The organism is Ruegeria sp. O5 (genome assembly GCF_056535105.1).
Genome location: NZ_JBQERN010000010.1, coordinates 1 through 108,158, shown reverse-complemented (window position 1 = coordinate 108,158; position 108,158 = coordinate 1). Strand labels below are relative to the sequence as shown.

Annotated in this window: 126 protein-coding genes and 1 tRNA gene (1 of these 127 running past the window's edge); 60 read left to right on the top strand and 67 right to left on the bottom strand. The window is 59.1% G+C overall.

Going from position 1 to position 108,158, the window contains the following annotated elements; all coding sequences use genetic code 11:
* Positions 1-827, bottom strand: partial view of a GTPase Era gene (era, locus tag ACR0M3_RS13705; RefSeq protein ID WP_480473866.1) — the 5' portion only. 82 nt of this gene lie to the left of the window's left edge; the window shows 827 of its 909 coding nt (coding positions 1-827); the start codon lies at positions 825-827; its stop codon lies beyond the left edge, outside the window.
* A gap of 160 nt (positions 828-987) precedes the next feature.
* Between era and ACR0M3_RS13700 the strand changes: the two genes are divergently transcribed.
* A complete protein-coding gene (locus ACR0M3_RS13700) occupies positions 988-2,370 on the top strand; it encodes a multicopper oxidase family protein (protein WP_480911325.1) in 1,383 nt (460 codons plus the stop codon).
* A 51-nt stretch (positions 2,371-2,421) separates the two neighbouring features.
* On the opposite strand, the gene ACR0M3_RS13695 is transcribed toward ACR0M3_RS13700, so the two are convergent.
* The 4 genes from ACR0M3_RS13695 to acpS all read right to left on the bottom strand — a co-directional run bounded on the left by ACR0M3_RS13695 (position 2,422) and on the right by acpS (position 5,048).
* Positions 2,422-2,898: a hypothetical protein gene (locus ACR0M3_RS13695; RefSeq protein ID WP_480483757.1), complete on the bottom strand. Its 477-nt coding sequence runs from the start codon at positions 2,896-2,898 to the stop codon at positions 2,422-2,424.
* A gap of 154 nt (positions 2,899-3,052) precedes the next feature.
* Positions 3,053-3,730: a ribonuclease III gene (gene rnc, locus ACR0M3_RS13690; protein ID WP_480911323.1), complete on the bottom strand. Its 678-nt coding sequence runs from the start codon at positions 3,728-3,730 to the stop codon at positions 3,053-3,055.
* Positions 3,727-4,566 (bottom strand): signal peptidase I, encoded by an 840-nt coding sequence (lepB, locus tag ACR0M3_RS13685; RefSeq protein WP_480487137.1) that lies wholly within the window; start codon positions 4,564-4,566, stop codon positions 3,727-3,729. Before lepB ends, rnc begins: the two co-directional genes overlap by 4 nt.
* A 62-nt stretch (positions 4,567-4,628) precedes the next feature.
* Positions 4,629-5,048: a holo-ACP synthase gene (gene acpS / locus ACR0M3_RS13680; protein WP_209506227.1), complete on the bottom strand. Its 420-nt coding sequence runs from the start codon at positions 5,046-5,048 to the stop codon at positions 4,629-4,631.
* Positions 5,049-5,175: 127 nt separating this feature from the next.
* On the opposite strand from acpS, the gene ACR0M3_RS13675 reads away from it, so the two are divergent.
* Positions 5,176-6,024: a CE1 family esterase gene (locus ACR0M3_RS13675; protein ID WP_480483759.1), complete on the top strand. Its 849-nt coding sequence runs from the start codon at positions 5,176-5,178 to the stop codon at positions 6,022-6,024.
* A gap of 75 nt (positions 6,025-6,099) precedes the next feature.
* Here ACR0M3_RS13675 and ACR0M3_RS13670 read toward each other — a convergent pair whose 3' ends face one another.
* The 7 genes from ACR0M3_RS13670 to folK all read right to left on the bottom strand — a co-directional run bounded on the left by ACR0M3_RS13670 (position 6,100) and on the right by folK (position 11,824).
* Positions 6,100-6,573 carry a hypothetical protein gene (locus ACR0M3_RS13670; RefSeq protein ID WP_480538690.1) on the bottom strand — a complete coding sequence of 158 codons (474 nt, stop codon included), beginning with the start codon at positions 6,571-6,573 and terminating at the stop codon, positions 6,100-6,102.
* Positions 6,570-7,196 carry a LysE family translocator gene (locus ACR0M3_RS13665; protein ID WP_480911321.1) on the bottom strand — a complete coding sequence of 209 codons (627 nt, stop codon included), beginning with the start codon at positions 7,194-7,196 and terminating at the stop codon, positions 6,570-6,572. Before ACR0M3_RS13665 ends, ACR0M3_RS13670 begins: the two co-directional genes overlap by 4 nt.
* Positions 7,193-7,939: a pyridoxine 5'-phosphate synthase gene (locus tag ACR0M3_RS13660; protein WP_480586720.1), complete on the bottom strand. Its 747-nt coding sequence runs from the start codon at positions 7,937-7,939 to the stop codon at positions 7,193-7,195. Before ACR0M3_RS13660 ends, ACR0M3_RS13665 begins: the two co-directional genes overlap by 4 nt.
* Positions 7,939-8,631 (bottom strand): DUF2062 domain-containing protein, encoded by a 693-nt coding sequence (locus ACR0M3_RS13655; protein WP_480911319.1) that lies wholly within the window; start codon positions 8,629-8,631, stop codon positions 7,939-7,941. Before ACR0M3_RS13655 ends, ACR0M3_RS13660 begins: the two co-directional genes overlap by 1 nt.
* A 16-nt stretch (positions 8,632-8,647) precedes the next feature.
* Positions 8,648-10,780: a RelA/SpoT family protein gene (locus ACR0M3_RS13650; RefSeq protein WP_480774149.1), complete on the bottom strand. Its 2,133-nt coding sequence runs from the start codon at positions 10,778-10,780 to the stop codon at positions 8,648-8,650.
* A gap of 26 nt (positions 10,781-10,806) precedes the next feature.
* The gene (gene rpoZ, locus ACR0M3_RS13645; RefSeq protein WP_209506215.1) at positions 10,807-11,160 is read right to left on the bottom strand and encodes a DNA-directed RNA polymerase subunit omega; all 354 of its coding nucleotides are present in this window, start codon (positions 11,158-11,160) and stop codon (positions 10,807-10,809) included.
* A gap of 94 nt (positions 11,161-11,254) precedes the next feature.
* Positions 11,255-11,824: a 2-amino-4-hydroxy-6-hydroxymethyldihydropteridine diphosphokinase gene (folK, locus tag ACR0M3_RS13640; RefSeq protein WP_480911317.1), complete on the bottom strand. Its 570-nt coding sequence runs from the start codon at positions 11,822-11,824 to the stop codon at positions 11,255-11,257.
* A 145-nt stretch (positions 11,825-11,969) separates the two neighbouring features.
* On the opposite strand from folK, the gene ACR0M3_RS13635 reads away from it, so the two are divergent.
* The 7 genes from ACR0M3_RS13635 (at position 11,970) to ACR0M3_RS13605 (ending at position 16,465) form a co-directional block, all read left to right on the top strand.
* Positions 11,970-12,545 (top strand): LabA-like NYN domain-containing protein, encoded by a 576-nt coding sequence (locus ACR0M3_RS13635; protein ID WP_209506211.1) that lies wholly within the window; start codon positions 11,970-11,972, stop codon positions 12,543-12,545.
* Positions 12,546-12,734: 189 nt separating this feature from the next.
* The gene (gene ispH, locus ACR0M3_RS13630) at positions 12,735-13,685 is read left to right on the top strand and encodes a 4-hydroxy-3-methylbut-2-enyl diphosphate reductase (protein ID WP_480483764.1); all 951 of its coding nucleotides are present in this window, start codon (positions 12,735-12,737) and stop codon (positions 13,683-13,685) included.
* The gene (locus tag ACR0M3_RS13625; RefSeq protein ID WP_480911315.1) at positions 13,682-14,134 is read left to right on the top strand and encodes a DUF3429 domain-containing protein; all 453 of its coding nucleotides are present in this window, start codon (positions 13,682-13,684) and stop codon (positions 14,132-14,134) included. Before ispH ends, ACR0M3_RS13625 begins: the two co-directional genes overlap by 4 nt.
* Positions 14,131-14,718 carry a class I SAM-dependent methyltransferase gene (locus tag ACR0M3_RS13620; RefSeq protein ID WP_480911314.1) on the top strand — a complete coding sequence of 196 codons (588 nt, stop codon included), beginning with the start codon at positions 14,131-14,133 and terminating at the stop codon, positions 14,716-14,718. The genes ACR0M3_RS13625 and ACR0M3_RS13620 overlap by 4 nt, the downstream gene beginning before the upstream one ends.
* The gene (gene rnhA, locus ACR0M3_RS13615) at positions 14,711-15,178 is read left to right on the top strand and encodes a ribonuclease HI (protein ID WP_480519465.1); all 468 of its coding nucleotides are present in this window, start codon (positions 14,711-14,713) and stop codon (positions 15,176-15,178) included. Before ACR0M3_RS13620 ends, rnhA begins: the two co-directional genes overlap by 8 nt.
* Positions 15,175-15,798, top strand: coding sequence for a trimeric intracellular cation channel family protein (locus ACR0M3_RS13610; protein WP_209506199.1), 624 nt, complete (start codon positions 15,175-15,177; stop codon positions 15,796-15,798). Before rnhA ends, ACR0M3_RS13610 begins: the two co-directional genes overlap by 4 nt.
* A gap of 64 nt (positions 15,799-15,862) precedes the next feature.
* Positions 15,863-16,465: a COG3904 family protein gene (locus ACR0M3_RS13605; RefSeq protein WP_480911312.1), complete on the top strand. Its 603-nt coding sequence runs from the start codon at positions 15,863-15,865 to the stop codon at positions 16,463-16,465.
* Between the two features lie 61 nt (positions 16,466-16,526).
* Here the strand turns inward: ACR0M3_RS13605 and ACR0M3_RS13600 are convergent, their stop codons facing one another.
* From ACR0M3_RS13600 to def (ACR0M3_RS13580), 5 genes are read right to left on the bottom strand one after another with little or no spacing between them, the layout of a single operon-like run.
* Complete coding sequence (locus ACR0M3_RS13600) at positions 16,527-16,745, bottom strand: GlsB/YeaQ/YmgE family stress response membrane protein (protein WP_480832610.1); 219 nt, start codon at positions 16,743-16,745, stop codon at positions 16,527-16,529.
* 1 nt (position 16,746) lies between these two features.
* On the bottom strand, positions 16,747-16,983 hold the full coding sequence (locus ACR0M3_RS13595; RefSeq protein ID WP_267364066.1) for a hypothetical protein: 237 nt from the start codon (positions 16,981-16,983) through the stop codon (positions 16,747-16,749).
* A 10-nt stretch (positions 16,984-16,993) separates the two neighbouring features.
* Positions 16,994-17,902 (bottom strand): methionyl-tRNA formyltransferase, encoded by a 909-nt coding sequence (gene fmt, locus ACR0M3_RS13590; RefSeq protein WP_480911311.1) that lies wholly within the window; start codon positions 17,900-17,902, stop codon positions 16,994-16,996.
* Positions 17,903-17,955: 53 nt separating this feature from the next.
* Positions 17,956-18,450: a peptide deformylase gene (gene def, locus ACR0M3_RS13585; RefSeq protein WP_480494656.1), complete on the bottom strand. Its 495-nt coding sequence runs from the start codon at positions 18,448-18,450 to the stop codon at positions 17,956-17,958.
* Positions 18,447-18,965, bottom strand: a complete 519-nt coding sequence (gene def / locus ACR0M3_RS13580; RefSeq protein ID WP_480911309.1) for a peptide deformylase — start codon at positions 18,963-18,965, stop codon at positions 18,447-18,449. Before def (ACR0M3_RS13580) ends, def (ACR0M3_RS13585) begins: the two co-directional genes overlap by 4 nt.
* Positions 18,966-19,059: 94 nt before the next feature.
* Between def (ACR0M3_RS13580) and ACR0M3_RS13575 the strand changes: the two genes are divergently transcribed.
* On the top strand, positions 19,060-20,232 hold the full coding sequence (locus ACR0M3_RS13575; protein ID WP_480911307.1) for a MalY/PatB family protein: 1,173 nt from the start codon (positions 19,060-19,062) through the stop codon (positions 20,230-20,232).
* Between the two features lie 151 nt (positions 20,233-20,383).
* Here the strand turns inward: ACR0M3_RS13575 and ACR0M3_RS13570 are convergent, their stop codons facing one another.
* Positions 20,384-20,737 carry a hypothetical protein gene (locus ACR0M3_RS13570; protein WP_209506181.1) on the bottom strand — a complete coding sequence of 118 codons (354 nt, stop codon included), beginning with the start codon at positions 20,735-20,737 and terminating at the stop codon, positions 20,384-20,386.
* A 212-nt stretch (positions 20,738-20,949) separates the two neighbouring features.
* Between ACR0M3_RS13570 and ACR0M3_RS13565 the strand changes: the two genes are divergently transcribed.
* Positions 20,950-21,939: a glutathione S-transferase family protein gene (locus ACR0M3_RS13565; RefSeq protein ID WP_480911305.1), complete on the top strand. Its 990-nt coding sequence runs from the start codon at positions 20,950-20,952 to the stop codon at positions 21,937-21,939.
* Here the strand turns inward: ACR0M3_RS13565 and ACR0M3_RS13560 are convergent.
* Positions 21,921-22,283, bottom strand: a complete 363-nt coding sequence (locus ACR0M3_RS13560) for a response regulator transcription factor (protein ID WP_209506176.1) — start codon at positions 22,281-22,283, stop codon at positions 21,921-21,923. The genes ACR0M3_RS13565 and ACR0M3_RS13560 overlap by 19 nt on opposite strands.
* Positions 22,284-22,468: 185 nt before the next feature.
* On the opposite strand from ACR0M3_RS13560, the gene cobD reads away from it, so the two are divergent.
* From cobD to ACR0M3_RS13545, 3 genes are read left to right on the top strand one after another with little or no spacing between them, the layout of a single operon-like run.
* Positions 22,469-23,434, top strand: a complete 966-nt coding sequence (gene cobD / locus ACR0M3_RS13555) for a threonine-phosphate decarboxylase CobD (protein ID WP_480911303.1) — start codon at positions 22,469-22,471, stop codon at positions 23,432-23,434.
* Positions 23,431-24,351 carry an adenosylcobinamide-phosphate synthase CbiB gene (cbiB, locus tag ACR0M3_RS13550; protein WP_480911302.1) on the top strand — a complete coding sequence of 307 codons (921 nt, stop codon included), beginning with the start codon at positions 23,431-23,433 and terminating at the stop codon, positions 24,349-24,351. The genes cobD and cbiB overlap by 4 nt, the downstream gene beginning before the upstream one ends.
* 11 nt (positions 24,352-24,362) lie before the next feature.
* Positions 24,363-25,526: a lytic murein transglycosylase gene (locus ACR0M3_RS13545; protein WP_480911300.1), complete on the top strand. Its 1,164-nt coding sequence runs from the start codon at positions 24,363-24,365 to the stop codon at positions 25,524-25,526.
* A 75-nt stretch (positions 25,527-25,601) separates the two neighbouring features.
* Here the strand turns inward: ACR0M3_RS13545 and ACR0M3_RS13540 are convergent, their stop codons facing one another.
* The 5 genes from ACR0M3_RS13540 to ACR0M3_RS13520 all read right to left on the bottom strand — a co-directional run bounded on the left by ACR0M3_RS13540 (position 25,602) and on the right by ACR0M3_RS13520 (position 32,319).
* Positions 25,602-26,402 carry a hypothetical protein gene (locus ACR0M3_RS13540; RefSeq protein ID WP_480911298.1) on the bottom strand — a complete coding sequence of 267 codons (801 nt, stop codon included), beginning with the start codon at positions 26,400-26,402 and terminating at the stop codon, positions 25,602-25,604.
* A gap of 271 nt (positions 26,403-26,673) precedes the next feature.
* Complete coding sequence (locus tag ACR0M3_RS13535) at positions 26,674-27,024, bottom strand: hypothetical protein (RefSeq protein WP_480911296.1); 351 nt, start codon at positions 27,022-27,024, stop codon at positions 26,674-26,676.
* A 53-nt stretch (positions 27,025-27,077) separates the two neighbouring features.
* Positions 27,078-30,533: a chromosome segregation SMC family protein gene (locus ACR0M3_RS13530; RefSeq protein WP_480911295.1), complete on the bottom strand. Its 3,456-nt coding sequence runs from the start codon at positions 30,531-30,533 to the stop codon at positions 27,078-27,080.
* 140 nt (positions 30,534-30,673) lie between these two features.
* Positions 30,674-31,081 (bottom strand): hypothetical protein, encoded by a 408-nt coding sequence (locus ACR0M3_RS13525; protein ID WP_480911293.1) that lies wholly within the window; start codon positions 31,079-31,081, stop codon positions 30,674-30,676.
* A gap of 44 nt (positions 31,082-31,125) precedes the next feature.
* Positions 31,126-32,319, bottom strand: a complete 1,194-nt coding sequence (locus tag ACR0M3_RS13520; RefSeq protein WP_480911291.1) for an aminotransferase-like domain-containing protein — start codon at positions 32,317-32,319, stop codon at positions 31,126-31,128.
* Positions 32,320-32,469: 150 nt separating this feature from the next.
* Here ACR0M3_RS13520 and ACR0M3_RS13515 point away from each other — a divergent pair, with 150 nt between their 5' ends.
* A complete protein-coding gene (locus ACR0M3_RS13515) occupies positions 32,470-33,240 on the top strand; it encodes an FCD domain-containing protein (protein ID WP_267365974.1) in 771 nt (256 codons plus the stop codon).
* A gap of 23 nt (positions 33,241-33,263) precedes the next feature.
* Here the strand turns inward: ACR0M3_RS13515 and ACR0M3_RS13510 are convergent, their stop codons facing one another.
* The 7 genes from ACR0M3_RS13510 to ACR0M3_RS13480 form a co-directional block, all read right to left on the bottom strand.
* Positions 33,264-34,097, bottom strand: a complete 834-nt coding sequence (locus ACR0M3_RS13510; RefSeq protein WP_480911289.1) for a hypothetical protein — start codon at positions 34,095-34,097, stop codon at positions 33,264-33,266.
* A gap of 201 nt (positions 34,098-34,298) precedes the next feature.
* The gene (locus ACR0M3_RS13505; protein ID WP_480586452.1) at positions 34,299-34,859 is read right to left on the bottom strand and encodes a F0F1 ATP synthase subunit B; all 561 of its coding nucleotides are present in this window, start codon (positions 34,857-34,859) and stop codon (positions 34,299-34,301) included.
* A 5-nt stretch (positions 34,860-34,864) separates the two neighbouring features.
* Complete coding sequence (locus tag ACR0M3_RS13500) at positions 34,865-35,416, bottom strand: F0F1 ATP synthase subunit B' (protein WP_209506152.1); 552 nt, start codon at positions 35,414-35,416, stop codon at positions 34,865-34,867.
* 86 nt (positions 35,417-35,502) lie between these two features.
* Positions 35,503-35,727 carry a F0F1 ATP synthase subunit C gene (locus ACR0M3_RS13495; protein ID WP_005981269.1) on the bottom strand — a complete coding sequence of 75 codons (225 nt, stop codon included), beginning with the start codon at positions 35,725-35,727 and terminating at the stop codon, positions 35,503-35,505.
* 48 nt (positions 35,728-35,775) lie between these two features.
* Entirely contained in the window at positions 35,776-36,561 is a 786-nt protein-coding gene (locus ACR0M3_RS13490) for a F0F1 ATP synthase subunit A (RefSeq protein ID WP_480559647.1), read from the bottom strand.
* A gap of 2 nt (positions 36,562-36,563) precedes the next feature.
* Positions 36,564-36,896 carry an AtpZ/AtpI family protein gene (locus tag ACR0M3_RS13485; RefSeq protein ID WP_480559645.1) on the bottom strand — a complete coding sequence of 111 codons (333 nt, stop codon included), beginning with the start codon at positions 36,894-36,896 and terminating at the stop codon, positions 36,564-36,566.
* A gap of 184 nt (positions 36,897-37,080) precedes the next feature.
* Positions 37,081-37,992, bottom strand: a complete 912-nt coding sequence (locus ACR0M3_RS13480) for a DMT family transporter (protein ID WP_480900364.1) — start codon at positions 37,990-37,992, stop codon at positions 37,081-37,083.
* Between the two features lie 84 nt (positions 37,993-38,076).
* On the opposite strand from ACR0M3_RS13480, the gene ACR0M3_RS13475 reads away from it, so the two are divergent.
* Positions 38,077-38,412, top strand: coding sequence for an ArsR/SmtB family transcription factor (locus tag ACR0M3_RS13475; protein ID WP_480507349.1), 336 nt, complete (start codon positions 38,077-38,079; stop codon positions 38,410-38,412).
* On the opposite strand, the gene ACR0M3_RS13470 is transcribed toward ACR0M3_RS13475, so the two are convergent.
* The 3 genes from ACR0M3_RS13470 to ACR0M3_RS13460 form a co-directional block, all read right to left on the bottom strand.
* Entirely contained in the window at positions 38,409-38,822 is a 414-nt protein-coding gene (locus ACR0M3_RS13470; protein WP_480483783.1) for a universal stress protein, read from the bottom strand. The two genes, ACR0M3_RS13475 and ACR0M3_RS13470, sit on opposite strands and share 4 nt — an antisense overlap.
* 125 nt (positions 38,823-38,947) lie before the next feature.
* The gene (locus ACR0M3_RS13465) at positions 38,948-39,862 is read right to left on the bottom strand and encodes a DMT family transporter (protein ID WP_480559641.1); all 915 of its coding nucleotides are present in this window, start codon (positions 39,860-39,862) and stop codon (positions 38,948-38,950) included.
* Entirely contained in the window at positions 39,859-40,737 is an 879-nt protein-coding gene (locus tag ACR0M3_RS13460) for a LysR family transcriptional regulator (protein ID WP_209506137.1), read from the bottom strand. Before ACR0M3_RS13460 ends, ACR0M3_RS13465 begins: the two co-directional genes overlap by 4 nt.
* Before the next feature lie 119 nt (positions 40,738-40,856).
* On the opposite strand from ACR0M3_RS13460, the gene ACR0M3_RS13455 reads away from it, so the two are divergent.
* Positions 40,857-41,438, top strand: coding sequence for an FMN-dependent NADH-azoreductase (locus tag ACR0M3_RS13455; RefSeq protein WP_480487184.1), 582 nt, complete (start codon positions 40,857-40,859; stop codon positions 41,436-41,438).
* A 72-nt stretch (positions 41,439-41,510) separates the two neighbouring features.
* Positions 41,511-42,248: an aspartate/glutamate racemase family protein gene (locus tag ACR0M3_RS13450; protein ID WP_480911287.1), complete on the top strand. Its 738-nt coding sequence runs from the start codon at positions 41,511-41,513 to the stop codon at positions 42,246-42,248.
* On the opposite strand, the gene ACR0M3_RS13445 is transcribed toward ACR0M3_RS13450, so the two are convergent.
* Positions 42,249-42,779 carry a prolyl-tRNA synthetase associated domain-containing protein gene (locus ACR0M3_RS13445; protein WP_480519429.1) on the bottom strand — a complete coding sequence of 177 codons (531 nt, stop codon included), beginning with the start codon at positions 42,777-42,779 and terminating at the stop codon, positions 42,249-42,251.
* A gap of 87 nt (positions 42,780-42,866) precedes the next feature.
* On the opposite strand from ACR0M3_RS13445, the gene ACR0M3_RS13440 reads away from it, so the two are divergent.
* Positions 42,867-43,382 (top strand): hypothetical protein, encoded by a 516-nt coding sequence (locus ACR0M3_RS13440; RefSeq protein ID WP_480483788.1) that lies wholly within the window; start codon positions 42,867-42,869, stop codon positions 43,380-43,382.
* Positions 43,383-43,385: 3 nt separating this feature from the next.
* Here the strand turns inward: ACR0M3_RS13440 and ACR0M3_RS13435 are convergent, their stop codons facing one another.
* The gene (locus ACR0M3_RS13435) at positions 43,386-44,273 is read right to left on the bottom strand and encodes a sulfotransferase domain-containing protein (protein WP_480487187.1); all 888 of its coding nucleotides are present in this window, start codon (positions 44,271-44,273) and stop codon (positions 43,386-43,388) included.
* Positions 44,274-44,531: 258 nt separating this feature from the next.
* Here ACR0M3_RS13435 and ffh point away from each other — a divergent pair, with 258 nt between their 5' ends.
* From ffh to trmD, 10 genes are all read left to right on the top strand, one after another.
* The gene (gene ffh, locus ACR0M3_RS13430) at positions 44,532-46,040 is read left to right on the top strand and encodes a signal recognition particle protein (protein ID WP_209506127.1); all 1,509 of its coding nucleotides are present in this window, start codon (positions 44,532-44,534) and stop codon (positions 46,038-46,040) included.
* Positions 46,040-46,594 carry a GNAT family N-acetyltransferase gene (locus ACR0M3_RS13425; RefSeq protein ID WP_480538741.1) on the top strand — a complete coding sequence of 185 codons (555 nt, stop codon included), beginning with the start codon at positions 46,040-46,042 and terminating at the stop codon, positions 46,592-46,594. Before ffh ends, ACR0M3_RS13425 begins: the two co-directional genes overlap by 1 nt.
* Positions 46,591-47,133, top strand: coding sequence for a GNAT family N-acetyltransferase (locus tag ACR0M3_RS13420; RefSeq protein ID WP_267365321.1), 543 nt, complete (start codon positions 46,591-46,593; stop codon positions 47,131-47,133). Before ACR0M3_RS13425 ends, ACR0M3_RS13420 begins: the two co-directional genes overlap by 4 nt.
* Positions 47,130-47,426 (top strand): chorismate mutase, encoded by a 297-nt coding sequence (locus ACR0M3_RS13415; protein WP_209506121.1) that lies wholly within the window; start codon positions 47,130-47,132, stop codon positions 47,424-47,426. The genes ACR0M3_RS13420 and ACR0M3_RS13415 overlap by 4 nt, the downstream gene beginning before the upstream one ends.
* Before the next feature lie 122 nt (positions 47,427-47,548).
* Positions 47,549-47,938 (top strand): 30S ribosomal protein S16, encoded by a 390-nt coding sequence (gene rpsP, locus ACR0M3_RS13410; protein WP_209506119.1) that lies wholly within the window; start codon positions 47,549-47,551, stop codon positions 47,936-47,938.
* Positions 47,939-47,950: 12 nt separating this feature from the next.
* Positions 47,951-48,586 (top strand): 5,6-dimethylbenzimidazole synthase, encoded by a 636-nt coding sequence (bluB, locus tag ACR0M3_RS13405; RefSeq protein WP_480911285.1) that lies wholly within the window; start codon positions 47,951-47,953, stop codon positions 48,584-48,586.
* A gap of 6 nt (positions 48,587-48,592) precedes the next feature.
* Positions 48,593-48,742 (top strand): hypothetical protein, encoded by a 150-nt coding sequence (locus ACR0M3_RS13400; protein ID WP_209506115.1) that lies wholly within the window; start codon positions 48,593-48,595, stop codon positions 48,740-48,742.
* Positions 48,735-49,238, top strand: a complete 504-nt coding sequence (rimM, locus tag ACR0M3_RS13395; protein WP_480911283.1) for a ribosome maturation factor RimM — start codon at positions 48,735-48,737, stop codon at positions 49,236-49,238. Before ACR0M3_RS13400 ends, rimM begins: the two co-directional genes overlap by 8 nt.
* The gene (locus ACR0M3_RS13390; protein ID WP_480911281.1) at positions 49,238-50,053 is read left to right on the top strand and encodes a hypothetical protein; all 816 of its coding nucleotides are present in this window, start codon (positions 49,238-49,240) and stop codon (positions 50,051-50,053) included. Before rimM ends, ACR0M3_RS13390 begins: the two co-directional genes overlap by 1 nt.
* Positions 50,050-50,859 (top strand): tRNA (guanosine(37)-N1)-methyltransferase TrmD, encoded by an 810-nt coding sequence (trmD, locus tag ACR0M3_RS13385; protein ID WP_480586479.1) that lies wholly within the window; start codon positions 50,050-50,052, stop codon positions 50,857-50,859. Before ACR0M3_RS13390 ends, trmD begins: the two co-directional genes overlap by 4 nt.
* 125 nt (positions 50,860-50,984) lie before the next feature.
* Here trmD and ACR0M3_RS13380 read toward each other — a convergent pair whose 3' ends face one another.
* Entirely contained in the window at positions 50,985-51,785 is an 801-nt protein-coding gene (locus tag ACR0M3_RS13380) for a glycoside hydrolase family 25 protein (protein WP_480487199.1), read from the bottom strand.
* A 379-nt stretch (positions 51,786-52,164) separates the two neighbouring features.
* Here ACR0M3_RS13380 and rplS point away from each other — a divergent pair, with 379 nt between their 5' ends.
* Both rplS and rpmE read left to right on the top strand, forming a co-directional pair.
* Positions 52,165-52,548, top strand: a complete 384-nt coding sequence (rplS, locus tag ACR0M3_RS13375; RefSeq protein ID WP_267366771.1) for a 50S ribosomal protein L19 — start codon at positions 52,165-52,167, stop codon at positions 52,546-52,548.
* Positions 52,549-52,559: 11 nt separating this feature from the next.
* On the top strand, positions 52,560-52,781 hold the full coding sequence (gene rpmE / locus ACR0M3_RS13370; protein ID WP_267366773.1) for a 50S ribosomal protein L31: 222 nt from the start codon (positions 52,560-52,562) through the stop codon (positions 52,779-52,781).
* Between the two features lie 54 nt (positions 52,782-52,835).
* Here rpmE and ACR0M3_RS13365 read toward each other — a convergent pair whose 3' ends face one another.
* Positions 52,836-54,446, bottom strand: a complete 1,611-nt coding sequence (locus tag ACR0M3_RS13365) for an MFS transporter (protein ID WP_480911279.1) — start codon at positions 54,444-54,446, stop codon at positions 52,836-52,838.
* A 486-nt stretch (positions 54,447-54,932) separates the two neighbouring features.
* On the opposite strand from ACR0M3_RS13365, the gene ACR0M3_RS13360 reads away from it, so the two are divergent.
* A complete protein-coding gene (locus tag ACR0M3_RS13360; RefSeq protein WP_480483795.1) occupies positions 54,933-55,742 on the top strand; it encodes a division plane positioning ATPase MipZ in 810 nt (269 codons plus the stop codon).
* A 46-nt stretch (positions 55,743-55,788) separates the two neighbouring features.
* Here the strand turns inward: ACR0M3_RS13360 and ACR0M3_RS13355 are convergent, their stop codons facing one another.
* The 3 genes from ACR0M3_RS13355 to ACR0M3_RS13345 all read right to left on the bottom strand — a co-directional run bounded on the left by ACR0M3_RS13355 (position 55,789) and on the right by ACR0M3_RS13345 (position 58,276).
* Complete coding sequence (locus ACR0M3_RS13355) at positions 55,789-56,331, bottom strand: hypothetical protein (RefSeq protein ID WP_480487205.1); 543 nt, start codon at positions 56,329-56,331, stop codon at positions 55,789-55,791.
* A gap of 181 nt (positions 56,332-56,512) precedes the next feature.
* Entirely contained in the window at positions 56,513-57,763 is a 1,251-nt protein-coding gene (locus tag ACR0M3_RS13350; RefSeq protein ID WP_480911278.1) for an adenylate/guanylate cyclase domain-containing protein, read from the bottom strand.
* Between the two features lie 60 nt (positions 57,764-57,823).
* Entirely contained in the window at positions 57,824-58,276 is a 453-nt protein-coding gene (locus tag ACR0M3_RS13345; protein WP_480911276.1) for a MarR family winged helix-turn-helix transcriptional regulator, read from the bottom strand.
* Positions 58,277-58,333: 57 nt separating this feature from the next.
* Here ACR0M3_RS13345 and hmgA point away from each other — a divergent pair, with 57 nt between their 5' ends.
* The 8 genes from hmgA to ACR0M3_RS13305 all read left to right on the top strand — a co-directional run bounded on the left by hmgA (position 58,334) and on the right by ACR0M3_RS13305 (position 65,218).
* Entirely contained in the window at positions 58,334-59,689 is a 1,356-nt protein-coding gene (gene hmgA, locus ACR0M3_RS13340) for a homogentisate 1,2-dioxygenase (protein ID WP_267365046.1), read from the top strand.
* A gap of 36 nt (positions 59,690-59,725) precedes the next feature.
* A complete protein-coding gene (locus ACR0M3_RS13335) occupies positions 59,726-59,860 on the top strand; it encodes a hypothetical protein (RefSeq protein WP_480911274.1) in 135 nt (44 codons plus the stop codon).
* 43 nt (positions 59,861-59,903) lie between these two features.
* Complete coding sequence (gene fahA / locus ACR0M3_RS13330) at positions 59,904-61,160, top strand: fumarylacetoacetase (RefSeq protein WP_480911272.1); 1,257 nt, start codon at positions 59,904-59,906, stop codon at positions 61,158-61,160.
* Between the two features lie 87 nt (positions 61,161-61,247).
* A complete protein-coding gene (locus ACR0M3_RS13325; protein WP_480911270.1) occupies positions 61,248-62,198 on the top strand; it encodes an MBL fold metallo-hydrolase in 951 nt (316 codons plus the stop codon).
* 134 nt (positions 62,199-62,332) lie between these two features.
* Positions 62,333-63,943, top strand: a complete 1,611-nt coding sequence (locus tag ACR0M3_RS13320) for an FAD-dependent oxidoreductase (RefSeq protein ID WP_480911268.1) — start codon at positions 62,333-62,335, stop codon at positions 63,941-63,943.
* A 5-nt stretch (positions 63,944-63,948) separates the two neighbouring features.
* Positions 63,949-64,146, top strand: a complete 198-nt coding sequence (locus tag ACR0M3_RS13315) for a DUF2783 domain-containing protein (protein ID WP_209506076.1) — start codon at positions 63,949-63,951, stop codon at positions 64,144-64,146.
* 11 nt (positions 64,147-64,157) lie between these two features.
* On the top strand, positions 64,158-64,796 hold the full coding sequence (maiA, locus tag ACR0M3_RS13310) for a maleylacetoacetate isomerase (RefSeq protein ID WP_480774186.1): 639 nt from the start codon (positions 64,158-64,160) through the stop codon (positions 64,794-64,796).
* Positions 64,797-64,882: 86 nt separating this feature from the next.
* Positions 64,883-65,218: a DOPA 4,5-dioxygenase family protein gene (locus ACR0M3_RS13305; RefSeq protein ID WP_480911266.1), complete on the top strand. Its 336-nt coding sequence runs from the start codon at positions 64,883-64,885 to the stop codon at positions 65,216-65,218.
* On the opposite strand, the gene ACR0M3_RS13300 is transcribed toward ACR0M3_RS13305, so the two are convergent.
* The gene (locus tag ACR0M3_RS13300; protein WP_480483804.1) at positions 65,215-66,843 is read right to left on the bottom strand and encodes an acyl-CoA synthetase; all 1,629 of its coding nucleotides are present in this window, start codon (positions 66,841-66,843) and stop codon (positions 65,215-65,217) included. The two genes, ACR0M3_RS13305 and ACR0M3_RS13300, sit on opposite strands and share 4 nt — an antisense overlap.
* A 221-nt stretch (positions 66,844-67,064) precedes the next feature.
* Here ACR0M3_RS13300 and ACR0M3_RS13295 point away from each other — a divergent pair, with 221 nt between their 5' ends.
* Entirely contained in the window at positions 67,065-68,456 is a 1,392-nt protein-coding gene (locus tag ACR0M3_RS13295; RefSeq protein ID WP_209506068.1) for an aminotransferase family protein, read from the top strand.
* A gap of 91 nt (positions 68,457-68,547) precedes the next feature.
* On the opposite strand, the gene ACR0M3_RS13290 is transcribed toward ACR0M3_RS13295, so the two are convergent.
* The 6 genes from ACR0M3_RS13290 to ACR0M3_RS13265 all read right to left on the bottom strand — a co-directional run bounded on the left by ACR0M3_RS13290 (position 68,548) and on the right by ACR0M3_RS13265 (position 72,682).
* The gene (locus ACR0M3_RS13290) at positions 68,548-69,138 is read right to left on the bottom strand and encodes a YeeE/YedE thiosulfate transporter family protein (protein ID WP_480911264.1); all 591 of its coding nucleotides are present in this window, start codon (positions 69,136-69,138) and stop codon (positions 68,548-68,550) included.
* Between the two features lie 4 nt (positions 69,139-69,142).
* On the bottom strand, positions 69,143-69,691 hold the full coding sequence (locus ACR0M3_RS13285) for a YeeE/YedE thiosulfate transporter family protein (protein ID WP_480911263.1): 549 nt from the start codon (positions 69,689-69,691) through the stop codon (positions 69,143-69,145).
* Positions 69,692-69,915: 224 nt separating this feature from the next.
* Positions 69,916-70,281, bottom strand: a complete 366-nt coding sequence (gene rplT / locus ACR0M3_RS13280; protein WP_039523695.1) for a 50S ribosomal protein L20 — start codon at positions 70,279-70,281, stop codon at positions 69,916-69,918.
* A 15-nt stretch (positions 70,282-70,296) separates the two neighbouring features.
* A complete protein-coding gene (gene rpmI / locus ACR0M3_RS13275) occupies positions 70,297-70,497 on the bottom strand; it encodes a 50S ribosomal protein L35 (protein WP_010443552.1) in 201 nt (66 codons plus the stop codon).
* Positions 70,498-70,680: 183 nt separating this feature from the next.
* Complete coding sequence (locus ACR0M3_RS13270; RefSeq protein WP_480487220.1) at positions 70,681-72,231, bottom strand: alanine/glycine:cation symporter family protein; 1,551 nt, start codon at positions 72,229-72,231, stop codon at positions 70,681-70,683.
* Between the two features lie 13 nt (positions 72,232-72,244).
* Positions 72,245-72,682, bottom strand: a complete 438-nt coding sequence (locus tag ACR0M3_RS13265) for a universal stress protein (protein WP_209506060.1) — start codon at positions 72,680-72,682, stop codon at positions 72,245-72,247.
* A 148-nt stretch (positions 72,683-72,830) separates the two neighbouring features.
* Here ACR0M3_RS13265 and ACR0M3_RS13260 point away from each other — a divergent pair, with 148 nt between their 5' ends.
* A complete protein-coding gene (locus tag ACR0M3_RS13260; RefSeq protein WP_324169989.1) occupies positions 72,831-73,325 on the top strand; it encodes a winged helix-turn-helix transcriptional regulator in 495 nt (164 codons plus the stop codon).
* 32 nt (positions 73,326-73,357) lie between these two features.
* On the opposite strand, the gene pyk is transcribed toward ACR0M3_RS13260, so the two are convergent.
* Positions 73,358-74,803, bottom strand: coding sequence for a pyruvate kinase (gene pyk, locus ACR0M3_RS13255; RefSeq protein ID WP_267365133.1), 1,446 nt, complete (start codon positions 74,801-74,803; stop codon positions 73,358-73,360).
* A 143-nt stretch (positions 74,804-74,946) separates the two neighbouring features.
* Here pyk and ACR0M3_RS13250 point away from each other — a divergent pair, with 143 nt between their 5' ends.
* The 3 genes from ACR0M3_RS13250 (at position 74,947) to ACR0M3_RS13240 (ending at position 76,413) form a co-directional block, all read left to right on the top strand.
* On the top strand, positions 74,947-75,684 hold the full coding sequence (locus tag ACR0M3_RS13250; protein ID WP_480911261.1) for an N-formylglutamate amidohydrolase: 738 nt from the start codon (positions 74,947-74,949) through the stop codon (positions 75,682-75,684).
* Between the two features lie 86 nt (positions 75,685-75,770).
* The gene (locus ACR0M3_RS13245; RefSeq protein ID WP_480554763.1) at positions 75,771-76,010 is read left to right on the top strand and encodes a DUF6868 family protein; all 240 of its coding nucleotides are present in this window, start codon (positions 75,771-75,773) and stop codon (positions 76,008-76,010) included.
* Positions 76,011-76,098: 88 nt separating this feature from the next.
* Positions 76,099-76,413: a DUF1244 domain-containing protein gene (locus tag ACR0M3_RS13240; protein ID WP_267365127.1), complete on the top strand. Its 315-nt coding sequence runs from the start codon at positions 76,099-76,101 to the stop codon at positions 76,411-76,413.
* 43 nt (positions 76,414-76,456) lie between these two features.
* Here ACR0M3_RS13240 and ACR0M3_RS13235 read toward each other — a convergent pair whose 3' ends face one another.
* From ACR0M3_RS13235 to dgcN, 3 genes are all read right to left on the bottom strand, one after another.
* Positions 76,457-77,317 carry a D-amino-acid transaminase gene (locus ACR0M3_RS13235; protein WP_480483811.1) on the bottom strand — a complete coding sequence of 287 codons (861 nt, stop codon included), beginning with the start codon at positions 77,315-77,317 and terminating at the stop codon, positions 76,457-76,459.
* 10 nt (positions 77,318-77,327) lie between these two features.
* On the bottom strand, positions 77,328-78,293 hold the full coding sequence (gene dgcA, locus ACR0M3_RS13230) for an N-acetyl-D-Glu racemase DgcA (protein ID WP_480911259.1): 966 nt from the start codon (positions 78,291-78,293) through the stop codon (positions 77,328-77,330).
* Positions 78,294-78,368: 75 nt separating this feature from the next.
* Positions 78,369-79,370 carry an N-acetyltransferase DgcN gene (dgcN, locus tag ACR0M3_RS13225; RefSeq protein WP_480911257.1) on the bottom strand — a complete coding sequence of 334 codons (1,002 nt, stop codon included), beginning with the start codon at positions 79,368-79,370 and terminating at the stop codon, positions 78,369-78,371.
* A 295-nt stretch (positions 79,371-79,665) separates the two neighbouring features.
* Here dgcN and ACR0M3_RS13220 point away from each other — a divergent pair, with 295 nt between their 5' ends.
* Positions 79,666-80,628: an L-malyl-CoA/beta-methylmalyl-CoA lyase gene (locus ACR0M3_RS13220; protein ID WP_480911255.1), complete on the top strand. Its 963-nt coding sequence runs from the start codon at positions 79,666-79,668 to the stop codon at positions 80,626-80,628.
* Positions 80,629-80,678: 50 nt separating this feature from the next.
* Here the strand turns inward: ACR0M3_RS13220 and ACR0M3_RS13215 are convergent, their stop codons facing one another.
* A complete protein-coding gene (locus ACR0M3_RS13215) occupies positions 80,679-81,257 on the bottom strand; it encodes a PA14 domain-containing protein (RefSeq protein WP_480774194.1) in 579 nt (192 codons plus the stop codon).
* Positions 81,258-81,376: 119 nt separating this feature from the next.
* Positions 81,377-81,829 carry an Lrp/AsnC family transcriptional regulator gene (locus ACR0M3_RS13210; RefSeq protein WP_480559588.1) on the bottom strand — a complete coding sequence of 151 codons (453 nt, stop codon included), beginning with the start codon at positions 81,827-81,829 and terminating at the stop codon, positions 81,377-81,379.
* Between the two features lie 73 nt (positions 81,830-81,902).
* On the opposite strand from ACR0M3_RS13210, the gene ACR0M3_RS13205 reads away from it, so the two are divergent.
* Positions 81,903-82,499 (top strand): LysE family translocator, encoded by a 597-nt coding sequence (locus ACR0M3_RS13205; protein WP_480623536.1) that lies wholly within the window; start codon positions 81,903-81,905, stop codon positions 82,497-82,499.
* A 185-nt stretch (positions 82,500-82,684) separates the two neighbouring features.
* Positions 82,685-83,647, top strand: a complete 963-nt coding sequence (locus ACR0M3_RS13200) for an acetyl-CoA carboxylase carboxyltransferase subunit alpha (protein WP_267366162.1) — start codon at positions 82,685-82,687, stop codon at positions 83,645-83,647.
* 3 nt (positions 83,648-83,650) lie between these two features.
* On the opposite strand, the gene ACR0M3_RS13195 is transcribed toward ACR0M3_RS13200, so the two are convergent.
* The 3 genes from ACR0M3_RS13195 to ACR0M3_RS13185 all read right to left on the bottom strand — a co-directional run bounded on the left by ACR0M3_RS13195 (position 83,651) and on the right by ACR0M3_RS13185 (position 86,268).
* Entirely contained in the window at positions 83,651-84,781 is a 1,131-nt protein-coding gene (locus ACR0M3_RS13195) for a lytic murein transglycosylase (RefSeq protein ID WP_267366161.1), read from the bottom strand.
* Between the two features lie 113 nt (positions 84,782-84,894).
* Complete coding sequence (locus ACR0M3_RS13190) at positions 84,895-85,542, bottom strand: GntR family transcriptional regulator (RefSeq protein ID WP_480473964.1); 648 nt, start codon at positions 85,540-85,542, stop codon at positions 84,895-84,897.
* 30 nt (positions 85,543-85,572) lie between these two features.
* The gene (locus ACR0M3_RS13185; protein WP_267366160.1) at positions 85,573-86,268 is read right to left on the bottom strand and encodes a M48 family metallopeptidase; all 696 of its coding nucleotides are present in this window, start codon (positions 86,266-86,268) and stop codon (positions 85,573-85,575) included.
* A gap of 100 nt (positions 86,269-86,368) precedes the next feature.
* On the opposite strand from ACR0M3_RS13185, the gene ACR0M3_RS13180 reads away from it, so the two are divergent.
* From ACR0M3_RS13180 to ACR0M3_RS13170, 3 genes are all read left to right on the top strand, one after another.
* Positions 86,369-86,695 carry a TIGR02300 family protein gene (locus ACR0M3_RS13180; RefSeq protein WP_267366159.1) on the top strand — a complete coding sequence of 109 codons (327 nt, stop codon included), beginning with the start codon at positions 86,369-86,371 and terminating at the stop codon, positions 86,693-86,695.
* A 143-nt stretch (positions 86,696-86,838) separates the two neighbouring features.
* A tRNA-Ala gene (locus tag ACR0M3_RS13175) sits at positions 86,839-86,914 on the top strand.
* A gap of 394 nt (positions 86,915-87,308) precedes the next feature.
* On the top strand, positions 87,309-87,590 hold the full coding sequence (locus tag ACR0M3_RS13170) for a hypothetical protein (RefSeq protein WP_480911252.1): 282 nt from the start codon (positions 87,309-87,311) through the stop codon (positions 87,588-87,590).
* A 181-nt stretch (positions 87,591-87,771) separates the two neighbouring features.
* Here ACR0M3_RS13170 and ACR0M3_RS13165 read toward each other — a convergent pair whose 3' ends face one another.
* The 6 genes from ACR0M3_RS13165 to ACR0M3_RS13140 all read right to left on the bottom strand — a co-directional run bounded on the left by ACR0M3_RS13165 (position 87,772) and on the right by ACR0M3_RS13140 (position 91,099).
* Entirely contained in the window at positions 87,772-88,431 is a 660-nt protein-coding gene (locus tag ACR0M3_RS13165; RefSeq protein WP_480911251.1) for a DUF2461 domain-containing protein, read from the bottom strand.
* Between the two features lie 12 nt (positions 88,432-88,443).
* Positions 88,444-88,788 carry a TfoX/Sxy family protein gene (locus tag ACR0M3_RS13160; protein ID WP_480900337.1) on the bottom strand — a complete coding sequence of 115 codons (345 nt, stop codon included), beginning with the start codon at positions 88,786-88,788 and terminating at the stop codon, positions 88,444-88,446.
* Positions 88,788-89,009 carry an MAPEG family protein gene (locus ACR0M3_RS13155; protein WP_480483828.1) on the bottom strand — a complete coding sequence of 74 codons (222 nt, stop codon included), beginning with the start codon at positions 89,007-89,009 and terminating at the stop codon, positions 88,788-88,790. The genes ACR0M3_RS13160 and ACR0M3_RS13155 overlap by 1 nt, the downstream gene beginning before the upstream one ends.
* 24 nt (positions 89,010-89,033) lie before the next feature.
* On the bottom strand, positions 89,034-89,420 hold the full coding sequence (locus ACR0M3_RS13150; protein WP_480900336.1) for a VOC family protein: 387 nt from the start codon (positions 89,418-89,420) through the stop codon (positions 89,034-89,036).
* Positions 89,421-89,488: 68 nt separating this feature from the next.
* Complete coding sequence (locus tag ACR0M3_RS13145) at positions 89,489-90,724, bottom strand: RNA polymerase sigma factor (protein WP_480911249.1); 1,236 nt, start codon at positions 90,722-90,724, stop codon at positions 89,489-89,491.
* Positions 90,725-90,727: 3 nt separating this feature from the next.
* Positions 90,728-91,099, bottom strand: coding sequence for a YciI family protein (locus tag ACR0M3_RS13140; RefSeq protein WP_480483831.1), 372 nt, complete (start codon positions 91,097-91,099; stop codon positions 90,728-90,730).
* A gap of 209 nt (positions 91,100-91,308) precedes the next feature.
* On the opposite strand from ACR0M3_RS13140, the gene ACR0M3_RS13135 reads away from it, so the two are divergent.
* Positions 91,309-93,549, top strand: coding sequence for an adenylate/guanylate cyclase domain-containing protein (locus tag ACR0M3_RS13135; protein ID WP_480911248.1), 2,241 nt, complete (start codon positions 91,309-91,311; stop codon positions 93,547-93,549).
* Between the two features lie 99 nt (positions 93,550-93,648).
* Here ACR0M3_RS13135 and ACR0M3_RS13130 read toward each other — a convergent pair whose 3' ends face one another.
* On the bottom strand, positions 93,649-94,554 hold the full coding sequence (locus ACR0M3_RS13130; RefSeq protein WP_209598847.1) for a LysR substrate-binding domain-containing protein: 906 nt from the start codon (positions 94,552-94,554) through the stop codon (positions 93,649-93,651).
* Positions 94,555-94,732: 178 nt separating this feature from the next.
* Between ACR0M3_RS13130 and ugpB the strand changes: the two genes are divergently transcribed.
* The 5 genes from ugpB to ACR0M3_RS13105 all read left to right on the top strand — a co-directional run bounded on the left by ugpB (position 94,733) and on the right by ACR0M3_RS13105 (position 99,839).
* The gene (gene ugpB, locus ACR0M3_RS13125; protein WP_480911247.1) at positions 94,733-96,043 is read left to right on the top strand and encodes a sn-glycerol-3-phosphate ABC transporter substrate-binding protein UgpB; all 1,311 of its coding nucleotides are present in this window, start codon (positions 94,733-94,735) and stop codon (positions 96,041-96,043) included.
* A 63-nt stretch (positions 96,044-96,106) separates the two neighbouring features.
* Entirely contained in the window at positions 96,107-96,988 is an 882-nt protein-coding gene (ugpA, locus tag ACR0M3_RS13120; protein WP_209505975.1) for a sn-glycerol-3-phosphate ABC transporter permease UgpA, read from the top strand.
* Positions 96,989-97,008: 20 nt separating this feature from the next.
* Complete coding sequence (gene ugpE, locus ACR0M3_RS13115; RefSeq protein ID WP_267365578.1) at positions 97,009-97,845, top strand: sn-glycerol-3-phosphate ABC transporter permease UgpE; 837 nt, start codon at positions 97,009-97,011, stop codon at positions 97,843-97,845.
* A gap of 3 nt (positions 97,846-97,848) precedes the next feature.
* Positions 97,849-98,904 (top strand): sn-glycerol-3-phosphate ABC transporter ATP-binding protein UgpC, encoded by a 1,056-nt coding sequence (gene ugpC / locus ACR0M3_RS13110; RefSeq protein WP_480900330.1) that lies wholly within the window; start codon positions 97,849-97,851, stop codon positions 98,902-98,904.
* Positions 98,904-99,839 carry a glycerophosphodiester phosphodiesterase family protein gene (locus tag ACR0M3_RS13105; protein ID WP_480911244.1) on the top strand — a complete coding sequence of 312 codons (936 nt, stop codon included), beginning with the start codon at positions 98,904-98,906 and terminating at the stop codon, positions 99,837-99,839. Before ugpC ends, ACR0M3_RS13105 begins: the two co-directional genes overlap by 1 nt.
* A gap of 73 nt (positions 99,840-99,912) precedes the next feature.
* On the opposite strand, the gene ACR0M3_RS13100 is transcribed toward ACR0M3_RS13105, so the two are convergent.
* Complete coding sequence (locus tag ACR0M3_RS13100) at positions 99,913-101,598, bottom strand: tryptophan halogenase family protein (RefSeq protein ID WP_480911241.1); 1,686 nt, start codon at positions 101,596-101,598, stop codon at positions 99,913-99,915.
* Between the two features lie 65 nt (positions 101,599-101,663).
* Positions 101,664-103,190, bottom strand: coding sequence for a malonate--CoA ligase (locus tag ACR0M3_RS13095; protein ID WP_480911238.1), 1,527 nt, complete (start codon positions 103,188-103,190; stop codon positions 101,664-101,666).
* 280 nt (positions 103,191-103,470) lie between these two features.
* On the opposite strand from ACR0M3_RS13095, the gene ACR0M3_RS13090 reads away from it, so the two are divergent.
* From ACR0M3_RS13090 to ACR0M3_RS13080, 3 genes are read left to right on the top strand one after another with little or no spacing between them, the layout of a single operon-like run.
* Positions 103,471-104,997, top strand: coding sequence for a DUF4153 domain-containing protein (locus tag ACR0M3_RS13090; RefSeq protein WP_480487260.1), 1,527 nt, complete (start codon positions 103,471-103,473; stop codon positions 104,995-104,997).
* 13 nt (positions 104,998-105,010) lie between these two features.
* A complete protein-coding gene (locus tag ACR0M3_RS13085) occupies positions 105,011-105,703 on the top strand; it encodes a response regulator (protein WP_480911235.1) in 693 nt (230 codons plus the stop codon).
* A complete protein-coding gene (locus ACR0M3_RS13080; RefSeq protein WP_480911232.1) occupies positions 105,688-107,220 on the top strand; it encodes a sensor histidine kinase in 1,533 nt (510 codons plus the stop codon). Before ACR0M3_RS13085 ends, ACR0M3_RS13080 begins: the two co-directional genes overlap by 16 nt.
* A 366-nt stretch (positions 107,221-107,586) precedes the next feature.
* Here ACR0M3_RS13080 and ACR0M3_RS13075 read toward each other — a convergent pair.
* A partial coding sequence (locus ACR0M3_RS13075) for a DUF3604 domain-containing protein (protein WP_480911228.1) occupies positions 107,587-108,158 on the bottom strand: 572 nt, incomplete at its 5' end.

The following is a 108,158-nucleotide window of genomic DNA, read 5'->3' as shown; positions in this document are numbered from 1 at the left end:
TGCAGGAACAGGTGGATCTTGCGGTCGAGGAACTCTTCCAGTTCCGCCCGCGCGGCCTGACTGACGGCCTTGATCGTCTCGCCCTTCTTGCCCAGAACGATGCCCTTGTGGCCGTCGCGCATGACATAGATGACCTGATCGATTCTGGCCGAGCCGTCCTTGCGTTCTTCCCAGTTTTCGGTCTCGACCGTCAGTTGGTAGGGCAGTTCCTGATGCAGGCGCAGGGTCAGCTTCTCGCGCGTCATTTCAGCCGCGATCATGCGCAGGGGCAGATCGGCGATCTGGTCTTCGGGGTAAAGCCACGGCCCCTCGGGCAATTCGCCCGCCAGCCATTTGCGCAGGTCGTCGACGCCGTGGCCTTTTTCGGCCGAGATCATGAAGGTTTCGGCGAAGGGGTAGCGCGCGTTCAGGTCGCTGGTCAGGGCCAGCAGTTTCTCGGACGGCACCTTGTCGATCTTGTTGATGGCCAGCGCGATGGTGCGGCCCTGCCCGATCTCGGCCAGCCCTTCGAGGATGCGTTCGACCCCTTCGGTGATGCCGCGATGCGCCTCGACCATCAGCACGACGATATCGGCATCGGCGGCCCCACCCCAGGCGGCAGCGACCATGGCACGGTCCAGACGGCGGCGCGGTTTGAACAGGCCCGGCGTGTCCACAAAGACCAGTTGCGCATCGCCTTCCATCGCGACGCCCCGGATACGGGCGCGCGTGGTCTGCACCTTATGGGTCACGATCGAGACCTTGGCCCCGACCATGCGGTTCAGGAGGGTGGATTTGCCTGCGTTGGGCTCTCCGATCAGGGCAATAAATCCGGCGCGTGTGGTCATGTGTCTGGCAATCCTGTCTGCAACTGCGCCCCCCTATAGCAGAAAGGTCCGGCGGGCCAGAGGGATTTGTCGCATTGCGGCCCTGCGTTTGCGGTGGCAGGACAGGCATAGATGCCCAGCCAGTTCCAGCCCGGCAGCAAATCCTTTCAGTGAGGTTTTCATGAAACGTCGCGAGTTTCTTCTTGGAAGCGGTGCCGCCGCCGGTGCGTTTGGGTTGGGCGGATGGTCGTTGGCGGCAGGTGATGCGGCGCAGGAGCTGGTGCTGCAACCCGCCAGTTACCGGCTGCGCGAAGGACTGACCACGGGGATGGTCAGCCTGTCGCCCGATGCGCCGCCGCCGGTTCTGTATGGGCGGCAGGGCGAGCCTATGCGGCTGAGCGTGCGCAACACCTTGCCGGATTATACCTCGATGCACTGGCATGGGCTGCGCATTCGCAACGAGATGGACGGGGTCCCTTACCTGACCCAGATGCCCATCGGCGAGGGCGAAAGTTTCACCTATGAATTCACGCCACCGGATGCGGGGACCTACTGGTATCACCCCCATTGCATGACGATGGAGCAGATGGCGCGCGGGCTGACCGGCGTGATGGTGATTGCCGAGCCGGACGAGCCGGGGTTCGACAGCGAACAGGTGATCAATCTGCGGGATTTCCGTCTGGACGAGGATGACGCGTTCCTGCCTGCCTATACGGCGCGGGGTGCGGCGCGGGCGGGCACGTTTGGCACGGTGCAGACCGCCAACTGGCAGAGCACAGCAATTTATGAGCACGCGGCGGGCAGTCTGGTACGGCTGCGGGTGGTCAACACGGACACGACCCGCATCTATAAGCTGCATCCCGAGGGGGCCGAGACCCGGATCATCGCCTGGGACGGGCATCCGGTCGAGATCGACCTGCCGGTGCCAACGGCGGATGAACCGCTGTTGCTGGGCCCCGGTCAACGGGTGGATTTTGCCGTCCGGATGCCCGAGGGCGAAGGGCAGTCGGCGGAGCTGATGGCCAAGTTTCCCGGCCAGCCGCACCGCGCCATGGCGCGCTTGCGGGCGACTGGCACATCAGCGGCGCGTGATCTGAGAGAGCTGCGCCCGTTGCGTGCAAATCCCGTTGCGCGCCCCGATCCGGACCGTGCGGAATTGCATGAGTTCGTCTTTGGCTGGACCCCCGAAGGCGGTGCCCCGAATGACGGGTTCTGCGGCACGCTGGGGTATAGTTTCTGGTCGATCAACCGCAAACCCTGGCCGGGTGATGCAGCGCAGGGCACCGGGCCGCTGGCGGTTCTGGAACAGGGCAATAGTTATGTCCTGCGATTGCGCAACGAGTCGCCCAACCTGCATCCGATCCACCTGCACGGGCTGGCCTTCGTGCCGCTGCGATCCAACCTGCGCACCCTGCCTCCGCTGATGACCGACACGATGCTGCTGTTGAAGGATGAGGTGGCGGACATCGCGCTGGTGGCGGACAACCCCGGCGACTGGGCCTTTCATTGCCATGTGATCGAACATCAGAAAACCGGGCTGACCGGGTTTTTCCGGGTGGAGTGATAAATGAAAGCCGTCGGCCCGACACCGGACCGACGGATAGAACGGATCAGATCACGGGTGACGGCGCAGGATGGGGTTCAGCACGGCAACAAACACGATGCCGTACAAAACGTGGCCGATCAGCGCGACCCATGTGATCCCGACGAAGTTCAGGAACGGCGGCAGACCGGCAAAGGTCGTGACACCTCCGATTGCAAACACCCACAGACCGAATCCATAGATTGCCGAGGCTGCCAACATGTGGACCGGACCCAGTACCTTGACCCAGATTGGCTGGAAAATAAGGAACCAACCCAAAGGATAGGCTATCAGGCCGACAATGTAGAAATGCACGAAGAAGCCCAGAAAAGCGTTGCTGGGCAAACCCAGACTGGACAGCAAACTCTGCGCCAGACCTTCGGGTGACAGGTTGGCCCAGCCGATCCCCGGACTGACAACTTGCCCCCAGAAATCGAAGGCCATGGTTGCCACAAACCCGGCAATGAACAGGAAGCCGATATTGACGAGCGAGAGTTTTGCACGTTGCATTGGATTGCCTTAATACGTTGTTTCCCGAGTGCTTTGACCTGCCGCAGTCTGACGGGTGCCAAAACGACTGATACCCAGATACAGGTCGTCTGTCGTGGCTTCTATAGTCTTCAAGTTAGATTGAAGTTTGTGACAGGCCGAGCTTCAACAGGGATCAGCCGACCCGCTCCAGCAACGCCTTGGCAGCCGCTTGTTCGGCCTGGCGTTTGGAGCCCGCGGTGGCTTGTGCTTCGGTTCCGTCCTGAAGGCGGGCGGCAATGGTGAAGACGGGGGCGTGGTCGGGGCCGCTGCGTTTGACCTCGACATAGCTGGGCGGTTTCTGGCCGCGCGCCTGTGCCCATTCCTGAAGCGCGGTTTTGGCGTCGCGGGCGTCGGCCTCGACCTTGTGGATGCGGTCGCCCCAGAGGGCGAGGATGACATCGCGGGCGGCTTCGAACCCGGCGTCGCGGTAGATGGCGGCAATCACCGCCTCCATCGCGTCGCCCAGCAGCGCCTGTTTGCGGCGCCCCCCCGAGAGCATCTCGGACCGGCCGAGTTTCAAGACCGCGCCCAGATCAATCTGGCGGGCCACATCTGCGCAGGCTTCTTTGCGGACCAGTGCGTTGAACCGGGGCGCAAGCTGGCCTTCGGAGGCTTTCTTGTCGGCCTCAAGCAGCGCAGTGGCCATGACAAGGCCCAGCACGCGGTCGCCCAGAAACTCCAACCGCTGATTGTCGGGCCGGGTCGACGATGAGACCGAGCCGTGGGTCAGCGCACGCACCAGCAGCTCGGGGTCGGTAAATTCATACCCCAAACGCTGCTGAAACGCCTTTATTTCGGCTGAGAGCTTCAATTGACCGCCTTGAAGAACCGATCCCCGCGCCAGGTCCAGAAGAACAGCATGGACCGCCCGGCGGACGAGAACATGATCCGGTCGGCGCGACCGATCAGGTTTTCGTAGGGCACATAGCCAACCCCGCCAGCGGATTGCGGCAGGCGGCTGTCAGCCGAGTTGTCGCGGTTGTCGCCCATGAAGAAATAGTGGCCTTCGGGCACGGTATAGATGCCGGTATTGTCCGAGCCCTGATTGCCGATATTCAGCACGTCATAGGTGACGCCGTTGGGCAGGGTTTCAATCAGGCGCGACTTTTCACAGGCGCCGCCAACGCCAACGGGGCCGTTTTCGCAGCGCGGGCGCAGGCGTTGCGGGCCCTGCGGTTCGGCGATTTCGGTGAATATGCCGTCAGGCTGTTGCGGAACCGGTGTGCCGTTGAGGATGATCTGCCCCTCGCGGACCTGAATGCGGTCGCCCGGCAGGCCGATCAGGCGCTTGATATAATCGCGCCCGCTGACCGGGTGGCGGAAGACGATGACATCGCCGCGCACGGGATCGCCGCCCCAGATGCGGCCGCCGTCGTCGCCCTGCATCCAGCCGCAGAGATCTTCGGCGTCGATATTCAGACCGACACTGGGGATGATCAGGCTGGGGCATGAGGCGTAGGAATAGCCGTAGGCCATCTTGTTGACGAAGAGGAAATCGCCGATCAGCAGCGTCTGTTTCATCGAACCGGAGGGAATCCAGAACGGTTGAAAGAAGAGTGTCCGGAACACGCCCGCGATCAGCAGGGCATAGACGATGGTCTTGATCGTTTCCCAGACGCCGCTTCCGGTTTTGGCTTCGTCGGCCATACTGCTCTCTCCAGTTCTCTGTGCTTGGCTTCGCTGCTACATGCGGGGGGGATGGGGTCAAGTCAAGGCTGTGTGACGTGATCTTGCAGAGGACGCGCCTCGATCACGACAAAGGCCTGTGCCCAGGGGTGGTCGTCGGTCAGGGTGACGTGGATGATCGCCTCGTGCCCTGCGGGGGTCAGTTCGTTCAGGCGTTCGGCGGCCCAGCCGGTGACATGCATCACCGGCTGCCCGGTGCGCAGGTTGGTGACGGCCATGTCCTTCCACGAAATGCCCATGCGCAGGCCGGTGCCGAGCGCCTTGGAACATGCCTCTTTCGCGGCCCAGCGCTTGGCATAGGTGCCTGCGGTATCCGCGCGGCGTTCGGCCTTGCGCTGTTCGGTGTCAGTAAAGACACGGTTGCGGAACCGGTCGCCGAACCGGTCGAGCGTGCCCTGAATGCGGTCGATATTTGCAAGGTCTGTGCCGATGCCGAGGATCATGTGGCTCTCATTTCTCTGGTCGGGCCAATCAACGGCAATTGATGACCACACGCAAGCGGTTGGTTGCCGCATTCCGTGATATACTTTACCGGAATGTTCAATTTTTACGTTGGTGTGGGGGGACGCAATGTCGAAAATTCCGTTCATGGCAATCGCGGTGGCTGGCATTGTCGCAAGCACCGTTTTCCCCGCTTTTGCACAGGATTGCGGAACCGAGGATACCCCCTGTCAGGTAGGAGAGTTGTCCTATCGGGTGGTTCTGCCCGAGGCCGCGCCCGAGCCGCCAGCTGTTATCTATCTGCATGGCTATGGGGCAACGGCGAATTCAGCCGTGAATCTTTCCGGCCTCGCGGCGGCCTTTACCGACCGCGGCATCGCCTTTATCGCGCCGAATGGTCAGGTCGACATTGGCAACCCCAAGGTGTTGGACTGGGGGGTGCATGATGGCTATCGCTGGCCGCGGGATGATCTGGCCGCGCTGGAGCAGATCAAGGAAGACGCCATTGCCCGTTTCGACCTGAACGCAGATCGCATCTTGCTGGCGGGGTATTCACGCGGCGGATCACTGGTTTGGGACAAGGCCTGCACGGATCATTCCTTTGCCTTTGCCTATGCCTCGGCATCAGGAGCCTTTTGGGAGCCAATGTGGCGGCGGTGCAGCGGCCCGGTTCACATGCATCATTCCCACGGATTTGCAGACCGGACCGTCCCGCTGGAGGGGCGTTTTGTGACCTTTGGGGACTATGATTTCGAACAGGGCAGCGTTTTGAAATCCATTGAAATTCTGACCAGAACCAATGGATGCGGGCAGATGGCAAACAGCGTTGCAACAGAAGGCGCATCCTGGCGAAAGAAGTGGAGCAAGTGTCAGGACGGTTCTGTCACCCTGGCGCTTGGGCCACATGGCCACGGCAGGCAGCCCGGTTGGGCCGGTGCCGTGGCGGATTGGTTTCTGGAAATCTCGAACGCGCCCTAGCGCTACCACCGGAATTTGCCGAGATCTATTTGCGTGCGTTTGCCAGGTCTGTACCGATACCGAGGATCAGTTGTGTCAGCTTCTTTCACCGCCAAAAAGCGTTCGTTTTGCCTGTATCGATTGCGATAGCACGGCTCGGCATATGCCTATAGAAACCGCTGCCCAAAACAGCAGAGCACTGTTTCTAAAAGCGAAAGCCGAAAAATCAAATTGGTGCCAATACCTGAAGTGGTAAAACAATGCTGCGAGTTGCATAGCCCACAACACCGCCACTGAAAGACCAACCATGTAGGCTGCGTTGTACCACAATGTGGCGTTTGCGGTTGTTTCAGAAAACCTCTTTGACCATGGATGTGTGAGAACCACTGCTGCCATAATGCTGGGGGTCACAAAGAAATCGACCGGAAAGAAAAACACACCTTCGAGGCCCAGTTTTTCCCGGGCAAAGCCCGACGAAACCGACAGCATCATACTAACAACGAAACAAACCACGTACCAAACCCGGTTAAACAACAAGGTTTTTTGCTCGGATGTCCAAAGGTTGATCACGACAACCGCACCGTCAGGATCTTGTAACTCGCCACGCCAAAGAACCCGGCGAAGGCGAAATCGAACCAGCGGCGGGCGCGGCGGTAGGTGCGGACCATGCGGGCGGATGAGAACAAAAACGCATAGCCGATGAAGATCAGCAGTGATCCAGCGTACAGCATGCCAAAATAGCCCAGCAGCATCGGCAGGCTGGCATCGCTTGGCGCGACGATGGCATAGATCGACCCCCAGCTGAGGATCGCCTTGGGGTTGGTCAAGTGGATCGCCGCACCTTTGGCAAAGATCGTGGGCAGCGTGCCGGTGACCGGTTTGCCCAGGGCGACCTCATCATCCGAGGTCATCGCGCGTTTCAGGGCCTTCAGCGCCAGCCAGCCCAGATAGGCCACGCCGACATAGCGGATCACCTCGAACAGCCAGACATTGGCCAGCATGACCGCCGACAGGCCCAGCGCCGCGGCAATGCCCCAGGCGGCCGATCCGGCGCAGATGCCAAGGGCAAAGGCCAGCCCGGCGGTGCGGCCTTCGTTCATGGCGGTTCCGGCAATGCCCATCGTGGCCGGGCCCGGCGAGCCCCCGGCCATCAGCCAGGCGAACCAGATGGCGATAAAGCCGGGGGTGATCACGCGCGTGCCTCGTCCATCAGACGGCGCATTTCCCGAATGGCGGGGGTGAGACCCAGAAAGATCGCCTCGCCAATCAGGAAATGCCCGATGTTCAGTTCCATGACCTCGGGGAAGGCGGCAACCGGCTTTACGGAGTCATAGGTCAGGCCATGGCCTGCATGGACCTCGAGCCCCAGAGAATGGGCAAAGGTGGACATCTGGCGCAGCGATTCAAGCTCGCGCGCGGCGGCGTCCATGCGGCCTTCGGCGTGGGCGTCGCAATAGGCGCCAGTGTGCAACTCGATCACCTCGGCACCGATACGGTGCGCGGCCTCGATCTGGCGCTGATCCGCGGCGATGAAGATCGACACGCGGCACCCGGCCTCGCGAAGCGGGGCGATGAAATGGGCCAGCTTGTTTTCCTCGCGCGCGACTTCGAGCCCGCCTTCGGTGGTGCGTTCCTCGCGCTTTTCGGGAACGATACAGACGGCGTGCGGCTTGTGGCGCAGGGCGATTTTCTGCATCTCATCGGTGGCGGCCATTTCAAAGTTCAGAGGCACCGACAGAACCTCCATCAGGCCGTCGATATCGGCGTCCGAGATATGGCGGCGGTCTTCGCGCAGGTGCGCGGTGATGCCGTCGGCGCCGGCCTCTTCTGCCAGCTTGGCGGCGCGCAGCGGGTCAGGATAGGCCCCGCCGCGCGCGTTGCGCACGGTGGCGACATGATCGATATTCACACCCAGACGCAGACGGCTTTCGGACATCATTTGGTTCCTTTTGCAGATTTTCGCCCCGACCTTAGCGATCTTGGCGCGGGACTGGCAGTTGTTTCTCCGGCCAGACGTTTGATTTCTTCAAACTTTGCCTTGATCTTCGCGCGGCGGCGCTGCTGGTAGGTCAGGATCAGCGGCAGGCTGAGGTAGTAGCAGATGATGCCCGCCACGATACCGGGGATGATGCCGCCAATCATGTAGGGATAGAAAACATCATCATAGAACTGCCCCAGCCCGTGCCAGTCGGCCACGCGGTCCGTGAACAGGGCAAGAAGATTGTTCTTGAGGTCACCGATGGCGTCGGCAAATTTGCCCATCAGCCCCTGCGTGTCGCCTTCTTCATATTCAGTGCCCAGCAGGAAATGCCCGGTTTGCAGGCAGATCACCCCAATCGGGACATAGGTCAGGGGGTTGCCGAAGAACGTGCCGCTGAGGGCGGCCAGAATATTTCCCTTGATCAGCCGCGCACCAATTGCCGCAACCAGAAAGTGCAGCCCGTAAAACGGCGTGAAGGATGCGAAAACGCCCGCCCCTATGCCACGGGCGATCCGGTCAGGGGAATCCGGAAGGCGGCGGACACGGTGTTTGACATAGTGGAAGGCGCGGGTCCATCCGCCACGCGGATAGACGAGTTCCGATGCGACCTGAACAGGAGAGCGTCGGTCTCGGCGCTTGAATACCACCCGTGATCACCCCTTCTCAGCCAGCCGCGGTCGCGGTTTTGGTCCGGTCCCGATAACGCTCGACCGCTGCAACGTCGCTTTCAGCCTCAAGCATCAGCATCAGCGAATGCAACTGTTCAAGGTCGCGCAGTTCGACATTGATCAGCAGGCGGTAAAAATCCGGTTTGCGGTCCACAAATTCCAGGTTCGAGATATTGGCCTTTTTCTCGCCGATCAATGTGCAAATGCGCCCCAGAACCCCGGCATCGTTGCCGATGGTCAGATCCAGTGTCGCCCCATAGACGGCCGGGTGCGTGCCAGAATGCCAATGCAGATCGACCCAGCGTTCCGGTTCGCTTTCATATTGGCTGAGCTTGTCGCAGTCGATGGCGTGCACCACAACACCCTTGCCCCGGTAGGTGATGCCGACGATCCGTTCGCCCGGCAGCGGCTGGCAGCAGGGCGCGCGGTCGAATTTCTGGCCGGGTTCAAGACCGATCACGGCGCGCCGCAGCGGGATGGCGTCGCCGTCATCCTGAGCCAGTTCGGGATAGACGGCCTGAACCACCTCATGAGCGGTCAGTTCTGCACTGCCCAGACGGGCCAGCAATTCATGCCGGTCTTTCAGGCGCAGGTGCTTGGCGGCGGTATCAAGCGCCTTGTCGGTGGCCTTGCGCCCCACATGGTCAAAGCCCGAGCGCGCCAGTTCCTTGCCCAGCTTGATGAACCGTTCGCGATCCACCTCGCGCAGGGCGCGGCGGATGGCGGTACGGGCCTTGCCGGTGACAGCGATCTCAAGCCATGTGACCTGCGGTGTCTGCCCGTCAGCGGTGATGATATCGACCGACTGGCCGTTCTTCATCCGCGTCCAGAGCGGCACGCGAATGCCATCGACCTTGGCCCCCACACAGGCATGGCCGATCCGGGTGTGGATGGCATAGGCGAAATCGATCGGGGTCGCACCGCGCGGCAGTTTCACCACGTCGCCCTTGGGGGTGAAGCAGAAGACCTGGTCCGAATACATCTCGAGCTTGACGGCTTCGAGGAAATCTTCGTGATCATCCTCGTTGTCGAATTGCTCGGTCAGGTTGGATATCCATTTCGCCGGGTCGACGGCAAAGGGGTTTTCCGTGCGCACCCCGTCCCGGTAGGACCAGTGCGCCGCAACGCCGGTTTCTGCCACATCGTGCATCTGGCGGGTGCGGATCTGAACCTCGACCCGTTTGCCATCGCGGCCTGAAACGGTGGTGTGAATCGAGCGGTAGCCATTCGATTTCGGCTGGCTGATATAGTCCTTGAACCGCCCCGGCACCGCACGCCAGCGTTGATGGATGGCCCCAAGCGTGCGATAGCAGTCTTCTTCCGTCTGGGTGATGATGCGGAACCCGTAGATATCGGACAGGCGCGAAAAGCCCTGATCCTTTTCCTGCATCTTGCGCCAGATCGAATAGGGTTTCTTGGCGCGGCCAAAGACTTCGGCTTCGATGCCCGCCTTTTCCAGCTCGTGGCGCATGTCGCCGGTGATGCGGTGGATCACATCGCCGGTTTCACGTTGCAGCGTGATAAAGCGACGGATGATCGACTGGCGGCCTTCGGGGTTCAGGACGCGGAACGCGAGGTCTTCGAGCTCCTCGCGCATCCATTGCATCCCCATGCGGCCCGCAAGCGGCGCATAGATATCCATCGTCTCGCGCGCTTTCTGAACCTGCTTTTCGGGCCGCATCGCCTTGATGGTGCGCATGTTGTGCAGACGGTCTGCCAGCTTGACCAGAATGACCCGCAGGTCCTTGGACATGGCCATGAACAGCTTGCGGAAATTCTCGGCCTGCTTGGTTTCGCGGCTGGACAGTTGCAGGTTGGTCAGCTTGGTGACGCCATCGACCAGTTTGGCGACCTCATCCCCGAACAGATCGGACACCTTGCCGTAATTGGCCTTGGTGTCTTCGATCGTGTCATGCAGCAAAGCCGTAATGATCGTCGCATCATCCAGACGCTGTTCGGTCAGGATGGCGGCAACGGCAACGGGGTGGGTAAAATAGGGCTCGCCAGAGTGGCGGAATTGCCCTTCGTGCATCTTCTGGCCGAACTCATAGGCCAGCGCGATACGTTCAGCATTCGTCTTGGGATTGTAGTTGCGGACCAGCGCAATCAGATCGTCAGCAGAAATCATCCGGTCCGCACCTTCGTCTTTGGAGCTTACCCCTGCCCTTGAGCCTCCATCAGGGCGCGCAGGAGTTTTTCTTCGGACATGTCGTCCATCGCAGGCTTGTCCGACTCGGCACCCATCAGCAGCGCCATCTGATCTTCTTCCGGCTCATCAACCTCGATCTGGGTCTGGTTGGCCTCGATCAGGCGTTCGCGCAGGGCGTCCGCGCCTTGGGTCTCGTCGGCGATTTCGCGAAGGGACACGACAGGGTTCTTGTCGTTGTCGCGGTCAACGGTAATCGCGGCACCGGCAGAAATCTCGCGCGCCCGATGGGCGGCCAGCATTACCAGTTCGAACCGGTTTGGAACCTTGTCTACGCAATCTTCAACCGTCACGCGGGCCATTGGGCGCTCTCCGTTTCTGAGTCCATGTCAGGAAGGGGTTTATCTAAGCGCGATTCCGCGCCTTGACAAGCAGGAAATGCTGCATTTGCAGGGATCACAGCGGCGTAACCGCCGCAACCTCGGACGGGGGCAGGTCGTCGACCATCTGGGAAACCGTTCGATCAAGCACGGGGTGGCGCCAGTCGGGCGCAATATCCGCCATCGGCACAAGCACAAACGCGCGGTCCTGAAGGCGCGGATGCGGCAGGATCAGCTGATCCGGTGCCTCTTGCCGCTGTTCCTCGGGCGGCAGGGTCAGCCAGCGGTCGAACAGGGTGCGGTCGGGCAGTATCTGATCACCATAGCACACAAGATCCAGATCCAGCGTCCGCATTCCCCAGCGCTGCACCCGTTCACGACCGAACTGGTGTTCAACCTCGTGCAATACGCGCAAAAGCTGGGACGGGGATTTGTCGGTTTCGATCAGCACGGCCGCATTCACGTAGTCCGGACCTGCGCCAGCGGGGAAGCAAGGCGTCGCAAAAAACCGGCTGACAGAGCGAATCACTACGCCCTGCTGCGAAAGTGCGTCAATTGCGCGCTGTAGCGTTACAGCGGGCCCATTTCCTCTCAGATCGAGATTTGCGCCCAATGCCACAACCGCATTTGGCAAAGAATTGTACATATGCTACCCTATATTCGACACAATGCATACTTGCGATAACGGCCAAAAGTTCTAACTATAAGCCCACCAGATTGCGTCAATTTATAAAACACCCACTCACTCACGTAACGCGGCGCAGTCTGGATTATACCGGAAGGACCTATTTATGTTTTATAAGGACGAACGGCTAGCGCTGTTCATCGACGGCTCGAACCTTTATGCCGCGGCAAAAGCACTCGGTTTCGACATAGACTACAAACTTCTGCGGCAGGAATTCATGCGCCGTGGCAAGTTGCTTCGGGCTTTCTACTATACAGCGCTGCTTGAAAACGACGAGTATTCACCGATCCGCCCATTGGTTGACTGGCTTCATTACAACGGCTTCACCATGGTCACAAAACCGGCCAAGGAATACACCGACAGCATGGGGCGTCGGAAAGTCAAAGGAAACATGGATATCGAACTGACTGTCGATGCCATGGAACTGGCACCGCGTGTGGATCATATCGTGCTGTTCTCGGGTGACGGGGATTTCCGCCCGCTGATCGCCAGCCTGCAACGTCAGGGCGTTCGCGTGTCGGTCGTGTCAACGATCCGCAGCCAGCCGCCAATGATTTCGGACGAGCTGCGCCGTCAGGCCGACAACTTCATCGAGTTGGAAGATCTGCGTGACGTGATCGGTCGCCCGCCGCGTGAAATGCCGGCAGAGCATCGCAGCGTCGCGGTTGCAGGCGGCAGCTGATCCGGCACCACTGCCTGTTGATGGGAAAAATTCGCGCGGTCAGGACCGGAGTCCTGGCCGCGCTTCTTTAACTAAGGATTGGTGCTGAAACATCCTCTGACTAACAACGATTCGTGTCAGATGAATGACAATGTCCTGTCTGGACCAAGGCCGGGAAAAGACTTACCTGTGCCCTAAGGAGACAGCCGAATGACCAAGCCGCCACTGACACTTTATCTGGCCGCCCCCCGCGGGTTCTGCGCCGGTGTGGACCGCGCCATCAAGATCGTTGAAATGGCCCTGCAGAAATGGGGGGCACCGGTCTATGTGCGCCACGAGATCGTGCATAACAAATTCGTGGTCGACGGGTTGCGGGCCCAAGGGGCTGTGTTTGTCGAAGAACTGCATGAATGCCCCGATGACCGCCCGGTGATCTTTTCCGCCCATGGTGTGCCGAAATCGGTACCAGCCGAAGCCGCGCAGCGTGAGATGATCTATGTGGATGCCACCTGTCCGCTGGTGTCGAAGGTTCATGTCGAGGCGCAGCGCCATGCGGATGCGGGATTGCAGATGATCATGATCGGCCACAAGGGCCATCCCGAAACCGTTGGCACCATGGGACAGCTGCCCGAGGGTGATGTGCTGCTGGTCGAAACGGTCGAGGATGTGGCCGCCGTGCAGGTGCGCGACCCCGACGCGCTGGCCTTTGTCACCCAGACCACCCTGTCGGTGGATGATACCAAGGACATCATCGCAGCCCTTCAGGCCCGGTTCCCGGCCATTGTCGGGCCGCATAAGGAAGACATTTGCTATGCCACGACCAACCGGCAGGAGGCCGTGAAGGCCGTGGCCCCCAAGGCCGATGCGCTGCTGGTTGTGGGGGCTCCGAACTCGTCCAATTCCCGCCGTCTGGTCGAGGTTGCATCGCGCGAGGGGTGCAAATACGCGCAGCTGGTCCAGCGCGCGACCGAGATCGACTGGCGCGCTTTGCAGGGCATCAAAAGCGTTGCGGTGACCGCAGGCGCATCGGCCCCGGAATTGCTGGTGAACGAGGTGATCGACGCCTTCCGCGATCACTATGATGTCACTGTCGAGCCGGTCGAGACCGCAACCGAAAACGTCGAGTTCAAAGTACCGCGCGTGTTGAGGCAACCGGCGTGATCGGCGTGCCGAAGGCGCCGCTCTATCTGGGGCTGGCGGGACTGGTCCCGTTTGTCTGGGGCGCGCTGACCTATCTGAACGGTGATCTGAACGCCTGGGGCGCGCGCAGCTTTGGCCCACGCTTTGTTGGCCCTTATGTGCAGCTGTTCTATGGCTCGGTCATCCTGAGCTTTATGTCAGGTGTGCTGTGGGGCTTTGCCACCAAGACCTCGGGCAGCAAGGCGGCGCTGTGTTATGGGCTGTCGGTCCTGCCTGCGCTGTGGGCCTTTGCCATGACAGGCGGCGGGCCGATCACTGCAGGCACCAATCTGATCTACGGGTTCACCGGCTTGCTGCTGCTGGACGCCCTGTTTTCATACTGGCGGCTGACGCCGGTCTGGTGGATGCAGCTGCGTATCCTGCTGACCGCAATCGTTCTGGCCAGCCTAGCCGTAGGAGTGTACCTGTGAGCGACAAACGCACGATTGATGCCTATACGAACAGAGTAGACGAATATCTGGCCATTCCTCTGCCAGCCGAACAGCTCAAGACCCGTCAGGATTTTGTCGATGCGGTCGGTGCGGGCGGCTATGTGCTGGATCTGGGGTCAGGCCCCGGATCGGACAGCGGTTTCCTGATGCGTCAGGGGCTGAAGGTGCGGGCGCTGGATGCCACCCCCGCCTTTGTCGAACATGCCCGCCAGAACGGGGTGGACGCGCATCTGGGCACGTTCGACGATGTTACCGAAACCGCCGAGTATGACGGTGTCTACGCCAGTTTTTCCCTGCTGCACGCGCCGCGAGCGGATTTTACGCGTCACCTGAAAGCGATCCACACGGCCCTGAAGCCCGGAGGCCAGCTGTTTCTGGGCATGAAGCTGGGCACGGGCGAGCATCGTGACGATCTGGACCGCTATTACACCTATTACTCGGAAGCCGAGATCCGAGAGGCGCTGACCCAGGCCGGGTTCACGGTTGACCGCACGGTCGAAGGGGTGGGCAAGGGTCTGGCCGGGTCTTACGACGGGTTTATTCTGGTGTTCGCCCATGCCTGAGTTGTTTGCCTATACAGATGGCGCCTGTTCCGGCAATCCCGGCCCCGGAGGCTGGGGCGTGCTGCTGCGTGCGAAGAACGGGGACAGGGTATTGAAAGAGCGGGAACTGAACGGCGGCGAGGCCGAGACGACCAACAACCGAATGGAGTTGCTGGCTGCCATCAGCGCGCTTGAGACGCTGGAGCGCCCGTCGAAGATCACCATTGTCACCGACAGCGCCTATGTGAAGAACGGCGTCACCGGCTGGATATTCGGCTGGAAGCGGAATGGCTGGAAAACCTCGAACAAGAAGCCGGTCAAGAATGTCGATCTGTGGCAGCGACTGGACGAGGCGCAGGAACGACATGATGTGACATGGGAATGGGTCAAGGGCCATGCGGGCCATCCCGAAAACGAAAAGGCCGATGAACTGGCCCGCGCAGGCATGGCGCCGTTCAAGCCGAAAAAGGCGCAGGCGTGAGCGCGCTGACGCTGCTGGATTATGCCTCGGTTCTGATCTTTGCGCTGACCGGGGCGCTGGTGGCCAGCCGGGCGCAGCTGGATCTGGTGGGCTTTGCCTTCATGGCCTGCCTGACCGCAGTTGGCGGCGGCACGGTACGCGACCTGCTGCTGGACCGTCACCCGATCTTCTGGGTCGGCCAGCCGGATTACATCCTGATCGCCGTCGCGGCGGCGGTGTTTGTGTTCTTTACCGCGCATCTGGTGGAAAGTCGCTATAACTGGCTGGTCTGGCTGGACAGTTTCGCACTGTCGGTCGCCGTTGCCGCCGGAACCGGTGCCGCGCTGTCACTGGATCAGCCCGGTATCATCGTCGTGCTGATGGGTGTGACGACCGGGTGTCTGGGCGGGCTGATGCGCGACGTGGTCTGCAACGAGGTGCCGCTGGTCCTGAAACAGGGCGAACTTTACGTCTCGTGCGCGTTTTTGGGGGCGTTGACGGCGGTACTTGCGGTCAGGCTGGGGCTGGAGCCCGCCTTTGTGCTGGGCCTGTGCGCCCTTGTGTGCTGGGCCTTGCGGGCCGGGTCGCTGGTGTTTGGCTGGCAATTGCCCGTCTACAAAAGCCGCCCGCCCCGCAACTGAACCTGTCGGTGGACGCGACCGGGGCGGGCTGATAGCTGTTTGGAACGCGCAGCCCGGAGGCCAAATGCCGTTCAGACTTACATCGATTGCGGTCTCACTGGCTTTGCTGGCCTCATGCGGCGCATATTATACACCCGTCCGCTTTGTTGCTGAGGGTGACCGGATCATCGCCTCGGGCACGATTGACGAAACAACGCTGTCCGCTTTCGAAGACGTCACCGCCGAAAACCCCAAAGCGCGCACGCTGGTGCTGCAATATATCGAGGGGTCGGTGGATGACGACGCCAATGTCATCTTCAGCCGAGAGGTGCGCAAGGCCGGGTTCGATACCGTTGTGCCATCGGACGGTCTGGTTGCCAGCGGCGGCACAGATCTGTTTCTGGCCGGACATCGCCGCGTTTTGCAGCCGGGAGCCTGCGTGGGCGTGCACAGCTGGGCCGGATCGGGGCTGGTGGCCACGGAGCTGCCCAAGGATGACCCGGAACATGACCGCTATCTGGATTATTTCAGGGACATCGGCGTCGATGAGTCGTTTTACTGGTACACGCTGTATGCGGCCCCGGCCGACAGCATCCACTGGATGACCGCCGCCGAGGCGAACCGGTTCGATATGACCACAAAAACCGCCCCGGCGCTTGGTTCAGCGCTGGAGTGCGACGAGCGCTGATCTGCTGCACTATCTTGTCGAGTGTAGGTTTCCAGGACGGAATGCGCGGCCAAGGAATATGCTAGCGGCGCAGGTAGGTCTGCCAGATCCAGATCACCAGCAATGCGCCCAGAACCGCGCCCACAAAGCCCGACATCCAGCCAGCGTCGGGTATCAGAGACCACAGAAGGGGCCCACCGATCATAGCCCCAACAATGCCGATCAGCATCGTCGCCGGGAGCAACCTGACGAGCAAAACTTCAAGCACAGCTTGGATGATGATCAGAGCGACGACGGGCATGTCATTTTCGCCAATGGGTCGGCACGATGATCAGCGCGCCGATAGACGAGATCACCGCATCCAGACCCGGAGGGCCAAAGCTGATACCGAACATGATGCGGATGAAGTAGAACAGGAACGCCCCGCCCACGCAGATGATGATCGACTGAAGATAGCCGTTATGGGTGAACCCGGTCTGTTCGGACAGATATCCGACGATCCCGGCAATCACGACGGTCCCCATCATCACCATGAACATCGGGCTTCTCCTAGGTCAGGCGGGTGCCGGTGGGAATGGGCCAGCCCCGCAGGAAGGTTTCCCTATCCTGCGCGCCTTTGCCCGCCCGTTGCAAGCGCAGCAGTTCGACCGCGCCCTGACCGCAGGCCACGTGCAGGTGGTCGTTCAGAACTTCACCGGCTGCGCCCTGCCCGTCTGCCAGCCGCGATGCCAGCAGTTTGATGCGTTCGCCATTCATTTCGGTCCATGCGCCGGGAAAGGGTGACAGCCCGCGGATTTGCCTGTCGACCTCAACCGCCGGGCGCGTCCAGTCGATGCGGGCCTCGGACTTGTCGATCTTGGCGGCATAGGTCACGCCATCCTCGGGCTGCGGTTCCGGTGTGAGATCCGGCAGCTTGGCCAGCGCCTCGACGATCAGCGCGGCCCCCATGGCCGAGAGCCGGTCATGCAGGTGCGCGGTGGTTTCTTCAGCCTCAATCGAGGTTGCCTGTCGCAGCAGGACCGGGCCGGTGTCCAGACCGGCCTCCATCTGCATGATGCAGATCCCGGTTTCGGCATCGCCGGACATGATCGCCCGGTGGATCGGGGCGGCACCGCGCCAGCGCGGCAGCAGGCTGGCGTGGATGTTCAGGCAGCCGTGTCGCGGCGCGTCCAGAATGGGTTGCGGCAGGATCAGGCCATAAGCGACGACGACGGCGATATCGGCGTTCAGCGCGGCAAACGCGGTCTGTTCGTCAGCAGATTTCAGAGAGGTTGGGTGGCGGACGGGCAGGCCCAGCGCCTCGGCCCGGGCGTGAACCGGTGTCGGGCGGTCTTTCTTGCCACGTCCGGCGGGGCGCGGGGGCTGGCAGTAGACGGCGGCGATGTCGTGCCCGGCCCTGACGAGTGCGTCCAGCACCGGGACCGAAAAATCGGGGGTTCCCATGAAGATGATGCGCATCGTTGGCTCCGGCGGTTGGGACAGGTGCCGGGCTGAAACCCGGCCTACGGATGTCAGGGTTGTTTGCGGGCCTTGCGCAGCAGCATGTCACGTTTGACCTTGCTGAGCCGGTCGAAATACATCCGCCCGTTCAGGTGGTCGATCTGATGTTGTACGCTGGTCGCGTCGATCCCGACGAAATCGCGGCGATCCAGCATGCCATGTTCGTTCAGGAACTTCACGGTCACCGCGCGCGGGCGTTTGATTGTGGCCGAGACGCCGGGCAGGTTCGGGCTGGCCTCTTCATGTTCGCGCAGTTCGATCGAGCTGTGCAGGATTTCCGGGTTTGCCAGACGCACGGCCCGGCCCCGTTCGGCAGAACCGTCAACAACGGCCAGCCGCAGCATCACCCCGATCTGTGGCGCGGCAAGACCGACGCCGGGCATCGCCTCCATCGTGTCGATCATGTCGTCCCAGATGGCGCGGACCTCATCAGTGATCTCGGGCACCTCATCCGCCTTGGTGCGCAGGCGCTTGTCAGGCCATGGCAGGCAGGTACGAACGGTCATGCACGGGCCCGTTCGCGTTTGAGCTTTTGCATCTTGCGGGTGATCATCTGCCGTTTCAGCGGCTTGAGATAGTCGATGAAAAGCTTGCCGTCCAAATGATCGATCTCGTGCTGAACGCAGGTGGCCCAGAGCCCGTCAAAGGTTTCCTGTTGCAGGTTTCCGTCGCGGTCCGTCCATGTCACATCGACCACTTTGGGGCGCGTCACCTCGGCGTATTGATCGGGGATCGACAGGCAGCCTTCCTCGTAGACATTGGTTTCTTCCGAGGCCGCGATGACCTGCGGGTTGAACATGATCAGGGGGCGCGGAGCCTCGCCTTCTTCCTTGACGCAATCCAGCACGATCAAGCGATCCAGCACGCCGATCTGTGGCGCGGCAAGGCCAACACCGGGGGCGTCATACATCGTTTCCAGCATGTCATCGGCCAGCGCGCGCAGGTCGTCCGTGAGGTCGGCCACGGGGGCGCAGACCTTCTTGAGACGGGGGTCGGGATAGATCAGGATGTTACGTTTCATGAGGCTGATTTAGGCCATCCCGCCCCGCGCCGCAACGCCCCCCTTGCACCTGCCCGATTTGCGGTTAGCTTTCGGTCGAGAAAATGGAGCAGACATGACTTTCAACGACCTGATCGACCGCCGGGGCACCAACAGTACCAAATGGGACAAGATGGAGATGCTGTATGGCGTCTCGCCCGAGGACGGGCTGGCCATGTGGACGGCCGATTCCGATTACCCGACAGCCCCCTGCGTGATCGACGCGGTGCGCAAGGCCGCGGATCACGGCGTGTTCGGGTATTCCTGGGCGCACCCGGAGTATCTGGCCTCGGTCCAGTGGTGGATGAAAACCCGCCACGACTGGGAGATTGACACGGACTGGGTTCTGACCACTCAGGGCTTGGGCAATGCAATCGCCCTGTCGCTGGATGTCTGGACCGATCACGGTGATGGCATCGTGATCTTTACCCCCGTTTACCATGAGTTTGCCCACAAGGTGAACAAATCGGGCCGCCGGGTCGTGGAATGCCCTTTGGTGCGGGACGGGGAAAGTTATGGCCTTGACCTGGACGACGCCCAGTCGCGGCTGGACGGGTCCGAGAAGATGTTGCTGTGGTGTTCGCCGCAGAACCCGTCGGGCCGCGTCTGGACGCCGGAGGAACTGCGCGCCGTGGCCGCATTTGCCGAGAGCAACGGGCTGATCCTTGTTTCAGACGAGATTCACCACGATCTGGTCTATCCCGGCGCCAAATTTGTGCCGATGGATGTGGCAGCCCCGGATGCGCGGCCATGGACGGTGACGCTGACTGCGGCATCGAAGACCTTTAACATCGCCGGGCAGCGCACCGGCAACATGATCATTCCCGACCCCAAACTGCGCGAGGCGATGAAGCATCGGCTGGCAACGCTGGATTATGGCCCCAGCGCGTTGGGTGTGGCGATGATCACCGCCGCCTACAGCCCTGAAGGGGCCGAATGGGTAGATGCCCAGATCGCGCATCTGGAGGGAAACCGGCGTCTGTTCGATCAGACCATCACCGAGATTCCGGGGCTCTGGTCGATGCCCTTGCAGGCGACCTATCTGGCCTGGGTCGATTTCTCGGGTACCGGCATGGATCACGCTGAATTTGTCCGCCGGTTGCGCGAGGACGCGCGGATCGCAACCTCGTCCGGGCCGGGTTTCGGCACTGGAGGAGAAACGTTTGAACGGTTCAACCTGGCCACACAACGGGCGCGGGTCGAGGACGCCTGCGCGCGACTGAAACGGGCCTTTGGTGACCTGCAATAATCCAAGCGGTGGCTGGGTTGGCTGGCCTCACAATGGACCGCGCCTGTTGGCCGGGCGCGGACCTGAATGGCGAAATCCATAGCGATAGCCAGCCTAACGGCCTGTTGGGCGTTACCCTGACCTAACCCGGTACTACGATAGAACTCCGATCCTAGTCTTCGTAGCCCAGCAACGCGATGGGCGCATCCGGGGCGCGGTAGAAATCCAGCGGTGCCTTGTCATGGGCGGCGGTGCTGCGTTTGAATTCATACCGCATCTCGCCGCCTTCATCCTGATCGGCAATGATCAGGCATTGATACAGAAGATTGGCCCCGTCATAAATATCGACCAACCCGCGCAGGCGCGGTGTTGTTTCCGCCTCAACCGTGAAACCATCTTTCCACAATTTGAGAATTTTATAGGTATTGTCGCCCATCTGGACACGAAGGCGACTGGCCTTTTTCAATGTGGCGATTCGAGCGGCGTCCAACTCGGCGCGTATTTCCTTTGAAACATAAGTACTCATTAAATCATTCCCCCGCTAATGACCTCTATTGTGCGGGAACTGTTGTAAAAATCCAGTGAACGCGTTCACGCAACAGGCTGTGCCTGCGGTTTGTTGCACAGAAATCCCATCATTGCCTGTGCGCGCATGCAGGTCTTGTGCGCGGGCAAATGCATAGGAACAGGCAGGGCTTGGACCTATCTTTGGCCAAACGCCTATGCGGAGGATGAGATATGGGCCTGCTGGTCGATGGAAAATGGCAAGACACCTGGTATGACACCAAATCCACGGGTGGCGCATTCAAACGCAGCGCGGCGCAGTTTCGCAACTGGCTGACCGCTGATGGCCGCGCGGGACCGTCGGGCAAAGGCGGGTTCCGGGCTGAAGCCGGGCGGTATCACCTGTATGTCAGCTATGCCTGCCCCTGGGCGCATCGCACGCTGATTTTTCGCGCGTTGAAAGGGCTGAGCGATCTGATCTCGGTGTCGGTCGTGCATCCCGACATGCTGGATCAGGGCTGGACGTTTGAGGCAGATGATCACGGTGCCACGGGTGACGGTCTTTACGGGCTGAGCCATGCACATCAGATCTATACCAAGGCGGATCCGTCCTATTCCGGCCGCGTCACGGTTCCGATCCTGTGGGACAAGGCGCAGGAGACCATCGTTTCGAACGAAAGTTCGGAAATCATCCGCATGTTCAATTCGGCCTTCAACGACATCACTGGCAATACGGACGATTACTGGCCCGAGGCGATGCGGGACGAGATCGAGGAGGTCAATGCGCGCATCTATTCAGATGTCAACAACGGCGTCTACAAGTCGGGCTTTGCCACCTCCCAAGCGGCCTACGACGCCGCCGTGGGCCCGTTGTTCGACACGCTGGACTGGCTGGAAGGGCGTTTGGCGCGGAACCGGTATCTGATGGGGGACCGGATCACCGAGGCCGATTGGCGGTTGTTCACAACCCTGATCCGCTTCGACCCGGTCTATCATCTGCATTTCAAGTGCAACAGGCAGCGCCTGATCGATTATCCAAACTTATGGGCCTATACGCGTGAGCTGTATCAATGGCCCGGTGTCGCCGAGACCGTGAACATGGATCACATCGTGCGCCACTATCACTACAGCCATGACAGCATCAATCCGCACCGCATCATTCCGGTGAACCCGGTGCTGGATCACATGGAGCCGCATGGGCGCGATCAGCGCCCGGCGGCGTAATGCTCGACCATCGCCGCCAGATCCTCTGGCGGCGTTTCGCTTTGAACATAGGCACAGGCATTGGGACTGTGCGCAAAAATCGACCCGTCGGAAAAGAAGGTGGTGTTGGTGACAAATATCACCCGCGCCTCGGGGCGGCGATAGCTGGCAAAATCGGCCACAGCCAATGCGCTTCCGGTTTCCAGAACCAGATCCAGCACGATGATATCAAAATCCGTGCCATAGAGCGCCAGAATGGCGGCCTCCTGAGCGTCAACCAGCGTGACTTCGGCGTCTTGCCGCTCCAGATGTCTTTTCCAGACCCGACCAAGGTCGGGGTTACTCTCAACAATCAGAACTTTCATTTGCAACAACCTCGGCACTTGGTATGGTGAGTGGTGCCGACCCCCGTGGTCCGTGATCTCGTTATTTCCTTAACAAAGTGTTAACAGCGGCCGCACGCTTGCGTGTTCGGGCGGATTTGCTTGTGTAAATGGCAAAAATCCGCTTGAAGCACCCCGAAACCGGTCAATCCCCGCAGAGAGAGCAGATGAGTACACTTGATCACGGCTTGGACCCCCGCGCAGTTCGCGACCACGGCGGGGGGCTGGACAGGGCGATTGTCAGGTATGGCGGAGCGCGTGCAGATTGGATCGATCTGTCGACCGGAATCAATCCGCATCCTTACGCCGTTGCGGGCCTGACCGCCGGGGATTGGGCCGAATTGCCGGATCACGGTGCCTTTGAACGGCTGAGTGATGCGGCCCGCAGGTTCTGGAACGTGCCGCAGGGGGCTGCAATCCTGCCGGCACCCGGTGCATCGGCTGTCATCTCTCGTATTCCGGCGCTGGCCGCGCCAGGGCGTGTCCAGATCACGCCGCCCACCTACAACGAACACGCCGCCGCCTTTTCGGCGCAGGGGTGGCGTGTTCAGCCTGAGAGCGCGACTGACGCCCGCGTGATCGTGCATCCCAATAACCCGGACGGACGCATCTGGCAGGAAAGCGATGTCTCGGCCCCGCTGACCGTGATCGACGAGAGCTTTTGCGATGTCACGCCAGAGGCATCGTTGATCCATATGGCGGAACGTCCCGGCGTGATCGTGCTGAAGAGCTTTGGCAAATTCTGGGGGCTGGCCGGGATGCGGCTTGGGTTCGCCATCGGGCGGCCTGAGTTGATCAACCGCCTGAACGACCTGACCGGACCCTGGTCGGTGTCCGGCCCGGCCCTGCGGGTTGGAACGCAAGCCCTGTCGGACGATGACTGGGCCGATGCCACGCGCGCGCGACTGGCGGATGAGGCGGCCCGGCTGGATGCGCTGATGCTGACCAGGGGCGCAGATATCGTCGGTGGCACCAGCCTGTTTCGTCTTTATCGGGTCGATGACGCCTTGGGGTGGCAGGACCGGCTGGCCCGCGCCCATATCTGGAGCCGCATCTTTCCTTATTCAACAACCTTTCTGCGTCTGGGTCTGCCACCGGAAAAGGGGTGGGACAGGCTGGAGGCCGCGCTGTGAGCCCTGCCCTGATGCTGGTCTGCGCCATGTGTCTGGACGCCACTCTGGGAGAGCCCGACTGGCTCTGGTCCCGCGTCAAACACCCGGCGGTGATGATCGGCAACCTGATCGGATGGCTGGACAAACGCCTGAATTACGGGCGCGGTCGGCGACTGAAAGGGGTGGCGGTGCTTGTCCTTCTGATCTGCGGCGCATGGGGCCTTGGGTGGGGTCTGTCCCAGCTGGGGCCGGTGGTTGAAATCCTCGGCTGTGCGATCCTGCTGGCGCAGAAGTCGCTGGTTGCCCATGTCCGCGCGGTTGGTGACGGGCTGCAAACCTCGCTGGAAGACGGGCGGGCGCAGGTGGCTATGATCGTCTCGCGCGACACGCAGGACATGACCGGGGCACAGGTGGCACGTTCCGCCATCGAAAGCGCGGCAGAGAACCTGAGTGACGGGGTCATTGCCCCTGCCTTCTGGTTTCTGGTCGCGGGGCTTCCGGGGTTGCTGGTGTACAAGGCGGTGAACACCGCCGACAGCATGATCGGCTATCGCACCGAAACGTACCGCGATTTTGGCTGGGCTGCGGCCCGGTTCGACGACCTGCTGAACCTGATCCCCGCCCGCCTGACCTGCGTGATGATCGTGGCGCTGTCCGGCCAATGGTTACGCTGGCGCGAGATTGCGGGGGATGCCCGGCGGCATATCTCGCCCAACGCCGGCTGGCCCGAGGCCGCCATGGCCCGCGCCCTGAATGTCGCGCTGGCGGGGCCGCGCAGCTATGATGGGCAGGTGCGCGACCTGGCCTGGGTCAATGGTGACGCCCCGCGCGAGATCGGCGCATCAGAAGTTTTTCGCGCATGTGACATGCTCTGGCGGGTTTGGGGGCTTGCGCTTGGGCTCGTGTCAGTGTGGGTTGGGGTCGAACTGATATTCTGACGGACCTTTTCATGCGTATACTCTCTGGCCTGATCGCCGCTGCCCTGTTCACCTCACCTGCGCTGGCGCAATGTGGCGGTGGTTTTAATTCCTTTGTCAAAGGGCTGAAGGCCGAAGCCGTGCAGCAGGGTTTGGACAAATCAGCAGTGAACGGGTTTTTTGACGGGGTGCAGCAAGACAGCGCCGTGCTGAAGGCCGACCGGGCGCAGGGCGTTTTTCAGAAGCCCTTTGTTGAATTTTCCCGTCGTCTGATTTCGCAGAACCGGATCGAGCGCGGGCAAGCGATGTCGCGTAAGTACGATGCGGTCTTTGATCGGATTGAGCGCGAGTATGGCATTTCCCGCGGGGTGCTGCTGGCCTTCTGGGCATTTGAAACCGATTACGGATCGTTTCAGGGCGACTTCAACACCCGCAACGCCTTGGTGACGCTGGCCCATGATTGCCGCCGCCCGGAACTGTTCCGGCCACAGATCTTCGCCGCCATCGAGCTGTATCAGAACGGTGATTTCGACCCGGCCCGCACCACCGGCGCATGGGCCGGAGAGATCGGCATGGTGCAGATGCTGCCGCGTGACATACTGGAAAACGGCGTCGATGGTGACAGTGACGGGCATGTCCGCCTGAAAAGCTCGGCCCCTGATGCGCTGATGTCGGGGGCCAGAATGCTGTCTCATCTGGGATGGCGCGCGGGTGAGCCGTGGTTGCAGGAGGTCACCGTGCCCGCGCAGATGGACTGGTCCCTGTCCGGCCCCGGCAAACCGCGTTCGGTGGCGGAATGGCAGGCGATGGGCGTTCAGGCGCGCGGCGGGTCCTTGGCCAACCTGCCCGCCTCGCTGATCCTGCCACAGGGGCGCAACGGGCCTGCCTTTCTGGCCTACCCGAATTTCGATGTCTATTTCGAATGGAACCAGAGCTTTGTCTATGTTCTGACCGCCGCTTATTTCGGAACACGGCTTGAGGGCGGCCAGATCTATGACGCGGGCAATCCCGCGCAGGGCCTGAATGGCGCACAGATGAAACAGTTGCAGACCAAGCTTCAGGCCAAAGGATATGATGTGGGCAAGATCGACGGGATCCTGGGGTCAGGGACGCGAGCTGCGACGCAGGCGGAGCAGAAACGTCTGGGCCTGCCTGCGGACGCATGGCCAACGATGGAGTTGCTGGGAAAACTCTGATCCAGCGGCCCGCACTTCTATGGTATGACGCAAAACCCGAAGACTATTCGACGATATCAGCGCCGTCACCGCTGATTATGTGACCGGATATTTTTCGGGGTCAATTCCATGTCTGTGACAGACAATATCGATGTAACTTCCCTTTGGAGGAATACCGCCGAACTTACTGCGAATACCACTGCGGGTTTCGCCCTGGAAGTGATGAAACCGGGCCCAATCGGGTTCGTAGTCTTCAATGTTCTCGACCGGGTCCAGAAACCCGCGACGCGGCCAATATAAATGCCAATGCTGGCCTCGGTCGATTTCACCAGTGACCCCCAGCGCCCAGCGGGTCACGCTTGGGCCGGTTGTCGTCCACGGAAGGTCGTAAAGCGTGAGTGTCTCGCCCGCCTCATAGCGTTTGACCAGTTTTTCAATGTGATCACTGCCCAACCAAAACGGGATCGGGACTTCTGACTCAAGGAAATTCAGGATCAGCTTCAGTGCCAGAGAATTTTTGGGAAGACGCAATACGCAATTGTTCATCGCCTTATTGCGCCAGACGACACCAAACAGATAGTCCGGTGGAACATCCAGCGGCCGGATGCAGTAGATATCCAGATCCACCCACACATAGTCGGTTTTTTGCAGCATGTGGATCCGGAAGATGTCTGAATAGACCGCCATCCGTCGTCGGCCACCGGTCAGGTTTTCGGTGGTTTCATCTGTATAGATTTCGCGGGCATCATGAACAACGACGCCGTCGGGAACATCTATGTTCAGATCCAGCACGTACAGGTGGAAGACATAGCCATGATCCAGAAAGGACTGAATGCATACTCTTTCAACGCAAGATAACGGCGAGCCAAACCAGAAACTTGCAACTTGAAAATCCAAAACAGCACCTCTTGCCCTAAGCCGAAACGGGATCGCTGCTGCACTAACGAAGCGGTGCGTGGCTCGTCAACCACAGCGGCGGTTTTGGCACGACTTACCCTGCTTTGCGCCAGCGCGCTGTGTCGAGGTGCCCACAGTTTGGTTCTGGCCCCTCATTGGGCGCGCAATTTTAGGCTGGTGTTCCCAACAAAGCCGTTGACGTCTGCCGCGGGTTCAGATTGCTGCGCGGGTTGGTCCGTTGCCAACATGGCCGGCCCAAATTGTGACTTCTTTATTTGGGCCGCACCGGGTACCTATCCCCTTTCTGATCGATCAGGATCAGCCGCTCGCCACTGTGGACATACAGGTCGCAGCGGCTGAACCCGTTGCGATACGCGATGCAGACGGAACCGTCATCGGCGATGGAGTAGGTTCCGAATGCAGAATCTCCGCCCGCGTAGGTATAGGAATAGGCGCCCCCGGCCGAAAACTTGGCCTGACCATCATCGTAGAAGGTCAGCGTCTGACCCGCGAGGGCGTCAAGCTCGGCCACTGTCAGCGGGACATCGCCGGATTTGACGGGCCAGTCAGCGGCGACAACCGGAGTGGCGGCGATGAGGGCGGGGATCAGGAAACGCGTCATGAGGCCAAGGTAGCGCGTTATGCCTGCAATCATCATAACGTTGCAGTGAGCGGTCAGGCCACCATCTGCTCGGCCTTCTTCAGGTCAACCGAGACCAGCTGGCTGACGCCCTGTTCCTGCATGGTGACGCCGAACAGACGATCCATGCGCGCCATGGTCACCGCGTGGTGGGTGATGATCAGGAAACGGGTGTCGGTCTGGCGGCACATCTCGTCCAGCAGGTCACAGAAACGGGTGACATTGGCATCGTCCAGCGGCGCGTCAACCTCGTCCAACACACAGATCGGGGCCGGGTTGGCCAGGAAAACGCCGAAGATCAGCGCGGTCGCTGTCAGGGTCTGTTCGCCGCCCGACAGCAGGCTGAGGGTCGACAGTTTCTTGCCCGGCGGCTGGCACATGATTTCCAGCCCCGCATCCAGCGGGTCGTCGCTTTCGACCATGACGAGATTGGCCTCGCCACCGCCGAACAGGTGCTTGAACAACATCGCGAAGTTCGAGTTCACCTGTTCAAACGCGGTCAGCAGACGTTCGCGGCCTTCGCGGTTGAGGCTGGAGATGCCGCTGCGCAAGGCTTTGATCGCCTCTTCCAGATCGGCCTTTTCACTGCTGAGCGTGTCGAATTCTTCCTGAACGTCCTTACTGTCTTCCTCGGCCCGCAGGTTCACTGCGCCCATGGCGTCACGCTGGCGCTTGTGGCGGTTCACTTCGGCCTCCAGCGCATCCGCGGCGGGCATCTGGTCGGGGTTTACGTCCAGCTGGTTCAGCAGCTGGTTCGGGGTCAGTTGCTGGTCTTCGGCAATTCGTTCTGCTGCCGCAAGCACGCTTTCCTTTGCCGCGTCACTACGCGCCTCGGCTGCGGCGCGGTTTTCGCGGGCTTCCGAGGCCAGGCGTTCCGCCTCACGCTCGGCCATCACCACGTCGCGCAACTGTGTTTCTGCTTCGGCCAGCTTGTCGGCGGCATCGGCCCGACGGGCTTCGGCGGCTTCGATCAACTCGTTCAACTCTTCCCGCGCCTCGGCGATTTCGCCGGGGGCGGCCATGGCCTCGGTCAGTTCCTCTTCCGAGCTTTCCTTGCGCTCGGCCAGCTCCGAAATCCGTTTCTCGGCCGTTTCCAGACGGTGCCGCCAGCCACTCAGGTCCTTGGTGACCTCCTGCGTGCGACGGGTGCGGGCGTCGCCTTCACGGCGCAGCTCATCATGGGTCGAGCGGTGGGTCAGCATGGTGATCCGCGCCGCCTCGACCGTCTGCTTGATGTCTTCAACCTCGGCGCGGGCGCTGGCAAGATCACCCAGGTCGTTCAGCGCCGCCTCGGCCTCGCGCAGTTGCACGCGGGCGGACATGGCGTCTTCCTTGTGACGGTCTACGGCGAGGGCCAGGGTTTCCAGCTTGCCCTGCGCGAGGTTGCGATCCGCCTCGGCGCGGCTGAGCTGGCGTGCGGTTTCGGCCATGCGCTGATCGGCGGCACGGCGGGCTTCGCGCGCGCGTCGGTCGGCCTCGGTCACGTCCGCCAGTTGCCGCGACAGGGTTTCATGCGCGGCGCGGGCACCGTCGGCCTGCGCCTCGGTGCGGGCCAGTTCCTGTTTCAGCGCCTCAAGCTTGTTGAGCTGTTCCAGACGCAGCGCCGCCGCACTTGGCGCATCCTCGGCCCAGGCGCGGAACCCGTCCCAGCGCCACAGGTCGCCCGAGCGCGACACAAGACGCTGGCCCGGCTTCAACGACGCCTGCAACCGCGCGCCCTGATCCGCATCGACCAGCCCGATCTGCGCGATGCGACGGCTGAGCCTGTCCGGCCCTGACACGTGCAGCGCCAGCGGGTCGACCCCATCGGGCAAGGGTTGATCGCTGTCATAGCCTGCCACCTGAACCCAGCCGGACGGGCCGTCACCTTCAACCAGCGGCGCACGGAGGTCATCGGCCAAGGCCGCTCCCAGCGCCTTTTCAAAACCAGGTTCCACGCGCAGCAGGTCCATCACCTGCCCGCCTTCGGCCGTGTCGCGTTCCACCAGCTTGGCAAGCGCGGTGGTTTCGGCGCGGATTGCACCCAATTCGCCTTCGGCCTCGGACCGTTGCGCGCGTGCCTCGGCTTCGCGGGCCTGCGTTTCATTGCGCAGCTCATCTGCGGCGGCCAGCGCCTCTTCGGCGGCCTCGGCGGCTTCGCGGGCTTCTTCCTCACCCTCCTGCGCGGTTTCAAACGCCTCGCTGGCGCGGGTCAGGGCTGTTTTGGCCTCATCCACGGCCAGCCGGGCTTTTTCCTCTTCCCCCTCAGAGCGCGCCAGTGTCTTGCGGCTGTCTTCGACCAGTCGCTGCGCCGACTGGTGACGGGCGACAAGACGCGCCATATCTTCGGTCTGCTGCGACAGGTGGTCTTCGCGGTCCTGAAGGATCGAAGCCGCTTCGCGGGCAATTTCTGCGGCTTCCGCCACCTTCGCGTCATGCCCTTCTGCAGCCTTGGCCAGTTCGCGGGCTTCCCATTCCAGCCGTTCGATCATCTGGCCCGCATCGCGGTTCAGGCCGGTTTCCCGTTCGATATCCTTGCCGAGCTGATGGATGCGGCTGGTCAGCGTCTCAATGGTCTGGCGCGCGCGGGTTTCCTGATCGGTCAGTTGATCGCGCTGCACCTGCTGGCGTTGCAGGACAGCGGCGGCGATGGCCTCTTCCTCGCGCAGGGGGGGCAGGGTTTCTTCGATCCCGGCCCTTTTTGCTGCGGCGGCGCGGGCTTCGGCCTCGGCGCGGGAGGCCTCGGAAATCCGGTCCCTCAGCTTGTCTTCGGCCTGCTGGCGGGCCATGTCGGCCTCTTTCCAGCGGCGATAGAGCAGCATCCCCTCGGCCTGACGCAGCTGTTCGCCGATTTCGCGATAGCGTGCGGCCTGACGGGCCTGACGGGCCAGTTGCGCAAGCTGCCCACCCAACTGCTCGAGCACGTCATCGACGCGGGTCAGGTTGGACTCGGTCGCTTTCAGCTTCAGCTCGGCCTCATGCCGGCGTTGGTACAGCCCCGAAATCCCGGCGGCCTCTTCCAGAATGCGGCGGCGGGCGCGGGGTTTGGCGCTGATCAGCTCGGCGATGCGGTTCTGCCCTACAAGCGCCGGGGAATGGGCACCGGTCGAGGCATCCGCGAACAGCATCTGCACATCGCGCGCGCGCACATCCTTGCCGTTGGTCTTGTAGGCGCTGCCGACATCGCGGGTGATCCGGCGCACGATTTCAAGCTGGTCGGTGTCGTTGAACCCCGCAGGCGCCAGACGTTCGGAATTGTCCATGGTCAGGACAACTTCGGCGAAATTGCGGGCGGGCCGTGTGGCGGCACCGGCAAAGATCACATCCTCCATCGCGCCGCCGCGCATGGATTTGGGGCGGTTTTCACCCATCACCCAGCGCAAGGCTTCCAGAAGGTTGGACTTGCCACAGCCGTTCGGACCCACCACACCGGTCAACCCGTCCGCGATGATCAGATCGGTCGGATCAACAAAGCTTTTGAAGCCGGTCAGTTTGAGCTTGCTGAAACGCAATGGCCGCGTGTCCCGTGATTCCTATGAATTGAAAGTCTGCGCAAGGGATGGGGTCCGAGTCAACGCAGTTGCGCAGGATATGGGATATCAATGCAAGTTATCCACAACATCTTGCCGAAATGCGCAGGAACACGCGTATGTCAGTATGGGCTGCATTCAAAGACCTGATAGCCGCTGTCGTCCCCGACATTTTCATAGATACCATAGTCGATACATTCATATCGGGGCGTCGAGACGGCAGTCAGCAGCAGCCGTTCCCCCGCCTCGCGGTCGCACCCCAGAACACCAACCGTGACAGCCGCGTCGCCCAGCACGTCGAGGATCGGGCAGCCCGAAACCTGCGCCATGGCCAGCGCGGCGCGATCGCGAACAGGGCCAAGCCGCGGGGCGTATTGCGCGTTGATCCGCACCGCCTCGGCCAGATCGCCGCGCACGCGCACGTCGAACACACTGCCGTTCACCGCCACGCGGGTGGCCGGAACGTCGCGGAAATGCGGGGTCCCGGCGGCGCAGGCGGCCAGCAGGAACGGAGCGAGAAACCGGATCATGCCGCAGAGTTGCAGCAATTTGGTTAACAGAACCTTTCCGGACGTCAGGCGCGCAGAACTTGGCCTAACCGGCGGATACCTTCGCGGATCGTCGCCTCGTCCGAGTTCGAGAAGCTGAGCCGGATCGTGTTTGCGCCGCCGCCGTCTGGGAAAAACGCCTGCCCCGGCACAAAGGCCACTTTCACCGTATCCAGCGCATGCGCCAGCAGGTCAGACCCACTGATCCCGGCGGGGAGTGTCACCCAGACGAACATGCCGCCTTCGGGGCGCGTCCACGCCACCCCGTCGGGCATGTGCTGTTGCAGCGCATCCAGCATCGCATCTCGGCGCGCGCGGTAAGTGTCGCGCACTTTCGGGATATGGGTGTCAAAGCACGCTTCCGCCACCTGATGCACGGCCATCTGGTTGATGGTCGCCGAATGCAGATCCGCCGCCTGTTTCAGCAGAACCATCTGCGAGATGATCGGCTTGGCCGCAACCACCCACCCCATGCGCAGACCCGGTGACAGAGTTTTCGAGAAGCTGCCACAATAGATCGTCCGGCAGTTTTCGATCGACCCCTTTCGTGCCTGTTCCAAAGCCAGGATCGGCGGGATCGGATCACCGTCATAGCGCAGTGCCTGATAGGCGCCGTCTTCGATCAACGCGCAGTCCAGTTCGTCGGTCAGGTCCAGCAATGCCTCACGACCCGGGCGGGTCAGGGTTTCGCCTGTCGGGTTGGCAAAATCGGGCGACAGATAGGCGAATTTCACGGCGCCATCCCCTGCCGCAGCTCTGAATTCATCGGCCCCCTTGTTGCCATTAAGCCGGTCAAAGCGCGGCTCATACGCGTTGAACGCGGCAAGAGCACCCAGATAAGTGGGCCACCCGACCAAGGCCGTGTCGCCGGGGGACAGGAACAGCTTGCCCAGATAATCCAGCGCCTGCTGCGAGCCCGAGGTGATCAGGACGTTGTCCATGTCACATTCCACTCCGATCTCGCGCATGTGCTGCACCAGCCACCGGCGCAGGGGGGCATAGCCTTCGCTGACCGAATATTGCAGCGCCTGCGCCTGCATGTCCGGCCCCAATGCCTGCTGAAACGCTTGCGCGAAAGCCTCGGCGGGAAAAAGCGCGGGGTCCGGAATGCCACCGGCAAAGGAAATGATGCCGGGCTGATCGAGCAGTTTCAGCAGCTCGCGGATTTCTGACGCCTTCATCCGGGAAGCCCGGGTGGCAAACAAAGGGTGATGGGACATGAGGCTCCTCCGATCTCATTTCGGCGCAGCCTATGCTTTCTCAAATTAAAGTCAACACTTCTGACCTAATATTTCAGCGGATGTGACCGGGTATTCTTGAACAGCCCCCCTGTCCATGGTCAAATGAGTTGACCAATTTCGGAACGGACCATGCCATTTCAGAAAGTTCAGACGGAAAAACTGTCACTTGCGGTCGTTCGCCAGATCGAGCTGTTGATCCTGCGCGGCATCCTGCGCCCCGGGGAGCGCCTGCCGCCCGAGCGTGAGTTGGCCGAACGGATGGGTGTGTCGCGCCCATCCCTGCGCGATGCGGTGTCCGAGCTTCAGGAACAGGGGTTGCTGACAACAAAAGCCGGCTCCGGGATCTATGTGGCCGAGGTTTTGGGCTCGGCCTTTTCGCCGGCGCTGATCCGGTTGTTCAGCAGCCATGACGAGGCCGTATTCGATTACCTGTCCTTTCGCCGCGACATGGAGGGGCTGGCGGCGGAACGGGCCGCGCGGCTGGGATCAGAAAGCGACCTGAAGGTTGTTCAGGCGATCTATGACAAGATGCGGGCGGCCCATGACCGGAACGCTGCGGACCAAGAGGCGCAGCTGGATGCCGAGTTTCATATGGCCATCATCGAAGCCAGCCACAATGTGGTGATGCTGCATATGATGCGGTCAATGTATGACCTGCTGGTGCAGGGTGTGTTCTATAACCGGCGGACAATGTTCCGGCAGCGCGCGACCCGCGAGGCCATTCTGGACCAGCACAGCACTATCAACGCAGCCCTTCAGGCCCGCGATCCGGCAGCCGCACGTCAGGCCGTCGAAACGCATCTGAGCTTTGTCGAACGCTGCATGATCGATCAGCAGAAGGCCGAGCGGAACGAGGCTGTTGCGCAGCAAAGGTTGCAGCACGAAACCCGTCAGGCCTAGCGCTTTCCAAGTGCCCTCAGGGATCAGGCGGCCCCGGTCTCGGGCTGGATCAGGTGTGACGGGAAAGGTGCGCCGCTGCCTTCGCCCAGATCGTCATTCGGGGCGATGGTTGTCAGGGCCGGGTCGATGAACAGCCGCGCGCCCCGGTCCCTGAGGTGTTTGTGCAGCATCACATGTTCGCACACGAGGTCGCCTTTTTCATCCCGGCAGGAATAGCGCAGGCCACGCAAGGCGCGGGTCTTGTACAATCCTGCACCGCCAAAGGCGCTGTCGACCGGTATCAGGGGCATATCGGACGGAATGTGGTACTGGCGGTCGAAAACTGCTGATTTCAGCAGAACTTTCCGCCACTTACGGCGCCCGAACAGGGGCTTGCGCGTTGTCCGAATTCTTTGCCAGACGTCTTCGTCACACCAGCCCGCACAGCGCAGAGCATAGATATCGTAATAGGCCGGTTTGGAATTGGCAAAGACACCTTCCCAGCGTGGTACGGACCGTTGTGCAGCCGTCAGAACCGTCTGAGCGTCCAGACAGACATTCGGCCCGTTCAGATCAAGCACCAATGTCAAGTCGTGACCGCTGTCGCGTTCTTCCAGCCTGCTGAGGACAGCGTTTCTGGCCGCCGTGATCCGCTCGACCCGGTCTGGCAGTCTGGAGGCCAGACCGTCCATGCGGACAAGGTCCACTTTCGGGTCGCGGCGCGCGAATTCGGACAGAACCCGATCTGTGCGATCAGTATTGTCGTTTGTCGCGATGGTCACGGAATAACGGTGCAAGCGGGTGGTCAGGTCTTCGATCCTGTTGATGCTTTCGATCAGCGCGGCCCCGCCGTTCCTGACCACCCCAACAATATTCATCGAAACGTCTTCGCCTGCCACGGCCCGTCTTTCCCTGTTCTTTTTGCACCCGTGGATCCCGAAGGGGACCTTCAGACCCTCAGAAGGGTACAGAATCCGGGTGATGTTGTGGTCAATACAATCAGCCCCGTCACCAAAACAAAAGACCCGACAGCGCAATGCTCTCGGGTCATCTGCGTTTTTTACCTGTCGGTGTCCCCGTCAGTGCAGCTTGGCGCCCACATCTGCGATCGAGGCCTCGATCAGCTTGTTCGCCTGCGCGGCTGTCATCTGCTTGGCCAGAACCGAGCTGGCAGCGGCAATCGCAACCGAAACGGCCTGATCGCGCACGTCTTTCACAGCCGAGGCTTCGGCCGAGGCAATCTGGTCCTGCGCAGCAGCCAGACGGCGTTCGATCGACTTTTCGAGATCGACTTTCGCCTGGTCCGCAGCCAGAACCGCGTCCTGTTTGGCCGCTTCGACAATCGCATCGGCCTGTGCCTGCACTTCACGCTGCTTGCGCTCGTACGAGGCCAGCAGGCTGCGTGCTTCTTCATGCAGGGCGCGGGCTTCGTCCAACTCGGCCTTGATGCCTTCGGCACGGTTGTCCAACGCACCGCCGATCATGCCCGGCACCTTGAAGTAGAACAGGACCGCGATGAAAACGATGAAGCCCAGAAGGACGACAAAGTCGGTGTTGCCAAGCGAGAAGAACGGGCCGCTTGCAGCCAGCGCGGGGCTGGCGGCACCAACGGTCAGGATAAGGGCAAGAGTGTTCCGCATGTCACTTATCCTTTCATCTGCGCGTCAATGGCACTGTCGATGGCTTTGGCATCCGCCTCGCCGCCCAGCGCGGTGACCAGTTCAGCCGCCGTATCCTTGGCGACCACTTGAATGCTTTCCAGCGCACCGGCACGGATTTCGGCAATTGCCTTTTCCGATTCAGCCGCCTTTGCAGCGATTTCCGCGTCCGCTCTGGCAATCGCATCATCCAGACCAGCCTGGATTTCTGCGCGTGCTTCTGCCGCGATACGCTGCGCTTCGGCACGGGCATCGGCCAGCGCCTTGTTATAGGCCTCTTCGGCCTCGACCGCTTTGGCCTTCAGATCTTCGGCCGCAGCCAGGTCATTTGTAATGGTCCCCCGGCGCTCGGCCAGGATTGCCGCGATGCGGGGCAGAGCCACGCGAGACAGGACCAGAAAGATGACGACCAGCGTAATGACCAGCCAGAAAATCTGGTTGGGGAACCAATCGAAGCAGAGCTGCGGCATCCCGATGGCAGAGCCATGCGAGTCAACGCACGCGCCAACTACTTCTTCGCTAATGGGTTCAGTCGCCATGATGTCCTCCGTCGGAACGTTGTCTTTACAACAGGTGGGCCGCTATGGCTTGGACCCACCTGCGCGTAAGGATCAGGTTCCGCAGATTAGACGGCGAACATCAGCAGCAGCGAGACCAGGAATGCGAAGATCCCCAGGGCTTCTGCGAATGCGATACCGATGAACAGGGTTGCGGTCTGCGAAGCAGCCGCCGAAGGGTTGCGCAGGGCGCCGGCCAGGAAGTTGCCTGCAACGTTGCCCACCCCGATTGCGGCTGCGCCGGAACCGATTGCTGCCAGGCCTGCGCCGATGTGTGCGAGATCGCCTTCCATGATGTATCTCCTTACGAATTGGAAGTTTAGATGTTGGGTTATCGGACCTTAGTGCGAAGGATGCAGCGCATCTTTCAGATAAACACAGGTCAGAATGGTGAATACGTAGGCCTGAATGAAGGCCACCAGGACCTCGAGACCGTACATTGCGGTGATCGCCAGAACCGACACGGGCGAAATCAGGGAAATTGCGGCAAAGCCTGCAAACACCTTGATCACCGCGTGGCCAGCCATGACGTTACCGGCAAGACGAATGGAGTGGCTGACCGGGCGTACGAAGTACGAGATCAGTTCGATGATCGCCAGGATCGGGCGCAGCGCCAGCGGCGCGCTGGAGACCCAAAACAGGCCCAGGAACGCGGCACCGTTCTTGACGAAACCCAGAATGGTCACGGTCAGGAACACGGCCAGCGCCAGCGGGATGGTCACGGCGAAATGTGATGTGGTGGTGAACGAGGTCGGGATCAGGCCCAGGAAGTTCGCGGTCACAATGAACATGAACAGGGTCATGACATAGGGGAAGAACTTGACGCCGTCCTTGCCGCAGATGTCTTCCAGCATCTTGTAGATGAAGCCATAGGCCAGTTCCGCAATCGACTGCATCCGGGTCGGGACGATCGCGCGCTTTGTTGTGCTGAGAACCAGCAGGCCAAAGATCGCCACGATGGCCAGGAACAGCCACAGGGTCACGTTGGTGGGGGTGTACCAGGCAATCTCGCCACCGAACAGCGGCTTGACGATGAACTGGTCCATCGGGTGAAACACCAGGCTGCTGGCTTCTGCTGCGTGGTCTGCGCCTTCGGCGCCGTGTGCTGCGGTGGTCTCGCTTGCCACGTTCAGTCCCTCTCGTCCTTTTCGGCCTGCATATGGGCCGCTTGTTTATCTTGAACCTCTTTCGCGCTGCGGAGCATAACCTTCACGCCCGCGACAAGGCCCAGCAATGTGAACAACACCAGAAAGATCGGGATCGTCCCGAGCAGGCTGTCCAGCCCGTATCCGATGCCAAATCCGATCCCAAGACCGGAAACCATTTCGATGACCATCCTCCAGGCAAGCTCGCCCCCGGATATGTCACTGTCAGCGCGGGCAGCCGGCTTTCTGGCCTTTTTCGCCGCGTCGATCTTGGCCTCAAGCTGCGCCATACGCTGCTTTTGGTCGTCATCGGTCACGGACGGAATCCTCGCGCTGTCTTGCGCATGGTGCTAAGGCGCGAAAGGCGCAGAGTCAACGGCGTTGATGGTGTGAAATGACGCAGGTTAGTGTGTTGTTTTTAAACTGTTATTACTGGTTAACTCGTCCAGCCAGATTGCTTGCCCATTCCCTGAACGGCAACAATCACCCAAAAACCCATATTCAACCTTTTGGTTGATCTTTGTGCGTGCGCTGAGGCCACAGGTGTCGAACAAGACGTCCGTCGATCAGCAAGAGCCCGGCAAAAATCGCCGCCATGCCCATCAAATGTTCGGGTTGCAGAGTTTCCCCCAAAACCCAGGTTCCAAGTATCAGGGCGGAAACCGGTGCGATCAGCGTGACGGTCGAAATGTTGGTTGGCCCGACTCTGGGCAGCAACCAGTAGAAGGCAATGAAAGCGGCCGAGGTCAGCACAAAACCGATCATCAGCAACGAAAGCCATGTTTCAGTGTGCTCGATCACCGGCAGGCCTTCACGCCAAAGCGCCAGGGGTAAAATCGCCAATGTCGCTCCTGTCAGGGCAAGGGCGACCAGCACCACCGGCTGCATGTCACGGAAGGCCCGCGCAATGTTGACGGAAAACGCGTAACAGATCGGCGCGCACAGGGTCAGCAAAACCGCCCAGAACTGAGAGGTTTGGCCATTGTGCAAAATCGGGACGGACAACACGACAATCCCGATGAAGCCGCACAACACACCAAGGGATTTCAACAGCGTCGCACGCTCGCTTCCCGGCCAGAAATGCGAAACGATGACGGCAAAGGCCGGTGTTGTCGCATTCACGATCCCTGCCACGCCGGACGCGATATGCTGCTGCCCAAGCGCATAGAACGCAAATGGTGCTGCATAGCTGAGCGCCCCGAACCCCAGCAGACCGATGGCGCGCCCGAGTGTCAGGTGAACCGGCATGCGGGCGGCAATCACATAGATCCAACAGCCCAGCGCCCCAAATGCAACACGCCCCAATGACACGGATAGCGGTCCAAGTTCGCGCAGCAATATGGCGTTGAACATGAAAGACATGCCCCACCCGATGCCAAGGACGCAGATCACCAGCCAGTATTTCAGCGCCATAGCCGCCCCCTTTGCGCATCACCGCTGCACAGTGACGTGATGGGGGAAATTGTCAAACGGGTTCTCGCCCATTAGGAAAGACCCATGTCCAACGATCTCGACACCGTGTTTGCAGCCCTTGCCGACCCCACCCGCCGCGCCATTCTGGCGATGCTGCTAGAGGACGATATGGCCGTGACTGATGTGGCCGAGCCGTTCGAGATGTCGCTGGCGGCGATCTCGAAACATCTGGTCATCCTGACCAAGGCCGGGCTGATATCACAGGAAAAGCGCGGCCGGGTGAAATGGTGCAAGCTGGAACCCGACGCGCTGCGCACCGCTTCGGTCTGGATGCAGGGGTTCGGTCAGTTCGAACCCATCAACCTGGATGCGTTCGAACGGTTTCTGGAAGTCGAGCTTCCGATCTCGGACGAGACCTAGCGCACCACAAAGACCGACATGCTGGCATGTTTGGCCAGATATCCGGCGTGGCTGGAAAAGATGTAATCGGTGATCCGGGGCGCATGGGTGCCCACGATGATCAGGTCTGCACCGATCTCTTCTGCCGCGCGGGTCAGATCGCTGTCCACTTCGGCAGCAACATCGACCGAGTGTATCTTGCGCACCGCAACTTCGGCCGCGCCTTTTGATGCAAGCTGTTCGGTGAAGTCGGCCAGTTGCTTGTCGATCTCGGCCTCGGTTTCCGAGGATGCACCCATATGGGCCCCGCTGACACTGACCAGAGTGATCTTGGCGCCCTGCCATTTTGCCACCTGCGCGGCGACATCTGCGGCCTTGCGAACCTCGGGCGGCAGGTGGCGGTCAATCGGCAGCATGATATGTTTGAACATAATCTCCTCCTTTTGTCCGCCTTCCAAGGTAGTCCTGAGACCAAGGGCCTGCCTTGATCTGGCTCAACAGATTTTGCCTTTGGAATTCGTGGGCAATCCGTACCGGTTTCAGATCGGGAGCGGCCTTATTCAGTTGCCCGGCGTTGAGGGCTGGGGCGCGGGGCCTCTTCTTTCAGCAGCATCAGCAGGGCAATGACCGTCAGCGCCACACCGCCCAGGATCAATCCCGTCGGGACAGGTTTGCCCAGCGCGATTTCCCACAGGATCACCCAGCTTGGCACCAGATAGGTATAGGCCATGACCTTGGCCGACGGCAGCCGAAGCGAGGAGAATTGCACCAGAACGAAACTAGCCGCTGTTGCGAAGAATGAGATATAGAACAACCCGATCCAGACGATGGCGGGAAGAGCTGCCCAATCGGTCGCCTTCAGGTCGGACCAGCCGAACAGGACCAATAACAGGCACCCGGCAACCAGCGTTCCGAACGTGAACACGACGGCAGGTTCTCCGCGGTTCAGCCTGCGGATCATGGGGGTGTAAATCGCGTGCGCGACACATCCCCAGAAATAGATGATCTCGCCCCCGCCGATCTGGAAGGCGCGGAACATCTGCCAGTCGGCCCGAAAGATCACCCATAGCGCCCCAATCGCACCGATGGTCAGGGCCATTGCCATGCGCGGCGTGGTGATCTGGCGCAGCAGGACCCAGCCCGCAATGGCCGAGACAACGGGGGTCAGGGTGAAAACCGCGGCAGCGCTGACCGGCGGGGCGGTTTGCAGCCCGTAAAACATCAGGACAAAATAGGTGGCGAACAACCCGCCCAGCACCAGATACCGCCAGGGCGCCTGTGCGGCACTGCGGGGCAGACCGGTTGTCGCCAGTGCCGCCACACCAATCACCACAGCCGCAATGGCAAAGCGCACCGCATTCAAGGCCGCCGGAGCAATTTCGTTGGCAATCATCGACCCCAGCGAGAAGCTGCCTGCGACAAGGGCCGAAAAGGCCAGCATGGCCAGATGGCCACGCATCTGCGGGTTCATGGACACCAGCCTTTGGAGGCTTCTTTCAGAAAACTCAGGAACGCTTGCACCTTGGTCGTTCGGTGCAGGTCCACATGGGTCACCAGCCACAGGTTGCCGAACCATTCCGGAAGCGGGTCGATCACTTCGACCAGAGTGTCATGACGGGCGGCCTCCCAACGGGCCATAAAGCCGATACCGGCCCCGGCCAGAACGGCCTCGCGCATACAGAAATTGTTGGTGCAGCGAAAGGTGATGCGGTCGGCGGATACCGTGTTGCGCAGCCACCGGGTGAACGGCGCACGGCTGCTTTCATCGTCAGAGCTGACGAAGTGGTGGTTTCCGAAATCCTCGATGCCCGAAGGTTTGCCGTGCCGTTCGATATACGAAGTACTGGCATAGAGGCCGACTTCTTCCTGCCGGAAAGGTTGCACAACGTTGTCGGGCTGATCCGGGGCCGATCCCGCACGGATTGCAACATGCGCCTCGCCATATTCCAGCCGGAACAGGCGGTCTCCGGTCAGGTAGCGCACGATCAGCTCGGGGTGCATCTTTTGAAATTCGGTCAGCGTCGGCACCACCAATGGCGCGATGGAGCCCAGCGACGTCACCACCAGTTCGCCCGATACATCGTCACCGCGCCCCTTCATCCGGCCGACAAGCTGGTTGAACTGGTCTTCGGTAGCCTGCGCCACGCGCAGCAAATCGTCGCCCGCTTCGGTCGGGGTGTATCCCCGCGCGTGGCGCTGGAACAGTTTGACACCCAACCGGGCCTCGATCGCGTCGATGTGGCGGATCACCGTGGCGTGGTGCACGCCCAGAACCTCGGCCGCACCGCTGACGGTTCCCATGCGTGCCACCTGATAGGCGGTCCTCACCTCATCCCAATTGTCCATCGTCACACCGTTCTGTGCAATTTCCAACAATAACTGTTGATGTATCCGAGTTTTGTTCGCAAACGCAACAGCCATATTGGGATCAGAACAAGATTACCCTGACCTTAAGGACCCAGAAAATGGCTAAAACCATCCTGCATATCGACGCCTCTGCCCGCCGCGTTGCTTCGACCACCCGCGACCTGTCTGACAGCATCGTCCGGCAGTTGGGTGCGGACCGCATCATCCGCCGCGACCTGGCTACCCCCCTGCCCCTGCTGACCGAAGACTGGATCGCCGCCAACTTTACCCCTGCCGAGCAGCGCGACGACCTGCAGCGCGACCGGCTGGCCCTTTCGGACGCGCTGGTGACCGAATTGCAAGAGGCCGATACCATCGTTATCGGCCTGCCGATCTACAACTTCTCGGTCCCCGCTGCATTCAAGGCCTGGATCGACCTGGTCGCCCGCGCGGGCCTGACCTTTTCCTATTCGGAGAACGGCCCAAAAGGGTTGCTGGAGGGGAAACGCGCCATTCTGGCAATCGCGTCGGGCGGTACTGCCGTCGGATCCGAGATCGACTTTGCCACCAACTATGTGCGTCACGTTCTGGGCTTTATCGGCATCCATGATGTAGCGGTCATCGCTGCGGATCAGATGGCGGTGAACCCCGAAGCCGCGTTGGAAAGCGCCAAAAAGGCGGTGACAGAACTGGCGGCCTGATCGCCTCTGGTCATTGAGCCCTGAAACGTCCAGTCTGCTGGTCAGATGGAACTGGCGGACTGGATGGCGCGCATGAAAAAGATCGGAATTCTGGGCGGTGTGGGTTGGGCCTCGACCGTGGACTATTACCGTGCCATTGCCGAGGGTGCCGGGCGTCACTTTGCGGCGCGCGGCCACGGCGCGCCCTTGCCGATCCCTGCCATGACCATCGAGTCCGTCACACAGGCCAAGACCCGCGCCTTGCGAGGTGTCGCCGGGGACGAAGCCAGCTGGGCGGCGTTTGATGCGGTGTTTCGCGACGCGCTGCTGACGCTGGAGCGCGCGGGATGCGATTTTGGCATCATAGCGTCCAACACCCCGCACGCGCGGCTGCACGCGATCAGACAGGGTGTTTCCATGCCCATCCTCAGCATTTTCGATGCAACGGCAGAGGCCACGGCCAGCACAGGCGTGTCAAACGCATTGGTGCTGGGAACAACCGTGACAATGCAGGCCACCAACTATGCGGATCGTCTGGCGGCCGAGGGCATCACTGCGAATGCGCGGCTGCCCGACCCCGAGATTTCCGAGATGCAGGCCATGATCGACAGTGATTTCTACGGTGGTGCCTCTGATGCAGCGCGCGCAAGGTTGCTGGCCTTTTGCAACAAACATGCCCGTCCCGGAACCGCCATTCTGCTGGCCTGTACCGAGTTGCCGCTTGCCTTTCCAAACCATCTGGATGACCCGGTATTCGAGGCCGACGGGCACCTGTTCATCAACCCGTCCGCCGCGCATGTCGCCGCCGCGCTGAAACTGGCGCTTGAGTGATCAGGGCAGCCACATAACGGTGCAACCGATGCGATCGAAGAACGCCATCACGTCGGATTGTTTCATCACAACGGTACGGTCATTGACCAACGGGTGCATATAAATCACCTCGGCCCCTTGGGCAGCGGCGTCCATGAAGAACTGCACATTGTTCTGCACACCGTTGATCATCGCCAGCGGGCTGACCGCGCCGGGGCGAATACCAAGGTTCTGCAACAGCCGGTCTGCCGACCCAAAGGACAGGGCGCCGACACCCAGTTCTGCGCCCAGCGCCTTTAGGTCAATCTCGCGGCTTTGTTCCAGCGTCACCAGGTAGTTGCGCTTTTTCTTGTCGCGCAGGTACAGGTTCTTGACCCGCAACGCGTTCTCGCCCGGCACCATGAACTGGCCTTCCACGGCCTTGGAGTCCTCGACCGTGCGCAAGGGAACATGGGTATGCAGGCGGTAGGGCAGCCCCCAGTCATCCAGCTGCGCCAACAGCGCGTCAGAACTGAGCGGCAATGTATCCTGAAATGTGGATGATGCGTCCATGGGGCCCTCCTGTTTGTAGCGCTCATCGCGCAACATGGCGGCGAATTCAAGCTGGGGCAGAGCAGAAAACGGTGTTAGCGTGCCGCCATGAAAGTCACACGAAACACTCCGACCCAACTGATCCTTGCCGACACGCCCTGGTTCATTGGAATCATGCTGGTCTTTTTCATATTGACCTTTGTCGGCGCAGGGCTGGTCATGGTCAGTGACGGCGGCGAGAATATCTGGTTCGGGCTGTTCTTTGCTCTAATCGGCGGCGGGCTAGGTGTCGGGGCGTTCTGCGTTTTCGTGCGGCGGGTTCAGGTCATTCTGGACCGCACAAAGAACCGCATTCTGATCCGCAGGCAGTCTGTCTTTGGCTATGAAGCGGTCGAGCATCAGCTGTCCAGCCTGTCCCATGCCGAAGTTGAAAGCTCGACTTTCCGCAGCGACAGCAGCAGTTCGACGCTGTATCGCCCGGTTCTGGTGCTGGACAAGGGAATGAGCGAAGGGCGTCATCCGATTGTCGATGCGTTCTCGAACGGGCGCGGCGCGCATAAACTGGTTGACGCGGTCAACGCATGGCTGCCCGCGCAGCAGGAAGACACGAAGGAACAGGCCTGACGATTACAGGACTTGTCCGTGCTCCAGCCAGGCTCGATCGGCCGGTGTCACCATTTCGGACAGGCGCGCGTCGTATCGGGCCATGTCATCGGCGGTCAGCTTGCCCTCCCATTTGTTGCTGGTCCCGGACGAGAAGAACTGCGCGTAGTCCTGAAACGCGCTTTTGAAACCAGGCTGCTGCGAAGCGCGCCGGGCGTTTTCCTTCATTGAACCAAAGCTTGCGGCCTCAGCGATATCGTCGATCATTTCTGGTGCGATCTCGGTCCCCAAGATGTTTGCGATCCGCGCCGCCTGCCCCGGCAAATCGCGGCTGAGTTCCGCGTAATGCAGGAAATGAATGTTTGGCAGATGCCGGAACGCGCGGAATGAACGGTAATGGTGGAGGTATGAGGCCAGTGTCAGATCGTCGGTGCCCTTTGACGAGGCGGGCCGGTCCAGAAACATCGCGAAGGCTTCGGAAAGATCATCTGGAAACAGGTAGTCCAGCCAGTCGTCTTTCATGTTTTCCACATGGCGGCGCAGCGAGAAATGCACGTCAACCGGATGACGATGCACCACCAGATAGGTCGCATCCGGGGAATAGGTGATCCCGTCCAATGGCGTGTGGGTCTTGATGCATCGCCTGTGCGTTTGTGCGGCAAGTATTCTGTCCTGCTCCTCACGATTTCTGAAACCGCAATCCAGCCAGGGTGAGACCGCGTTGTTGTACACGGCTGGATCCGCGGTTTTGGTGATCAGCATTCGTACCAGCGTCTGCGTCCACGTGGTGCCGCATTTGGGAGGCGTGCAGACAAAGATGTCGTCGGGACGGATTATGAAGTCGGACCAGATATCGGTATTCGTGACTTCACCGACATAATCCTTGGTGCGTTGCGGCAATGGTTGACTCATGACCAAACTCCAAAACTGACCCCGACCTTTGGACGCTACACCAAGTGGCCAGATGCTCAAAGCGTTTGCCTTGACTCGCAGAGCCCAGAGGCGTAGATGACCGCCAAACATCCGGAAGCGTCTTGATCTTCCGGTCCCTTGAGTCGTTCAGGGATCGCCCCCCACCAGCGAGTTTCGCCCGTGGGGGCGTTTGTGCATTTAACCGACGCATCCTATCTAGGACGCGCCACCAGATAACCGGCTAAGGAGGCCGAAGGCATGTTTGAAAATCTATCCGAACGCCTTTCCGGCGTCTTTGATCGGCTGACCAAACAGGGTGCCCTGTCTGAAGAAGACGTCAAGACCGCCCTGCGCGAGGTCCGTGTTGCCCTGCTCGAGGCCGACGTCTCGCTGCCGGTGGCGCGTGAATTCGTCAAGAAGGTGCAGGACCAGGCGACCGGTCAGGCGGTGACCAAGTCGATCACCCCCGGTCAGCAGGTCGTCAAGATCGTGCATGACGCGCTGGTCGATACCCTGCGCGGCGAGGAAGACCCCGGCAAGCTGAAGATCGACAACCCGCCCGCCCCGATCCTGATGGTCGGTTTGCAGGGTTCGGGTAAGACCACCACCACCGGTAAACTGGCCAAGCGCCTGAAAGAGAAAGAGGGCAAGAAAGTCCTGATGGCCTCGCTCGACGTTTATCGCCCGGCGGCGATGGACCAGCTGGCGGTTCTGGGCGCGCAGGTCGGCGTTGATACGCTGCCGATTGTACCGGGCCAGAAACCCGTCGACATTGCCAAGCGCGCCAAGCAGCAGGCCACATTGGGCGGCTATGACGTCTACATGCTGGATACCGCCGGTCGCCTGCATATCGACGAAGTGCTGATGGACGAGGTCGAGCAGGTCCGCAACGCGGTTGACCCGCGCGAAACCCTGCTGGTGGTTGACGGCCTGACCGGTCAGGTCGCCGTTGAGGTGGCCGAAGAATTCGACGCCAAGGTCGGTATCTCGGGCGTGGTCCTGACCCGGATGGACGGGGACGGGCGCGGTGGTGCGGCGCTGTCTATGCGCGCGGTGACTGGCAAGCCTATTCGCTTTGTCGGTCTGGGCGAGAAGATGGACGCGCTGGAGACCTTTGAGCCGGACCGGATCGCCGGACGTATTCTGGGCATGGGCGACATCGTTGCCCTGGTCGAAAAAGCCCAGGAAACGATGGAGATGGAACAGACCGAGCGCATGATGAAGCGCATGGTCAAAGGTCAGTTCAACATGAATGACCTGAAGATGCAGCTGGAACAGATGATCCAGATGGGCGGCATGCAGGGCATGATGGGCATGATGCCGGGCATGGGCAAAATGGCCAAGCAGATGGATCAGGCGGGTCTGGACGACAAGATCCTGCGCCAGCAGATCGCCTTGATCCAGTCCATGACCAAACGCGAACGCGCCAACCCGCAGCTGCTGCAAGCCAGCCGCAAGAAACGGATTGCAGCCGGTTCGGGAATGGAGGTCAGCGACCTCAACAAGCTGCTCAAGATGCACCGGCAGATGTCGGACATGATGAAAAAGATGGGCAAGATGGGCAAAGGCAAGATGCTGAAACAGGCCATGAAGGGCATGTTCGGCAAAGGCGGCCCCAGCCCCGAAGACATGGCAGCCGGCATGGACCCCAAGGCACTGGAACAGGCGGCCAAGGCGATGGGCGGCAAGATGCCCGGCGGTCTGCCCGGCCTGGGCGGTGGCATGGGGCTGCCACAGGGCCTGAGCGGGTTTGGCAAGAAGAAGTAATGAACGCCATCGCCCAACATATCCCCCGGCTTGAAACCGAGCGCCTGATCCTGCGCGCGCCGTCCGAGGCTGATCTGGACGCCGATACCGCGTTTTTCGCCAGCGATGCGGCGAAGTTCGTCGGCGGGCCACTGCGCCGGGATGAGGTCTGGCGACTGATCGCTTCGCTGCTGGGCCACTGGTCCCTGCGCGGTTACGGGTTCTGGAGCGCCGAGGAAAAAGCCTCGGGCAGTTATGTCGGGCGGATCGGGCTTTGGTGCCCCGAAGGCTGGCCCGAACCCGAGATCGGCTGGACGCTGATGAACCATGCCACCGGCAAGGGGTACGCGACCGAGGCGGCACTGGCCGCGCGGTCTTATGCGTATGATGTTCTGGGGTGGGAGACGGCGATCTCGTTAATTGATCTGGACAATCATGCCAGCAAGGCGGTGGCGAAACGGCTGGGCGCGCAGTTCGAGTATCACTATGACCACCCCAAATTCGGCAGGTCCGAAATCTGGCGGCACCCCGCGCCTGCCGATCTGGTGAATGGCGGGATGGAGGCCTACGCATGACCGCGTTCACCATCCCCACCGTTGAAACCGAACGCCTGATCCTGCGCGCGCCGCATCTGGATGATCTGCCTGCGCTGACCGCATTCTTTGCAACCGAGCGCAGCCATATGGTAGGCGGCCCCCGGGACGCGCTGGAAAGCTGGGGCATGTTGGCCAGACGCCTTGGGCACTGGGCGTTGAAAGGATTTGGCCTTTGGCACCTGACCGAGAAATCCAGCGGTCGGTTCGCAGGCGGCGTCGGCCTGATTGACGCCCCCGGCTGGGACGAGCCTGAACTGGGCTGGACCGTGATGGAAGATTTCGAAGGCAAAGGCTTTGCCTACGAGGCGGCGCTTGCCGCCCGGTCCTATGCGGCGCGGCATCAGGGCCTGAACGGGGTGATTTCGTATATCGCCCACGAAAACGACCGTTCGCGCGCTTTGGCCGAGCGGTTGGGTGCAACGCTGGAGCGTGACAATGCCGAACTGCTGGGCCAGTCCTGCCAGGTGTGGCGGCACCCCAAGATTGACGTTTCGACAGCCGAAAGGACCGGCCAATGAACAACCCCGTGACACGCGCGGCTGCATTGCTGAAAGAGCATCGCGAAAGCATCGACCGGCTGGATGCGATCCTTGTCTATACGCTGGGCGAGCGGTTCAAACACACACAGGCCGTTGGCAAGCTCAAGGCCGAACACAACCTTCCCCCGTCCGATCCCTCGCGTGAGGCCACGCAGATCGCACGGCTTGAAGACCTGGCGAAAGAGGCCGATCTGGACCCCGATTTCGCCAAAGCTTTTCTGAATTTCATCATTCAGGAAGTCATCCGACACCACAGGAAACACCAAGGGTGAACCAGAGGTTCAGCAAGTTGAAAGTGAACCAGAGGTTCAAAAAACACCAGAATTAACCGGAAAAGACACCGGCCAATCAAATACACGCCTCCGGCGTGATGCCATTCAAAGGAGATACCACCATGGCAATGAAAATTCGTCTCGCCCGCGCAGGCTCGAAAAAACGTCCGTTTTACCGCATCGTGGCGGCTGACAGCCGGATGCCGCGCGACGGCCGTTTCATCGAGAAACTGGGCACCTACAACCCGCTGCTGCCGAAAGACAGCGAAGAGCGTGTGAAAATGGACATGGAACGCGTTCAGCACTGGCTGGATCAGGGCGCCCAGCCCACCGATCGTATCGCGCGTATGCTGGAAGCAGCCGGCACCCGTGACAAAGCCGAGCGCAACAACCCCAACAAGGGTACCCCGGGCAAGAAAGCTCAGGAACGCGCGGAAGAGAAAGCTGCAAAGGCTGCGGAAGCTGCCGAAGCGGCTGCTGCACCGGCTGAAGAAGCGGCTGCAGAAGAATAAGCAGGCCGAAGCGTGCGGGATCAGACCTTTACTGACGCATTTCGCACGCAGTTCGATCTGTTGTTGCGGCTCCGACGCGATGTGCGCCGGTTCCGCGGCGACGCGGTAGACGAGGCAGTGCTTTCGCGCTGCCTCGACGCGTTTCGGCTGGCCCCGTCGGTGGGGTTGAGCGAGCCGTGGCGCGTGATCCGCGTCGAAAGCGCGGCGGCCCGGGCTGCGGCGCTAAGGAATTTCCAAACCGCCAATGATGACGCCCTGGCGGGCTATTCCGGCGACAGGGCGCAGCTTTACAGCCGCCTGAAACTGTCGGGGATGCAGGAAGCGCCGGTGCAACTGGCCGTGTTCTGCGACGACAACACCGACAAGGGAATGGGTCTTGGCGCGGGCTCGATGCCCGAGATGCGGCGCTATTCCGTGGTCTCTGCCATCACCCTGTTCTGGCTGGCCCTGCGGGCCGAGGGGCTGGGGCTGGGCTGGGTATCCATTCTGGACCCCGAACAGATGGCGCGCGATCTGGATGTGCCGGACAACTGGCGTCTGATCGGGTATTTCTGTGTCGGATGGCCGGAACAAGTGTCCGACACCCCCGAACTTGAGCAGGTTGGCTGGGAAAACCGGGCCGACAGCCTGAAGATCGAAACAAGGTAGGGCCGCATGTTCGGATTGATACGCCTTCCCATTCTGCTGCTGATCGCCTTTATTGTGGGCGTGTTCTTTGAGCGCAACAATCAGCGCGAAGCCTGCGAAGGGCTTGGCGAGTGGAGAAACGGGATCTGTTTGACGACGGGGGCTGCCAATGAATGATCTGATCTGCGTCGGCAACGTCGCGGGGTCTTATGGTGTACGTGGTGAAGTGCGCCTGAAAAGCTTCTGCGCCGTTCCCGAAGATATCGAGGCGTATTCGCCACTGACGGATGAAACCGGCAAGGAACGCTATCCGGTGGTTCTGACGCGTACGATCAAGAACGGTTTTGCCGCCCGTCTTGGCGGGATTGAAACCAAGGAACAGGCGGATGCCCTGAACGGTTTGCGCCTGTTTGCGCGGCGCGATCAGTTGCCCTCGTTGCCTGATGACGAGTTCTACCACACAGACCTGATCGGGCTTGAGGTCTATGACACCGGCGGCACCCTACTGGGCAAGGTCAAATCCGTGCAGAACCACGGGGCCACGGACCTGCTGGAACTACACGGGCCGGGCCTGAAGGCGACGGTTCTTCTGCCGTTCACGATGCAGGTGGTGCCAACCGTCGATCTGGAACAGGGCCGCATCGTGGCCGACCCGCCCGAAGGCCTGATCTGATGCGACGTGTTCTGCTGCATCTGGGTTTTCACAAGACCGGCATGACGGCAGCACAGTCCTTTCTGCACGAAAACCGCGAGCTGATCTGGCCGCATTTCGCTCTGGTTCTTCCGTATAAGACCCGCAAGGCCGGGTTGAACGAAGCGGCCACGCGCCATTCGATCTATCGACTGGATGACACGCTGGCGGGTTTTGGCGGTCAGTTGCACAGTTTTTTCGACGGTCTGGATTTCGGAGTACGCCGGGGATTGATCCTGAGCGAAGAGAATTTTCTGGGCCTGCGCCCCAGCAGGAACAAAAGCGAAGGATACGGGGCGGCACCCGAACTGGCGGAAACGGTCGTCAGCGTGCTGCGCCGCCGTCTGATGGGCGAGGAAACCGACATCACCGTCTACCTGTCGTTACGCAATCGCGATGTGTGGTTGCGCAGCCTTTGGGCCCACGATCTTCAACTGTCGCGCATGGTTCAGGACCTGGACGGATTTTGCGCCGATCTTGCGCATCTGCCATCGCCACAGGACACGGCAGACCGGATCAGAGACCGGTTGCCAACTGTCACGGTACGGACCGCGTGGATGGAAGCGCTGAAAGGCCACCACCTTGGATTGGGCGCACCATTTGCCGAATTTCTCGACCTGCCACCCGGGAAATCTGCGCAGCTTGTGAAGCCTGTGCATGAAAGCCCTCAGCTGTCCGACGACGTTCTGAGGGAAATGCTGGCCCTGAACCGATCATCGCTGGACGAAGCCGCATTGATCACTCAGAAAAAGGCCCTGATTCGAACCGCCCAACATGAATTGGCCCGCCAGAAATGACTGACAAACCCGGCAAATCCTATGGTCGCAAGGCGATCCGGGCCACGCTGAAACCGCGTGAGCTGATGACACCCACCCCGGACCTGCATGGCGTCTGGAAAGCCAAGGTTATCACCCTGTTTCCAACCGCCTTTCCAGGCGTTCTGGGGGAAAGCCTGACCGGCAAGGCCCTGCAGGAGGGGTTGTGGCAGCTGGAAACCGTGGATTTGCGGCAATTCGGCGTCGGCAGGCATCGCAACGTGGATGACACGCCCGCCGGGGGCGGCGCTGGTATGGTTTTGCGGCCCGATGTGTTGGGCGAAGCCATCGAGCACACCATGTCGGGCATTCAGGGCAACTGGCCGCTGATTTACCTCAGCCCGCGCGGGCGGCGCATGGACCAGCGCATGATGCAGACCCTTGCACGCTGCGATGGCATGACCCTGCTGTGTGGCCGGTTCGAAGGCGTGGATGAGCGTGTGCTGGAGCATTACGGTGTGCAGGAGGTCTCGTTGGGGGATTTCGTGATGACCGGCGGTGAAATTGCAGCACAGGCCCTGATCGATGCCACGGTGCGCCTGATCCCCGGCGTTCTGGGCAATCAGGCCTCGACCGAAGAGGAAAGCTTTTCCTCGGGCCTGCTGGAGCATCCGCAGTACACCCGCCCTGCGGATTGGAAAGGCCGCCCGATACCTGAGGTTCTGATGTCGGGCCACCACGGCCGCATCGCCGAATGGCGTCACAAGATGGCTGAGGACATTACCCGCGAGCGGCGCCCGGATATCTGGGCCGACTATGCAAAATCCCGATCGGATTCGTCTGAGTGACAGGCCGGATTGTTGCGCACTTGCCGCAGGTCTAGTGTGCGCAACGCCTTTGGGGAAGAGCGGGAGCGCCGGTTGGACCATCTGGTTGGCGGCGGCACTATGGAAACCTACGGCGCACCAAAGACCTAACCCCCGGCCTTCCATCTGGCCCAGACGTCTGGTGTGCCGTTGAAGGTGTTGATGTCTACCCGGCCCTGAACGCCCGGCACCAGACCGGTGCCGGTATATTGCCAGAACCGCCAGACCGCGCGGGGATAGACAGTGCGGGGGTGGCCCGCAACCGATCTCAGCCAGAACTCGGTCTTGGGCAGGCGCCCGATATCGGTGTCTTCAAAGAAATCCACCGTGGTATAGACGATCGGGCGGCGGCCATAATGTCGTTCGAGAATGTCCAGAAAACGCTGCGCCTCGGCGCGGACGGTTCTGCCATCAGGGCGCAGCGTGCAAGTCTTGGAATGCGGCGTCCATTCCATATCCAGCACATGCGGCAGGTCTGCCCCTTTGGGCACGTTCTGGATGAACCAGCGGGCCTGTTCCCGGGCCGAGCGGCAGAAATAATAATAGTGATAGGCGCCCCAGGGCACACCAGCCGACTGTGCGCCGCGGCGGTGATCATCGAACAGGGGATCGGCCACGTCGCCGCCTTCGGTCGCCTTCAGAAAAACAAAGCTGACGCCTGATGCCCGGGCCGTGCGCCAGTCAATCGGCCCCTGCCAGCGTGAAACGTCAAGGCCATGGATCGGGTATTGTCCGGGGTGACGCCCTTCCCAGTCATGGGGATCCGCGTCGCCAAAATCGGGGTAGATCACAAGCGGTGCTGTCCTGTCCACGCCCGGAACGGGTTCTACGGCCTGAGGTTTCGGGCCGCCCCGCCCGCAAGACATCAGCGCGACGGCCGTTATGGCCAGCATGAATGCCAATCGCATCATAGGGTCCTGTCTGAAATATCTGCTCATATTATTTGCCTCAGAATGCCTGATCTGGGCCGCTTGGCAACGCCTTACTTTCAGGCTGGCGGATTCCTACCGGCGCCTTGGGCAAGACAGGGCGTTTTTCCCTTGATCCCTGCCGGCAATACCCTTAAACGACCGCAATCCGGTGCCGCGTTCTGCGACTCCGGTGTTTTGGTTTGCACCATGGCGTGACGTCCCGCTTTCTTCGGCAGGGATGCGTCGGGTCAGGCCAGACCAAAGGAACATTCGATCTGACCTCTGGCGGGCTGTACGCAGGACCCGGTGAAGACCAAGAGCTCTCAGGCCGTGCCCAACTTCGTGGACCAACCACGAGCAGATAGGAGAAACTGCGATGGACCTGATCGCACAGCTTGAGGCGGAACAGATTGCCGCCCTGGGGAAAGACATCCCCGATTTCAAAGCCGGTGACACCATTCGTGTCGGCTATAAGGTGACCGAAGGGTCGCGCACCCGTGTGCAGAACTACGAAGGCGTCTGCATCGCGCGCAACAACGGCAGCGGCATTGCCGGTTCGTTCACCGTTCGCAAAATCTCGTTTGGCGAAGGCGTGGAGCGTGTGTTCCCGCTGTATTCGACCAATATCGACAGCATCACCGTTGTCCGCCGTGGTCGCGTTCGCCGCGCCAAACTGTACTATCTGCGCTCGCGTCGCGGTAAATCCGCACGTATCGCAGAGGTCACCAACTACAAGCCCAAAGCTGGCGCCGAAGCGTAAGGAGCGGAAAGATGAAAAAAGACATCCATCCCGATTATCACGTCATCGACGTCAAGATGACCGATGGCACCGTCGTTCAGATGAAATCCACCTGGGGCAGCGAAGGCGACCAGCTGGCACTGGAAATCGACCCTTCGGTACATCCTGCATGGACCGGTGGTTCGTCGCGCCTGTTGGACGCTGGCGGCCGCGTGTCGAAGTTCAAGAAGAAATACGAAGGCCTGGGTTTCTGAACCTTTGCCACAGTCTTTCAAAGGAAGGTCGCCAGCGGGCGGCCTTCTTTCGTTTCAGGCCCTTGCTTTCCCCGGTATCTGATCCTTGGGTTTCGTGAGTTCGGCCGCGTCGTGCAATGGCGGAACCGGACCGCGCAGCAACAGCAGCGCGATCACCAGCCCTATACAGGCCGCGATAGCAGCCATGAGCATCGCCGCATCAAACGCATTATCCCGCAGGTCCCGTAATGCTTTGGCCAGTGTTGAGCCTGTTGACGGGTCAAGTCCGGCAATCAACTGTTCCACCTGTGTTGCCGTGCCATGCGTCAGAGCACGCGCAAGGTCGCCGCGCTGTGCCGACCCGTCGGGTAGCGCCGCGATGACTTCGGACAGGCCGGAGCGGATGGTCAGGGATGCGGCCAGACCGCCGACAACCGATCCCATCGTGGCCCCGAAATACAGGAATGTGTTGATCACCCCGGACCCCTGTCCGACATGTTCGTCGGGCAGCAACCGAAGCCCGAGACGGGGCAGCAACGAAAAACAAATGCCGATGCCAACCCCCACAATGATCAGCTTCCACCAGATTTCAGCATAGCTGTCGATGTTCGAGGTTGTTGTCAAAAGCAGGAAGCCGCTGGCCATCAATCCCATTGCGACGGTCACCGGCCATTGAAAACTGTATGGCGCAAGCAGGCGCGGAGCGGTGACGGAAATGACAAACATGCTCAGGCTTAGCGGCAGTATCGCGACGCCTGCCTCAACCGGTGAATAGCCGAACGCGTCCGGGGATTGGACGAACACGTTGAAATAGATAAAGAAACAAAACAACGCAAATCCCACAAAGAACATCCCTGTTGCCGCCATAAGGTAGCGCGGGTGCCGGAAATAGCGGAACTCGACCAGCGGATCGTCGCTGCGCCGCGAGGTATAAACCAGACCGACAGCCGCCAAAGCGGCGACCCCCAAAGGAACAATGGTCAGGGCATTGTCCCATCCGCGCGCTTCACCGTTGCTGAGTGCGAATGACAATGGACCCAGAAGCAAGACAATGGCTATCGCCCCTGCGGTATCGAATTTCGCACCCTGAAGGCGCGTATCCGGGACATAGTTTTTCCTGCTGACCTGCAGGCCGATCACAAACGCAATGGCAAGCAATACAAGGTCCGTGGCGAATACCCCGCGCCAGCTCAGGAAGTTGGCAAAACTTCCTCCGACTATGGGCCCGACGCCTATCGCAAGGCCCACGATTGCGCCCCAAACACCGGTCACGCTGGCCCGTTGTTCCTCGGGCGTTGCGGCGGTCAGCAGGGACAATGAGGTGCCGAACAGGGCCGCCGCCCCCGCCCCCTGCGCGCCACGCCCAACCAGCAGCATCGCCGCGTTCTGTGAAAACAACACAGAAGCAGAGCCGCAGGCAAACACGATCATGCCAAAGAAAAAGACACCCATCTTGCCCGTGATGTCTCCAAGCCGACTTACAATCGTCACAAGGGTCGCGCTGGCCACTGTGTAGATCGCCATCACCCATTGCAGTCCCGAAGGTGTCAGGTCGAACTCGGCCTTCAGATATGGAAGGATGGTCGCAACAGCGGTTGTGTTGAAGCCAACGACCATCATGCAAATGGCCGTCATTGCAAGAACAACGCGTGAACCGCCTGAACTTTCCGCAGCAGTGTCCGGCATGCCAATGCCCCTTTCACCTGCCTTGAAGATGAACCGAAGAGGACCCCTGCAAAACCTGCAAGACCGTTCGGTGTAAATCTGTTTGGTATTTAACCAAATTTTCCGTCCCCCGCATAGTTTTCACGATCCGGCCCAATCGGCGCCACCGCGAAAGAACCCATTGGGCGGGCGATCTGTGCGTGTATGAATCAGGCAAAAGGCGCGATTGATTCCGACGCGGATCGTTGCAGGCAGCAGTTGGTGTATGCGTTCGGAAACAGGCACTGACGCGGTGATTTCGCCGCCAAAACCGCGATCGGCTAGCCGATCAAGGCAGACCACCCGACAGGCACCTTCGTGTAACCCGCGCACGGCGCTGTGTTTTCCAAAATAGAGTCCGATAATGCCCAAAAGCGCCGCTTGAGGTTCTTTTCATCGCAGTCGACACAACATATAGTGGGTGCCAACAACGTGTAGTCAAACACGGCAAGACTTGGGAATACAAGCATGGCACATATCATTGTGGTCGGGAACGAAAAAGGCGGCGCTGGCAAATCGACCGTGTCGATGCATGTGGCAACCGCATTGGCCCGACTGGGGCACAAGGTCAGCACGCTTGATCTGGATCTGCGGCAACGCAGCCTTGGACGGTATTTCGAGAACCGGAACAACTTTCTGAAAAGCGCGGGCCTGACGCTGCCCGGCCCCCGCCATCACGACCTGCCCGAGATCGATGCCAGCACGTTGAAGCCGGGCGAAAACATCTATGACCACCGCCTGTCTGCTGCCGTGTCGCAACTAGAAAGCGACAGTGACTTTATCCTGATCGACTGCCCCGGCTCCCATACACGCCTGAGCCAGGTGGCCCATTCGCTGGCCGACACGCTGATCACCCCTTTGAACGACAGCTTCATCGATTTTGACCTGCTGGCGCGGATTGATTCAAAGGGTGAGAAAATCCTTGGCCCGTCCGTCTATTCCGAGATGGTCTGGAACGCCCGGCAATTGCGGGCGCAGGCCGGGCTGAAGCCCATCGACTGGGTCGTTGTGCGCAACCGCGTCGGCACCCAGCGCATGGTCAACAAGGAAAAGATGCAGCGCGCGATCGAAATGCTGTCGCAGCGTATCGGCTTCCGCGTCGCGTCGGGCTTTTCCGAACGGGTGATCTTTCGCGAACTGTTTCCCCGCGGCCTGACCCTGCTGGACCTCAAGGATATTGGCGTCAAACAGCTGAACATCTCGAACATCGCAGCACGGCAGGAACTGCGCGACATGATGCGAGAGCTGAACCTGCCGGGTGTCGAAGTCGATTTCTGATCAGCTGTATTGGAGGCTGGGACGCGGACGAAGCGGATATCTATCGTCAATGAATATCGTTCTGGTGTGCGGGAACTCTTGGCACATCAATCGCCAAGGAACTGACCCATTTACATTCGTGGCCGTTACGAGCAGCGACGATCCGGTCTTCAACATGACTTGCCTCCCAAACAGCAACGCATTCCAATCCAAGGCACTCGCTCAGAAGCGCTGGCCGTTCCCAGCCTTGCTCCGCAAAATCTGAATGATAAAGCGAAAGAGCCCCGGAAACATTGTCCTGCTTGAAACGGTAGTCTTCCTTCATCACATCACTTCGAGGCTCAACCCAGCCAACTTTCAGCCAAAAACCTCTGCTAATAACGTCACGGTAGACAAAGGACTTGAACAATATCGGTAGGTGAATCAGATCTTTGATTGCCGGGCGCTCTGAGAAATATCCTTCAAAAACCGCGACGAAATACTCTTCCCCAAGTTGCCCATATGCCCAACAGTTTTCAGCTATTGGAATCTCAACTAACGCCCCAGCTTGCCAGCGCTGCCGTTTTGTAGCTTGGCCTCTTTGTGCTCGTAGAAAGTTATTCGTGCCCATGCTTCGTGCATCGCACGCTCAGCACCTATTCTCAATGTCAAAGAAGGCCTCAAACCAGCCCTTCGTTCAAGGCCTCACTGCCCTCGAACATCCGCTCCAACCCGCCGTTCTTGTCCGGCAGAACAAATGTGCTCCCTCACGGCTTTCAGCTTTGGAACCGCTGAACGGAATAGCCTCGGTTTCACTTGGAATCTGATGGCCCGCCGGGACTGTATACCGTGAACAGCTCTTTGGGTTCGTTCACCCCGCGCAGCATGTAGCGCCCGACCGAGATGAGGTCTTGCGCGCAGGGGCGTGCCGCGACCGCGACGTCGTCCGAGATCAGGATTCGCTGACCCAGCGACCGGTGCATTCCCGCGATGCGGGCGGCCTGATTGACGGCGGGGCCGATCACCGTGAAATCCAGCCGCGTCTCGGAGCCGATATTGCCATACAGGATTTCGCCGGAATGCAGGGCCAGCGTGAAATTCGCAACCGGCAGCCCCTGCGCCTGACGTCTGGCGTTCAATTCATCCATACGGGCTTGCAGCAAGGGCACCGCGCTGAGCGCGGCACGGGCGTCCTCGTCGATTTCGCCGACATCGAACATGGCCATCAGCCCATCGCCCATGAATTTCAGGATATTCCCACCCTTGTCGTGCACAACGCCCACGGCCACGGCTAGGTAATCATTGAGCATGTCGATGATCTCGTGACCCGGCAGGTCTTCTGACAGGTTGGTGAACCCTTCCAGATCGAAATTCCAGATCACCGCATCGATCTGCTGCAATGATCCGCGACGAATCTCACCCGACAGGACGCGGCGCCCGGCATCACGACCCAGATAGACCCGCATCAGGTCTTCGGTCAGGTTCTGGTTCTTGGCGGATTTAAGCGCCAGCCCCAGATGCGGCAATACCGCATGAATGTGCCTGAGATCGCTGTCATCAAACCCGGACGGCGCGTCGCTGGCCCAGGACATAAGGACGCCATCACTGACTTTTTTGGTACCGTCGGGGCGCCTCTTCCCCGACCCCTCATACGAGATGCCGGTGGCATAATAATCGGTCGCCCCAACCTCTCTCAGGTCGTTCAACAACGGAAATCGGCTGGGTTCATTATGGTCGACCAGTTTGACCCGGATTTCATCCAGATCCTCGTTCAGCAAGGCATAGAGCGGGCTTTGTTGCCACATCGGGCTGGGCGTATCTGTGTTTTCAAACTTCTCGGATTCACCGCCGGTGCTTTTGTACCAGCTATATCCGGTTCCGCCATAAACCGGGTGCAAGGTCGACTGCGCCGCATGAAACCGCATCAGCGGAATGCCCATATCGACCAGACTGGTGCAGAACCCTTCCAGCAACTCTTCCTGCCCGGCACCCTCAAGCCCCTTTTGGACCAACCAGTCGATCAGGGTGTGTGTGGATACCTTGGCAGGTTCAAATGACGTCATTTCAAATTCCGTATCAAGCATGACACACATCTGGGGACGGCAGGCACCAATTACCAGTGGTCAATCCGCGCCTGCCAACCGTCGCAACATCTGGCGCAGCAAGGCGGCATCTTTTTCGCTGAACAGACCCGACAGCCTGGCGTCATAGCTTGCGGCCACCCCGTACAAGTCGCGATACACGGCTTGCCCGGCTGGTGTCAGTGTCAGCCATTCCGCCCGACGATCAGCCTCGTCCCGTGTGCGTTTCAGGTATCGGCGCTCCTCGAGCTTGGCAACTGCACGGCTGATCTTGGTCTTGTGCATTCTGGCCCGTTCACCAATTTCCTTGGCGGTCATTTCGCCAAACAGCCCCAGATGGAACAGCACTCGCCATTCGGTTCTGAGCATTCCGTACCGCCCCTTGTAGACAGCCTGAAATTCCAACGAGGCGCGCTCGGCCGCCTGGTTCAGCAGGAACGGCAGAAAATTCTGCAGGAAAAAGTCATCATTTTTTTCAGATTCGTCATGTGTCATGCTTGTTAGTTACAAAATCAACTATTAACCGACAAGCAGCAAACGGAGGAATACGTAATGAACCGTCCGACGGATCCGCATTCATTGACGCAAGCAGCAACGCCTGTTGGTACCCACGCCGGTTACATGCCCGGCTTTGGCAACGACTTTGAAACCGAGGCGCTGCCCGATGCGCTGCCGCAGGGGATGAACAGCCCGCAAAGGTGCAACTACGGGCTTTACGGTGAACAGCTGAGCGGCACGGCCTTTACCGCCAACCCGCCTGAACGCACCTGGTGCTATCGTATTCGCCCGTCGGTAAAGCATTCGCACCGTTACGAAAAAATCGACTTGCCCTATTGGAAATCGGCCCCCTGCATCGACCCGGATGTGATCAGCCTGGGCCAGTATCGTTGGGATCCGGTGCCGCATTCCGACGAAGGTCTGAACTGGATGACCGGGATGCGGACCATGACGACGGCGGGGGACGTGAACACCCAGGTTGGCATGGCCTGCCATATCTATCTGGTCACCGAATCCATGGTCGACGACTATTTCTTCTCGGCCGATTCCGAGTTGCTGGTGGTGCCACAGGAAGGACGCCTGCGCTTTGCGACTGAACTGGGAATCATTGACCTTGAGCCCAAGGAAATCGCGATCATCCCGCGTGGACTGCTCTACCGGGTTGAAGTCCTGGAAGGCCCGGCACGCGGCTTTGTCTGCGAGAATTACGGCCAGAAGTTTGAACTGCCGGGTCGCGGTCCGATCGGGGCCAACTGCATGGCCAACCCGCGTGATTTCAAAGCTCCGGTCGCTGCCTATGAGGATCGTGAAACCCCGTCGACCGTGACGATCAAATGGTGTGGCCAGTTTCATACCACGAAAATCGGACACAGCCCGTTGGATGTGGTGGCGTGGCACGGCAACTATGCACCCTACAAATACGATCTGCGCAACTATTGCCCGGTTGGCGCGATCCTGTTTGACCATCCCGACCCGTCGATCTTTACCGTTCTGACGGCACCCTCTGGCCAGCCCGGCACCGCAAATATCGACTTTGTCCTGTTCCGCGAACGCTGGATGGTGATGGAGGATACGTTCCGCCCGCCCTGGTATCACAAGAACATCATGTCCGAGCTGATGGGCAACATCTACGGTCAATACGATGCGAAACCGCAGGGCTTCGTTCCCGGTGGCACCAGCCTGCACAACATGATGATCCCGCATGGCCCCGACAGGGAAGCCTTTGACAAGGCGTCCTATTCCAATCTGGGGCCGGAAAAGCTGGACCAGACGATGTCGTTCATGTTCGAAACCCGGTTCCCCCAGCACCTGACACCGTTTGCCGCCAATGAGGCACCGCTGCAGGACGACTATATCGACTGCTGGACATCGCTTGAGAAGAAGTTCGACGGCACACCGGGCAAGAAATGACCCTCAGACTGGGTTACCCAGACGGCACCCGTCCTGATGGCGATAAGCATTCCCATTCCGGTTGCAGGCGTACTGTCGCTGCAACCGGAAAGCAAAGACGGAGCCTTGGCAGCCGACCTGCTGCAACTGCGCCCGCTCTGGGCTTTGGCGCCTGTCTATTCGGGGTTATGATCGTTTCGAACCACGTACCAAATACAACAAATAGGGGCAAAATATGCCTTTGATGAAATCCTGGGTGGCCTCGGCCAATGATGCGGCGCATCCGTTTCCGCTAAACAACCTGCCTTACGGTGTCTTCTCGACCGAAGGAGATGATCCGCGCTGCGGCGTGGCCATCGGTGACATGATCCTCGACGTTACCGCCGCCGAAGCCGAAGGGTTAATCACCCTAAGCGATGAGCCGCTGTTCGATCTGCCGTTCTGGAACCCTTTGATGGAGGAAGGCCCCGCCGTCTGGGCGGCCCTGCGCGAGCGGCTGATCAGCCTTCTGGCCGAGGGCTCGGACGAGCAAAGCAAGATCGAACCGCTGCTTGTACCGCAGGCCGAAGCCCAGATGCACTTGCCCTTCGCGGTCAGCGAATACACCGATTTCTACGCCGGGCGAAACCATGCCTTCAACGTGGGCACCATGTTCCGTGGCCCGGAAAACGCGCTGCCGCCGAACTGGTTGCACATTCCGATTGGCTATAACGGACGGGCGTCCTCGGTCGTGGTGTCCGGCACGGATATCCGCCGCCCGTGGGGACAGCTGAAATCCCCCGATCAGGACCTGCCCGCCTTCCTGCCCTGCCGCCGCTTTGATATCGAGTTGGAGATGGGCGCCATCGTGGGCACGCCCTCGGATGGCCCGATAACCGTGCGGGAAGCTGACGACCATATCTTCGGCTACGTTCTGCTGAACGACTGGTCGGCGCGTGATATACAAGCCTGGGAATACCAGCCGCTGGGCCCGTTTCAGGCCAAGGCAACCGCAACCTCGATCAGCCCCTGGATCGTGACCAAGGCTGCACTCGAGCCGTTCCGCTGTGACACGCCAGCCCGCGAGTTCGCGCTGCTGGACCACCTCAAGGATTGCGGCCCGATGCTGTATGACATCGATTTGGCCGTCTCCATGGCACCCGAAGGCCAAGACGCCACGACCATCGCGCGAACCAACTACAACCAGATGTACTATTCCGCCGCGCAACAACTGGCCCACCACACCACATCGGGATGCCCGATGAACACGGGCGACCTGCTGGGGTCAGGCACCATATCCGGCCCAACCAAGCCCGAACGCGGATCACTTCTGGAACTCAGCTGGGGCGGGAAAGAGCCGCTGACGCTGGACACAGGTGAAACCCGAAGCTTCATCGAAGACGGCGACACGATGACCCTGACCGGCGCTGCCAGGGGCGACGGCTATACTATCGGGTTCGGCGACTGTACCGGCACCGTTCTGCCTGCACTCAACTCCCCATTCGAACGATGACGCACTGAGCTTCATCTTTTTCCAAATACTCCCGCCGGAGGCATCCAACCCCTGCCTTCCGCGCAACCGCAAAAGGACAAAACCAAGATGGCCAAAGCATTCGCGTCCCAGGGGGACATGTCGGAAAAGAAAATCTCGTTCACTGAAGTGGGCGAAGGACTTTATGCCTTTACCGCCGAGGGCGACCCGAACTCGGGTGTGATCATTGGCGATGACAGCGTGATGATCGTCGAGGCGCAGGCGACCCCGCGCCTGGCCAACAAGGTGATCGAATGCGTGCGGTCTGTGACCGACAAGCCGATCACCCATGTGGCGCTGACCCATTACCACGCAGTGCGGGTTTTGGGTGCCAGCGCTTTTGGCGCGCAACAGATCCTGATGTCCGACATGGCCCGCGCCATGGTGGTGGAACGCGGTCAGGAAGACTGGGACAGCGAATTCCAGCGCTTCCCGCGCCTGTTCGAAGGGCATGAAAGCATCCCCGGCCTGACCTGGCCCACCACCACATTCAGCGACACGATGACCGTTTATCTGGGCAATCGCCGGATCGACCTGATGCATCTGGGGCGCGCCCATACCGCCGGCGATATCGTCATCCACGTGCCAGACCAGAACGTGATGTTCACCGGCGACATCGTCGAATATCACTCGGCCTGCTATTGCGGTGACGGGCATTTCAACGACTGGGGCGACACGCTGGACGAGATCAAGTGGTTCGATGTCGACGCCATCGCACCGGGACGCGGCGATGCGCTGGTTGGCAAGGACATGGTCAATGCCGCCATCGAAAACACCCGCGATTTCGTCGAAAGTACCTACCGCCCGGCAGCCAAGGTTGCGGCGCGCGGTGGCAGCCTGAAAGAGGCATGGGATGCAGTCCGCGCCGAATGTGACCCGAAATTCGCCAGTTACGCGATCTACGAACACTGCCTGCCGTTCAACGTCGCCCGCGCCTATGACGAAGCCCGCGGTATCGACACGCCTCGCATCTGGACCGCCCAACGCGATCTTGAGATGTGGGAGGCCCTGCAAGGGTAAGGAAAAACGGCCCAGTTTGATCCAGATCGTTTTAGGCGGCGGGATTAAGTGAAACCATATGCCAAAGGCTTCGGCACGCGCTGCCGGGGCACAGGACACGCAGCACTTTGGCGCATCTGCTTGGGGGGAAGCCCATGAACAAGATCTTTGAAACTCCGCTTTACGGCTATGAACGCAGCCCCGATCAGGACAGCCCGACGCCGGTTCGGCACAAGGTTATCGTGATCGGCGCGGGCCCGGTTGGTCTTGCCGCCGCGATTGATCTGGCACAACAAGGGGTCGACGTCGTGGTTCTCGACGAGAACGACAAGGTCAGTTTCGGCAGCCGCGCCATCTGTTTCTCGCAACGCACGCTGGAGATTGCCGACCGGCTGGGATGCGGGCGCCGACTGGTCGACAAGGGCGTCCTGTGGGATCGGGGCAAGGTCTTCTTCGATGATCGACAGGTCTATGACTTCAACCTGCAACCGGATGAAGGTTATGCCAACCCTGCCTTCATCAACCTGCAGCAATACCATTTCGAGAACTACTTTGTTGAACGGGTCCGCGAGTTGCAGGCAGAAGGCGCACCGATTGAGATACGCGGGCGCAACAAGGTCGAGGCGATTGGCACGCATGACGATCACGTGCGGCTGGAGGTCGAGACGCCCGAAGGACCTTACACAATCGAAGCCGATTGGCTGATTGCCTGTGATGGCGCGACATCGCCCGCCCGGCGGATGTTGGGCATTGATTTCGAAGGACGGATTTTCGAAGACAACTTCCTGATTGCAGACGTGATCATGGATGCGGATTTTCCGTCTGAACGCTGGTTCTGGTTCGATCCGCCGTTCAATCGCGGGCAATCCGCGTTGTTGCACAAACAGCCCGACAATGTGTGGCGCATCGACTTGCAGCTGGGTTGGGATATCGACAAGGAACGCGAAAAGCGCCCCGAGAACGTGATCCCCCGCCTCAAGGCGATGCTGGGCGATGATGTCGAGTTTCAGCTTGAATGGGTCTCGATCTATACGTTCCAGTGCCGTCGCATGGAGAGCTTCCGCAAGGGGCGTGTTCTGTTTGCGGGTGACAGCGCGCATCAGGTCAGCCCCTTTGGCGCGCGCGGGGCCAATTCCGGCCTTCAGGACACCGACAACCTGTGCTGGAAACTGAAGCTGGTTCTGGATGGGAAAGCACCTGAAACTCTGCTGGACAGCTACAACGCCGAACGCGTGTACGGGGCGGACGAGAACATCCTGAATTCCAGCCGGTCGACCGATTTCATCACCCCGAAATCCGAGATGTCGCGGATCCTGCGCGATGCGGTACTGGACCTGAGCGAACATTACGACTTCGCCCGCCCGCTGGTGAATTCGGGCCGCCTGAGTCAGCCCTGCACCTATGACGGATCTTCGCTGAATTCTGCGGACGCGCTGAACGGCCCCGCCGGAACGCGACCGGGTTCGGCCTGCCCCGACGCTCCGCTTGGTGACGAATTTCTGCTGCCCAAGCTTGCAGGCAAGTTCACGCTTTTGACCATCGATGCAGACGCCCCTGATACCCTGGAAGAAGATGGGATCGAGGTCACGCGACTGGCGCTGTCGGTCAAGGATGATATGACGCTGGCCCTCAAACGCCGCTATCTGGGTGACGCGACCAGCGCTGTCTACCTGATCCGGCCGGACCAACATGTGGCGGCCCGGCGAGACAGTTACGAAGAAAACACCTTCCGGCACGCGATCCGCAGAGCCTGCGGTAAGGAGTAAGCCCCATGTCAGACCTGATCCTAACCCCGAACATCAAAAACGCCGATGACTTCTATGCCGAACTTCTGGCCGCGCATGAAGGCCTGGAAAAAGCAGACAGCGACGCGCTGAATGCGCGGCTGGTGCTGGTTCTGGCCAACCACATCGGTGACAGTACGGTGCTGACGGACGCCCTTCGCGCTGCCGCTTTGACTGACAGTTGACAGGCCCGGGCGTGAGCGACGTCGTCCTTTATGACTATTGGCGGTCCTCGGCCAGTTACCGGGTGCGGATCGCCCTGAATCTGGCCGGGATCGCGTATCGCCCGGTTGTTGTCGATCTGGTGGGCGGCGCACAAAAGGGCGATGAACATATCGCGCGAAACCCACAGGGCTTTGTGCCGGTTCTGGATATTGACGGGCTACGGCTGACGCAATCGCTTGCCATCCTCGACTATCTGGACCGGACCCGGCAGTTGAACCTTCTGCCTGATGATCCGGCGGAACGCGCGCGTGTTCAGGCGCTGGCTTATGCGATCGCCGTCGACATCCACCCAGTCTGCAACCTGTCGGTTGCGCGCTATGCCACGACCCTGAGCCATAACGCCCCCGACATGCCCGGCGACTGGATGCGGAATTTCATCAAACCCGGGTTGCAGGCGTTCGAAACCATGTTGGGTGATTTCGAACAGGCCCCCTACTGTGTTGGGTCAAAGCCCGGTCTCGCCGACCTCTGCCTGATCCCGCAGATCTATAACGCGCGCCGGTGGCAGGTTGATTTGTCGGATATGCCCCGCCTGCTGCGGGTTGAAGAGGCCTGCGCCAATCACCCGGCCTTTGTCGCGGCACATCCCGACGCACATGCGCCGGGTTAACATTGCACAGACCCTGTGTGCATGCGCAGCTAGGTTTTTTTCCTTTTAGGCCTTAGCTTTGAGCCAACAAAGCAGACGAGGTTCCTATGCCCGAGATCACCGGCTATCACGCCCATGTCTATTTCGACGCCGACACGCAGGACACCGCGCGGCAGGTCTGTGAAGAGGCGGCCCGCCTGTTCCCTGTTCAAATGGGCCGGATTCACGCCCGAAACGTCGGCCCCCATTCGCGCTGGAGCTGCCAGCTGGGCTTTGCTGCCAGCGCATTCGACCAAGTCATCCCATGGCTGATGCTGAACCGGCAGGGCCTGACGGTCTTCACGCACCCGGAAACCGGTGAACATCTGGAGGATCACCGCGACCGCGCGATCTGGATGGGTGAGATGCTGGCGTTGGACCTGTCGATCTTCGACAATCTTTAACCCAGCGCCCGTGCCTGATCCCGCAGAACGAATTTCTGCACCTTGCCGGTAGATGTCTTGGGCAGAGTGCCGAACACAACCGTTTTGGGTGCCTTGAAATGGGCCATCCGGTCTCGACAGAAGGCGATAAGCTCTGCCTCGGTTGCGGCTGCGCCGGGTTTCAATTCGACAAAGGCGCAGGGCGTTTCGCCCCATTTCTCATCGGGACGGGCCACCACGGCGGCCTCCATCACCGCCGGATGCTTGTAGAGGATACCTTCGACCTCGACAGATGAGATATTCTCGCCGCCCGAGATGATGATGTCCTTTGAACGGTCCTTGAGCGCGATATAGCCATCGGGGTGCATGACACCCAGATCACCGGACGCGAACCAGCCGCCGTGAAAGGCCTTGTCGGTAGCGTCGGGATTCTTGAGGTATCCTTTCATCACCACGTTGCCCTGCATGAATATCTCACCCATGGTTTCGCCATCAGCCGGAACCGGTTCCAGCGTTTCCGGGTCGGCCACCATCAGTCCGGACAACGCGGTATAGCGCACCCCTTGCCGCACCTTGAGGGCCGCGCGATCTTCAGGCCCTTTGCTGTTCCATTCGTCTTTCCATGCGCAGACAACCGAAGGCCCATAGGTTTCGGTCAGGCCATAGACATGCGTGACCTCGACACCCATCGCCTCCATCGCTTCGATCACGGCCGCAGGCGGCGGGGCACCTGCCGTCATCACCTTGATCTGGTGGTCAAAGTCCTTCAACTCATCCGGAGCGTGGGCCAGCATGTTCAGAACGATCGGCGCACCGCAGAAATGGGTCACTTTCTCGTCCCGGAAAGCAGCATAGATCGGTTCGGCCCGCACCGCGCGCAAGCAAACGGAAACACCTGCATTGGCTGCCATGGCCCACGGGAAGCACCAGCCGTTGCAGTGGAACATCGGCAGGGTCCACAAATAGACCGAATGCTTGGGCATATCCCAGTCCAGCAAATCGGACTGCGCATTCAGGGTCGCGCCGCGATGGTGGTAAACCACGCCCTTGGGGTTGCCCGTGGTGCCCGAGGTATAATTCAGGGTGATCGCGTCCCATTCGTCCGCTGGCAGTGACCAGTCAAACGCGGGGTCGCCTTCGGCCAGCAGGGCATCATAGGTCAGGCGGCCCAGCTTTTCACCACCGTCGAAGGTGGGGTCTTCGATATCGATGACCAGAATGTCATGATCGACCTGTTGCAGCGCATCTTTCACCACATCCGAAAACTCGGGGTCGACCAGCAGCGCCTTGGCTTCGGCATGGCTCAGGATGAATGCGACAATCGGCGCATCCAGCCGTGTGTTGATTGCGTTCAGAACAGCGCCCGTCATGGGCACGCCAAAATGCGCCTCGTACATTTCCGGGATGTTGGCCGCGATTATCGAAACGGTATCGCCCCGTCCAATCCCACGCGCTGTCAACGCACTCGCCAGACGCCGGCAACGGGCATAGGTTTCAGCCCAGGAATACCGGCGATCCCCATAAACCACGGATGGATAATCCGGGTAGACCTGCGCCGTCCGTTCAATGAACGTAAGGGGCGACAGGGGTGTGTAATTTGCCCGGCATTTGTCCAAATGACGCTCGTAGATATGTGTCGCTGCCATCCGCTGTCCTCCCGAAACGCAGTTTGGGCGAATTGAGCACAAAGTTCGCGTTCTGACAAACCCGTAGAAATACGGCGGCAAAACTGACTGGCGATACGGGATGATACGATCTGGCCCTATCTACATCCGGGCTTTCGCGGTGATCTGAAGCATCTTAAACACATGCCGGGATGAGGCATTTCCATATCCCGTGCACCGCTTCCTCACTGAAAGGACATGTCATGGACGGCACGTTCAACGAAAACGATCTTTCCCGCGTGGTCGAGGCCGACCGCGCCCATATCTGGCACCATCTGATCCAGCATAAACCCTTTGAAACCAATGACCCACGCATCATTGTCGAGGGCAAGGGCATGCGTGTCTGGGACCAGAAAGGCAAAGAGCATCTGGATGCGGTTTCCGGCGGCGTCTGGACCGTCAACGTCGGCTATGGCCGCGAATCGATCTGCAAGGCGGTTTACGACCAACTGATGAAGCTGTGCTATTTCGCCAATTCGGCCGGTTCGATCCCGGGTGCGCTGTTTGCCGAGCAACTGATCGACAAGATGCCGGGCATGAGCCGGGTCTATTACACCAACTCAGGTTCCGAGGCGAACGAGAAGGCGTTCAAGATGGTGCGCCAGATCGCGCACAAGAAATATGGCGGCAAGAAAACCAAGATCCTGTACCGCGATCGGGACTATCACGGCTCGACGCTGGCGACCATGTCGGCAGGCGGTCAGGACGAGCGCACGGCGCAATACGGCCCCTTCGCACCTGATTTCGTGCGCGTGCCGCATTGCATGGAATATCGCAAGCATGAGCTGGATGGCGCACCCGAAGAGAATTTCGGCGAATGGGCCGCAGATCAGATTGAAGCCGTCATCCTGCGCGAAGGCCCCGATACCGTAGGTGCGCTGTGCCTTGAGCCTGTAACAGCGGGTGGTGGTGTAATCGAAGCGCCTGAAGGATACTGGCAGCGCGTGCAGGAGATCTGCAAGAAATACGATGTGCTGCTGCATATCGACGAGGTTGTCTGTGGCGTGGGCCGCACCGGCACATGGTTCGGGTACCAGCAATACGGTATCAAACCCGATTTCGTGACCATGGCCAAGGGCGTTGCATCGGGTTATGCCGCGATTGCCTGCATGGTTACCACCGAGGAAGTCTTTGACTTGTTCAAAGACGATGCCGCGGACCCGATGAACTATTTCCGCGATATCTCGACCTTTGGTGGGTGCACCGCTGGTCCGGCAGCGGCCATCGAGAACATGCGCATCATTCAGGATGAAAACCTGTTGCAGAACTGCACGGACATGGGCGCGCGTATGACGAACAACCTTCTGGCGCTGATGGACAAGCACAAGGTCATCGGCGATGTGCGCGGCAAAGGCCTGTTCCTGGGGGCCGAACTGGTTGTGGATCGTGGCACCAAAGAGCCGGTGGACGAGAAACTGGCGCAGGCCGTTACCGCCGACTGTATGGCGCAGGGTGTGATCATCGGCGTGACCAACCGCTCGATCCCCGGTCGCAACAACACGCTGTGCTTCTCGCCTGCGCTGATAGCTACAGCCGATGACATTGACCAGATCACCGACGCGGTTGACGGCGCGCTGGGGCGTGTGTTCGGGTAAGATCACCGATATTGGCTAAAAAGAAACCGGCGCGTGTTGCGCCGGTTTTTTTGTCGGGATGCCGGTCGTGAATGTGTACGCTCAGCCGTGATTATTCGGCCGCAACACCAACCTTTTCGCCAGTTGCGATCAGGCTGTCCGGAAGAACGAATGCAACCAGAACAAAGACGGCACCCAGTGCGATACCAAGGATATCGCCGGACAGTGACAAAACACCTTCGTAAGCGGATCCCGGAACTGTACCCAAGGTGACTTTGCCGCCAGCAATTTCATCGAGCAGGCCCGTGGCCTTCCAGGCCGGATATGTCGCCATATAGGCCGCAGCGCCTAACAAACCGCCGACGATGAAGAACAAGGCGTCACGGCGACCGGACGCAGCGGCGCAGACCCCTGTTCCCGGACAGTAGCCCGATGCAGCCCAGCCCGCACCCAGTAACAATCCGCCAATGAAGACACCAACATAGGCCGATTTCACCGACATATGGCCGACATCCACAAACCCCAGCATCTGCCCGCCGAACATGAGGATCGAACCGGTTCCGATTGCCAGGAGGATCGTTTTCATCAGGTGGAGTCGACGCAGTGTCAACATGCGCACAATCCAATTTGGATTCGCCGCGCCAATCCGGTCAAGTACGGCTCCGAAAGCGGCACCAATGATGATCGCAAGAATGATTTCCATCGCCTTATCCTTTCCGGTAGATCAGCATTGCCGTGGGAATTGCCGCCGCAAATGCCCCGGCTGCAAAGATGTAACCTGACAGGGCTGTCTGCATCATACCGGACATCATGTGACCGGATGTGCACCCACCCGCCAACCTGGCGCCATAGAGGACGACAAAGCCGCCCAATAGCGCGACCAGGTTTCGGGCCAAGGGCGTATCGCCATAGTTTTCGCGCCAGATCATGGGCAGCTTGCCCTCTCCGCGTTCCAGACCACCGCGCGCCTTGACCGACAAGAACGCCCCCGCGGCCATAGCCAAAACGAAGACAAAGCTGTAATTCAACGGATTGGATACGTACTTGGCGTATTTGCCATTGGATTTCGCCATGTATGCGTTGGATGAACTGTAACCGTCATCCGTCTGCGTCACGAATTCCGAATTGACGGTGTCCGCGATAATTCCGTCAAGGATGACGAATTGGGTCGAAACACCGATCGGCTTCACCAGAAGAACTGCCCCGAAGAACACGAGCCCTAGCAGAACACCTCCAACTTTCCAGTTTAGTGTCATGATTTCACCCTTCTCACTTATATTCATAAAATCATATATAATGTGATCCGGGGATTGTTACATGATCTAGATCAAACCGGTCATGCCTGAAACTGGTTGGCGTCATCCCAATGCAGAAGGGGTGGATGTCCTGATCCAAGAAGCGCCTGGAATGCGCCGCATGTTGCAACAAAAAAGACCGCCCCAAGGGGACGGCCTTTCTTTCACTGTCTCTTTTCAGAGGTTCAGGCAGCCAGAGCAGCCTGAGCTTTGGCGACGATCGCGCCGAACGCTTCCGGTTCGTGCACGGCCAGGTCGGCCAGAACTTTGCGGTCCACTTCGATACCGGCCAGGTTCAGACCGTTGATGAAGCGGGAATATGTCAGAGCCTCGTCATGGCTGCGCACAGCAGCGTTGATCCGCTGGATCCACAGCGCGCGGAAGTTGCGCTTGCGGTTCTTGCGGTCGCGGGTCGCGTACTGGTTGGCCTTGTCGACGGCCTGAGTTGCGACTTTGAAGTTGCTCTTGCGACGACCATAATAGCCTTTTGCGGCCTTGATGATCTTCTTGTGACGGGCGTGAGTTACGGTTCCACCTTTAACGCGGGACATCTCTTACATCTCCTCTTAGCGGTCGTAGGGCATGTAGCCCTTGACGATCTTTGCGTCGGGGGCGGACAGGGTGGTGTTGCCACGGGCATCGCGGATGAATTTCTTGGTCCGCTTGATCATGCCGTGCCGTTTGCCGGCCTGGCCAGCAAGGACCTTACCGGTCGCAGTCACCTTGAAGCGCTTCTTGGCGCTTGATTTGGTCTTCATCTTAGGCATTTCCGTCTCCTTTTTCGGGTTCGGTTTCAGACGCGACTCGGCATGCCATCTCGGCCGGTCACGCGATCAGAAGCGCCGTTTACGCAAGTTCGGTCATACTGGCAAGGGGGTTTGGACCAGAATCTACGCTTTTTGCAGGCTGGTCAGGCACCGGGGCGACACAGGCCGCCCCGGTGATTGGATTTAGTGTTCGAATTTGCGGATTTCACCGCTTTTCAGCCTTGCGGAGTAGGACGCCAGTTCCTGCCGCACCACTTTCATCAGGAAGTAGAGGGCAAAGACGTTCACAACCGCCATCGCAAAGATCGCCGCATCCGAGAAGTCGATAACGGGGCCGAGGTTGGCCGCAGCGCCGATCACCACGAAGACGCAGAAGATGACCTTGAAGATCAGCTCTTTTGTGTGTCCTTCTCCGAACAGGTAGGTCCAGGCCTTGAGGCCATAGTAGGACCAGCTGATCATGGTCGAGAAGGCAAACAGGATCACCGCAATCGCAAGGATGTACGGGAACCAGCTGAACGCGCTGCCAAACGCGGCAGAAGTCAGGCTGACACCGGAATTTCCATCCACTGTTGCGATGGCGGAACCCGCCTCGTTCAGCATGTAGTTGCCGGTTTCAGGGTCGATGATCAGCTGTTGCGTGATGATGATCACCAGTGCCGTCATGGTACAGATCACGACGGTATCGATGAACGGTTCAAGCAGCGATACAAAACCCTCGGTTATCGGTTCCTTGGTCCGAACCGCCGAGTGCGCAATCGCCGCCGAGCCAACGCCCGCCTCGTTCGAGAATGCCGCGCGCTTGAAGCCCTGGATCAGCGCGCCGACCATGCCCCCTGCTACGCCCAGCCCCGTGAAGGCACCGGCAAAGATCTGACCAAAGGCCCAGCCGATCATGTCCGCATTCATCGCGATGATGACCAGTGCGGTGGCGACATACAGCACACCCATGAACGGCACGACCTTTTCAGTCACCCGAGCGATGGATTTCAGACCGCCAACAATGACCATGAACACGACCGCGGCAAAAACAATACCGGTAATCCAGCCCGGATAGTCGCCAACGATACCTGCGATCTGCTGATGTGCCTGGTTGGCCTGGAACATGTTCCCGCCGCCCAACGCGCCCAGAATACAGAAGATCGAGAACAGCACCGCCAGGATCTTGCCACCGGGCAGACCCAGCTCGTCAAAGCCCTTGGACATGTAATACATCGGGCCACCTGAAACGGTGCCGTCTTCGTATTCGTTGCGGTATTTCACGCCCAGCGTACATTCGGTGAACTTTGATGCCATGCCCAGAAGGCCCGCAAGGATCATCCAGAATGTTGCACCCGGCCCACCGATGCCAATGGCAACGGCCACACCCGCGATATTCCCCAAGCCCACAGTTCCGGACAGCGCCGTGGCCAATGCCTGAAAGTGGCTGACCTCGCCCGCGTCGTTGGGATCGGAATAGTCACCTTTGACAAGGCTGATCGCGTGACCAAAGAACCGCAACTGCACAAGCGCGAAATACAGTGTGAAAACCGATGCAGCAATCACCAGCCACATGACGATCCACGGAAAGCTGGTTCCGGGCAGCGGTGCAAAGATGAAGCTGACAAACGGTCCGGTCAGGTTTGCAAAGGCCTGATTGATTTTTTCATCCAGTCCCGGCGCCTCTTGTGCAAGGGCAGGGCTGGCGGCAATGGTGGCGGCCGTTACGGCGCCAAGTGTTTTTAGCGTTCTCATTTTAGCCCTCCCCTCAGTTCACGACCGTAACCGGAACGTCGGCATGCATTACCAGATATTGCGTCGAACTGCCGAACAGGCGTTTCTTGATCCCGTCCGCAGATGCCCGACCCACGACGATTTGCGAGCCTCCGTTTTCGACCGTGATGGCGTTCAGCGTTTCCGCAACATCGCCATGGCGCACAATGCCCTGCGCTTCGAATCCCGCAGCCCTGAGGGCCTCAACAGCAGGTGTCACGACACGCGACATTGCCAGATCAACCTCTTCTTCGCGGCGCTTGTGGCGCTGGGCGTTTTCTTCAGGTGTCTGGAATGTGTAAGGTGACCATTCGATCACATAAGCGACCAGCAAATCGCACGTTCCGATCAGCTTTGCCAAATCCTTGGCAAAGGCAATCGCACGCTCGCCGGTTTCAGTCCCGTCGAGTCCTATGACAATCTTTGTTGTCATTTCGTTCCTCCGTTTTTGTTGTTAAGGCCGGGGCCCACGCCCCCGGCAGGGCGGCCGGAACTTGGAACTTTTCAACAAGACCGCCCTTTGGTAAGTATTAGGAAATTTCACTAGGAATTGGAGATTTTTTTGGGCCAATTTCAGTGTAATTTATCGTATTACGCCAAAAATACAGGGAATTTTACTGATTAGCAGAGATTTAGACAATATCGATCAACGCATCCTGCACGAGCTGGAGGCCAATGGACGGCTCTCGATAGTTGAGTTGGCGGCGCGCGTGAACCTGACCAATACACCCTGTTCCGAGCGTGTAAAACGACTTGAGAAGAATGGCTATATCAAAGGGTACAGAGCCGTTGTCGACAAGGAAAGAATGGGGCTGGCACTGCTGACCGTGGTGCAGGTATCCCTGGTCGCAACTGCGGAACAATCCCTTGTGAAATTCAATGAAGCCGTTCGGAGTGTTCAGGAAATCGAAAGCTGCCTGATGGTGGCGGGCTCGTTTGATTATCTTCTGACCGTTCGAACGCGCGATATTGCGCATTTCCGGCTGGTGCTGGGCGAGAAGATCAACAAGCTGCCGGGGATACACCAGACCAGCTCTTTTACAGTTATGGAGATTGTAAAAGAGCCGGTTGGCTGACACGACACTCGGGCCCGAGTGTCGGCCTTCCGTTATTCCGGATCCGTGCTGTAGATCAGCCGTTCATCACACGGGGCCACGCGCAGAATGTTAGTCGTGCCCGGTACGTTGAACGGGACACCGGCCGTAACCACGATCTGATCGGTTTCGGTTGCAAACCCCCCTGCCCGCGCCGCGCGGGCCGCGTTGACCACGGCGCTTTTGAACCGCTGGAGTTCTGGCGTCATGACGCAATTGCAACCCCAGCTCAGGCAAAGCCTTCGCGCAGTTCCCATCAGCGATGTCATCGCAATGATCGGAACACCGGGACGTTCACGGGCTGTCAATGAGGCGGTGGTTCCACTTTGCGTAAAGCAGCAGATGGCCTTGATATCGGTCTTTTCAGCAATCTCGCGGGCAGCCGCAACAATGGCATCGGCCACAGTGCTTCCTTTTGCCGTGCGGGACGCGGCGATAATCTGGGAATAGGTCGGGTCGGCCTCGACCTCGATGGCGACCTTATTCATGGTCTGCACAGCCTCAACCGGATAAGCACCTGCCGCCGATTCCGCGCTGAGCATAATGGCGTCCGTGCCCTCATAGATCGCAGTGGCCACATCCGACACTTCGGCGCGGGTGGGCATCGGGCTTTCGATCATGCTTTCCAGCATCTGGGTGGCGACAATGACCGGCTTGGCGGCACTACGGCACTTGCGGACCAGCCTCTTTTGAATGGGCGGCACCGCAGATACCGGCAGTTCCACACCCAGATCGCCCCGCGCCACCATAATCCCGTCCGACGCATCAAGGATGTCGTCGAACGCCTCGACCGCCGCCGGCTTTTCGATCTTCGACAGGATCGCAGCGCGTCCATCAGCCAGCGCCCTGGCCTCGAACACATCCTTGGCGCGTTGCACGAAACTCAGCGCCAGCCAGTCAACGCCCAACTGGCAGACAAACTCAAGATCACCACGGTCCTTCTCCGACAAGGCCGCAAGCGGCAGTACCACATCCGGGACGTTCACACCCTTGCGGTTCGAGATCGCACCGCCGACCTCAACTGTGCAATTGGCAAAGTCCTGACCACAATCTTGAACGATCAGACGGATCTTGCCATCATTGACCAGAAGGCGCGCGCCCGGTTCAAGGGCCGCGAAAATCTCGGGGTGCGGCAGGCACACGCGGGTGGTGTCGCCGGGAGCTGGATCAAGGTCCAGACGGAACGCCGCGCCCTCTTCCAGATCCTCCGCATCATTTGCAAAAACACCAACCCGCAGCTTGGGACCCTGAAGGTCAGCCAGAATGGCAATCGGGCTGTCCAGATCCTTTTCAACCTGCCGAATGATCTTGTGGCGTTCACGTATCTCGTCATGGCTGCCGTGGCTCATGTTCAGACGGAACACATCCGCCCCGGCCTCGTGCAGGGCGCGAATGGTGTCATAGTCACTGGACGCCGGTCCCAGCGTCGCCACGATTTTTACATTCCTCAGGCGTCGCATTGGTCTTGACCTCCTCATGCCGGTTCAGATTGCGCAGATCAGCTTTTGCAAAATGTTACCGCAAACACTGCTGTGGCGCTTATTGCGCAATTCCCTTTTTAAAGCAACTGCCCTACACCTGCGACAAACTAGATGACAGGCTTATGACTTACACCCCGTTTTTTGTTCACGGCGCGGATCGCCCGTCCCGATGGCTGATCACATGCGACCACGCAACCAACATCGTCCCCCCCGAGGTCAATGACGGAGACCTTGGCCTGCCGCGCGAGGATATGGAGCGCCATATCGCCTATGATGTCGGCGCGTATGAGGTATCAAAACATCTGGGCGAGATTCTGAACGCGCCGGTGATTGCCGCCAATTTCTCGCGCCTCGTAATCGACCCGAACCGAGGGGAAGATGACCCCACGCTGTTGATGAAACTGTATGACGGGTCGATCATTCCCGGCAACCGCAATGCCGATGCCGCCGAACGCGAACGCCGCCTGAACATGTGCTATCGCCCCTACCACACAGCGTTGGCCGAGTTGGCGGCACTTCCACATGCGGTAATTGTGTCGATGCATTCCTTCACGCGCCAGTTGCGTGGACGTGACCCCCGACCATGGCACATTGGCGTATTGCACACCCCGGACGAGCGGTTTTCGCGCCCTTTGATCGACCGGCTGCAACAGGAAGATGACCTGTGCGTTGGTGTCAATGAACCCTATACCGGCGTTTTGCCAGGTGATGCGATTGACAAGCACTGCACCGCTTTTGGCCGTCCCAATGCATTGATCGAGCTGCGCAACGACCTGATCGCCGATCATGCCGGACAACGGCATTGGGCCGAGCGGCTGGCGGTAATCCTGCAAGAAGCGCTGGACGCCAGCGACCTTTGACCGCAAGGTTTGCAGGGACGTTCCACCCCTCACGCCATTGTGAGCAATGCCTCTGATCCCCATATAATGCGGGAAAGGGGATCGTCATGACACATGAGTTTCTGACAACGTTTTTCGGTTGGATGGCCACGCTTAATATCGCGGTTTTGCTGTTCACCACCGTCATGATTCTGCTTTTGCAGGACTGGATCGCTGGCATTCACGGCAGGATGTTTCAGATGGATCGCGCCGACGTGAAACGTGCCTATTTCAGATACCTTGCCAACTACAAGATTCTGACACTGATCTTTTGCATCGTGCCCTGGCTGGCCTTGAAACTGATGTAGGTAGCGCTGACCACAAGCGCCGTTGTTGTAACGACACGGCAGGATTGTTAGGTCAAACGCAACACACACTGCCTTCCGGAGCCACATTATGGACAAGCAAACCGAAATCGAACTTCAGGCTGCCGCCTTTCGTCGGCTGCAAAAGCACCTGATGGAAGACCGCACCGATGTGCAGAACATCGACATGATGAATCTGGCCGGGTTCTGCCGAAACTGCCTGTCACGGTGGTATCAGGAAGCGGCCAATGAAAAGGGGATCGAGATGGGCAAGGACGAGGCCCGAGAACTTTTCTACGGCATGACCATGGATGAATGGAAAGCCAATTATCAAACCGAGGCCAGCGCTGAAAAACAGGCCGCCTTCAAGGTCGCGTTTGAAGAGAATGTAACGAAAAAGGGCTAGGCCCAATACGAAATAGGCCCGCCAGATTGGCGGGCCTTTTTCTTTAGATCGCCGCCTTGCGGCTTTCGTCCAGATAAATCTCGCGCAAGCGTTTTGCAATCGGCCCCGGCGTACCGTCACCTAGCGCAACTCCGTCGATTTCAACCACCGGCATCACAAAGGCACTGGCCGAGGTGGTGAATGCTTCGTCCGCCTCTTTGGCTTCGTCGATGGTGAACAGACGCTCTTCGATTTCCATCTGCGCCTCAGCCGCCATGCGCAGCACGGCCTTTCGGGTGATGCCGTGCAGGATATCGTTGGACAGCGGGCGGGTGACAATCTTGCCGTTTTTGACGAAATAGGCGTTGTTGCTGGTGCCCTCGGTCACAAAGCCGTCCTCGACCAGCCATGCGTCGTCGCAACCTGCCTTCTTGGCCATCATCTTGCCCATCGACGGGTAGAGCAATTGCACCGTTTTGATGTCGCGGCGGCCCCAGCGGATGTCTTCGATCGAGATGATCTTGGCGCCTTTCCTTGCCGCCGGACTGTCAGCCAGCCCCGGCTTATTCTGCGTGAACAGAACGAGGCTGGGCTGGGTATCTGCCGACGGAAACACGAAATCCCGGTCGCCATCGCTGCCGCGCGAAACCTGCAGATAGACCAAACCTTCCTCGATACCGTTCAGCTCAATCAGCTTACGGTGGATTTCCAACAGTTCATCCTTGGTGCAGGGCTCGGCCATCTCCAGCTCGTCCAGCGAGCGCTTCAGACGGACTGAGTGACCTTCGAAGTCGATCAGCTTGCCGTCCAGCACACTGGTGACTTCGTAGACCGCGTCCGCAAACAGGAAGCCACGGTCAAAAATGGAAACCTTGGCCTCGGTCTCCGGCAGATATTCGCCATTTACGTAAACGGTGCGGGTCATGTTCGTCTCCTCAACCCCAAAGTGCGGCCGCAGGCGGGTGCACTCCGGCGTCGTCAAAATCCAGCGGGGTGTCGCGGTCTTCGGCCAACAGAAGCGGGCCGTCAAGGTCCGTTACCATCGCACCCTGCGCCAGCAATGTCGCAGGTGCCATGGCAAGCGAGCTGCCGACCATACATCCCACCATAATGTCATAGCCTTCGGCAATCGCCGCCTTGCGCAACTCCAGCGCCTCGGTCAGGCCTCCGGTCTTGTCGAGTTTGATGTTGATGACATCATATTTGCCCTTCAACTTGGGCAGGCTGGCGCGGTCATGGCAGGATTCGTCAGCACAGACTGGCACCGGGCGCTTCATACCGATCAATGCGTCGTCATCTCCTGCGGGCAATGGCTGTTCCACCAACGCCACGCCCAGCCGCACCAGATGCGGGGCGAGGTCGGCGTAAACTTCGGCCGACCAGCCTTCGTTTGCATCCACAATGATCTTGGAGACCGGAGCACCGGCTCGTACTGCCTCAAGCCGGGGCATATCATCAGGTGTGCCCAGCTTGATCTTCAGAAGCGGGCGATGCGCGTTCCCGGCGGCCTGCGCCTGCATTGCCTCGGGGGTGTCCAACGACAATGTATAGGCGGTGATCTCGGGGCCGGGCTTGGGCAGACCTGCCAGGTCCCAGGCGCGTTTGCCGGTTCGTTTGCACTCCAGATCCCACAGGGCGCAATCCACGGCGTTCCGCGCGGCACCTGCTGGCAGCAGATCCATCAGCGACCGGCGGGTGACATCCGCGGGCAGACCGGCAATCTCGGCCTCAACGGACTCCAGCGTTTCGTCATAACGCGCATAAGGAACGCATTCGCCCCAGCCCTGATGAGTTCCGTCCGACACCCGAACCGTCAGCACCTTTGCTTCGGTCCGCGACCCGCGCGAGATGGTGAAGACCTGCGCCAGCCGGAACACATCGCGAGAAACCTCAATCTGCACGCACCCGTTCCTTCATCTTTTCCCAAATACTCACGCCGGAGGTGAAACAGCCCCGCCACCGGCGCGTTGTTCAGATCACATTGCGGCCAGCGCGTCCACCAGCTTGCCCGAACCAAAGCGGAACGGGTCGGTCGCAGGCAGGCCCATATCCGCTTCGATCTTGGCCAGGTAGGCGGTCGCCTCAGCCTCGGACATGTGCTGCGTGTTGACCGAAACGCCAACAACCTGACAATCCGGGTTTGCCACTTTGGCCAGTGCCAGCGCGGTGTCGCGCAGGGCTTCCAATGCCGGCAGTTGATAGGTTGGCAAGCCGCGCATATGCGCACGGGTCGGTTCATGGCTCAGGATCAGGGCGTCCGGCTGGCCGCCATGGATCAGCGCCATGGTCACGCCGGAATAGGATACGTGGAACAATGATCCCTGCCCTTCGATCAGATCCCAGTGATCCTCGTCATTGTCCGGTGTCAGCCATTCGACCGAACCAGCCATGAAATCGGCAATGACTGCGTCCAGCGGCACACCGTCACCGGTGATCAGGATGCCGGTCTGGCCGGTCGCGCGGAAGGTCGATTTCATCCCGCGCTCACGCATCTCGGCGTCCATCGCCAGCGCGGTGTACATCTTGCCAACCGAACAGTCTGTTCCGACGGCCAGACACCGCTTGCCCTTGCGCTTGATCCCGTTTGCGATCGGATAATCGATCTCGGGCACCCGTACATCATGCAGTTTTCGCCCGGTTGCTTCGGCAACGGCTACCAGGTCGGGCTCATCCCGCAGCAGGTTATGCAACCCCGAGGCCAGGTCGAACCCTTCCTCAAGCGCCATAACCAGAACCTTTTTCCAGTCCTGGCTGATCACACCGCCGCGGTTTGCCACGCCGATCACCAGCGTCTTGGCTCCGGCTTCTTTCGCTTCGGTCAGGGTCATGTCAGTCAGGCCCAGATCGGCCTTGCAGCCATCCATTCGATACTGGCCCACGGCGTTCTCCGGACGCCAGTCCTTGATCCCAACAGCCACTTTGGCCGCCAATTGGTCGGGCGCATCGCCCAGGAACAGCAGGTACGGTGTCTCGATCATTGCGGTCACTCCTTTGATTCCGGGGCAGGCTAGAGAAGCGGCAAAACGAGCGCTTCGCGTTTTGGCCCGTCAACCACGGCCCATGCGCGAGTTTCTTGTGCAATATTCGCAATGCGCGCAAAAATCTTCGAAGTTTTCAAAATGATTAAACTTTAATCACCCCAGTCGGGCAGTTTTGAAGCCGCTTTCTGCAACCGCATTGCCGCAGATGCACAATCGCTCTTGCGCCGCACCACGCAATTTAATACCTCATTGAGCAGAAAAATCGTAATTTCATTACTCAGACGAGGTCCAGATGAGCTTTCGCATCCAACCTGCCGCACCGGCGCGCCCCAATCGCTGTCAGCTGTTTGGCCCGGGATCGAACACCAAACTGTTCCAGAAGATGGCAGCATCCGCCGCAGATGTGATCAACCTCGATCTTGAGGACTCGGTTGCGCCTTCAGACAAGGATGCGGCCCGCGCCAATGTCATCGAAGCACTGAACACCGTGGATTGGGGCAACAAATACATGTCCGTTCGCATCAACGGATTGGACACCCCGTACTGGTATCGCGACGTTGTCGATGTACTGGAACAGGCGGGCGACCGTCTGGATCAGATCATGATCCCCAAAGTCGGCTGCGCGGCGGATGTCTATGCGGTGGACGCACTGGTCACTGCCATTGAACGCGCCAAAGGTCGTGCCAAACCGATCAGCTTCGAGGTTATCATCGAATCCGCATCTGGCATCGCCCATGCCGAAGAAATCGCGGCCTCCTCGCCCCGTTTGCAGGCTATGAGCCTGGGAGCTGCGGATTTTGCTGCCTCGATGGGGATGCAGACAACCGGCATCGGCGGCACGCAGGAAAATTATTACATGCTGCACGAGGGTGCGAAACACTGGTCCGATCCATGGCACTGGGCACAGGCCGCCATCGTTGCCGCGTGCCGCACCCATGGCGTGCTGCCAGTCGACGGGCCCTTCGGTGATTTCAGCGATGACGAGGGGTACATTGCGCAGGCCAAACGCTCGGCCACGCTGGGCATGGTCGGTAAATGGGCGATCCACCCCAAGCAGATCGCGCTGGCCAATCAGGTGTTCACCCCATCAGAAGAAGCCGTGTCAGAGGCCCGAGAGATTCTCGCCGCGATGGAACAGGCCAAAGCCAATGGCGAAGGTGCGACAGTTTACAAAGGACGTCTGGTCGACATCGCGTCGATCAAGCAGGCCGAGGTGATCGTGGCACAGGCCGAACTGATCGCGGCCAACGGCTGAGAAACAAAAAAGGCGCCTGACCCGGCGCCTTTTTCAGGTGTTTTCTGGCGTCACCGCCCAAAGACAGCATTCGGCGTCCAGGTGAACCTTTCGCCTTTTTTACCCGACTTCATCATCAGGCAGGATGTTCCAAGCTTCTGGAAATAGATGATCTTGAGCGGGTACCACCCGGCCTTGGGCACTTCGACTTCGGTCCGCTGGTTGGCCTCGCAGCCCTGAATACCCGTGACATAGCCGATATTCTGGCCTCCGACGAATGCTTCTATCCCGTCATTCGACCAGGTTTCCAACTCGTAAACCCCAGGCGAGTCGAACCGCATATATCCCGTAATCTCGGCGGCAACATTGTAAGCTCCGTCGAATGTCATGACATTGTCACCCTGATTGGTGTCCCTGTAATCCAATCCCTGCAACGGTTGCCCAGGCTGTGCTTTGGACAGCATGCTTTTTGCCTGACTCAGATCGCGGATCTTCTTGTGTTGATTACCTGTACCAACATATTTCACATTCAGCCCCGCCTTCGGAGAAGGCTGCGGGTTGGCAGGTTGCAGTTTCAGCGGGGCAGACAAGGCGGCCCCGGCAACCACTGACAAGGCAACTGCGGCCGCCACTGTTCGAACGCGTTTCATCGTAATCTCCCTGTTTGCGTGCCGTTATGGCTGTGCATATCCACTGGCAACGTCATTTCCACGACATTAGGCCGTGAGTTTTCGCCCTGCAAGTGAGTGTGCCTTCACAAATCAAGACGTCACGCCCGTAAATTCTTGGGCGAACCCATAACCACATAGGATGTGATCGAGGTGACATGCGGCAGCGTTCCCAACACCTCGGTATGGAAGGTCTTGTAAGACGGCAGGTCTGCACATTCGACCCGCAGCAAGTATTCGATTGTTCCTGTTATGTTGTGGCACTCGACAACTTCCGGCGCTTGTTGGAGCGCGCGTTCAAACCCCTCCTGCGCGGCCTTCGTATGCTCGCCCAGCCCTACACCGATGTAGGCGACAAAGCCGATACCCATCGCCGCCGGGTCCAGAACTGCGCGATACCCCGTGATCACCCCGGCCTTTTCAAGCTCTTGCACGCGGCGCAGACAAGCAGAAGGGGAAAGGCCCACACGCTCGGCCAGATCCAGATTGCTGATCCGTCCGTCGCGAGATAGCTCTTGCAATATCTGGCGGTTTATCCGGTCATTTTTCATCATTGATTGCACAACTACAGGAAACACGCACAAAAAAGCAATTTCATTTGCCGCAGAGCGGACAATACTTCGCGCCATGACTTATGACATCCTGATGGCCCTGATCGCCTTTGCCTTCGTAACCTCGATCACACCGGGGCCGAACAACCTGATGCTGATGGCTTCGGGGGCAAATTTCGGCTTTCGACGTTCGATTCCGCATATGCTGGGCATTGGGCTTGGCTTTACCTTCATGGTGCTGCTCGTCGGATCTGGTCTGGTGCAGGTCTTTGATCGGTATCCCGTCAGCTATTCGGTGCTGAAAATCCTATCGGTGATTTATCTGCTCTATCTGGCCTGGAAGATCGCGCATGCCGCGCCGGCAAACAGCGCCGAGGCGACCGGCGTGCCGATGACATTCCTGCAAGCCGCTGCGTTTCAATGGGTTAACCCAAAAGCCTGGGCCATGGCCCTGACCGCCACCACGGCCTATACACCGGATCGGACGATGTATGCGATTGCCATCGTGGCGCTTGTCTTCGGGGCCGTCAACTTACCGTCCGTCAGCACATGGACCGTTCTGGGACAGCAGATGGCGCGGATGCTGACAAACCCGCGCCGATTGGTTGTCTTCAACTGGACAATGGCTGTGCTGCTTGTGGTTTCGCTCTACCCAGTGCTTTGGCCGGAGTGAGTTTCCCCATTAGTCGATTTCAGCGATTGTTCTGCTGGGCATGTCGGGAATGTGCTGGCAAGCAAACGAATCTCTTAATCTGATCAACGGCTTTTGACATGAACGATGCCGCTTCAGTGTCATCTAGTTGCATCTGAGGCCAGCCAGCGGCATATAGCTAGGAAATTTCACGCAGATGAGGCGTCATGACCCAGTATCTGGATTTCGAAAAACCGCTGGCCGAGATTGAAGGCAAAGCTGAAGAGCTGCGCGCGCTGGCCCGTGCCAACGAAGAAATGGATGTGGCCGAAGAAGCCGCCGCACTGGATGCCAAAGCCTCCAAGCTGCTGGATGAACTCTATCGCGACCTGACACCCTGGCGGAAGTGCCAGGTGGCGCGTCACCCGGAACGCCCGCATTGCAAGGATTACGTGGACGCATTGTTCACCGAGTTCACACCGCTGGCTGGTGACCGGAACTTTGCCGACGATCTGGCCGTTATCGGTGGTCTTGCGCGCTTTAACGATCAGCCGGTGATGGTGATCGGCCACGAAAAGGGCAGCGATACCAAGTCGCGGATCGAACGCAATTTCGGGATGGCCCGCCCCGAGGGCTATCGCAAGGCCGTGCGCCTGATGGAGATGGCGGGGCGTTTTGGCCTGCCTGTCATTACCCTGATCGACACCGCCGGTGCCTATCCCGGCAAAGGGGCCGAGGAACGCGGTCAATCCGAGGCGATTGCCCGGTCGACCGAGATGTGCCTGAAAATCGGCGTGCCGCTGGTTTCGGTCATCATCGGCGAAGGCGGCTCGGGCGGCGCTGTGGCGTTTGCGACCGCTAACCGTGTGGCGATGCTGGAGCATTCGGTCTATTCGGTGATCTCGCCGGAAGGCTGTGCATCGATCCTGTGGAAAGATGCCGAAAAGATGCGTGAAGCGGCCGAAGCGCTGCGTTTGACCGCTCAGGATTTGCACAAACTGGGTGTGTGTGACCGGATCATCCCGGAACCCAAGGGTGGCGCACATCGCGATCGCCCGTCTACGGTTGAGTCGGTGCGCGCGGCCATCACCGCCATGTTGGCGGAATTGGACGGCAAGGACGGGGCGGCCCTGATAAAAGACCGCCGTCAGAAGTTCCTTGATATCGGGTCGAAAGGGCTGGCGGCGTAACGGTCAGCCACCCAACCTGCGCAACAACGCAACCGAAGGCTCACCTGTCACGGGCAGACCATTGGCGCTTTGATAAGCGCTGATGGCTGTGGTGGTGTTGTTTCCGATCACGCCATCTGCGCCCTGGGTGTCATACCCCGCAGATGTCAGGCGGCGCTGCAATTCCTTGCGGTCGTCCAGCGTCAGCCCACTTGCGTCCGGCCCAAACGAGGCCTGAAACGGCGCGCCGCCCGCGATCCTGTCCGCCAGATGACCGACACCGATCGCGTAGCTGTCCGAGTTGTTGTAGCGTTTGATCACCTGGAAATTGCGAAACACAGCGATGCGGGGCCCGGGTGTTTGCGGCTGCAACACGGCTACCGGAGCACCGGATACACGCCCCGCCTCTCCGCCCCACGGTTGGCCCCGCACCCAACCTGCACGCGCCAGATAGGCCGCCGTCGAGGCCAGCGCATCTGTCGGATCATCTGACCAGATGTCGCGCCGCCCGTCGCCGGTGAAATCCACGGCATAGGCAAGATACGAGGTCGGAATGAACTGCGTGTGCCCCATCGCCCCGGCCCAACTGCCGGTCATGTTGGCAGGCGTGGTATCGCCGTTCTGGAGGATCTTCATCGCCGCGATCAGCTGGCTTTCAAAAAACTGCCCGCGCCGGCCATCATAAGCCAGCGTCGACAACGCCGATATAACAGGCACATCACCGCGGCGCGCGCCATAGCGGCTTTCCAGCCCCCAGACGGCCACGACGATTTCCTTATCCACGCCATATTGCGCCTCGATCCGCGACAGAGTGCCGTTATGTTGCCGCAGCATCTGCTGGCCGGTGCTGATCCGCTCGTCCGACGCCGCGATGGCTAGGTAATCTTCGAGGCTGCGCTTGAATTCGACCTGATTTCGATCGCGTTCGATTACGTCGGGCAAATACCCGGCCCCCTGAAAGGCGCGGTCAACGGTTGTCCGGGAAATCCCCTGCGACACTGCCCTGCCCTTGAAACCGGCAACCCAGGCATCCCACCCGGCATTGGGAACAGCCCGCATCCGGGTTGCAGGCGTGCCGGACGGAGCGGCGCCACCCGTGCAGGCGGCCAAAAGCGTTGATCCGAGGCAAATGGAAAAGGTCCGGCGAGTTATCATGGTTTGGGTCTGCTCTTGTTTGTGATTTGCCGCAAGAGTAACCCAGCCGGGTTGCACAGGCCAGAACAGTGACACCTTGGAAGGGCGCTTTGACGATGTCGGCAGGAAGCCGCTCAGCTGACCAGCAAACGCAGCCCTTGTGTCACATCCGAGCGCACTGCCAGCCGCAATCCCGGCTCGTCCCCGGCCTTGAGCGCGGCGATGATCAGCTTGTGGTAATGTGGCGGCTCTGCGCGCCTGAGACGTCCGTAAAGCGCCCGCATCGTCGGCCCAAGCTGCAGCCAGACGGTTTCGGCAATGGCCAGCATCGCAGGAGCCTGAGCGCGCAGATACAGGGTTCTGTGAAATTCCAGGTTCGAACGGATATAGCCAACCGCATCCCGTTTGGTCACCATCTCGGCAACTGTCATGTTGATGCTCTGCAACCTATCGATCAGGGCCATGTGTGCCCTGGGCAAGGCCCGGCTTGCCAGTTCGACCTCAAGCAAGGCGCGCAAGGCAGCCAGTTCCTCAATCCGGTCATTCGTCAGCTCTGGGGTCGATACCCGGCCCGATGTGGACAGGAACAATGCCCCTTCTGCGGCCAGGCGGCGCACCGCCTCTCGCGCCGGGGTCATTGAGACGCCGAACTCCTTGCCGATGCCCCGCAGGGTCAGGGCCTGCCCCGGTGCCATCTCACCATGCATGATCCGGGATCGCAGTGCCCGGTACACCCTGTCATGTGTTGCGGTCTGGGTTTCGGAAGGGCGTGCGGTCAACATATGCTCATGTGATCACAAAAAGGCGCCACGTCAACTCGGCTCGGTATCAAATCTGTAGCGATGCAACTCGGCCCCGTTGTCGCGCAACCAGCGGCGGGGCGGCTTATACGGGCCAAATATCTTTTCGACCCGCGCCCAGAAGGCGGGCGAGTGGTTCATCTCGGCAAGATGTGCCACCTCATGCGCCGCAACATAGTGCAACACATCAGGAGGCGCCAGAATAAGGCGCCACGAAAACATCAATCCGCCATGCGAGCTGCACGACCCCCAACGCGACCGCGTGTCACGTAGGCTGAGTGTCGTGTACGAACGCCCCAGCATGGCTGCATAATCATCACAGGCTCCGGTCAACCGGTCCCGCGCCAGTTCCTTCAGGAACCGGCCCAACCTGCGGGCCTCGGCCCCTGTGGGCACGGCAACCTCATCTGCATTCAGCAGAACCCGCCGCCCGGTTGCAGGAACGATTCGGCGCGCTTTCCCTTCGATCGGGATCACTTGCCCAAACTGCACGGTGGCCATATCGGGCCGACCCTGAAGATGCTGCCGGATCCACCCTTCTTTGGTGCGCGCAAAACTCAAGGCCTCAGATTCCGGCACGCCATTCGGGTAAGTCAACGTGACGCGCCCATCCAGCTGGGAGATTCGCAGGCTGATACGCCGCGCCCGAGCCGATTTGCGCAATCTCAGTGGCACCGGCGGTGTCCCTGGCAATGCGTGCTCTCCCATATCGCGACCTCTCTTGCGCAAAGACTTTGACAGTGCCCTCTGCCTGTGGCAGGTGAGCTGAATCATTTAGACGACTCACCTGATATCAAGGGGATTTGACATGCCCAAGGAAGAATGGGGCGTAAAGCGTGTTTGCCCGACAACCGGTAAGCGGTTTTACGACCTGAACAAGGACCCGATCATCAGCCCCTACACTGGCGAGATCGTGGAGCTTGAAACATCCAAAAGCCGTATGATCTCGGCGGATGCAGAAGACGCAGCTTCGGTCAAAGCACGTGAAAACACGGCGGATGACGATCTGGTTCTGGACGATGATGACAACGTCGACGTGGATTTGGATGACGATCTGCTGGACGATGATGATGACGACAATGATGATGTTTCTCTGGACGACATCACCGACATGTCATCAGACGACGACAACTGACCAAGTAAAAGGCGATCCCCAGGGTCGCCTTTTTCACCTGAGGAGCAGCTCGGGTGAAAATTCGCGCCCGATTCAAACTTTGGACTTGCACTCGCTGCCGCTGTCTCCTAAACGTCCGTCCACCGTACCGATGGTACAATGATGGGGCCTTAGCTCAGTTGGGAGAGCGCTTGCATGGCATGCAAGAGGTCAGGGGTTCGACTCCCCTAGGCTCCACCAAAACCTAACAATGATCCGACACCCATAGATCTTCCTTTTTGGCAGCAAGATTTTCCTTTGGTGGAAAATTCTCCATATTTTTTTGTTAATTTGCGAGTTTCTTCGAACTTTTAGGGCAATGCGGCCTATGGGGTTCTGCATGCAGCCGTCACCACGCCATGTCCAATTGGTAGCTGTTTTTTTGCCATAAGCGCATCGTCGCCGTTTTGAATACAAGCATTTGTGCTGGCGTTTTGCCAATCCTCCTGCTTTCCCGACGACTAGGCCTCCAACTTTTACAAGCCCAAGATTCAAAAAACTATGTTCGATTCCTATCTTGCACAGCATTAGATGGTTAAATGACAATCGCTGATCGAGACCGCGATCTTTGAATTCATTGTTCTGAGACGAAAATATGATCCTCTACAAGACAATCGCCTTGCAGTATGGGCGCTATCTCGAAGCCGGCCAGCCCGGCGACGAGTACGATCTCGTGGCTCGTTTGGGTCCAGAAGAGGAAACCCGCGTGCAACGGCGGGGTATCCTCCACGATCTCGCCGCGGCCCGCATATACCTGCTTGACCATCGCGCTGCGAATTACCTGGATAGCCTGCGAATGGATGTCCAGGGTATGCCGTGGGAGGATCGACCGGAAGCCCACATCCAGGACTATGTCCGAGTGAGCCTCCCCAACTGAACTGGTCCACCGCTATGTCTCGGAAAGGGAGGAACAGTTCAGTTGGGGAGGCTCAACAGGTGCGACCCAAAATGAAGCTGCATACTTATCTCTCACTTTTCAGACACAGCGTTGAACGATTGAGGTCGGCACCTTGGCGATATCCATCGAGCCTATGTTCCCCGCATATGGAAAGATGGGGTTACTCGACCCGAGAAAGCAGCAGAAAAACAGGTAAGAGGTCGTCGAACAATTCTATAGTTCTTTCAATGAGGTTTGGTTCGATTGCAAAGGCGGGATTTCCCAGATCCGTCCAGACGGTAAAGCCTTTGCGGCGCAATGCTTCATCATTTGGATGATCTTTGTCAAAACCGGAGGGAACACGTTTCAATTCAGGATCCCCGACCCGGAATCCACGCTTTCGCATCTCAGCGGTTAGCTTGGTCAACTCAGCCCCTTTGGGGCCTGCCATCTCTGTTCGAAAGGCATCCAACGCTTCCTTTTCGTACTGAAACACCCCGCAGCCAAGCGCCAGATCATCGGGTGAGAGCCCAAAGAACCACATCGGTGGCTGATCCGCATTCCCGTCAGGGATAAACGCAATATGCAGGTGTGCGTTGTAAGGTGTTTTGTCCTTGGAAAATCGGACATCCCGATGAATACGAAAAATCTTGCTGCTGTGGTTCTGGCCAGTCAGATCAAGCAATGCATCCGCCATGTTATCCGCGAAGTGCCTGCTGGCCTCCTTCAAATGGGTCTCGTAAATTGCTTTGTTGGCTGCAAACCATTCCTTCGTGTTATTGGCCCGCAAGTGCCTGAGAAAACCAAGCGCTGCGGGTGAGAAACTGTCAAATTTGGCCATTGATTTCTCCGTTCAGTCTTTCGCGGGAAGGGCTGCGGCGTGTTCGAGACAAAGGTGTAACCAGCGCAGCAAAGCGGCGTCATCGCAATCACTCTCATCCACGCGGATAAAACCACCCAGTTTGCGTGCACCGTGAATCACTTCCTGAGCCGCAGGGTCCGCCAGCGCAATGCTTTCGTTGTCCTTGCCCACCCGGAACATGAAACGGCCCAGCCCGTCGTTATGCCGCCGCGCCCCGCACAGCATGTTGCCGTTCAAGAAAAAGCAATTGCCACCCATCATGCGCTTTTCTGAAATGCCCACATGCGCGGCCAAAGCGTCACGAATGCGTGCGTTGAGGGTTTCATCCACCGGCATCAGCTGGATGCCTCAGGCTGCCGGTGGATCGACGGCGTGAACGAAACATATTCGACGAAGTTTCCATGTGACCGCATTACGCGCAAGAGCCTGTTGCCCCCATCCCATAACGGATGGATACCCGCCCTGGACCGACGCAGGCCAAAAGCAGTCGCCAGTGGAACGGTTACCCAGACCAATACCGCCGCAATAACCTGCACGATGTGCGAATATTGTTCCATCTGCGCCCTCCTTTCAGGCAGTTCTCAGGGTCTCATGCTTTCATAAGTGATCAATGCAAAGCGGGCACCTTGCGGGTCGTTCAGCGTGGCCATGCGCCCGACACCCGGCATATCCATCGCGGGTTGAAGAACTGTGGCGCCTTTGGCTTCGGCCTTTGCAACACTCGCATCCAGGTCGGCCACTGTGAAGAAGATCGTCCAGCTTCCACGCTCTTCCGGCATTGGTGAAAAGCCTCCGATAGCGGTCTCGCCCACAACTGCGGCCGAATAACTTGACCCATCCTGCATCGGCATATCGCTGATCGTCCAGCCCAGCACATCCTGATAAAAGGATTTGGCCTTGCTCTGATCCGGCCCGGAATGCCCGATCCATCCTGAATTTCCGACAGCCGTCATCTCAAGTATACTCATGGGTACCTCCGTTGGTTACGCCCGCCACATACGGGTCTGACCCAAGGACGTATGAGGAGTGTGTTTTCCTACAGGCCCTCCAATTCTTCTTTGCTAATTTTGATTTTTTCGTTGATCACGTCGCATTCCAACGCGGTGGGAGAAAGCGCCAACACGGTTTCAAAGGCGGAAATGGCGTCTTTATGATCCCCCGCTTCTTGCAAAAGGCCACCTCGCATCGCGTGAAACCAACGATAGTTGGACAGCTCCTGTGACAGAGGATCCATTGCCTTCAAAGCATATTGTGCGCCGTGTAGCTTGGCCTGTGCGGCAATCTGGTTGAGCCGGATCACAGGTGTCGGCTGCAATGCGTAAAGGGCGGCGTAGTGGCTTTCGATTAACGCCCAGTTGGTTTCTTCGGACGAGGTTGAACAGGCATGTGCCTGGGCGATTGCAGCCTGGATGACATAGACCCCGCGGTGGCCAATCCGCTGAGCTTTTTGCAACAGGGATGTAGCCTCAGCGATATTCGAGCGATCCCAAAGATCGCGGTTCTGATCGTCGAGTGCGACGAGCTTGCCTTCCGCGTCAATCCGGGCCCGGCGCCGGGCGTGTTGAAACAACAACAGCGCCAGCAATGCGGCCTGCTCGCCCATTGCAGGGAACAATGCGGCAAGAAGGCGGGCAAGCCGGATCGCTTCTTTGCACAGCGTGAGCTTGATTTGCTGCGGCCCGGCCGAGGTCGACCACCCTTCGCTGAACATCAGATAAACCATTGTCGAGACTTCGCCCAACCGGGCTTGTCTTTCAGCCGGGCTTGGCGTTTCAAAGGCGACCGGGTTATTTGCTATTTTCTTTTTGGCGCGGGTAATGCGCTGTTCCATGGCCTTGGACTTGACCAGAAATCCGCTGGCGATCTCATCGACGCTCAGCCCCGCGACCACCCGCAAGGCGATGGCGATCTGATCCCGCCGATCCAGTTCCGGGTGACAACAGATGAACAGCAAGCGCAGGACATCATCCCGCATCTCATCAGGGTCGGGTGTTTCCGCCGGCATCGGTTGAAACTCCTCTGCGTGGCGCGACAGGATTGCCGCGCGCCGCCGGGATTTGCGTATATCGTCCAGACCCGAATTCCGGGCCGTGGCCAGAAGCCATGCCAATGGATCACGAGGCGCCCCGTCCTGGGGCCAAACCGCCAAGGCTTTCAGGCAGGCGTCGGCAAAGGCCTCCTCTGCGGTGTCCAGATCCCGAAAAGCCCGCGTCAGGGCAGCAATGGCGCGCGGGCGTTGTTCAGCAAATGTGGCCTCCAGCCAGTCTGACATGATCTATTCCGACGATATGGCACCCCCGGCCCAGGCCACAGGCCGAACTTCCAGCCGCGCGACCGGTGAAGAGATCAGTTTTGCATGTTCCAACGCTTCTTCAAGATCTTTGAAATCAGCGGCGTAAAACCCAAGGAAGTTTTCCTTGGTCTCGGAAAACGGGCCATCGGTGATCAGGGGGGCAGCACCTTCGGACGCCGCCGGTTCGACCATTACCGCTGACGTTGGCGGCATCAGTTTTATCGACACAAACTCTCCGCGTTCCGACAAAACCGCTTGCAGGGCGCGATGGCCTGACATCACTTCGTCCTGGCGATCTTTCGGCAATGCCTCGAACACGCCCGGTTCCCCATAAATTGTGATTGCGTAGATCATTTTCGCCTCCATGCGTTGGTCGCATTGTGCAAGGACGCGCGACGCCATGCAAATCCGACAACGCGCAGAGCCGACAAATTGCCCAGACCGCTTTTGTCTGAAAACCCAGCGGTCCGGGCTTGCATTGCCATCCAGATAACAGGTCGGGGGATTTCAAAAACCGGAGCAAAACCGGTACCTTGAAAACCGGTTCCCAGAAAAATGGCTAAATGGTAGGCTGCGAGACTATGGAAAGCCGGCCAAATCGTCGATTAGCAGCCATCTTAGCCGCCGATATCGCAGGCTATTCAAGATTGGTTGGCTTGGATGAAGAAGGCACCATCGACAAGCTGCGCCGGATCCGCGCTGAAGTTATCGAGCCCTTGATCGCCGGGTATTCAGGGCGCATTGCGAACACAGCCGGTGATAGTTTTCTGATCGAATTCCCCAGCGCAGTCGATGCGGTTCGCGCTGCAGTCGAGATACAGGCCGAACTGTCGAAAAGAAACTCGGATACCGAACCTGATCGCGCAATCGTTTTTCGGATCGGTTTGAATGTCGGCGATGTCGTCTCGAACGCCGATGACATCCTGGGTGATGGTGTCAACGTTGCCGCACGGCTTGAGGCGCAGGCAGAACCTGGGGGGATTATCGCCTCGCAGGCGATTGTCGGATACGCGCGCAACAAGGTGCCCTTCGCCTTTACGCCAATTGGCCCGCAATCCGTCAAGAATATCGCGGACCCCATTGAGGCGTTCCGCGTCGAAACAGATGCGTTGACCCCGGCGGTAAAGCAAAAAACGAAGAAAGCGCCGCGTTTAATGAAGCTAGCTGCAATCCTGATCGTGTTGGGCGCGACCGGGTATATCGGGACAAAGACATGGGAAAAGGGTCAGTTGCGCGCTTCTGAAGCACAGATGGCTTACCCTCTGCCGGACCTGCCCTCGATCGCCGTGCTTCCCTTGACGAATTTCACCAGCGACGCGTCCAACAAGATGTTGATAGATGGCGTTTCCGAGGATCTGATAACGGACTTGTCCCGCATATCAGGGTTATTTGTCATCGCCGGAAACACATCCTTTGCATTTCAGGACCGCGACATTGATGTGGCAGGTTTTGCCGAGAAACTGGGCGTTCGCTATGTCGTTGATGGAAGCCTTAGACGTAGCGGAGAAGGTTTTCGGGTCAACATCCGCCTGACGGACACGTTGAACGGCAGATTGATCTGGGCGGAACGTTTCGACGGTGAAATCGATGAGATCTTCGACCTGCAAAACAACATTGTACTGGCGATTGCGCGCGAGTTGGATGTCCCGCTCGACACGCAAAGCCGGATTGCTATCGAAAACATAGAGACTGAAAAGATCGAGGCGCGCGAAGCGTTCCAGCGCGGGTGGGCGCTTTATTCACGCTTCAATGAACAGGACAATCTGGCCGCAATTCCGCATTTTGAGCGGGCTGTCGAGTTGGACCCGAATTATGCGCGCGCCTGGGCGATGTTAGCTATGGTACATTTGCGACCGCACATCTTCCACCACTGGTCAGGCTTTGCGAATGCTGAAGAGCAGATGCATATCGGGCTGTTCTATAAATACTACCGTGAACTGACGCATCAGGACACCTCGCTTATCCACGTCATCAGGGCAATAGTCGCTCTCAACCTTCCGGACTGGGACAGCGCCGAGGGTGTAAGTCGGGGAACAGAAGAAGCGAGACAAGAAGCCGCGAAAGCCATTGCCCTGCAACCAAGCGACCCTGAAGCGCATGTGACAATGGGATGGGCCTTGATCGCGGGTGGCGAGCCAGAAGAAGGGCTGGCATTTGTACAGGCTGCAATGCGCCTCGACCCGGAATACCCCAGCCACTACGCGCTATTTCAAGGTGCTGCGCTGTTTGCGATGAATGATCTGAAAGGTGCAGAGGCCGTTATTAGGTCTGAGCTGGACCGAAACCCGCAGGCAGTTGAGTTGATGCCATTTTCAGCGTCGGTTCTGGCCTTGAATGGCGATCGAAGCAGCGCGCGTGCAATGATCGAACAATGGCAGAATGGAAAAAACGAGAAGGTTCTGGGCGAAGCGGTGCGCGATTATTTCTTTATCGTGCGATGGATCGGCGAGCATCAGCATTTGAACAATCGCTTGAAAAACGGCCTTCAATTGGCCGCGCTTCCGCCGAGCACGACAGTTGCGAGCCTCAAAGCTGATCTGATGCGCGGAGATGCCAAGGAACAACGTGACGCGGCTCAGTCTTTGGCGCTCTTTGGAGCTGACGCAGCCCCAGCCGTTCCGGAACTGATCATGCTGTTGGGCAGCCCTTCGGTTTTTGTCAGAAAAGAAGCCGCCAACGCATTGGGTGAAATCGGCGGGAAAGCATTCCCCGCTTTGCCTGCATTGGAAGCAGCCGCAGACGGGTCTTTGTCGGGTAGATTTGCCGCCCGAGCCATTGAACAGATACGCGGAGCCTCACAATAACGACGACTTTGGGCGTATTCGATCCCTTGGCTCCTGCTTTTTCTGGAGAGTGTTGGCTGGAAACGCGGGCAGGTATCCTTCGTCCCGGTGACCGCAGCCTCACGCAAGTGTTCTGAACGCATTCAGACTTTCGCTGAAATGCTCGATGAACTCCAGTGTTATCAAAGACGGCTGCTTCAGAACCGGGCGTACCAGCGAAAGTGTATGCGGCAAAAACGGCTTGAATGGCCTGTAGCTTAGCCCCCGGTCTGTGTAATGGACAGCGTCCAGTTCGCTGACGATTGAGACACCAACGCCTTTTATCGCCAATTCACATGCCGCCGTGAATTGCCGGACTTCGATATGAGAGTTGAGTGTAACATTGGCCTGCTGAAATGCCTTCGAAAGCCGTCCGAAAAAGTCGCTGTCGCGCCGCGTATGTATGATGTTCTCATCTGCAAGATCGGATGGCGTCACCTCCGAGAGGTTCTCAAGCGCGTGATTTTTCGGGAATACGCAAACCGTGCGCACATCGACATTTCTGCTTTCGACCCCCGGATGACCGTTGAAGCCATCGGTGATTCCAAAGTCATATTGTTCGCCAACCATCCATTCCAATATCCGTTCCGGCCTGTCCGGTTCGATCGTCATGGTGACACCTGGCCGGTCTTTCAGAAAACTTGCCACAACATCCGGCAGATGGCTGGTGGCGAAACCGGGCAGGCAGGCGACGCGGATATGCCCGGCTTTACGCTGCGTGATATTCTGACTCGCGTCCGATATCTGCTTCATCAATTCCAGGACACGGTCCACGCTGGGTTGCAGATAGCGAACTTCCTGGGTTGGCACCAATCGCCCTTTGCGGCGATCAAAAAGTTGAAATCCAAACGATTTTTCAAGATCCGACAGCAACCTGCTGACAGCTGGTTGGCTCACCCCCAAATCGGCGGCCGCTGCTGTGACCGAACCATTGGTGGTCACCGCCATGAGTGCTTCCAATTGCCGAATTCTCAAAGTTTGTCTCATTGCAGACCCAGTTCCGCTTTTTCATTCACGCTGTATAACATTGTATTATTTTTTTTGCCAATAAGTAGGGCTTGAATTATATTTCTGTAACGGTAACGTCGTGAAATCGTCATGTGTGTCGAATACGCGTTGCAGTCGGTACTCAACGAAGCATCAAACCTGATGCATGGGAGGAATCATGAAAAAGAATTTGCTTGGCGCTCTTGCCGTTACAACTGCCTTGTCCCCCTTGGCGGCAATGGCACAAACCGAAGTTCAATTCTGGCATGCCTTCACCGGCCGCCTTGGCGAACTTGTCAAAGCGCAGGTTGAAGAGTTCAACGACAGTCAGGATGAGTTTGTCGTGGTCGAAAGCCACAAGGGCAACTACTCAGAAACCCTGAACGCTGGCATTGCCGCTTTCCGTGCTGGCGAACAGCCACACATCCTGATGGTTTTCGAGGTTGGCACCGCAACGATGATGTCAGCAAAAGGCGCGATCAAGCCGATCTACGAAGTCATGGCTGAAAGTGGCGCGTCTTTTGATCCCGATGCCTATATCGGCGCGGTGAAGGGTTACTACACCACCACCGACGGTGATATGTTGTCGCTGCCGTTCAACTCGTCCACGCCGGTCTTGTGGGTCAACCGCGACGCCATGCAGGCGGCAGGTGTTGATCCTGATACTGACCTGTCAACTTGGGAAAAAGTCGGCGATGTGCTGGAGCAACTCAAAGCCGGAGGCGAGGACTGCCCGCTGGTGACGGCATGGCAAAGCTGGATTCACCTGGAAAACCTGTCAGCCTATCACAACGTTCCGTTTGCATCGCAGGACAATGGTTTTGCCGGTCTGGACACAGAACTGATGCTGAACGGCCCGGTACAGGTCGCGCACCTGAGCGCCATGGGTGACTGGGCCAAGGATGGGAAATTCATCTATACCGGTCGCAGAAATGAAGGCGGCGCAAACTTCAGGGCCGGAGAATGTGCCTTGTTCACCGAAAGCTCGGCCGGGTATGCCGGGATCAAAGCCGAGGCCGAGTTCGACTTTGATGTGCGCCCGCTGCCGTATTGGGAAGCGGTCACAAGCGAGCCTCAAAACACCATCATCGGCGGTGCATCCCTATGGGTGATGGAAGGTCATGATCCCGAAGAATACAAAGGCGTTGGCGAGTTCCTTAGCTTCTTGTCCTCGTCCGACGTTCAGGCGGCATGGCACCAGAATACCGGCTATCTTCCGATTACCGCAGAAGCCGGTGAAGCGACTCGTGCGGCCGGTTTCTATGATGAAAACCCGGGCACCGATATCGCTGTGATCCAGATGACCGCGAAAGAGCCGACAGCAAATTCGAAAGGTCTGCGTCTGGGATCGTTCGATCAAATTCGCGGTATAATCGATGAGGAACTTGAGGCCATCTGGGCCGGTGAGAAAACTGCCCAGGAAGCCATGGACAGCGCAAAAGAACGCGGTGACGCGCTTCTGCGCAGGTTCGAATCGGCGAATCAATAAACCTCTGAAATCCGGTGCGGGCTCGGCAGAGCCCGCATCCACTTTTCCCGGCGGGTCATCAGGATGGAAAAACGCGTCACATTCCGCGGCTGGCTGTTGCCATTGGCGCTGATCGCCCCACAGGTCGTCATTTCTGCCGTATTCTTCTTTTATCCCGCTGCACAAGCTGTGTGGCAGTCGCTGTTCATCCCAGATCCGTTCGGGTTGTCGTCCAAGTTCGTCGGTCTGGGCAATTTTGAATTTCTGCTAAGCGACAAGTTTTATCGCGCATCCTTTGTAACCACGGCCGTGTTTTCGACGCTTGTTACGCTCTGCTCCATGATCCCGGCCCTGTTTCTGGCAGTCATTGCAGATCGGCTGATCAAAGGATCCGGAGCTTATCGGACGCTGCTGATTTGGCCTTATGCAGTCGCACCGGCGGTTGCGGGTGTGCTATGGCTGTTCATGTTCAACACGCGCGTCGGTGTCGTGTCGTGGTATCTTGGACAGCTGGGCTATGACTGGAACCACGTCTTGAATGGCACCGAGGCGATGGGGCTTGTGGTCGTCGCTTCGGCCTGGGGGCGCATCAGTTATAACTTTTTGTTCTTCTTCGCCGCACTCCAGTCGGTTCCGCGGTCGGTCATCGAGGCCGCAGCGATCGATGGCGCACGGTTCTGGCGCAGGTTTTTCACGATTGTCCTGCCGTTGCTGTCACCGACAGCGTTTTTCCTGCTTGTAGTGAATGTGGTCTATGCGTTCTTTGAAACTTTCGGCGTAATCCACACAATCACCGGTGGCGGTCCGCAGCAGGCCACGACCATTCTGGTTTACAAAGTCTTTTCAGACGGGTTCGTCGGTCAGGATCTGGGCTCGTCTTCGGCGCAATCGGTCATTTTGCTGATTGTCGTCGGCCTGCTGACCGTCATTCAGTTCAAGTACGTGGAAAAGAGGGTGCATTACTGATGGCAGCCCAACAGCACGGAATGGTCGAAAAGCGCGGAGCAGGTATCTGGCTGACACATGCCCTGATGATCCTTGGCGTCCTGGTCATCTTCTTTCCGATTTGGCTGGCGTTTGTCGCCTCAACCGTTACCCAGCCGGAAGTTGTATCACCACCCATGCCGCTTTTGCCGGGTGATCAGTTCTGGGAGAACTACAAGGCAGCCCTGTTTTCCGGCGTGAATGTCCCCGTCGCAACGATGCTGTTCAACAGCCTTGTGATGGCCATCGGGATCGCAGTGGGCAAGATCGTCATTTCACTGCTGTCGGCATTTGCAATTGTCTATTTCCGCTTTCCCGGTCGAACAACGTTCTTTTGGCTGATCTTCCTGACCCTTATGTTGCCGGTCGAAGTGCGCATCGTTCCGACATTTGAGGTCGTGGCCGGGTTCGGCATGCTCAACAGCTATTACGGGCTGATCTTTCCGCTGATCGCCTCGGCCACGGCGACCTTCCTGTTCCGTCAGTTCTTTCTGACAATCCCGGACGAGCTTGCCGAAGCTGCGCGTGTGGATGGTGCCCGGCCTATGCGGTTTTTCATCGATATCGTCGTACCGATGAGCCGGACAAACATCGCGGCACTGTTCGTCATCCTGTTTATCTATGGGTGGAACCAGTATCTGTGGCCGCTGCTTATCACCACCGACCCTGAAATGAACACCATTGTGATGGGCATCAAGCAGATGTTCCCGTCTGGCGATGATGTAGCTGATTGGCCGGTCATCATGGCAACCTCCATTCTGGCGATGATCCCGCCGGTCATCGTGGTGGTGTCGATGCAAAAGCTTTTTGTCCGCGGTCTTGTTGATAGCGAGAAATAGAAAATGGCAACAGTAACCCTGGAGAATGTCAAGAAGAGCTTTGGCCCGACAGATGTCATACATGGCATCGACATCCACATCGAAGATGGCGAGTTTATTGTCATCGTCGGCCCTTCGGGCTGCGGAAAATCCACGCTGTTGCGGATGGTGGCAGGGCTTGAGACCGTGACCGCGGGTGAAATCCGGATTGGTGCGGAACGGGCCAACGAAAAAGAGCCGATGGATCGCGACATTGCCATGGTGTTCCAGAACTATGCGCTCTACCCGCATATGTCGGTCCGGCAGAACATGGGCTATGGCCTGAAGATCGCAGGGTTGCCCAAGGCCCAGATCGATCAAAAAGTGACCGAGGCGGCCAGGCTATTGCAGCTTGAACCATTGCTCGACCGCAAACCCAGACAATTGTCAGGCGGCCAACGTCAGAGGGTGGCTATGGGACGCGCGATTGTCCGTGAACCTGCGGTGTTCCTGTTTGACGAGCCACTTTCGAACCTGGATGCAAAGCTTCGCGTGCAGATGCGGCTTGAGATTCGTGAACTTCAGGAAAAACTGGGGATCACGTCGCTTTATGTAACCCACGATCAGGTTGAAGCCATGACAATGGCCGACAGGATGATCGTCATGAACGGCGGTATCGCCGAACAGGTTGGCACACCGCTAGAGGTATACGAAACGCCAAGAACCCTGTTTGCGGCACAGTTCATCGGCAGCCCCGCGATGAATGTCTTTGAGGCCCAACGCGAAAACGGAACCGTCATGATTGGTGGGGTCGCGGTTGGTTCGTCGCAGGGCCCTGATATTGCCTTCAAGCTGGGGGTACGACCCGAGCATCTATTGCTGGATGACAATGGCCCGATTGAGGCTACGATTCAGATGGCAGAGCCACTGGGGGCAAACACGCTGTTGCACGGTCAACTGACCGGCTTGGGCGATCCGATCACGATCAGCCTTCCGGGTGTGCACCCGATCGAAGGCCGACATCCGAACATGCGGTTTTCTGTGTCCTCAGACCATATGCATCTGTTTGACCGATCCACCGGTGAAAGGCTGGAAGGCTGATGGCATTCCCACAGGTCGAGGCTTTCCGGGGGGGCGACAACCTGATCCGCATCGTAGGCCACCGGGGTGCGCGAGGCGTATTGCCTGAAAACAGCATGATTGGTTTTGACTTTTCGCTGTCCATTGGCGTGCCGCTGCTGGAGTTTGATGTTGTCCTCACGGCTGACGACATCCCCGTCATAACCCATAATCACCGGCTGCACGCCCCCAGTTTTCGCGATGCTGACGGCCAGTTTTTGACCGGGGAAGAGCCGAAGGTTTCAACTCTGACGTTTGAGCAGATTCAGAAGTTCGATATCGGGCGGTTGGATGGGAATTCTGCCTATGGTCGGCGATTTCCAGATCAGGCGCTAATAGATGGCGTTCGCGTTCCAAGACTGCTTGACCTGCTGGATCTGGTGAGTGACCCCCAACATAGCGATGCCTGTCTGATGCTCGAGCTGAAATCGGACCCCGATTTGGCCCATGACGCGCGCTACAGAGAGAAGTTTGTCAGTCTTGTCCTGCAAGAGGTTCGTTCCAAGGCCCTGTCGTCGCGTGTGGTGCTGCACAGTTTCGACTGGAATCTGTTAGAAGAATGTCAGCGGCAAGCGCCGGATATACCATCTTCTTATCTGACCCAGCTTCCCGAAAACGCCGAGGATGTAGGGGAGGATTCGTCCAAGGCAGTCTGCCCGGATTTTCGCGGCCGCGAAGGCGATATTCCGCGATTGGTCAAGCAAGCGGGTGGCTCACTGTGGTGCCCGTATTATGCGGATGTAACTGCTGAAAACGTCGAACTGGCCAAGGATTTGGACCTTTGCGTTGCGGTCTGGACGGTCAATGACCCTGAAGATATTGCCAGGATGATCGACCTGCGTGTGGATGCCATTGTTTCTGATTATCCGGGTCGGGTTCAAAGGCACTTGTCTGACCGGGGTATGAGCTGGCGTTAAACCGCCCTGAAGGCCGGGGCTGAATGCCTCGTCCTTCAGTTTCTTAAATTTCCTTCGTAAGGGCAGAGAACCGTTAGAACAGTTGCAAATCCTTCGCGCCGCTTTGGATTTCAGCAAAATTCGGCATGTTCTGAATCGTAACAGGTGCGGGTTTCGTGCCCGGCATCGCAACCGTCGGTTTCGCCACGTTCGCCATTCCAAAGACCGGTTTTTCCAGCTCCCCCCGGATATCGCGCAGCAGCGTTTTATGATCCGGCATCACTTTGACGATCTGCGCAAGATCCTCTTTCGCACGCTGCATGCCCTGGAACCAGATCACCTTCTTCATCGGCCGCAAACGATCTCGGATGCCGGTACCGTAACCCGTATCATAGACCTGTTTGCCCAACAGAACCGTCTGATAAACGCGATGGTCAAACAGCGTGGCAAATTCCACATCGTGATCCATCGGCAGACGGTGCTGCCACAACTCCAGATTCTCGGCCAGCCGATCCGGTATCTTCATCTCTGTCCGCGCGTCGATCCAATAGGGATCATCCTTTCGGTTGCCCAATCGGTAGTGCAGGCAGATGAATTCCAGAACCTCGTTATAAAGCTTGTCCATCTGCCGGTTGTATCTTGCCCGCAGTGAAGGGGCGACGTCGCGCGTCGGCAAGTGTTCTGCAAACCAGCGTACTGCGTGGTCAATCATGTGGATCGCGGTACTTTCCAACGGCTCGATAAACCCGCCTGACAGACCGATTGCCACACAATTCTTGACCCAGGCATTGCGCACGCGCCCGACGCGCATCGGGATGATCCGCGGCGTCAAACCCTTGCCGCTGTCACCCAGCCATTCAAGATATTCGTCGGCCGCCTGATCATCCGTTCGATGCGCCGAGGAGAACACATAGCCTGTACCCACACGATTGTAGAGCGGCACCCGCCACGTCCACCCCGCGCCCAGCGCGGTCGACCGCGTGAGGCTTTCGATTTTATTGGGATTGCGGTGTTCAACCTGCAACGCCATGGCGCGGTCATTGGGCAGATAGTCCGAATAATCCAAAAACGGCTCGCCCAGTGCCTGATTGATGATCAGGCCGCGGAACCCGGTGCAATCGATGACCATTTCGATGTCATGACGTCCTGCCCGCTCCAGCATCAGATGGCTGACGTTGCCTTGTTCATCCAGCTCGACCTTCTGTACCTCGTCCTGGATATGCTCGACGCCGCGCTTTGTGCAGACCGTGGTAAGCATACCCGCAAACTTCACCGCATCCAGATGATAGGCATAGCCAAAACGCTGTTCAAACTCGGGCTGACCCAGCTGCCGCGCGCCTTTGCACAGACGTCCCAGATGATCGTGAGGCGAGATGGACTGTGTAAAGTCCCGCTCTCCGTTGCCAAAGCGCAGGAAATACTCCGCGGCGTCCAACCCTTCCAGCATCTGGCCATGGGCAAAGGGGTTCACGTAATCGATGCGTTTTCCTTTGGGGTCTTTGTTCCAGTTGCAGAACTTCACACCCAGCTTGAAGGACGCGTTTGTCTCGCGGAAAAAATCCCGTTCGGAAATGCCCGCCTGACGCAGCGTGACCGGCATGCGCGGCACCGTAGCCTCACCAACACCCACGGTCGAGATATTGGGGCTTTCGATCAGGCAGATATGTGGTCGGTCTTTTGTTGCTGAAGTGCGTGAAAACACCATGTCCAGGATCAACGCGGTCATCCAGCCTGCCGTGCCGCCACCTACGATGGTGATTTTGCGCAAACGATTGTTCATATTCTTCTGTCCCCATTGGTTTTGAGGACTATATCAAGTTTCCGACGCTTATCTAGGCTCTGCCATTATGTGCCTTGTGACCCGGCTTTGAACATGTCCCTAAACTGGTCACGCAAGATGTTCTTTTGGACTTTTCCCATTGTATTGCGGGGCAATTCACCCAGTTGAATAAGCGTGCGGGGATGTTTGAACCGCGCCAGGCTGTCGCGCACTGCAACCATGACCGCGTCGAGATCCGGAGACTGCCCGGGTTCCGCTACAATCAGGCCCAGCACGGTTTCACCGAAGTCGGGATGCGGCACGCCGATCACTGCGCTCTCCAGAACACCGGGGTGGCTGTCCAGAACCAGCTCAATTTCCTTGGGGTAGATATTGTAGCCACCCGAGATGATCAGGTCCTTGTTGCGCCCGACGATATGGACATACCCATCTTCGTCGACCCGTCCCAGATCACCGGTGATGAAAAACCCGTTTTCGCGCAGCTCGGCAGCCGTCTTTTCCGGCATCTGCCAATATCCCTTGAACACGTTTGGGCCACGCACTTCGATCTCACCGATTTCACCCTTCGGCAAGGGGTCGCCGACTGCATCGCATATCTTCAGTTCGACCCCCGGCAAGGGAAACCCGACCGTGCCCGCGCGACGTTCGCCGTCATAGGGGTTTGAGGTGTTCATATTGGTTTCAGTCATGCCATAGCGTTCTAGGATACGATGCCCGGTACGCTCCTGGAATTGTGCATGGGTATCCGCCAGCAATGGGGCCGAACCCGATACGAACAAGCGCATATGTTTGGTCAGCTCGCTGGTAAAACGCGCGTCTGCCAGCAGGCGCGTATAGAAGGTCGGAACGCCCATCATCGACGTGGCTCCGGGCATTCTGTTAATGATCTGATCCGGGTCGAATTTTGGCAGCCAGATCATGCTTCCGCCGACAGCCAAAATGATATTGGTGGCCACAAACAGCCCATGCGTGTGAAAGATCGGCAGCGCGTGCAACAGAACGTCTTCCGACGTGAACCGCCACTCTTCGACCAGTGTCCGCGCATTGGACAACAGGTTGTTCTGGGTCAGCATCGCGCCTTTTGAACGTCCGGTGGTGCCCGACGTGTAAAGAAACGCCGCCAGATCCTCACCGTCCCGATCCACGGTCGCAAAGCTGTCTGGCATTGCAACCGCCAGATCCATCAGCGAGCCCGAGCCATCCGCATTCAGCGTTTCCACCCTGCCCCCAAAACGCACGGCAATCAGGGTCAGTTGGTCTTTGCTTCGGCCATCGCAGACAACAAGTGACGCGCCGCTGTTTTCGATGAAATACGTCAGTTCGTCCACGGTATAGGCGGTGTTCAGCGGCAGGAAAACCAGGCCTGCCTGCGCGCATGCCGCGTATAGCGCCAGCGCCTCAGGCGATTTATCGACCTGAGCCGCAACCCGGTCCCCGGGTTTTAGGCCCAGTTGCGTGGCCACATGGGCGATCCGGGCGGCTGTACTCAGAAAGTTTCGATAGGTGACGGTCGTCCCGTCTGTCAGGTGCAGGAAAGCCGTATCTTTGTCGGCGTGAATGCCAAACAAATCATCATAGAGAGGGTTAGCCATGTTCGATCCTCCGTTTCCCCAGCCATAACGGCGAACCGCTTCTTAGGGGAAGGTTCAACTGTGTCACACTGCGCTTTTGCTTGCAGTTCAATGCCTGATCGCGTCGCTTTTATTGCCCGGCGCGAGTTGCAGCTCGGAACCCGTGGTGGGTAATGCCTTTCACCGCCTCTGCACATTTTCTGCACGAAAGCCCCATGAAGGCTGCGGATACGTCGCGCCAAAGATGCAAGCGCCGCAGGCAATCTGCCGGGAAAGGAAACCTGCAAGCAGGAGACAGGACATGAGGCAGGAACTGACAATTCGCGGCGTGCCGGACAGCATCGTGCTGGACGCGTGGTGGCTGGGAAAGATGGACGAGGCCCCCCGATGGGGAGGCAACAGACGACAGCAGAGTGGCTCTCTGATGTCCACGCTGAAAATGCGCCATGCGATCCCGCTTCTTGCATCGCTGGTAGCGCTTGCTGATTGGTTGTTTTGGGAACAACCGCTAGGCATTTCTGTCTCAGTCTTCGCGCTGGTCTTGTCCGCCGCGATCATGGCGATGAAACCCCGGCGGGCGACTGCAACGGAATGGCTCATAGCCGCCGCATTTGCCTTGTTCACCAACCTGCCGGTGGCCATCGATTTGCAGCTTCTATCGTTATTGTTCAGCCTTGCTGGTTTGGTCAGTCTGGCCACCTGGGCGCTATTCGGTCAGGCCGTAAACGAACGTCTGCTGCTGCGCTCCGCCCTGCGCCTGCCTTCCATCGGCGCGACGCTTTTGCTGCGCGACACATGTCGCACCGCAGTGGCCGCCGATCTTGGGTCCGACAGCCGCCGCCACGCAGCCTCGCTGGCCTTGCCGCTGCTATTGGGTACGGTCTTCCTTGCCTTACTGGCCGCCGCCAATCCGGTGCTGGAAGATCTTCTGGCAGAGCTGGACCCAAGTCTTCTGTTCGAAGGGTACTTTTGGCTGCGGCTTCTGTTCTGGGGTGTTATGGCCTCGCTGCTGTGGCCGTTCCTAAACCTCAGCGATCCATGGCTGGGCGGCATTGCCCGCCCAGCCACCATGCCGAAGACAGGCCCAAGCCGGGCTGCATTTCTGATCAATCCAATCTCGGTGCGCAATTCGCTGTTGCTGTTCAACCTGATGTTCCTTGTACAAACCGTGATGGACCTTGGTATCCTGACCGGCGGTGTATCCCTGCCTCAAGGGATGAGCTATGCCGCTTATGCCCATCGGGGCGCTTATCCGCTGGTGGCGACGGCCCTGATGGCGGGCGTATTCACTCTGGTCACTCACAGCATGATCGGCGCGGACCGGACGTTGCGCATTCTGATCTATATGTGGTTGGCGCAAAACGTGTTCCTGGTGCTGACAGCTGCCATCCGGCTGCATCATTACGTCGACGCCTATGCGCTTACCTATTTGCGGGTGGCCGCCTTCATATGGATGGCGCTGGTTTTCACTGGTTTGCTGCTGATCGTGGTGCAAATCCAACGCGGCTTTGGTACAACCTGGCTTCTGCGGCGTTGTTTTGCAGCGCTTCTGGTGGTCTTGTATATCTGCAACTTTGTGAATTTCGCATCAGTCATTGCCAGCTACAATCTGAGCCACGGCAGCGCTCTGACGCAACAGGATACCGGTTACATATGCAGCCTTGGTGCTGATGCTTACCCCGCTATCCGCGATCATGAAACCAGAACCGGACAGCAAGTCTGTGACGTATGGATGCGATATGATCTGAAAAAGGATGCAATCACCAACTGGCGCGAATGGGGCTTTCGGAGATGGCGAATCCAAGCCTATTATCGGCAGCAGAGTTGAAGGACCCCATTTGATGCCTGCACGCATTCTTGTTGTCGACGATGATCCGGATATCCTTGAGGTAACAAGGTTCGCGATTGAAAAGGCAGGCTATGCGCCACTTCTGGCCAGCGACGGCCTGACCGCGCTTGATACAAACCGTCAGGAAAGCCCCGATCTGATCGTGCTGGATATCGGGTTGCCCGAAAAGGATGGTCTGGAAGTATGCAGGGACATCCGCAAATCCTCGGACGTGCCGATCCTGTTCCTGACCGCCCGTGATGACGAGGTCGACCGTATCGTCGGGCTGGAGCTGGGCGCCGATGATTATCTGACCAAACCCTTTTCCCCGCGCGAATTGGTGGCCCGGATTAAGGCCATCCTGAAGCGCAGCGCGCCGACACCTGCGCAGCCCGATCCGGTGCTGTCGCAAGGCAGCCTGCACCTGGATGCAGAGCGTCACCTGTGCAGGTTCGCGTCAACCGCTGTGACGCTGACCGGATCGGAATTTCGGCTGCTGGCAACTCTGATGGCCCGTCCCGACCGCGTTTTGTCCAGGGCGCAGCTGATCGATGCGCTTTACGGCTACAACATCCACGTCTCGGACCGCACCATTGACAGCCACATACGCAATGTCCGTGCCAAACTGGCCCAGGCCGGTTGTGCCGAAGGGATCGTGACCATTCACGGTGTCGGCCTCAGGATGGGTGCATGCACGCCCGGCTGAACCGCGAATGGCGCCCCAGATTGTGGACCATCGTTCTGCTGGTGCTGGGCATTGTCCTGTGCCTACCCTTTGCCGGGCTGATCCTGTTCCGTTTTTACGACAGCCAACTGGTGCAACAGACCGAAGAAAGCCTGCTGACACAGGCTGCGGTTATGTCAGCGGCGTATGCCGAACTTTATGCAGATGCAGCCGGGATCAAGCCACCCCGCCCGAGTGCAATCTCAACCGAGTACGCGGTGTTCCCATCGCTGTCGGTCAATCGCGAAACGGTTCTGCCACCGCGCCCGGACGCGAGACCGGCAACCGTCCGTCCCGGTTCGGGTTATCAGGCCATCGCCACCCCACTAAGCCGCATCGCCAACGCCGCCCAGGCGCAAACCCTTGCGGGCTACCGGATGCTGGATGTCGATGGGAACGTGTTTGCCGGTACTGCGGAAATTGGCCAGAAGCTGGGCCATGTTGACGAGGTTCGCGAGGCCCTTTCAGGGAAAACCGTCTCGGTCGCGCGCACCCGCGTGCGCGAGGATGCAACGCCTGCGCTTTATACCCTCAGCCGCGGTGCCCGCGTGCGCGTTTTCGTGGCGATGCCAGTGTTCGTGGATCAGACTTTGATCGGCGCGGTTTACCTGAGCCGCACCCCGAACCATATTTTCCGCTTTCTGTACGGCGAACGTTTCAACCTTGCCAAAGCTGCGGCATTTGTCGCTTTGTCCACGGCGCTTATCGGGTACGTGTTCTGGCGGTTCATCACCCGGCCGATCCACCTGTTAATCCAGCGCAGCCACGTGGCGGGCCACGGTGGTCAGGCATGGGAACCACCAGACCAACTTGGCACGCGGGAAATCGCGGATCTGAGCCAGAGCTTTCAATCGCTGACGGAACGCTTGCAGGACAAGCAGGATGGATTGAAAACGTACACCGCCCATGTCACCCACGAGCTGAAGTCACCCCTCACTGCCCTGAAAGGCGCCGCAGAGCTGCTGCGCGACGATGATTTGCCACCCGCGCAGAAACACCGCCTGCTGGACACTGTAGACAAAGGTGGAAAGCGGATGGAGGATCTGCTGGCCAACATGCGCGCCTTCAGCCTTGCCGATCAGAGCGCCATTAACGGTACATGCTGTCTGAACGACATCACTGATCAGCTCGTCCAGACTTTCCCGGCGCTTGCGATCAAGGCTGAGAACAATCACCTGCCCTTACCCGTCGCGGCGCCCACCCTGCACATCATGCTGACACATATGCTTGAGAACGCTCAGCAACACGGCGCGCAGAATGCCGTGCTGACAGCCTATCAGGTCGACGGTGTCATCTGCCTAAAAATCGCAGATAATGGCGCCGGTATCAGTGAAGGGAACAAGGACAAGGTTTTGCAGCCCTTCTTTACGACAAAAAGAGAGGCCGGTGGCACAGGTATGGGCCTGAATATTGTCAAAGCGACCATGGAAGCAATTGGTGGGCAACTCAGTGTTGTGCCAAGCAACCAAGGCGCTTGTTTTCTTCTGATTTTTAATTAATCGGGCGCGCAAGCCGCCTGTAAAAGGGGCAACATTCGCTGTTCAGAAGCTCGGAGGTTCTGTCTATCGAACCGCAGTCGCAGACTTTGCGCTTAGCCGCCATTCGCTCTGACACCGCTGCGCGTTTTGGCACATCAATGTCCGAGTGGCGTCAACTTTGCTAAGGATTAGTTCGGGTTGATCACCAAAAGTGAGACAGGTCCGACGCTTTCCAAATGGCTCTTTCCGAACACCGCCGCCAGCATATTGTTCAGGTTGTGTCGTGTCTTTCCACCGAGACCTGTTTTCGCACGAGAGGCGGTACCACTCTCAACCGCACCATCGAACAGTCGATCGCGTTATTTTCAACCCAAACTTGGCAATCAGTCAGCCTTGCGGCGTGTACCAGATTGGAGACGTGTAGGCACGCTCCTGCTGCGAAGTAGGAGCGCCTTCAGGGATGTCGATACCGTAGCGGTATGCGTCGTAGACGTACCAGGGTGGTGTCGGAATCTCGAGCACACGCGCGTAATAGAAAGCCGGGCGCGCCGGGTCGAATTCAGGATCAATCCAGATTGTCGCAAGTTCCGCGGCACCAATGGTGTTGGTCCAGGTTGCGGAAGCAACATCCACAGTGTCACCAACGGGCGGAACCTTTCCGTCGCTGCCAGTTTCGCGTTCGTCTGACCAGGCGACGTCAAAGACTTTCTCATCGGTCGTCCCGTCCTCATTGAGCCAACCTTTCACGATTTGCACGCGGTCGAGGTTAGCGCCAATTGGATCACGAAGGGCTGCCACCATGAACCTTGGTGCCTGTGCACCTTCGGAGGGGGTCATAAGGTCGGCACCCATCGGTACGCCTTTTGCATTGGACCTGTCCCGTTTTTTTGCCGCCCCAAGTGCTCGTTTAAGCCACTTTCCTTTCGAATGCGACAGGGCTTTTCCAGCCCAATGCTGAG

What these genes read in the sequence shown, in the direction of transcription:
- ACR0M3_RS13605 (WP_480911312.1), top strand. Translation starts at nt 15,863, where the DNA reads ATGCCGTTCAGACTTACATCGATTGCGGTCTCACTGGCTTTGCTGGCC.
- ACR0M3_RS13235 (WP_480483811.1), bottom strand. Translation starts at nt 77,317, where the DNA reads ATGACCCGCACCGTTTACGTAAATGGCGAATATCTGCCGGAGACCGAG.
- ACR0M3_RS13695 (WP_480483757.1), bottom strand. Translation starts at nt 2,898, where the DNA reads ATGCAACGTGCAAAACTCTCGCTCGTCAATATCGGCTTCCTGTTCATT.
- ACR0M3_RS13565 (WP_480911305.1), top strand. Translation starts at nt 20,950, where the DNA reads ATGGGCCTGCTGGTCGATGGAAAATGGCAAGACACCTGGTATGACACC.
- rplT (WP_039523695.1), bottom strand. Translation starts at nt 70,281, where the DNA reads ATGTCCCGCGTTAAAGGTGGAACCGTAACTCACGCCCGTCACAAGAAG.
- ACR0M3_RS13245 (WP_480554763.1), top strand. Translation starts at nt 75,771, where the DNA reads ATGACACATGAGTTTCTGACAACGTTTTTCGGTTGGATGGCCACGCTT.
- ACR0M3_RS13165 (WP_480911251.1), bottom strand. Translation starts at nt 88,431, where the DNA reads ATGGCCAAATTTGACAGTTTCTCACCCGCAGCGCTTGGTTTTCTCAGG.
- ACR0M3_RS13475 (WP_480507349.1), top strand. Translation starts at nt 38,077, where the DNA reads ATGTCCAACGATCTCGACACCGTGTTTGCAGCCCTTGCCGACCCCACC.
- ACR0M3_RS13295 (WP_209506068.1), top strand. Translation starts at nt 67,065, where the DNA reads ATGGACGGCACGTTCAACGAAAACGATCTTTCCCGCGTGGTCGAGGCC.
- ACR0M3_RS13140 (WP_480483831.1), bottom strand. Translation starts at nt 91,099, where the DNA reads ATGATCTACGCAATCACAATTTATGGGGAACCGGGCGTGTTCGAGGCA.
- ACR0M3_RS13150 (WP_480900336.1), bottom strand. Translation starts at nt 89,420, where the DNA reads ATGAGTATACTTGAGATGACGGCTGTCGGAAATTCAGGATGGATCGGG.
- ACR0M3_RS13315 (WP_209506076.1), top strand. Translation starts at nt 63,949, where the DNA reads ATGTCAGACCTGATCCTAACCCCGAACATCAAAAACGCCGATGACTTC.
- ACR0M3_RS13470 (WP_480483783.1), bottom strand. Translation starts at nt 38,822, where the DNA reads ATGTTCAAACATATCATGCTGCCGATTGACCGCCACCTGCCGCCCGAG.
- ACR0M3_RS13095 (WP_480911238.1), bottom strand. Translation starts at nt 103,190, where the DNA reads ATGGCTAACCCTCTCTATGATGATTTGTTTGGCATTCACGCCGACAAA.
- ACR0M3_RS13190 (WP_480473964.1), bottom strand. Translation starts at nt 85,542, where the DNA reads ATGTTGACCGCACGCCCTTCCGAAACCCAGACCGCAACACATGACAGG.
- pyk (WP_267365133.1), bottom strand. Translation starts at nt 74,803, where the DNA reads ATGCGACGCCTGAGGAATGTAAAAATCGTGGCGACGCTGGGACCGGCG.
- ACR0M3_RS13105 (WP_480911244.1), top strand. Translation starts at nt 98,904, where the DNA reads ATGGCATTCCCACAGGTCGAGGCTTTCCGGGGGGGCGACAACCTGATC.
- fmt (WP_480911311.1), bottom strand. Translation starts at nt 17,902, where the DNA reads ATGCGCATCATCTTCATGGGAACCCCCGATTTTTCGGTCCCGGTGCTG.
- ACR0M3_RS13085 (WP_480911235.1), top strand. Translation starts at nt 105,011, where the DNA reads ATGCCTGCACGCATTCTTGTTGTCGACGATGATCCGGATATCCTTGAG.
- ACR0M3_RS13240 (WP_267365127.1), top strand. Translation starts at nt 76,099, where the DNA reads ATGGACAAGCAAACCGAAATCGAACTTCAGGCTGCCGCCTTTCGTCGG.
- ACR0M3_RS13460 (WP_209506137.1), bottom strand. Translation starts at nt 40,737, where the DNA reads ATGGACAATTGGGATGAGGTGAGGACCGCCTATCAGGTGGCACGCATG.
- trmD (WP_480586479.1), top strand. Translation starts at nt 50,050, where the DNA reads ATGACTGACAAACCCGGCAAATCCTATGGTCGCAAGGCGATCCGGGCC.
- rpmE (WP_267366773.1), top strand. Translation starts at nt 52,560, where the DNA reads ATGAAAAAAGACATCCATCCCGATTATCACGTCATCGACGTCAAGATG.
- ACR0M3_RS13325 (WP_480911270.1), top strand. Translation starts at nt 61,248, where the DNA reads ATGGCCAAAGCATTCGCGTCCCAGGGGGACATGTCGGAAAAGAAAATC.
- ACR0M3_RS13130 (WP_209598847.1), bottom strand. Translation starts at nt 94,554, where the DNA reads ATGAGACAAACTTTGAGAATTCGGCAATTGGAAGCACTCATGGCGGTG.
- ACR0M3_RS13675 (WP_480483759.1), top strand. Translation starts at nt 5,176, where the DNA reads ATGTCGAAAATTCCGTTCATGGCAATCGCGGTGGCTGGCATTGTCGCA.
- ACR0M3_RS13135 (WP_480911248.1), top strand. Translation starts at nt 91,309, where the DNA reads ATGGTAGGCTGCGAGACTATGGAAAGCCGGCCAAATCGTCGATTAGCA.
- ACR0M3_RS13180 (WP_267366159.1), top strand. Translation starts at nt 86,369, where the DNA reads ATGCCCAAGGAAGAATGGGGCGTAAAGCGTGTTTGCCCGACAACCGGT.
- ACR0M3_RS13560 (WP_209506176.1), bottom strand. Translation starts at nt 22,283, where the DNA reads ATGAAAGTTCTGATTGTTGAGAGTAACCCCGACCTTGGTCGGGTCTGG.
- ACR0M3_RS13290 (WP_480911264.1), bottom strand. Translation starts at nt 69,138, where the DNA reads ATGGAAATCATTCTTGCGATCATCATTGGTGCCGCTTTCGGAGCCGTA.
- ACR0M3_RS13220 (WP_480911255.1), top strand. Translation starts at nt 79,666, where the DNA reads ATGAGCTTTCGCATCCAACCTGCCGCACCGGCGCGCCCCAATCGCTGT.
- ACR0M3_RS13535 (WP_480911296.1), bottom strand. Translation starts at nt 27,024, where the DNA reads ATGACGCGTTTCCTGATCCCCGCCCTCATCGCCGCCACTCCGGTTGTC.
- ACR0M3_RS13360 (WP_480483795.1), top strand. Translation starts at nt 54,933, where the DNA reads ATGGCACATATCATTGTGGTCGGGAACGAAAAAGGCGGCGCTGGCAAA.
- ugpE (WP_267365578.1), top strand. Translation starts at nt 97,009, where the DNA reads ATGGTCGAAAAGCGCGGAGCAGGTATCTGGCTGACACATGCCCTGATG.
- ACR0M3_RS13660 (WP_480586720.1), bottom strand. Translation starts at nt 7,939, where the DNA reads ATGTCCGAAAGCCGTCTGCGTCTGGGTGTGAATATCGATCATGTCGCC.
- rpoZ (WP_209506215.1), bottom strand. Translation starts at nt 11,160, where the DNA reads ATGGCCCGCGTGACGGTTGAAGATTGCGTAGACAAGGTTCCAAACCGG.
- ACR0M3_RS13400 (WP_209506115.1), top strand. Translation starts at nt 48,593, where the DNA reads ATGTTCGGATTGATACGCCTTCCCATTCTGCTGCTGATCGCCTTTATT.
- ACR0M3_RS13355 (WP_480487205.1), bottom strand. Translation starts at nt 56,331, where the DNA reads ATGGGCACGAATAACTTTCTACGAGCACAAAGAGGCCAAGCTACAAAA.
- ACR0M3_RS13450 (WP_480911287.1), top strand. Translation starts at nt 41,511, where the DNA reads ATGAAAAAGATCGGAATTCTGGGCGGTGTGGGTTGGGCCTCGACCGTG.
- ACR0M3_RS13420 (WP_267365321.1), top strand. Translation starts at nt 46,591, where the DNA reads ATGACCGCGTTCACCATCCCCACCGTTGAAACCGAACGCCTGATCCTG.
- def (WP_480911309.1), bottom strand. Translation starts at nt 18,965, where the DNA reads ATGAAACGTAACATCCTGATCTATCCCGACCCCCGTCTCAAGAAGGTC.
- ACR0M3_RS13480 (WP_480900364.1), bottom strand. Translation starts at nt 37,992, where the DNA reads ATGGCGCTGAAATACTGGCTGGTGATCTGCGTCCTTGGCATCGGGTGG.
- lepB (WP_480487137.1), bottom strand. Translation starts at nt 4,566, where the DNA reads ATGGCCGACGAAGCCAAAACCGGAAGCGGCGTCTGGGAAACGATCAAG.
- ACR0M3_RS13510 (WP_480911289.1), bottom strand. Translation starts at nt 34,097, where the DNA reads ATGAATATTGTTGGGGTGGTCAGGAACGGCGGGGCCGCGCTGATCGAA.
- acpS (WP_209506227.1), bottom strand. Translation starts at nt 5,048, where the DNA reads ATGATCCTCGGCATCGGCACAGACCTTGCAAATATCGACCGCATTCAG.
- fahA (WP_480911272.1), top strand. Translation starts at nt 59,904, where the DNA reads ATGCCTTTGATGAAATCCTGGGTGGCCTCGGCCAATGATGCGGCGCAT.
- ACR0M3_RS13495 (WP_005981269.1), bottom strand. Translation starts at nt 35,727, where the DNA reads ATGGAAGGCGATCTCGCACACATCGGCGCAGGCCTGGCAGCAATCGGT.
- ffh (WP_209506127.1), top strand. Translation starts at nt 44,532, where the DNA reads ATGTTTGAAAATCTATCCGAACGCCTTTCCGGCGTCTTTGATCGGCTG.
- ACR0M3_RS13445 (WP_480519429.1), bottom strand. Translation starts at nt 42,779, where the DNA reads ATGGACGCATCATCCACATTTCAGGATACATTGCCGCTCAGTTCTGAC.
- ACR0M3_RS13575 (WP_480911307.1), top strand. Translation starts at nt 19,060, where the DNA reads ATGACTTTCAACGACCTGATCGACCGCCGGGGCACCAACAGTACCAAA.
- rnhA (WP_480519465.1), top strand. Translation starts at nt 14,711, where the DNA reads ATGCCTGAGTTGTTTGCCTATACAGATGGCGCCTGTTCCGGCAATCCC.
- ACR0M3_RS13285 (WP_480911263.1), bottom strand. Translation starts at nt 69,691, where the DNA reads ATGACACTAAACTGGAAAGTTGGAGGTGTTCTGCTAGGGCTCGTGTTC.
- ACR0M3_RS13525 (WP_480911293.1), bottom strand. Translation starts at nt 31,081, where the DNA reads ATGATCCGGTTTCTCGCTCCGTTCCTGCTGGCCGCCTGCGCCGCCGGG.
- dgcN (WP_480911257.1), bottom strand. Translation starts at nt 79,370, where the DNA reads ATGATCGAGACACCGTACCTGCTGTTCCTGGGCGATGCGCCCGACCAA.
- ACR0M3_RS13305 (WP_480911266.1), top strand. Translation starts at nt 64,883, where the DNA reads ATGCCCGAGATCACCGGCTATCACGCCCATGTCTATTTCGACGCCGAC.
- ACR0M3_RS13300 (WP_480483804.1), bottom strand. Translation starts at nt 66,843, where the DNA reads ATGGCAGCGACACATATCTACGAGCGTCATTTGGACAAATGCCGGGCA.
- ACR0M3_RS13270 (WP_480487220.1), bottom strand. Translation starts at nt 72,231, where the DNA reads ATGAGAACGCTAAAAACACTTGGCGCCGTAACGGCCGCCACCATTGCC.
- ACR0M3_RS13500 (WP_209506152.1), bottom strand. Translation starts at nt 35,416, where the DNA reads ATGGCGACTGAACCCATTAGCGAAGAAGTAGTTGGCGCGTGCGTTGAC.
- ACR0M3_RS13195 (WP_267366161.1), bottom strand. Translation starts at nt 84,781, where the DNA reads ATGATAACTCGCCGGACCTTTTCCATTTGCCTCGGATCAACGCTTTTG.
- ugpC (WP_480900330.1), top strand. Translation starts at nt 97,849, where the DNA reads ATGGCAACAGTAACCCTGGAGAATGTCAAGAAGAGCTTTGGCCCGACA.
- cobD (WP_480911303.1), top strand. Translation starts at nt 22,469, where the DNA reads ATGAGTACACTTGATCACGGCTTGGACCCCCGCGCAGTTCGCGACCAC.
- ACR0M3_RS13505 (WP_480586452.1), bottom strand. Translation starts at nt 34,859, where the DNA reads ATGCGGAACACTCTTGCCCTTATCCTGACCGTTGGTGCCGCCAGCCCC.
- ACR0M3_RS13250 (WP_480911261.1), top strand. Translation starts at nt 74,947, where the DNA reads ATGACTTACACCCCGTTTTTTGTTCACGGCGCGGATCGCCCGTCCCGA.
- ACR0M3_RS13185 (WP_267366160.1), bottom strand. Translation starts at nt 86,268, where the DNA reads ATGGGAGAGCACGCATTGCCAGGGACACCGCCGGTGCCACTGAGATTG.
- ACR0M3_RS13145 (WP_480911249.1), bottom strand. Translation starts at nt 90,724, where the DNA reads ATGTCAGACTGGCTGGAGGCCACATTTGCTGAACAACGCCCGCGCGCC.
- ACR0M3_RS13390 (WP_480911281.1), top strand. Translation starts at nt 49,238, where the DNA reads ATGCGACGTGTTCTGCTGCATCTGGGTTTTCACAAGACCGGCATGACG.
- ACR0M3_RS13520 (WP_480911291.1), bottom strand. Translation starts at nt 32,319, where the DNA reads ATGTCCCATCACCCTTTGTTTGCCACCCGGGCTTCCCGGATGAAGGCG.
- ACR0M3_RS13100 (WP_480911241.1), bottom strand. Translation starts at nt 101,598, where the DNA reads ATGAACAATCGTTTGCGCAAAATCACCATCGTAGGTGGCGGCACGGCA.
- ACR0M3_RS13170 (WP_480911252.1), top strand. Translation starts at nt 87,309, where the DNA reads ATGATCCTCTACAAGACAATCGCCTTGCAGTATGGGCGCTATCTCGAA.
- ACR0M3_RS13160 (WP_480900337.1), bottom strand. Translation starts at nt 88,788, where the DNA reads ATGCCGGTGGATGAAACCCTCAACGCACGCATTCGTGACGCTTTGGCC.
- ACR0M3_RS13570 (WP_209506181.1), bottom strand. Translation starts at nt 20,737, where the DNA reads ATGAGTACTTATGTTTCAAAGGAAATACGCGCCGAGTTGGACGCCGCT.
- ACR0M3_RS13155 (WP_480483828.1), bottom strand. Translation starts at nt 89,009, where the DNA reads ATGGAACAATATTCGCACATCGTGCAGGTTATTGCGGCGGTATTGGTC.
- rimM (WP_480911283.1), top strand. Translation starts at nt 48,735, where the DNA reads ATGAATGATCTGATCTGCGTCGGCAACGTCGCGGGGTCTTATGGTGTA.
- ACR0M3_RS13200 (WP_267366162.1), top strand. Translation starts at nt 82,685, where the DNA reads ATGACCCAGTATCTGGATTTCGAAAAACCGCTGGCCGAGATTGAAGGC.
- ACR0M3_RS13650 (WP_480774149.1), bottom strand. Translation starts at nt 10,780, where the DNA reads ATGATTTCTGCTGACGATCTGATTGCGCTGGTCCGCAACTACAATCCC.
- ACR0M3_RS13205 (WP_480623536.1), top strand. Translation starts at nt 81,903, where the DNA reads ATGACTTATGACATCCTGATGGCCCTGATCGCCTTTGCCTTCGTAACC.
- ACR0M3_RS13210 (WP_480559588.1), bottom strand. Translation starts at nt 81,829, where the DNA reads ATGATGAAAAATGACCGGATAAACCGCCAGATATTGCAAGAGCTATCT.
- ACR0M3_RS13435 (WP_480487187.1), bottom strand. Translation starts at nt 44,273, where the DNA reads ATGAGTCAACCATTGCCGCAACGCACCAAGGATTATGTCGGTGAAGTC.
- ACR0M3_RS13455 (WP_480487184.1), top strand. Translation starts at nt 40,857, where the DNA reads ATGGCTAAAACCATCCTGCATATCGACGCCTCTGCCCGCCGCGTTGCT.
- ACR0M3_RS13545 (WP_480911300.1), top strand. Translation starts at nt 24,363, where the DNA reads ATGCGTATACTCTCTGGCCTGATCGCCGCTGCCCTGTTCACCTCACCT.
- ACR0M3_RS13595 (WP_267364066.1), bottom strand. Translation starts at nt 16,983, where the DNA reads ATGTTCATGGTGATGATGGGGACCGTCGTGATTGCCGGGATCGTCGGA.
- hmgA (WP_267365046.1), top strand. Translation starts at nt 58,334, where the DNA reads ATGAACCGTCCGACGGATCCGCATTCATTGACGCAAGCAGCAACGCCT.
- ACR0M3_RS13335 (WP_480911274.1), top strand. Translation starts at nt 59,726, where the DNA reads ATGGCGATAAGCATTCCCATTCCGGTTGCAGGCGTACTGTCGCTGCAA.
- rpsP (WP_209506119.1), top strand. Translation starts at nt 47,549, where the DNA reads ATGGCAATGAAAATTCGTCTCGCCCGCGCAGGCTCGAAAAAACGTCCG.
- ACR0M3_RS13465 (WP_480559641.1), bottom strand. Translation starts at nt 39,862, where the DNA reads ATGAACCCGCAGATGCGTGGCCATCTGGCCATGCTGGCCTTTTCGGCC.
- ACR0M3_RS13080 (WP_480911232.1), top strand. Translation starts at nt 105,688, where the DNA reads ATGCACGCCCGGCTGAACCGCGAATGGCGCCCCAGATTGTGGACCATC.
- ACR0M3_RS13345 (WP_480911276.1), bottom strand. Translation starts at nt 58,276, where the DNA reads ATGACACATGACGAATCTGAAAAAAATGATGACTTTTTCCTGCAGAAT.
- ACR0M3_RS13215 (WP_480774194.1), bottom strand. Translation starts at nt 81,257, where the DNA reads ATGAAACGCGTTCGAACAGTGGCGGCCGCAGTTGCCTTGTCAGTGGTT.
- ACR0M3_RS13320 (WP_480911268.1), top strand. Translation starts at nt 62,333, where the DNA reads ATGAACAAGATCTTTGAAACTCCGCTTTACGGCTATGAACGCAGCCCC.
- ugpB (WP_480911247.1), top strand. Translation starts at nt 94,733, where the DNA reads ATGAAAAAGAATTTGCTTGGCGCTCTTGCCGTTACAACTGCCTTGTCC.
- ACR0M3_RS13265 (WP_209506060.1), bottom strand. Translation starts at nt 72,682, where the DNA reads ATGACAACAAAGATTGTCATAGGACTCGACGGGACTGAAACCGGCGAG.
- ACR0M3_RS13090 (WP_480487260.1), top strand. Translation starts at nt 103,471, where the DNA reads ATGAGGCAGGAACTGACAATTCGCGGCGTGCCGGACAGCATCGTGCTG.
- def (WP_480494656.1), bottom strand. Translation starts at nt 18,450, where the DNA reads ATGACCGTTCGTACCTGCCTGCCATGGCCTGACAAGCGCCTGCGCACC.
- ACR0M3_RS13380 (WP_480487199.1), bottom strand. Translation starts at nt 51,785, where the DNA reads ATGCGATTGGCATTCATGCTGGCCATAACGGCCGTCGCGCTGATGTCT.
- ugpA (WP_209505975.1), top strand. Translation starts at nt 96,107, where the DNA reads ATGGAAAAACGCGTCACATTCCGCGGCTGGCTGTTGCCATTGGCGCTG.
- ACR0M3_RS13425 (WP_480538741.1), top strand. Translation starts at nt 46,040, where the DNA reads ATGAACGCCATCGCCCAACATATCCCCCGGCTTGAAACCGAGCGCCTG.
- rpmI (WP_010443552.1), bottom strand. Translation starts at nt 70,497, where the DNA reads ATGCCTAAGATGAAGACCAAATCAAGCGCCAAGAAGCGCTTCAAGGTG.
- ACR0M3_RS13350 (WP_480911278.1), bottom strand. Translation starts at nt 57,763, where the DNA reads ATGACGTCATTTGAACCTGCCAAGGTATCCACACACACCCTGATCGAC.
- ACR0M3_RS13440 (WP_480483788.1), top strand. Translation starts at nt 42,867, where the DNA reads ATGAAAGTCACACGAAACACTCCGACCCAACTGATCCTTGCCGACACG.
- ACR0M3_RS13700 (WP_480911325.1), top strand. Translation starts at nt 988, where the DNA reads ATGAAACGTCGCGAGTTTCTTCTTGGAAGCGGTGCCGCCGCCGGTGCG.
- folK (WP_480911317.1), bottom strand. Translation starts at nt 11,824, where the DNA reads ATGTACAATTCTTTGCCAAATGCGGTTGTGGCATTGGGCGCAAATCTC.
- ACR0M3_RS13600 (WP_480832610.1), bottom strand. Translation starts at nt 16,745, where the DNA reads ATGCCCGTCGTCGCTCTGATCATCATCCAAGCTGTGCTTGAAGTTTTG.
- ACR0M3_RS13415 (WP_209506121.1), top strand. Translation starts at nt 47,130, where the DNA reads ATGAACAACCCCGTGACACGCGCGGCTGCATTGCTGAAAGAGCATCGC.
- ACR0M3_RS13365 (WP_480911279.1), bottom strand. Translation starts at nt 54,446, where the DNA reads ATGCCGGACACTGCTGCGGAAAGTTCAGGCGGTTCACGCGTTGTTCTT.
- ispH (WP_480483764.1), top strand. Translation starts at nt 12,735, where the DNA reads ATGACCAAGCCGCCACTGACACTTTATCTGGCCGCCCCCCGCGGGTTC.
- ACR0M3_RS13635 (WP_209506211.1), top strand. Translation starts at nt 11,970, where the DNA reads ATGTTTTATAAGGACGAACGGCTAGCGCTGTTCATCGACGGCTCGAAC.
- ACR0M3_RS13515 (WP_267365974.1), top strand. Translation starts at nt 32,470, where the DNA reads ATGCCATTTCAGAAAGTTCAGACGGAAAAACTGTCACTTGCGGTCGTT.
- rplS (WP_267366771.1), top strand. Translation starts at nt 52,165, where the DNA reads ATGGACCTGATCGCACAGCTTGAGGCGGAACAGATTGCCGCCCTGGGG.